Raw genomic sequence first — 100,718 nt, forward strand, 5'->3', positions numbered from 1 at the left:
GGGCATGGAGGAAACGGTGTTCGACATGGCTTGATCCTGTGCGCTGCAGTCCGGGGGGCGATGATCACGACCCTTTCCGTCTGGCGCGTTTTGCCGATGAATTCAACCGTGGCGTGGCGGCCAGACGGATCTCTGCACCATTATGTGGGCAAGGAAGCGGCCACTTTCTGTTCGACACGCGCCCTGCCGCTTGTTACAAGCGCCCGGCCTCAGGAAAACCATATCAAGATGACCGACAAAATCGCCGATGCGGTGGCCCGCCGCCGCACCTTCGCAATCATTTCGCACCCGGACGCGGGTAAGACCACGCTGACCGAGAAGCTGCTTCTTTTTGGCGGCGCCATTCAGCTTGCCGGCGAGGTGAAGGCGAAGAAGAACCGTGTCCAGACCCGTTCGGACTGGATGAACATCGAGCGCGAACGCGGCATCTCCGTCGTCACCTCGGTAATGACGTTCGAGTATGGCGATCACGTCTTCAACCTGCTCGATACGCCAGGCCACGAAGATTTTGCCGATGACACCTATCGCACGCTGACGGCGGTCGACAGCGCGATCATGGTCATCGATGCAGCCAAGGGCATCGAGCCGCGCACGCTGAAGCTGTTCGAGGTGTGCCGCCTGCGTGACATCCCGATCGTCACCTTCGTCAACAAGCTCGACCGTGAAAGCCGCGACCCGTTCGAGATCCTCGATGAGATCGAGCAGAAGCTGGCGCTCGATACGGCACCCATCACCTGGCCGATTGGCAGGGGCAAGAGCTTTGCCGGCACCTACAATCTTGCCAACAACACGATGCGCCGCTCGGATGACGATGTGGAGCCCATCGCCGTCAACGGGCCGGAATCCGATGCGGTTGCCGGACTCCTGCCCGAGCATGAGCGCGAGATGCTGGTGGAAGAGATGCTGCTCGGCAAGGAGGCGTGCCGTCCGTTCGATGTCCAGGCCTTCCGTGAGGGGCACCTGACGCCGGTTTATTTTGGGTCGGCGTTGCGCAATTTCGGTGTACGCGACCTGATCGAAGCGCTTGGCACTTTCGGTCCTGCGCCGCGCGCGCAGGATGCGGATTCGCGCAGGGTGGAAGCAACCGAGGAGAAGATGACCTCCTTTGTTTTCAAGATCCAGGCCAACATGGATCCCAACCACCGCGACCGCATCGCCTTTGTGCGAGTATGCTCCGGCAAGCTCCAGCGCGGCATGAAGGCCAAGCTCGTGCGCACTGGCAAACCCATCAGCCTTTCTGCGCCGCAGTTTTTCTTCGCCAAGAGCCGCATTACCGCAGATGAGGCCTTCGCCGGCGACGTGGTGGGCATTCCCAATCACGGCACGCTGCGCATCGGCGACACGCTGACCGAGGGCGAGGAGCTGCTGTTTCGGGGCGTGCCCAATTTCGCGCCGGAAATCCTGCGCCGCGTCCGGCTTGGCGATGCCATGAAGGCCAAGAAGCTCCGGGAGGCCCTTCAGCAGATGGCCGAAGAGGGCGTGGTTCAGCTCTTCACACCGGAAGACGGGTCGCCCGCCATTGTCGGCGTGGTCGGAGCGTTGCAGCTTGATGTGCTCAGGGAGCGGCTCAAGGTCGAATATTCACTTCCGGTGGATTTCGAGATGGCTCGCTTCAGCGTGTGTCGCTGGATTTCGTCCGATGAGCCAGGCGAAGTGGATCGATTCATAGCCAGTCATCGCGGCGACATTGCGCGCGATCTGGACGACGATCCGGTGTTTCTTGCGCCGCACGAGTTCGGTCTGAACTACGAGGCCGACCGCTGGAAGGCCGTACGCTTTGCCACGGTGAAGGACTACCAGACACGCAAGGCGGCCTGAGTGGACAGGTTTATCTCGCGGCTCTCCTGATAGAGGTATTTTCCTCATTCTGTCGCTTTTTGGGTATGAAATTCCAAGCGCGAATAGAGAATAGCGCCTAGATGAGGTTCATCTAGGCGTGTGCGGGTTGCTATCCTGCAGCGTCAGGAACACCAATCGCGTTTCATCTCATCCAGGAGGAGAGAACGATGAGCCTTCGCATCAACGACACAGCGCCGGATTTCAGCGCCGAGACAACTCACGGGACCATCAATTTTCACGACTGGATTGGCGACGGGTGGGCCGTGCTCTTCAGTCATCCGAAGGATTTCACGCCGGTCTGCACGACCGAGCTTGGAACGATGGCTGGGCTCGAGGGTGAGTTCAAAAAGCGCAATACCAAGATCATCGGCATTTCGGTCGACCCGGTCGAGGATCATGTCCGCTGGAAGGACGACATCAAGAAGGCCACGGGCCATGCCGTCGATTATCCGATGATCGGCGACAAGGATCTGAAAGTTGCCAAGCTTTACGACATGCTGCCGTCTGATGCAGGCGAAAGCTCCGATGGTCGTACAGCAGCCGACAACGCGACGGTGCGCTCGGTTTATGTCGTGGGTCCGGACAAGAAGATCAAGCTTGTGCTGACCTATCCTATGACGACGGGCCGGAATTTTGCGGAAATCCTCCGCGCAATTGATTCCATCCAGCTCACAGCCAGGCATCAGGTGGCGACGCCCGCCAATTGGCAGCAGGGCGAGGATGTTATCATCACACCGGCCGTTTCCAACGAGGATGCGGTGAAGCGCTTCGGTTCGTTCGAGACCATTCTGCCCTATCTGCGCAAGACGAAGCAGCCTGCAGGCTGATCCGTTCGCAGGAGAGGTATCGAGAACATCGGCCCCGGAAGCATTGTTGCTTCCGGGGCTCTTCATGTGCGCGCCAGGCCCGGCCTTGTCTTCAAATCGACACGCTGTCACGGTCTCATGATTCCATATGAAACCGTTTCAGGAGTCCGCCATGCGCCGCCCCGCTCTTTCACTGATCGCCCTCCTCGCAATCGGTTCCCCGACTTATGCGGCAACGCTGGAGATCGATCTGCCCGATGCGGAAACCGTGGAGACCGTCACGGTAACCTATGCGTGCCCGGACGGCGATATCGACGCCACTTATTATAATGCTGAAGACAATTCGCTTGTGGTGGTCACGATCGACGGCGGCCCGGTGGTGATGAGCAGCGTTCTTGCCGCCTCGGGTGTCAAATATGCCGGTGGCCCCTATGTCTGGTGGACCAAGGGTGACGATGCCGATCTCTACGATCTGATGAAGGGTGAGGACGCGGAGCCGGTGTCCTGCGCCGCAAAAAACTGACCTGACCGGCGGCGAAAGTAAACCATTAGGTTGACTATCTGGGTTGTGACTGATAGGTAAACCACATGGTTGAATATCAGTCACCCCATCTCGATGCCGTTTTCCACGCCCTGTCGGACCCGACCAGGCGGGCCATGCTGCACCGTCTTTCCGGCGGTGAGCAAAGTGTCTCGCAACTGGCGCAGCCCTTCGACATGTCGCTGGCCGGCGCCTCCAAACATGTGAAGGTTCTGGAAGGGGCGGGCCTCGTCAGCCGGCGCGTGGACGGCCGCACCCATTATTGCCGGCTGGAGGCAGCGCGGCTTGCCGAAGCACAGGCGTGGTTCCGCTACTACGAACGCTTCTGGTCCAACCGGCTCGACAAGCTGCAGGCGATCCTGGAAGCGGAGGATCGGGAGAGTTACGCCGGAAGAGACTGACGTGCCGCCCCCTCAGCCACCTCAACCTTTGAGAGGAAGATGATGAGACAGATCGAGGAAAGTGATTATGGCGTCGCCACGGCACCCAATGAGGTGCGCTTCGAGAGATCTCTCCCGGGCCCTGTCGAACGCGTTTGGGCCTATCTGACCGAGGCGGACAAGCGCCGGCAATGGCTGGCGGGCGGAGAGATGGAGCCGCGTGCAGGCGGTTCCGCAAAACTCCTGTTCCGCCATTCCGAATTCACCGACGAGGACCCGCCCGAGGCCTATAGGGAGATGAATGAGAAGGGATTTCTCTCCGAGGGGCGGATCATTGCCTGGGATCCACCGCGGCATCTGGCCATGACCTGGCCGGGAGACGGTGCCGATAGCCAGGTAGAGTTCGAGCTCTTTCCCGAGGGCGACAGGGTTCTCCTTGTCGTGACCCACAAACGCCTCGCCGACCGGGAGGAGATGATCAATGTCTCCGGTGGCTGGCATGCCCATCTCACTGTTCTGCAAGCGGTGCTCGCAGGTGAGAAGACGCCGCCATTCTGGTCGCAGATCAAGGCGCTGGAAGCCGCATACACCGCACGCTTCAACGAACGGTGAGACCCCTTTCGCTATTGGCACCAAGGAGCATGACATGAACGTTTCCGCTACGCCGCCCAAGGCTGGCGCCCAGCCCGACACAGCACCGAAGCTCGCCGGCGGGCGCAATATCGCGATGAAGGTGCCACCGCATCAGTATGACGAGACGGTACGCTTCTACCGGGACGTACTCGGCATGGAGCAGATCGAGGAGCTTCTGCCCGCTGTCGGCTTTCGCTTCGGAGCCAACCAGCTCTGGATCGACAAGACCCCTGGCATGAGCCAGTCGGAACTCTGGCTGGAAATCGTGACTGACGACACCAAGGCCGCCGCCGCTCGGCTGGAAGCGGCAGGCATCGCGCGCTGTGACGAAATTGAACCGCTGGGCGAAAATTTCGACGGGTTCTGGATATCGAGCCCCGCCCAGATCATCCATCTGGTCGACCATAAATCCGGCGCCTGGTGAAGACGATATGTTGAAAATAGCTCTGATGAGTATCCTTGTGGACGACCAGGACAAGGCTGAGGCATTTTACACGGATGTGCTGGGCTTCCGGAAGAAGCAGGACTTTCCGGCCGGCGGCGCCCGCTGGCTGACGGTGGTTACACCGGGAGCCGAGAACGGCACCGAGTTGCTTCTGGAACCCATGGGATACGACTTCGCGCGCACCTACCAGAAGGCGCTTTATGATGCCGGCATACCCTGTACGACTTTTGCCTGCGAGGACGTGCAGGCAGAGTATGAGCGGCTGAAAGCGCGCGGCGTGGTGTTTCGCGCAGAGCCGACCCGGATGGAGGGGATGCCCACCATCGCCGTGTTCGAGGATACGTGCGGCAACCTCGTTCAGATGTTCGAGGCATCTTGAGAAGAAAGGGCGGACACAAGGCGTCCGCCCTCCATTCAGTCTGACGTCAGAACTTCGCGCCTTCGCGGATGAACGTCCCGGCATTCAGTTCGTTGAACGCCTGCACCAGTTCCTGGCGCGTGTTCATGACGATGGGACCGTGCCAGGCGACGGGCTCCTGGATGGGCTTGCCCGAAACGAGCAGAAAGCGGATGCCTCGTTCGCCGGCCTGCACCACCACTTCGTCGCCCGTGTCGAAAACCACGAGCGTGCGGTCACCGCTCATGTCGCGGAGATGCACTTCCTCGCCTGCGACCTCCTTTTCGACCAGCACCCCGAATGGTTTCGAGGCATCGCGGAACGTGCCGGAGCCTTCGAAGATGTAGGCGAAGGCGCTGCGGTAGGTGTCGACCGGCAGGACCTTGCGCTTTCCCGGCGGCACCCAGACATCGAGATATTGCGGATCAGCCGCAATACCATCGACGGGACCACGCTTGCCCCAGAACTCACCGACCACGACACGCACGCGCGTCCCGTCATCGTCGATCACTTCAGGAATGTCGCCGGCTTTCACGTCCTGATAGCGTGGCGTCGTCATCTTCTCGCTCGATGGCAGGTTGGCCCAGAGCTGGAAGCCGTGCATACGGCCCTGCCTGTCACCATGCGGCATTTCCTGATGGAGGATACCGCTGCCGGCCGTCATCCATTGCACATCCCCGGCGCCAAGTGAGCCGGCATTGCCGAGACTGTCTGCATGATCGACGCTGCCCGCCAGAACATAGGTGATTGTTTCGATGCCGCGATGCGGATGCCAGGGAAAGCCGGCCTGATAGTCTTCCGGCCGATCGTTGCGGAAGTCATCGAGCAGAAGGAACGGATCGGCCAGCTTCGGATCGCCAAAGCCGAACGCTCGGTCAAGTCGAACACCTGCACCTTCCATCGTGGGCTGGGCCTGCGAAATCTGCTTTACGGGACGAATGGACATGATCGTCTCTCCATCTGTTGCTTGGAGCAAAGATAGTGCGTGCCTGCGGTTATGACATCCGCGACAGCGAAGACGCGCTGTTTACATATTGGAGACAATCGGCGGCATTGACGCTGTGCGTGGTCCAATGCTCTGGTCACGCCAGAACACGATTGTCGGGCGGTCCTTGTACTCGGTGCGCGCTTTTTCAACAAAGCCGAGGCGCTCCGCGAGCCTGCGTGACGGAGCGTTCTCCTCATCGATGATGCAGGTAACGGTTTTGTCCCGGTGTGCTCGCGAGCACCAGGAAAACACGGCTTCCATGGCTTCTTTCGCATAGCCTCTGCCGTGGACCTCCGGCAGGAAGACCCATCCGGCCTCCAGCGTGCCTTCAACAGAAGGGGTAATAGCGCGCCGTGCTTCCTGAACACCGGCATCGCCCAGAAAAGCACCCGTCGCCTTCTCCGTTACGGCAAAATAGCCGAAACCCACCAGATCCCACATGCCCCGATGCATGGCGAGACGGCGCCAGGCATCTTCACCCGTGAGTGGTTTGCCCGAGGTAAAGCGCGTGGCCTCCGGCAGCGACCAGAGGTGGGCGAAGGCATCGAAATCGGTGCTGGAGTGCGCACGCAGCACGAGGCGCTCCGTTTCGAGAACCGGAGTCTGCAGGGTCATTCTTTCGGTCCAAGCCGATCGGCGATCAGTAGTGCCAGGCGTTCGGCAACATCGTCCTTGCCCATCTCCGGCCATTCGTCGTGTCCGTCCTGGCTGACGATCACCACGCTGTTGCGGTCGCCGCCCATCACACCACCGGGGCCGACGCCGCTGTCATGCGAGACGTCGTTGGCGACGATGATGTCGGCGCCTTTCTTGTTCAGCTTTGCGCGCGCATTCTTGAACAGATCCTGCGTTTCGGCAGCGAAGCCGATGACGAGCGCCGGGCGCTTTTCATGATGCCCGATCCCCGAAAGGATGTCGGGATTTTCGGTGAGCTCGAGCGTGGGAGCGCCCTGTCCGGGTTTCTTCTTGATCTTCTCGGCGGTCTCGACAGCCGGACGCCAGTCGGCGACGGCAGCGACGAAGACCCCGGCATCTGCCGGAAGTGCGGCTTCCACCGCTTCGCGCATCTGGCGTGCTGTCTCCACATGGGTGGTCGTGACACCCTGCGGGTCCGGAATGGAAACGGGGCCCGAAACGAGGTGAACCGATGCCCCGAGGCGGGCAAGTGCCGCAGCGATGGCGTGTCCCTGTTTGCCCGAAGACCGGTTGGCAATGTAGCGAACCGGGTCGATCACCTCATGGGTTGGTCCCGAGGTAACGATCACCTTGCGCCCCGCAAGCGGCTTTTCGCCGGTGTCGAGCAGGGCCTCTATGGCTGCCACGATCTCCATCGGCTCGGCCATGCGACCTTCGCCTGCTTCGCCGCTTTCGGCCATCTCTCCCCGGTTGGGGCCGACAAAATGCACCCCGTCTTCCCGGAGCGTCCTTGCATTGCGCTGCGTGGCCGGGTGCTCCCACATACGGGGGTTCATGGCGGGCGCCAGGAGAACAGGCTTGTCGGTGGCGAGCAGCACCGTCGAGGCGAGGTCATTGGCCTGACCGGTGGCGAGCTTTGCCATCAGGTCGGCTGTCGCGGGCGCGACGACGAGAAGGTCGGCCTCGCGCGAAAGACGGATATGGCCGACATCGTGTTCGTCCTGACGGTCGAACAGATCGGTGAAGACGTGGTCTGCCGAAAGCGCGCCCACGGATAGCGGGGTGATGAACTCCTGTGCGGCCTTTGTCATGACGCAACGCACGCTCGCCCCGCGCTCGCGCAGGCGGCGGATCAGGTCGAGGCATTTATAGGCTGCGATGCCGCCCCCGATCAGAAGCAGGATGCGCGTTTTGCGAAGGGTCTGCTGGGGGGCTGTCATGGATGCAGGCTCTCTTACGACGGCTTCATGGCTGGCTCGATATCGGTATGAACGAAATCGTCGCCCTTGAAAAGAAGCGGCAGGTTAGCGCTGCGGGCGAGAGCGTAAGCGAAGCAGTCTCCAATGTTGAGCGCGGCTTTGTGGCCGGTGCCCGGACCATAGATCGCGTAGGCCCTGCGTGCGATGCTCAATTGCCGGTCGTCGAAGTCGATCGTTTCCACGTCGAGAGCCTTGAGCAGTGTGTTGAGACGCGTGGTTCCTTCGATCATCGCAATGTGCCTTGCAACGCAATGCGCTTCGAAGGTGGTGGTGCTGCTGATAAGGATTCGTTCGGCATGTACGAAAGCCTGACGAAACATGTCCGCATCCGCATCGCCGTTCAGAACGGCGATTAGCGCCGACGTGTCGACGACGAATTTCGCTTCACAATGTACGGCCATTCCAGATCTCGTCGGTGATGGCTTTCAGATTGAAAGGGCCGATGGGGCTCATCGAGACCGATTCGATCAGCTCGATGCGATGACGGATTTTCTGAGTGCGGGTATTCTGGTGAGGCTGTACACTTTTTGCGAGTATGCGACGGACCTCTTCCTCCATCGAGACGTCGTTTTCGGCCGCGCGTTTTTTTAGAGCGCGCCGCACCTTCTCGTCCACATTTCGAATGGTCAGTGTCGCCATTGTTACTCCGTTACAAAACACTTCAGCCTTAACGCAGCGGCAGGCATGCTGCATGCCTGCCGCATTCACGTCTGGGCATAACCCAATGACAGCATGACTGTCAGTGCTGGCGTTGCATTATGCACACTTCTTCGGCGTGGAATAATGAGGCGAATCCGTGTCTTAGGTGTGGTTTGCTAGCATTGCTGTCATTGCCTTCAGGGTAAGCCTGGCGCGACTGAAGGCCGATGCTCGAACGAACGGATACGGGCTGGATTGGATCAGGAGATCTGCCACGCGATAACGGCAAGCGCAATCGCGATCACCCACAGGGCGAAACGCCCGCCGCGTGAATGGCGGGCTTCTGCCCTGCCAATCGCTTCGGCGGTCTCGGGATCAAAGCGCAAACCCTTCTGGGCCATCGTGTCGATCTCACGGGAGAGGCGCTCCGTACGGGCGGCCAGATCCGGGGCCTGACGAACGAGCGCGACGAGCGCCCCCACGCCTTCGCCTGCATCCCTTATGATGCCGCGTGGCCCGAGATTGGCGGCGATCCAGTCGGACACCACCGGCTCGGCCGTCTTCCACATATTGAAATGCGGATCGAGCGTGCGCGCCACACCTTCGACCACCACCATGGTTTTCTGCAGCAGCAGAAGCTCCGGGCGGGTCTGCATGTCGAAGAGTTCGGTGACTTCGAAGAGAAGTGTGAGAAGGCGCGCCATGGAAATGGTCTCGGCAGACTGGCCGTGGATCGGCTCACCAATGGCGCGCAGCGCCTGCGCAAAAGCGGCGACGTCGTGGTGCGCCGGTACATAACCCGCCTCGAAATGCACCTCCGCCACCCGGCGGAAATCGCGGGTAATAAAACCGTAGAGGATCTCGGCCAGGAAATGCCGCTCCTTGCGTCCAATCCGTCCGGTGATGCCAAAATCGACGGCAACGATCGTGCCGTCATCCTCGACAAACAGGTTGCCGGGATGCATGTCCGCGTGAAAGAAGCCGTCGCGCAGTGTATGGCGCAGGAAGGACTGGATCAGCGTTCTGGCGAGCGCTTCGAGGTCGTGACCTGCTTCCCGCAACGCGTCGATGTCCGACATCTTCGTGCCGTTGACCCATTCGAGTGTCATCACATCGCGACCGGTGCGCTGCCAGTCGACAGCCGGAACGCGGAAACCCGGGTCGTCCCTGGTGTTTTCCTGTATCTCTGAAATGGCAGCGGCTTCCAGCCGCAGATCCATCTCGATCTTCGTCACCTGCGCCAGCGTCTCCGCCACCTTCACAGGCTTGAGACGACGCGTGGACGGCATGAACCGTTCCTGCAGGTGTGCAGCCAGAAAATAGCTTTCGAGATCGTTCTGAAACCGGCGCCTGACGCCGGGCCTGATGACCTTCACGGCCACCTTCCGGGGCTCTGATCCACCGACATCAACAAGCGCCTCGTGCACCTGAGCAATGGAAGCGGCGGCAACAGGCCCGTCGAACTGCACAAAGAGCTCCTCAACCGGTCTCCCGAGCGAAGTTTCTATGGCCGCCCGCGCCTGGGTCTCCGGGAACGTATCCATCCGGTCCTGAAGGCGGGAAAGGTCCCGAGCCATGTCATGGCCGACGACATCAGGTCGGGTTGCCAGGAACTGACCGAGCTTCACATAGGAGGGCCCCAGTCGGTTCACCGCCTGCGCAAGTCGTTCAGGGCGGTCGCGTCGTGCCGAACGACGCCGAGACATCAGCTTTGCGACACGCCAGCCAAAGCGCGGCATGCCTTCCAACTGGTCGCCCGGCATGGCCGCAACCACACCTTCGCGAATGAGAATCCAGCCCGCGCGTGCAAGCCTCAGATATGCGCCGACCGTACTCATGAATATGCCGTCAAATCTTCCAGCCGGAGTGCAGGGCGGCGATCCCGCCAGTATAATTGCGCCATGTCACGCGCGAGAAGCCCGCATTTGTGATCATCGCGGCAAAATTCTGCTGGTTTGGGAACTTGCGGATGGATTCGATCAGATACCGATAGGGCTCGCCGTCGCCTGTCACCGCCTGCCCGATGCGCGGAATCGCATGGAAGGACCAGTTTTCATAGACCTTGTCGAGGAGCGGCATTTCGACTTCGGAAAATTCGAGGCACAGAAAGCGCCCGCCGGGTTTCAGAACGCGAAAAGCCTCATCGAGTGCCCGGTCGATATGCGGCACATTGCGAATGCCAAAGGCAATCGTATAGGCGTCAAAAGTGTTGTCCTCGAAAGGCAGATCTTCTGCGTTGGCTTCGACGAAAGTCAGATTTTCGGCAAAGCCTCTCTTTTCGGCGCGTTCCCGTCCGACTTCCAGCATCGAGCCATTGATATCGAGCACGGTCACGTCCGCATTGCGGCGGGATGCCTCGACGATACGGAATGCGATGTCACCCGTGCCACCGGCCACGTCAAGGGCGCGATAGCCCGGTCGCTTCGAAGGTGCGAGCCATGAAATCATGGCATCCTTCCAGGCCCGATGCAGCCCGGCGGACATGAGGTCGTTCATCACGTCATAGCGTTTTGCAACGCGGTGGAACACCGTGTTGACCAGACCCTGCTTCTCGTTCTCGTCAACCTGACGAAAACCGTAGGCCGTCTCCATGCCGCCCTGGGCGGTGGTACGTTGATCTGACATCATCACCCTTTCGAAATCGCCGGGACCATAGCTCATTGCCGCTTCTGGCGCTATTGTCAAAAGCGCGATGAACAGCCGCGCCGGCGGACTGGTTAAAACGGAGCGCACATGGTCCCAAAAGCCGAGCTTCACTGTCATATCGAAGGTGCTGCCTCGCCTGAGCTTGTTTTGTCCCAGGCCCGCAAATATGGCGTCGATACATCCGGCTTTCTTCGTGACGGGGCGTATCACTGGTACGATTTTACGAGTTTTCTGGCCGCTTATGACGCCGCGGCGAACCTCTTTCGAAGCGAGGAGGATTACGCGCTTCTGGCCGAGGATTACTTGACCGGCCTGTGGCGCGAAGGGGCCGTTTACTCGGAGATCTTCACCTCACCCGATCATGCCGAACGCGCCGGTTTGTCCCGCATGGACTACACAAATGCCCTCGGCGAGGGGATTGAGCGGGCGCGGGCGAAAACCGGCATCGAGGGAAGGATCATCGTCACGGGCGTGCGTCATTTCGGTGCGGCTGCGGTTGAGGATGCGGCCCGCTTTGCCGCCGCCTGCAGGCATCCTCTGGTGACCGGTTTCGGCATGGCTGGAGACGAGCGTTTCGGCAATGTGCGTGACTATGAACATGCATTCGAGATCGCCCGCGAGGCCGGGTTGGGCCTGACTGTCCATGCCGGGGAATTCGGTGGCTGGGAGAGTGTGGAGGCAGCGCTGAACCATATTCGCCCCGCGCGCATCGGCCATGGCGTGCGCGCCATCGAAAATCCCGATCTGGTGCGCCGGCTCGCAGACGAAGGTGTGGTACTGGAGGTATGTCCGGTCTCCAACATCGTGCTGAAGGTCTACCCCGATTACGCCAGTCACCCGTTACCAGACTTGCTCGAGGCTGGGTGCCGCGTCACCCTCAACTCGGATGACCCGCCGCATTTCCATACTTCGCTCGGTTACGAATATCACGTGGCACGGGAGCATTTCGGCCTGGACGATGCGACCTTGCGTAGCCTCACGCGTACGGCCATAGAGGCGGCTTTTGTCGACGATGCCACCCGCAGACGCCTGCTCGATGCTCTTGAAGACAAAACTGTGGCTCAATGAGGCATGCGGTATGCTGAAACGTTCGTGTTGGTTAGTATCGGCAACAAGAAACCAGCATCCGGGGAACTTCACATGCAGGGCGTGACTGTCGTCGACCACCCGCTTGTCCAGCACAAGCTCACAATCATGCGCGACAAGGAGACGTCGACGGCCGGCTTTCGGCGTCTTCTGCGCGAGATTTCGCTATTGCTGTGTTATGAGGTCACGCGTGATCTGGAACTCACCACCAAGCGAATAGAAACACCTCTTCAGCCCATTGATTCGCCAACGCTGGAAGGAAAGAAACTCGTGTTCGCCTCGGTGCTGCGTGCCGGGAACGGGCTCCTGGACGGCATGCTCGATCTAGTACCGGCAGCGCGTGTAGCGCATGTGGGCATGTATCGCGATCATGAAACGCTGGAAGCGATCGAGTATTTTTTCAAGGCGCCGAGTGATCTCGGTGACCGGCTGGTGATCGTGGTCGATCCGATGCTGGCGACGGCCAACTCCGCCATCGCCGCCGTTGATAAACTCAAGGAGCGGGGCGCCACCAATCTGCGCTTCCTGTGCCTGCTGGCAGCCCCGGAAGGTGTTGAGAACTTCCGTAGATCCCACCCCGATGTGCCGATTTTCACAGCTTCAATAGACGAGCGCCTGAACGAGAAGGGCTATATCGTGCCCGGTCTCGGCGATGCAGGTGACCGCATGTATGGGACCAAGTAACCCACACTTAACCAACCGGAATGGTTGTCGGCGCCGTTAAGCGAATGATCGGCGGTGGTTCTTATGGTTCTTCCAGCAGCAAACTGGAAGGAACAGATGTTTCGCAAGATGATCATGCTGGGGGTGGTGGCTGGCGCTGCAGGGGGCGTTCCCGCTCTCTATCAGAGCAATCCGGAGTTCTACCGGGAGCTGCTGCACGCGGCGTTGACTTTGAGCGCGAATGAAAACCCACAACAGGTCGCAGCCTCGCGCCCTGCTTCCAGTCCCTTGCCGATGAACAGCGAAACGTCGGTTCTTCTGGGCAGAAAGGTCAGCATCACTGCCGATGAGACGGGTCATTTCGTGGGGCGGTTCAAATTGAACGGTCGTGAGCTGAGTGCGATGATTGATACGGGTGCGACCTATGTGGCGATCAACCGGGATACCGCGCGCCGGATCGGAGTATCTTTGAACTCCTCTGACTTCAAATATGAAGTGAACACGGCCAACGGCAAGGTACGCGCGGCGGCGACGACGATCGATAGCCTCCAGATTGGCCGCATCTATGTAGAAAACATCGATGCGGTGGTGCTCGATGATCGGGCGCTGGACAAGATCTTGATAGGTATGAGCTTTCTTGACCGTCTTGCCCGCTTTCAGGTGGAAAACCGGGCGCTGGTGCTCGAACAATAGAAAGACTTTGATTCCACAGCCCGATCTGCTTCAAATCTCTGCCGTTACCCGACGCAGGATCGTTTTGCGCGTACGCGGTTTCGCATCAGTGATGTCGTAGGCGCTGCTCACAATGCGCGCTGCGCGCCGGGCGCTTTCTTCCGATGATGCATGCACCATGCAGAGCGGTTCGCCATGTTTCGTTTCGGCCCCAAGAGGCAAGAGATCGGTGAAGCCGACGGAATGATCGATCGTGTCCTGGGGAGTTCGCCGACCGCCACCGAGCCCGATCACACCAATGCCAACCGCACGCGCGTCAATCGCGCTCACAAAGCCATCATTCGCAGCAGGAACGGGGAGGGTTACAGACGCACGAGGCAGATACTTGTCCGGATTTTCAACAAAGTCACCCGGTCCGCCAAGCGCGGACACCATCTGGCCGAATCGTTCTGCAGCACGCCCGCTCTCGAGCGCTTCATGGGCCCGGTCGTAGGCTTCGCGCGTGGTTGTCGCGATGCCGGAGGCAAGCAGCATCTCGCTGGCAAGCGCCAGTGTGACGTCCTCCAGCCTGCGGTCGCGCTTCTCGCCCGTGAGAAAGTCGACCGCATTGACAACTTCCACCGCATTGCCGGCGGCGGATGCGAGTGGCTGGTTCATGTCGGTTATGAGCGCGGAGGCCGAAAGGCCCGCTTCGCCCGCAACGCGCACCAGATTTTCGGCTAGCTTGCGCGCCGCACGGGCATCGCCCATGAAGGCGCCATTGCCGGACTTCACATCGAGCACCAGCGATGAAAGGCCGGCGGCCAGCTTCTTCGACAGGATGGAGGCGGTGATGAGCGGGATCGATTCCACCGTGCCGGTAACATCGCGCACGGCATAGAAGCGCTTGTCGGCAGGCGCGAGATCGCCCGTCTGCCCGATGATCGCGCAGCCCACCTTTCGCACCGTTTCGGCAAAGCGTTTCTGGTCTGGCTGGCTCGTGTAACCGGGGATGGAATCCATCTTGTCGAGCGTGCCGCCGGTGTGGCCGAGGCCGCGTCCGGAGATCATCGGCACAAAGGCGCCGCAGGCCGCCACGATGGGGGCAAGCATGAGGGAGACATTGTCACCTACACCGCCGGTGGAATGCTTGTCGGTCACGGGGCCAGGCAGGTTCGACCAGTCGAGCACGCTGCCGGAATCGCGCATGGCGAGCGTGAGGGCCGCCCCTTCCGCGGCATCCATGCCGTTCAAAAGAACTGCCATGGCGAGCGCCGCGATCTGCCCCTCGCTCCATGAACCATCTGCGAGTCCGGCGGTGAACGCGCAGATTTCCTCGCCTGTCAGCGCCTTGCCGTCGCGCTTCCTGCGGATGATTTCCTGAGGGAGCATTTGATCCTCAGCCTACCGGCAGGCCATCGGCGCACAACTGGCCGAGAATGGTGGCGAGCCGCTGCCCGCCAATGGGCGCCATGTCCTTCGTTTCCTGATGCGAAAGCTCGCCTGCGCTCATCCCGGCCCCAAGATTGGTGATAACCGAACAGGCCGCGACACGAAGCCCGAGATAGCGCGATAGAATAACCTCGGGAACCGTCGACATGCCGACAGCATCGGCCCCCAGAGTGCGGGCCATGCGGATTTCCGCCGGTGTTTCGAAGGTCGGGCCGGAGAACCACATATAGACGCCCTTGTGCAATTGCGTGCCGGTTTTGCGCGCGGCGTTCTCAAGGCGCGCGCGCAGGCCCGCATCATACGCCTCGCTCATGCCCACGAACCGGCGGTCGCTGCCTTCACCGATCAGCGGGTTGGCGCCCGAGAAATTGATGTGATCCTCGATCAGCATGACCGAGCCAGGCGGCATGTCTTCGCGCAGGGATCCGGCGGCATTGGTGAGGATGAGCTGCGTGATGCCTATGCCCCATAAGGTTTCGAGCGCCGGGCGCATGGCGGCGGGATCGCCGTGCTCGTAATAATGGGCGCGCCCCGCCAGCATCAGGACCGGAGTACCGGAAAGCCGGCCCGCGACGATCTCGCCCGCATGGCCCGTCACGCCGCTTTGCGGAAAGCCCTGTAACTCGGAATAGGAGATGCGCACGGCATCCTCCACATCATTGACAAGCCCGCCGAGCCCCGAGCCCAGCACAAGAGCAAGCTGCGGGGCAAGCCCGTTGAGCCGCTCGGTCAGACGGTCCACGGCCTGTTTCATTTGCCATCCTCGAAGCTGAAACCGCGTGGAAAGACCGCCGAAAACGGCACCGTTTCCAGAACACCTCCGGTATCGCACAGGTGCAGCACCGCATTCTCTGTAGCGAATTCCGCCAGCCGCTGCCGGCAGCCGCCGCAGGGCATGATCTTCGGCATCTTTTCTGCCACGACGGCGATCTCCGTCACGCGGCCGCCGCCAGCCATGACGAGATGGCCAAGTGCCGTGGTCTCGGCACACCAGCCTTCGGGATAGGAGGCGTTTTCGATGTTGCAGCCGGCGTGAATGGCGCCGGTCTCGGTTTTCACCGCAGCCCCCACGGGAAAGCGGGAATAGGGAGCATAGGCGTTCTTCATTGCCGCGCTGGCGGCGGAAAACAGATCTTCGGCGCTCATCAACGCTCCTTCACATAGGGCACGCCGCCGGCGCGCGGTGGCACGGCCTTGCCGATAAAGCCGGCCAGAAGCACTACGGTGAGAATGTAGGGCAGCGCCTGCATGAACTGCACCGGCACCTGGCCGATCAAGGGCAGGGGCGTGCCCTGAATGCGGATGGCGAAAGCATCGAGGAAACCGAACAGGAGGCAGGCAAACATGACCGGCACGGGTTTCCACTTGGCGAAGATGAGAGCGGCCAGCGCGATGAAGCCGCGCCCTGCCGTCATGTCCTTCACGAAGCCGGCATTCTGCGCCAGCGACAGATAGGTGCCGGCCATGCCGGTAAGGATGCCGGTGCAGATGACAGCGCGGTAGCGCAGCCATGAGACGGAAACGCCTGCCGTGTCGACCGCTGCCGGGTTTTCACCCACCGCCCGGAGCCTGAGGCCGAAGCGGGTGCGGAACAGCACCCACCAGGTGAAGGGCACGAGCAGGAAGGCCGCGTAGGTGAGAAGCGAATGGCCGGAGATGAGTTCGGAGTAGATGTCGCCGAGGATCGGCACATCGCGCACCGCCCCTGCAAAGGGGAGTTCGACGGCGCCAAACCGGGCGTCGCCCGGCAGCGAGGGTGTGCGCCCACCCTGCCGGAACCATGCCTGGCCCAGAATGATGGTCGAGCCGGCGGCAATGAAGTTGATGGCGACGCCCGAGACGATCTGGTTGCCGCGATGGGTGATCGAAGCAAAGCCATGCACGAGCGCGAGGAAGACCGAGATCAGCATGGCCGCCCCAAGCCCGGCCCAGGCAGAGCCGGTGACGGCCGCCGCCGCGCCGGCAGCAAATGCGCCGGCCAGCATCTTGCCCTCAAGGCCGATGTCGAACACGCCCGACCGCTCCGAATAAAGCCCGGCGAGCGCGGCCAGCAGGAGCGGTATGGACAGCCGCACGGTGGAATCGAGAACGAGGATCAGGGAATGAAAGAAATCCATCTCAGCCACCCTCGCCCTGCTGGGCCTCAATCCCCGCCGAACGCGGGCTGAGACTGGCGAAAAGCGCCTGTATCGAAGGCCGGAACATGTGCTCCAGCGCGCCGGCGAACAGGATGACGAGGCCCTGAATGATGACGATCATGTCGCGCGAGATGTTGGGCATCTCGAAGGCGAGCTCCGCCCCGCCCTGATAGAGCATGCCGAACAGGATGGCCGCCGGCACGATGCCTGCCGGATGCGAGCGCCCCATCAGCGCCACGGCGATGCCCACAAAACCCGCGCCGGTGACGAAATCGATCTGCAAACGGTTCTGGTCGCCCATCACCGGGTTGAGCGCCATCATGCCGGCAAGCGCGCCGGAGATGAGCATGGTGATGATGATGATCTTCGTTTCGCTGACGCCGGCATAGCGCGCCGCCTTGGGGCTGAAACCGCGCATGCGGATCTCATAGCCGAGCCGCGTGCGCCAGATCAGAACCCAGACGAGAAACGCCGCCAGAAGCGCCAGCAGAAAGGAGAGGTTGAACGGGGCGGAGCGGATGGAAAAGCCCATTGCCTCCAGCACCCAGTTGAGCTTGGGCAATTGCCCGCCTTCGAGGAAATTGCGGGTCTGCGGGGCCTGCGCGCCGGCGGGTTTGAGCACATTCACCAGCAGATAGACCATCAGGCTTGCGGCAATGAAATTGAACATGATCGTCGTGATGACGATATGCGAGCCGCGCTTTGCCTGGAAATAGGCCGGGATGAAGGCCCACGCCGCACCGAACAGCGCAGCACCCACAATGGCCAGCGGAAACACCAGCCACCAGGGCAGAATGCTGTCGAAGGCGAGGCAGACCACCGCCACGCCCAGCCCGCCCACATAGGCCTGCCCCTCGCCGCCAATGTTGAACAGGCTGCAATGGAAGGCGACGGCCACGGCAAGCCCGGTGAAGATGAAGCTTGTCGCGTAATAGAGCGTATAGGCGATGTTCTGCCCGCGGCCGAGCGCCCCTTCCACCAGAATGGCGGCGGCGCGGAAGGGGTTTTCTCCCACAAGCATCACCACCAGCCCGGCCACCAGAAAGGCGACGGCGAGATTGATGAGCGGGATCAGCCCGTAATCGGCCCAAGCGGGCAGTTTCGCATAAGGCGCACTCATTCCGCCGCCTCCTTTTCCTCGACGCCGGCCATGAGCAGGCCAAGCTCGCCTTCGCTGGCTTCGGGCCCGCGCTCGCCCACTACGCGGCCGGCGAACATGACCAGGATGCGGTCGGAGAGCGAGCGGATTTCATCGAGCTCCACCGAGACCAGAAGCACCGCCTTGCCCTGATCGCGCATGTCGATCAGCCGTTTGTGGATGAACTCGATGGCGCCCACATCAACGCCGCGCGTCGGCTGGCCGACGATCAGCACCTTGGGGTCCTGCTCCATCTCGCGCGCCAGCACAATCTTCTGCTGGTTGCCGCCGGAGAAGTTCGCCGTCTTCAGCCGGCAATCCGGCGGGCGAATGTCGTATTTCTCGATCTTCTCGCGCGCATCGGCGCGGATCGCCTCGATGTTGAGGAAGGGGCCGTTCAGATATTTCGCCTGCCGATGATAGCCGAGCATGGCGTTCTCGTTTTCCTCAAAGGGCAGAACGAGACCCACATGATGCCGGTCTTCGGGCACATGGGCCATGCCGCGCGCGCGCAGGTCTGCGGGGTCTGCAGCGCCCGTCAGGTCCACCGGCTCGCCACCCAGCGTCACCGTGCCGGAAACGGCCCTGCGCACGCCGGTGATGGCATCGAGAAGCTGCGATTGCCCATTGCCCGCCACGCCGGCAATGCCGACGATCTCGCCCGCGCGCACATCGAGCGACACATTGTCGACCATGGTGACGCCGCGCGAATCCTTCACGGTCAGATTGCGCACCGAAAGCAGCACCTCGCCGGGCTTCGCCTCGCCCTTTTCCACCTGAAGCAGCACGCGCCTGCCGACCATCAGTTCGGCCAGCTCTTCCACGCTGGTCTCGGCGGTCCTGCGGGTTGCCACCATCGTGCCCTGCCGCATGACCGAGACATTGTCGGTGATCGCCATGATCTCGCGCAGCTTGTGGGTGATGAGGATGATGGTTTTCCCCTCTTCCTTGAGCTGTTCGAGAATGCGGAACAAATGGTCCGCCTCTGCCGGCGTCAGAACGCCGGTCGGCTCGTCGAGGATGAGGATGTCGGCGCCGCGATAGAGCGCCTTGAGGATCTCCACCCGCTGCTGCAGGCCCACCGGCAGATCCTCGATGATGGAGTCGGGGTCCACCTCCAGCCCATAGTCGCGCTCCAGCCGCTCCAGCTCCGAACGCGCCCTGGCGATGGAGGTGTTGAGCAGCGCCTCGCCTTCCGCCCCCAGGATCACGTTTTCCAGCACGGAAAAATTCTGCACCAGCATGAAGTGCTGATGCACCATGCCGATACCCAGCGCGATGGCGTCGCTCGGCGTGTTGATCGCGGCCTTTTTGCCGCCCACATGGATCCGCCCGCGATCGGCCTGGTAGAAGCCATAGAGGATCGACATCAGAGTCGATTTTCCGGCCCCGTTTTCGCCGATAACGCCGTGGATTGTCCCGGCCTCGATTTTCAGATCGATGTTGCGGTTTGCATGAACCGCGCCAAAGCTCTTGCTGATGCCCTTGAGCTCGATTGCCGTTTCAGCCATCGGCGGCCCGCTTCCCCGTTTTTATCGTTTGGTCAAATTCCTATCACGCGGGCCCGCCGCCTGCCAACCGGTGCGGGAAGACAAGGCGCAGGGCAGTCCGGGCGAAAGGCACCTCAGGCACTCTCGACAAATCAGGCCTTGCTTGTCAATTTCCGCAGGCGAGAATGCACCGAAACCGCAGAAAGAAGCGCGCCATGAGCGAAGACCGCATCACGAAGCTGGAAATCCTGGCCGCCGAGCAGGAAAAGACCATCGAAGAGCTTTCCGCCGAGCTGACGCGCCAGTGGCGCGAGACGGAAGCGCTGAAGAAGAAGCTCGAACGGCTCTCGGAGCGCTTCATGGAGCTGGAGGAGCAGACGGCGGGCGATGTGCCCGTGACCAAGCCGCCGCATTGGTGAGAGGGCCGGGGATAAAGGTGCGTCGCGGGCCACCGTGCCCGCTTTCGAGCTCATAGCGCCCGATTTCGCAGGATGCACGAATGTCAGACTTCATTGGTGCGGCCCGCGATTTCCAGAGGATCACCCGAAATTTTGTCGCCGCCCTGATTCAGACTCCTTGACCGGAGGCAAGCGTATCCAAGCCGCCGTTTTGCCGCATCTAAGTCCCTCGGACAGCTCCGGTTTCAGCAAGCCAGGTTTGTGTCGCTTCGTTGACGCCCGGGACAGGTTCGGCGGTTGCTGACTGTCTCAGTTCCGCAAGGCTGGTTTCCGCAAGGACCCGCCGCCACTCCGCTTCAGCCTTGCGCATCACCCTCGCGATGTTGCAGGGCGCACGATAGTGCCTCGAAGCCGCAGCACAGGGGCCTTTCTGGCGAATTTCGGTACACCGGAAGAGAACCTGATGGTCCTCCAAGGCCATGACGATCTGAAGAAGTGAAACATCTTCGGCTGGCTTTCCCATAGCCAGCCCACCTGACCGCCCCTCGGTCGACTGCACGATCCCTGCCGCGACGAGTTTCTGCATAGCCTTCGAAAAATAGCTTGGTTTGATCCCGTGATATTCCGCCAAAGCGCGCGCCGGAATGCGCGCGCCATCGGGCAACATCGCCAATGCAAGACAAGCGTGAAGTCCCCACTCGACAGTTTCCGACAGCTGCATTACAAACTCCGATAGTAAATATCCTAGTTTAACATCTGCGCGATGAAAGGAAAGCGTAATGTCTGATTTGCAAGAGGAAGAAGGCTTCTGTGTTGTCGGCGTGTCGGAGGTGGTCCGAAATGATGATCCGGCAGGGATTGGTGCTCTTTGGGAGGCTTTCCATTCGGACGATGTTCGCACGAAGGTCGGCGCTGAAGCGTCCAAAGAAGTCTACTGCGTTTATCACGACTACGAAGGTGGCTTTATGGACCCGTACCGCATGACAATCGGCTATCGTGCGCCGTCAGCAAACGTGCCCGAAGGCCTTCATCGCGCTGAAGTTCCCAGGCAGTCCGTGCTTGTTTACGATGTAAAAGGTCCGCAGCCGCAATCCTTGATCACTCAGTGGCAAAACATATGGAATGGCGCTCTCAACCGATCATATCTCGCAGACTACGATGTATATGATGCCGACGACCCCGAAGCCGTCAAAGTAAGAGTTGGTGTCCGTTCATGATAAGGTTAACCGAGGAAGCAGCCATTCGCGCAGTCGCAACGAAAGCTCACTTTGTCCGCATAGCTGTCGGATAACTGTTATCATGCGTTCGGTCGATTTTTGCCGCGAACCAGACATGCCGTCTGGTCAGGAAAGCGACAGCTTCCAGAATTTTCAAGAACACGTCCGACTACGTGACCAAGGCCAAGTAAATCTCTCCCCCATCATCAAAAAACCCCACCGGATCGCTCCGGCGGGGTTTTTCATTTTCGTTCAATAAAGCCCAGAGGCTTATTCGTCGTCGCCGCCCTTGTTCTTCAGGGCCGCGCCGAGGATGTCGCCGAGGGAGGCGCCGGAGTCGGTGGAACCGAACTGTGCGACAGCTTCCTTCTCTTCCGCGATCTCCAGAGCCTTGATCGAGACGCTGATGCGGCGGGTCTTCTTGTCGAAGACGGTGACGCGGGCGTCCACCTTCTGGCCGACGGAGAAGCGCTCGGGGCGCTGCTCGGCACGGTCACGCGACAGGTCGGAGCGCTTGATGAAGCTTTCGACATCGTGATCGACCAGGCGAACCTCGAGGCCACCGTCCTTCACGTCGGTCACTTCACAGGTCACCACGGCACCCTTGCGCAGCTCGCCGGAAGCAGCCGCTTCACCGATCGCGTCATGGCCAAGCTGCTTGATGCCGAGCGAGATGCGCTCTTTCTCGACGTCCACGTCGAGAACCTGCGCCTTCACCATGTCGCCACGGTTGTACTCCTCGATCACCTGCTCGCCCGGACGGTTCCAGTCGAGATCGGAGAGGTGAACCATACCGTCCACATCGCCATCGAGACCGATGAACAGGCCGAACTCGGTCTTGTTCTTGACCTCGCCCTCGACAACGGAGCCGACGGTGTGATTGCGGGCAAATGCCTCCCACGGATTCTCGAGCGTCTGCTTGAGGCCGAGCGAGATGCGGCGCTTGACCGGATCCACTTCCAGCACCACCACTTCGACTTCCTGCGTGGTGGACAGGATCTTGCCCGGATGAACGTTCTTCTTCGTCCAGGACATTTCCGAAACGTGGATCAGGCCTTCGATGCCCGGCTCCAGCTCCACGAATGCACCGTAGTCGGTGATGTTGGTGACGCGACCCAGAACCTTCTTGCCAAGCGGGTACTTGCCGCCGATGCCGTCCCAAGGATCGGCCTCGAGCTGCTTCATGCCCAGCGAGATGCGGTGGGTTTCCTGGTTGATGCGGATGATCTGCACCTTGACCGTCTGACCGATGTTGAGGATCTCGGTCGGATGGTTGACACGGCGCCATGCCATGTCGGTCACGTGCAGCAGGCCGTCGATGCCGCCCAGGTCCACGAACGCACCGTAATCGGTGATGTTCTTGACCACGCCTTCGACCACCTGACCCTCTTCGAGGTTCTGGACGATCTCGGAGCGCTGCTCGGCGCGGCTCTCTTCGAGAACCGTGCGGCGGGACACGACGATGTTGCCGCGGCGCTTGTCCATCTTGAGGATTTCAAAGGGCTGCGGGGTGTGCATGAGCGGGGTGACGTCACGGATCGGACGAATGTCGACCTGCGAACGCGGCAGGAAGGCCACGGCGCCGTCCAGATCGACGGTGAAGCCGCCCTTGACCTGGTTGAAGATGAAGCCCTCGACGCGCTCGCCGGCGTTGAACTTTGCTTCCAGCTTGACCCAGCTTTCCTCGCGGCGTGCCTTCTCGCGGCTCAGCATGGCTTCGCCAAGCGCGTTTTCGATGCGCTCGACATAGACTTCGACTTCGTCGCCGACCTTGAGATCGGTTTCCTTGCCCTTCGCGCCGAATTCCTTGAGCGGCACGCGGCCCTCGACCTTCAGGCCGACATCGACGATCGCCATGTCTTTCTCGATGGCGGTGACGATGCCCTTTACGACGGAGCCTTCTGCGGCGTCGCGTTCGGTGAAGGATTCTGCGAGAAGGCTCGCGAAATCATCGCGAGACGGATTGAGTTCTGACATTGATGCTCCTGAAAAGCCCCTGTCTTTCAAGCGGGGCCAAGCGCCGGTGGTTCGTGTTGCGTTTGTCCGTTCATGCATCCGAGCGGATCGCTCTCAAGGCCGCGTGAAGCGGCAGATCCGGCGCAAAGAATGCGTGGCAGACGGTTCTTTCAGTTCTGACTTTCAGTCTTCGCTCCGGGCTGCCAGTCTGGCATTCACCAGTTTGCAGGCCGCCTGGAACGCCGTCTCTATATCCATTTCGCTCGTATCGAGCAAGTGCGCATCGTCCGCCGGCCTTAACGGACTGTCCTTTCGGCCCATGTCGCGGGCGTCGCGCCGCTCGATATCGGCGAGGATTTGCACATAGTCGGCGCTGCCGCCACCGTCCATGATTTCGCGCCAGCGGCGCGTGGCGCGCACCTCGGCGCTTGCGATCACATAAAGCTTCACATCGGCGTTGGGGCACACCACCGTGCCGATGTCGCGCCCATCCAGCACCGCGCCGGGCGGGGCGCCCGCAAAGTCGCGCTGCTTCTCGACGAGCGCGCTGCGCACCGATGGCATCACTGCCACTTTCGAGGCAGCTTCGCCGATGCCGTGTTCGGAAAGTACGGTCCGGTCGAGTGAGCCGAGATCGAGCGCGCGGGCGGCCTTTTCGGCAATCGCCTCGTCGTCGAGCGGCTCGCCGGCCTCCATCAGCGCGCGAGCGACACCGCGATAGGTGAGGCCGGTGTCGAGATGGCGCAGGCCGTAATGCTCGGCCAGCCGGCGCGCGAGCGTGCCCTTTCCGGAGGCGGCGGGCCCGTCGATGGCAATCGTGAGTCTGTCGCTCATGCCGTCAGACCGACCGTGTGATGCCGCCATCGATGCGGATGTTCTGGCCGGTGATGTAGCTGGATTTCTCGTCGGCAAGGAAGGCGATGAGTTCGGCAACTTCGTCCACCGTGCCATAGCGGCCCATGGGAATGCGCGCGCGGCGGTCTTCCTTTTCCGGCAGGGAATCGATGAAGCCCGGCAGCACATTGTTCATGCGCAGGCCCTCGGCTGCGTATTTGTCGCAGAAAAGCTTGGTGAAGGCGGCGAGCCCGGCGCGGAACACGCCGGATGTCGGAAAGGCTGCTTCCGGCTCGAAGGTGGCATAGGTGGAGATGTTGACGATCGCGCCCGATTTCTGCGTCTGCATGATTGGCGTGACAAGCCGCGTCGCGCGCACAACATTGAGCAGGTAGACCTCCATGCCCTGGTGCCAGTCCGCGTCGGACATGTCGAGCACATCGCCCTTCGGCCCGTGGCCGGCGCCATTCACCAGCGCGTCGATGCGACCGAACCGCTCCATCGTTGCGTCGGTGAAGCGCTTGAGATCGTCCGGGGAGAGGTTTGAGCCGGTGAAACCCAGCCCACCGAGTTCTCTCCCGAGCGTTTCGCCCTTTCCGGACGATGACATGACTGCGACCTCGAAGCCGTTTTCTGACAGTTTGCGGACTGCCGCGGCACCCATGCCGCTGCCGCCGCCAATGATCATGGCTACCTTTAGTCCGGTCATTTGCTCTCTCCCATTCCGATCCGGGTATCAGTCCAGCATTGCGCCGAGCCGCGTCATGAGCGCGGTGAAATCGGGAAAGCTGGTGGCGATCATCGTCTGGTCGTCAATGGTCACTGGCTTTTCGGTCGCAAGGCCCATGACGAGGAAGCTCATGGCGATGCGGTGGTCGAGATGGGTTTTGACCGTGCCGCCGCCAAGCCCCTTGCCGCCGGGGCGGCCCGTGACCCTGAGCGAGGCCTCGCCCTCTTCGCAGTCGACTCCATTGGCCTTGAGCCCTTCGGCCACGGCGGAAAGCCGGTCGGATTCCTTCACACGCAGCTCTTCCAGCCCCTGCATCAGCGTGTCGCCCTCGGCAAAGGAGGCCGCCACGGCAAGCACGGGATATTCGTCGATCATGGAGGGCGCGCGGTCTTCCGGCACGGTCACGCCCTTGAGCTCGGAGCCGCGCACGCGCAGATCCGCCACATCCTCCCCGCCTTCGTTGCGGCGCTCGAGAATCTCGATGTCCGCGCCCATCTCCATGAGCGTGGTGACGAGCCCGGTGCGGGTGGGGTTCATGAGCATGCTCTCGATTACCACGTCCGAGCCCGGCACGATAAGCGCGGCCACCAGCGGAAACGCGGCCGAAGACGGGTCGGCGGGAACGGCGATGGTCTGGCCGATGAGTTTCGGCTGACCCTCGATGCGGATGTGGCGCGCACCTTCGGCATCTGTCTCCACCTCAAGTGCAGCACCGAAGCCGGCCAGCATCTTCTCGGTGTGGTCGCGGGTGGCAACGGGTTCGATCACCGTTGTCACGCCCGGCGTGTTGAGCGCGGCAAGCAGCACTGCCGACTTCACCTGGGCGGACGGCATCGGCACGCGGTAGGAGATGGGGGCAGCATGTTTCGGCCCGCGTAGCGTGATCGGCAGACGGTCGCCCGGCTCGGCGGAGAGAACCTGAAGCCCCATTTCCTTCAGCGGATCGAGCACGCGACCCATGGGGCGCTTGGAAAGAGAGGCGTCACCGATGAAGCGCGTCGTCATGTCATAGGAGCCGACAAGCCCCATCGTCAGGCGCACGCCTGTGCCGGCGTTTCCGAAATCGAGCGGTGCTTCGGGCTCCAGCAGGGCGCCATTTCCGGTGCCGGTGGCGATCCATTCATCGCCGCGCTTTTCGATAGTGGCGCCCATGGCCTTCATGGCCTCGCCGGTGCGCAGCACGTCTTCGCCTTCCAGGAGGCCGGTAATACGGGTTTCGCCGGCCGCCAGCCCGCCAAACATCAGCGCCCGGTGCGAAATCGACTTGTCGCCGGGCACCCGGGCCCGGCCCGAAAGGGCGTCTGATCTTCTGGCGCTCATGGGGCGCGGCTCGGTGGTATGCATCGTCTGGTCCCTGATGGTATGCGTTCTGCCGGGCGGCAGACTATTCGAAGATTTTATGCGTTCGCTCTAGCATGATGAGGATAGTCGGTCATCCCCCGGTTGACGGATGGCCCCCGACGGGGTTGTAAAGAGAGTGAGCCTTGGGAGGAGAGCCCTTTCCGGGGTGCGTATTAGGCTTTGACAGGTGCGCGACTTGCCGTTATGGGGACCAAAATTTTCAGTAAGGCAGGAAGCGCTTCCGGTGCCGGCCGCGATGGAGCCGTCGCAGGCTGGGCCGACCGCAAGACGATGAGGCAGCAAGGTGGCTAAACCGGAACTCGGAACAAAACGCGTCTGCCCGGAAACGGGCCGCAAATTCTATGACCTGAACAAGGACCCGATCGTTTCGCCCTACACGGGTCAGACCTATCCGCGCAGCTTCTTCGAGGCTGGCGGCGACACCTCCATGGATGAAGAAGAGGAAGTGGAGGAAAAGGAGCTGGATGGCGAGGAGGATGCACCGGAGGTGGTTTCTCTCGAGGATGCTGACGATGAGACATCTTCCAGCGACAAGACGGAAATCCCCGATCTCGACGATGAAGACGATGATGTCGACCTCGGCGACGAAGACGATGACACGTTCCTCGATGATGACGAAGACGACGATGATGATGACGTGAAGGACTTCATCGGCGTCGGCGACGAGGACGAAGAAAGCTGATTTTTCAGCACGTGCGGGAAGAATGGCTTCGGCCCCGTGTCAAAAGTGGCGCGGGGGTGCAAATCGGGGCTTGATCTTCCCGCCGGGCGGGTTTAGAAGCCGCCCACACGGTTGGCCCGGCGGGCCTTCCGGACCTCTTCGCCGGAGACGGCGACCGGCCATATTGCCGGAGTGTGGGGCCATAGCTCAGTTGGGAGAGCGCTTGAATGGCATTCAAGAGGTCAGGGGTTCGACTCCCCTTGGCTCCACCATTTTTCATCTGAAATCTCGACAGATCAATCCTTCCTTTGCGGCACGTTTCCCCGAACCTTGATCCGCAGGGAAAATCAGGCAATCGTGCCGGCGGCATCACGCCGCTTGGGGAGCGCCGGTTGAGCTGGATTGGATGTCATGAGTGATCTGATTGTCTGGACGTATGACCAGGTTCCTGAAGGCCCCCGCGGTTTTGTGCGTGACATAAGGCTGAGATGGGCGTGCGAGGAAGCCGGATTGGCCTACACTGTTCGCACGGTTCCGTTCGACGGCCGCCGGCCCGAGCACTTTGCGCGTCAGCCCTTCGGTCAGATCCCGTTTCTGACGGATGGTGAGGTCGAACTGTTTGAAAGTGGTGCCTGCCTGCTCCATCTGGCCCGGAAAAGCGAAAAGCTGATGCCGCGTGATTCAGTCGGCGAAGCCCAGACTCATCAATGGTTGATCGCCGCGCTCAATTCGATCGAGATGGTTTCTGTGCCCTGGTGGTACCTGGAAGTGACTGGCGCAGAGCAGAATCACCTGACCGGCTGGCTGGAAAGCCGTCTTCAGCATGTGGAAAACGTGCTCGGCGAAAGGGAATGGCTGGCAGCTGACCGCTTTACCGTTGCAGATATGCTTATGGCTGATGCACTGCGGGTGCCAAGGGTCCGGTCATTTGGCGAGCGTCCGGCGACAGAAGCCTATCTGAAGCGAATCTTGGACCGCCCGGCGTTTAAGAAGGCTCATGCAGATCAGATGGCGCATTTCGCAAAGGCTGTCTGAGCACTTCGGTTTTGGGGCAGTGGAGGACAGTACGGGTTTCCCCTCCGCCCTTGACGATCGCACCCTTTCATTCCTAACAGTATTTTTCTTGTACACATGAGGTCAACCATGCCCGAAACCGCCACGCGCAAACCCGCCGAACGCAAGCGCGGTTCCGGCGTTCAGTTCGTCTACAACGTGCTGCGTGACGAAATCCTCGACCTTGCATTGGCACCAGGAACACCGATCGACGAGATTCAACTGGCGCAGCGTCTTTCCATGTCGCGCACCCCCATCCGCGAAGCGCTTGTTCGGCTCGCTGGCGAGGGGCTGGTCACGACGCTGCCCAACCGCTCCACCGTGGTTGCAAATATCGACTTCCTGAACCTCCACACGTTCTTTGACGCGCTGACGTTGATGTATCGCGTAACCACACGGCTGGCCGCGCTCAATCATCAGGCCGACGATCTGGTCACGATTCGTGCGCGGCAGGCAGAGTTCGCCAAGGCGGTCGAGGAACAGGATGCGCTGGCCATGATCGCCACCAACCGGGAATTCCACGCCGCCATCGCTGCTGCGGCTCGCAACCCCTATTATGAAAGTCTCTTCCTGCGCCTGCTGGACGAGGGACGGCGCCTCCTGCGGCTTTACTATTCCTCATTCAACGATCAGCTGCCGAAGCGTTATGTGGTGGAGCACGAGGATATGATCGCTGCGATTGAGGCGCGCGATGTGGAAAAGGCCGATGCACTGGCCAATGAACATGCAGATCAGATCGTCGAGCAGATCCGCAACATGATCGCGCGGGACCATCGCCAGAAGATCGCACTTTAGAAAAGCGCATCATTGGCTCCGACCAGTCGTGGAGTGGCAACATCATCAAGTGAAAATTTGTGTCGACAAAAAAAATACAACTGTTATTTTGCTCTCGACCCAAACCGGGAAGCGACGGCCTGTAGAAGCCGCGCGGTGCACAAGATCGGGCATTTGAAGGAGATCGGCATGACCAATCATATTTTTTCGGGATGCATTCCCGCTCTGATGACCCCCTGCAAGGCTGATCGCAGCCCGGATTTCGACGCGCTGGTGCGTAAAGGCAAGGAGCTCATCGAAACCGGAATGAGGGCGGTGGTCTATTGTGGATCCATGGGCGACTGGCCGCTTCTGACCGACGCGCAGCGCATGGAAGGCGTCGCCCGGCTGGTTGAGGCCGGCGTGCCGGTCATCGTCGGCACTGGTGCGGTCAACACGGCAAGCGCCGTGGCACATGCCGCCCACGCGGCCGAAGTCGGTGCCGAGGGTCTCATGGTTATTCCGCGCGTCCTGTCCCGCGGCAGCTCGCCGGCCGCGCAGCGGAACCACTTCAAGGCGATTCTTTCGGCTGCACCCGATCTGCCGGCGGTGATTTATAATAGCCCGTATTACGGGTTTGCCACCCGCGCGGACCTGTTCTTCGCTCTGCGCGCCGAGCATCCCAACCTGATCGGCTTCAAGGAATTCGGCGGTGCCGCAGATCTGCGCTATGCGGCGGAGAACATCACCAGCGGCGACCCTGACATCAAGCTCATGATCGGCGTCGACACCACGGTCTATCACGGGTTCGTGAACTGCGGCGCCGACGGAGCCATCACCGGCATAGGCAATGTGCTTCCCCGCGAAGTTCTGCATCTCGTCGCGCTCAGTCAGGCTGCTGCGGCAGGCGATGCGGATGCGCGTCAGCGTGCCGCCGAACTCGATGCAGCGCTCGCTGTTCTGTCCTCCTTCGATGAAGGGGCGGATCTCGTTCTTTACTACAAATACCTGATGGTGCTGAACGGCGACGAGGAATATCGCCTGCATTTCAACGAGACGGATGCGTTGTCGGAGAGCCAGCGTGGCTATGCGGAAGCCCAGTACAAATTGTTCCGCGACTGGTACGCGAACTGGAGCAAGCTGCCTGGCGCGGTGGCAAAATACGCAGCCTGATTTTATCGAAGAGCCCTCCCGGATCGGGAGGGCTCCTGCGTTTAAACGGCGTCGAGCCCTTTCTCGCGCAGACGCTCGAGCAACGTCATCTCCCCGGCTGTGAGGTGGATGCCTTCGGCAAGCGCCTTCTTCCGGGCCGCAAACCGGCGCTGGGAGGGGAGCCGCGCGCCCTGGCCCACCATGGCTTCAAACAGGGTCTCGGCGCGCGCCATCGGGTCGCCCGCCCGTCCCTGTGCGAAGCGGGCCGGGTCGAAGGCGAGGATCAATTCGCCATGGGCTGGTGCCAGAGCGGTGGTGCCAAGGGCCTCCAGAGCCTCCGGGCTGGTCAGGTCGCCGATCATCACGCCGGCAAGCAGCTCAATCATCGTGGAGATGGCAGAGCCCTTGTGCCCGCCAAAGGGGAGCATTGCACCATCGAGAGCGGCTTCAGGGTCCGTCGTGGGCTTCCCTTCCCTGTCGATCGCCCAGCCTTCTGGTAGGGGTTTACCGGCGCGGCGATAGAGCTCGATCTCTCCACGCGCCGCCACGCTGGTTGCGAAATCGAACACGTAAGGGGTTTTGTCCCGCCGTGGCCACCCAAAGGCAAAGGGGTTGGTACCCAGAAGGGGCGCGCTGCCGCCGGATGGGGAGACGCTGGCATAGCTCGGGCACATGGCCATTGCGGCGAGGCCGTGTGCGGTAAGCGCTTCAATCTCGGGCCAGAGCGCGGAGAAATGGGTGCAGTCGTTGATGACAAGGGCTGCAAGCCCGAACTGCCGGGCTTTTTCCGCCAACACAGGTGCACCGAGCTCGAAAGCGGCATTGGCAAAGCCGCCCTTCGCAGCAACGCGCACGATGGCACTTTCATCGCTGGTCAGTTCTGGCTCTGCATCCGGCACGACCTTTCCTGCCTTGATGGTGCGAAGGCAGCCTTCAATTCGATAGACGCCGTGAGATTTGCAGGCATCGCGCTCTCCGGCCACGATCACGCGCGTCAGCGCGTTGGCGTGGAGTGGGGAAAGGCCCCCCTTGAGCAGGATGGTCTCGACAAGCTGTGTCAGCTCATCGATGGCCAGCGTGGTTTCGGTCATAAAGTTTCCTTTCCTCCAGTCTCCGGGTTGAAATTTTGCATACATTTTGTATGCATGAAGAAATGGTTGCAAGCGCTGCGCAGCTTATTGCCTGCGGCCCTTGTCCGCACCTGAATTGTCCGCACCTGAATTGTCCGAAACGCAAAGCATAGGAGGGAGCGCATGCCCGTCGCGCCTCATGGAAAACATCTGATTGCCAGTGAATGGCTATCAGGCAGCAAGACTTTCGAAACATCACCCGCGCATGGCCCCGCACATCGCTTCGCCATGGGGACGGTAGAGCTCGTTGATGTTGCGGTAAAGGCGGCGGAGGCGGCGTTTGAGAAATATGCAGGCTCATCCCGCGAGGAGCGTGCGCGGTTTCTCGACACCATCGCCGATGAGATCGAAGCCCGTGCTGCCGACATTACCGAGATCGGCACACAGGAGACCGGTCTCCCCGCCGCGCGTCTCGAAGGAGAGCGTGGCCGCACGTCTGGCCAGCTTCGCCTCTTCGCTGCCCACATTCGCAAGGGGGATTATCTCGACCGTCGCCATGATGTGGCCCTGCCGGATCGCCGGCCCGCACCGCGGCCCGAACTGGTGATGGTGCAGCGTCCCATCGGCCCGGTTGCCGTTTTCGGCGCCTCCAATTTTCCGCTCGCGTTTTCAACCGCCGGCGGTGACACTGCCGCTGCGCTGGCTGCCGGTTGTCCGGTCGTGGTGAAAGGACATGAGGCGCATCCGGGAACCGGCGAGATTGTCGCGGAGGCGATCAGGGTAGCCATTGAGAAATGCGGCATGCCGGCTGGCGTGTTCTCGCTCATCCAGGGCGGCGACCGCAGCGTCGGCCAGGCGCTGGTGCAGCACCCGCTGATCAAGGCCGTGGGTTTCACGGGCAGCCTGGCCGGCGGACGCGCGCTGTTCGACCTGTGTGCGGCACGCCCAGAGCCCATTCCCTTTTTCGGTGAGCTGGGATCGGTCAATCCGATGTTTGTTCTTCCGCGCGCTCTTGAAGCCCGGGGCGAGGAGATCGGCCGCGGCTGGGCTGCATCATTGACGATGGGGGCGGGTCAGTTCTGCACCAATCCCGGTATCGCGATTGTGGTTGACGGCAACGCTGCCGACCGCTTCGTGGACGCTGCGGCGGACGGGCTGAAGCAGGTGGAGGCGCAGATTATGCTGACCGACGGGATCGCGAAGGCTTTCAATGCGGGGCGCGATCAGGTTGCGCAAAGCGGTGCGGCGCGCCCGGTGATGGTGGCCAAAGCGGAGGGGCGCAATGCTTCTCCGGCGCTCTTCGAAACCACGGCGACGGAATTCCTTGCAAACCCGCAGCTTCATCACGAGGTCTTTGGCCCGCTCGGACTGGTGGTGCGCGCCAGCTCTGCTGAGGAGGTGGAGGCCATCGCCCGCGCTCTGGAAGGGCAGCTGACGGTAACGCTGCACCTCGACGAAAACGACGTTGCTGCGGCCAAGGCGCTTCGCCCCGTTCTTGAGCGCAAGGCGGGACGTCTGCTCGTCAACGGGTTCCCGACCGGCGTAGAGGTGGTCGATTCCATGGTTCATGGCGGTCCCTATCCGGCCAGCACCAATTTCGGCGCAACCAGTGTTGGCACGCTGTCGATCAGACGTTTCCTGCGTCCGGTCTGTTACCAGAACATGCCGGCAGCGCTGCTGCCTGAGGACGCGAGGGGCTGACCCCGAGAGACCGCAATTGCGACAGTGGAGAGGCGCGGCGCACGACAATGTGCCGCGCCTCTCCAGTTTCTGGCAGGTCGATTCAACGGCGCGAAGAGCGCAGGCTTGCTTAAAAAATTTAATTATTTTTTTTGTCGACATGGAGAATTGGAGATGTATAAATTTTGAGTGCATCCCGGACGGGTTCACCGGGTTTAAAAAATAACAATGGAGGAGTTGAGATGTTTCTCAGCCTTAAGCGATTGGCCCTTGCAGGGGCCGTGGCGTTTGCGACGTTTGGCGCGCAGGCGCAGGAAGTGACCTGGCGCGTTCCGACGTCTGTGCCAGAGGGGTCGCCTTTCTACGTGAATTTTCTCGAGCGTTTTGCCGACAATGTGGGTCTCCTGACCGATGGCGCTGTCGAAATCCAGCCCTTTGGTGCAGGCATTCTGGTGCCGGCGCTGCAGGTCTATGACGGCGTCAAAGACGGCATTGTCGAGGCAGGTCACTCGACACCGAGCTATCTGGTCAATCAGGATCCGGTGAACGCGATCTTCGCAGGGTTCCCCGGCGGCATGGGCCCCGAAGCCTATTCCACCTGGATCTTTGAAGAAGGCGGCAGGGAAAAGCTCGCCGAGATCCGTGCCGAAGAGGGGCTGAAGTCGCTCGTCGTGGGCATAGGCTCTTCAGAAATCATGGCGCACGCCAACAAGCCGATCAAAAGCGCGGCCGATCTCAAGGGCCTGAAATACCGCACGTCCGGCCCCTGGGCCGAGGTGATGCGCGATTATTTCGACGCGGTGCCGACCGTTGTGCCCCCGGGCGAAATTTACACGCTTCTCGAGCGCAAGGGCGTGGACGCTATCGAATGGGGTCCGCCATCGGGCAACCTGCCGGAAGGTTTCCACGAAGCTGCCCCCTATATCGTCGTGCCGGGCGTTCATCAGCCCACCTTCCTCTGGGAAGTCGTGGTCAAGCTGGAAACCTGGGATGCGCTGGACGAGGCGCTCAGGGCGAAGATCGAAGCGGCAGCCGAGCTGACCACGCTTCAGTCGCTGGTCCACTTCTACGATCAGGACATGAAGGCGATGGAGACGCTGCGTGCCAGCAAGGCCGAGGTGATCGAGCTTGATGCGGCGTTCCAGAAAGAGCTGTCCGACGCTGGCCGCGACTGGATCAGGAAAACTGCTGAAGCCCAGAAGGCGGAGGGCAAGCCCCGCATGGCCGAAATCCTCGAAGGTTACTTTGCTTACGAGGATCGCTGGGCCGAACAGAGCGGCTATCTGATCCGCAACGAAAAGTAAGCCGGCGGGAGGCGATCTTGAAACGTGCTCTCCTCGCGGTCGCGGATCGAATTTCGGCAAGTCTGAACATCGTCGCGCAGGCGATGGTGCTGATCCTGATCGCCTCCATGCTCTACGAAGTGGTGGCGCGCTATGTCTTCGGCGCGCCAACGCTCTGGGCCTTCGACATCGCTTACATGAGCACCGGTGTGCTCTTCGTTCTGGGTGCGGCTCAGGCCCTGCGCGAAGATGCGCATGTGCGGATCGACTTCCTGTCGTCGCGGATGCCCAAACGGGTGCGCGGCGCGATCGATGGTCTGGCCTTTCTTGTCGTCCTCTTTCCGGTCTTTGTGTGGCTTGCATCCATTGCGGGCCAGCGCGCCTGGCGCGCCTGGATGACCGGCGAAGTGGAGCATGTCAGCCCGTGGGCGCCCTTGATGTGGCCCTTCTACAGCGCGCTGGCGATCGGGCTTTCCGCGCTGGCACTCCAGCTCTTCGCCGAAGGGCTGCGGGCTCTCACTGACCCGCGCGACGACGACAGCTTCAAGATCGAGACCTGACATGCTTATCGCAGGATTGATGTTTCCGGCGCTGTTCGCGCTGATCCTTCTGGGATTGCCGATCGCGTTTTCACTCACCATCGTTGCGGTTGGCGCGGGGCTGGCGGCTTTTGGGTCCGTCGCGTTCAACCAGCTCTATGGCTCGTTCTATTCGGCCTCGACGAATTTCATTCTCTCGGCGATCCCGATGTTCATCCTGATGGGTGCGCTGCTCGAACGTTCCGGCATTGCCGAGCGTCTGTTCCGGGTGATGAATCTCTGGCTCTCGCGCCTGCCCGGCGGGCTCGCGCTGGCGACCATCGCCATGGGCGCGATCTTCGCCGCCGCCGCCGGTGTGGTCGGCGCGGTGGAGGTGATGATCGGCATGATGGCCATTCCCGCGATGCAGAAGGCGCGCTATGGCAACACGCTGATTGCCGGCACGATCTGCGCCGGCGGATCGCTGGGCACGATGATCCCGCCCTCCGTCATTGCCGTCATGTATGCCTCGCTTGCGCAGATGTCGGTGGGCAAGCTGCTCGCCGGCATGATGCTGCCCGGCCTGCTCATGGTTGTGCTGTTTCTCGCCTATATCTTCATCCACGGCCTGCTCTATCCGGCCAAACCAGCTGATGACGATCCAGTCGACGAGCCTGTGGAGCTTGCCGAGAAACTGCGGCTGACGGCCACGGTGCTGCTGCCGGTTGTACTTCTGATCGTCGCCGTCCTCGGTTCGATCCTGGCGGGCATCGCCTCGCCAACGGAGGCAGCCGCAGTGGGTGCCGCCGGCGCGCTTGTGCTCTGCATCGTCAACCAGCGCTTTTCGATCGCAATGCTGCGGGAATCGCTGGCGATCACCGTGCGGATTTCCGCGATGATCCTCTTGATCGTCGCCGCCGGCACCATGTTCATGGGCGCCTTCGCCGCCAATGGCGGGGCGCGGCTGATCCGCGAGGTGATCGACGGTGCCGGGCTCGGCCCCACGGGCATGATCGTGTTCTTCCTGGCGGTGGTCTTCATCCTCGGCTTCGTGCTCGACTGGACCGCCAATGTGCTGATCTGCGTGCCGCTCTTCACGCCGTTCATCCGTGCCGCGGGCATTGATCCGGTGTGGTTTGCAACACTGGTGCTCATTGTCATTCAGACGGGCTATCTGACACCGCCAATGGCGTCTTCGATCTTCTATCTGAAATCGATCGCCCCACCGAACATGACCTATGGCCAGATGTGCCGCGGCGTTTTGCCCTTCATCCTGCTGCAGGTCCTCACACTCCTGCTGGTCGTGGCGTTTCCGGCGTTGGCGACCTGGCTACCCAACAGGATTGTCGGATTCTGACAGGCGTCGGCCGGTGTTCGGCCATCCTCTCAGTGGATTTTATCAGCACTTGCAGGTATGACCGGAGCAATGCGTATGGTTCTGACCCTGTTGCTACTGGTTGTCATTGGCCTCGCGGGATCCATCCCCGGGGTCAAGGCGGTCGCGTCCGATAATGTGTCCATGGCAATGGCGCAGGCGGAAGGCGCGGGGTTCATGCAATGTTGTGCGCAGTCGGATGAAAGCAACGCCGACACACTCTCGAACTGTGTCACCGATTGCCATTATCTCACATCGGATCAGCCCCTGCTTCTTCGTTCGTCTGTGCCGCCGTTTGCACAGCCTTCAGCCTGTTCCCCTCATCAACCCGTGATCGCGGGATTCTTTCGACCTCCCATCGTTTCCTGACCGATACTTCGATCCATTCCGAACGACGCAGGCTCACGCGGTTTGCTGTTCTCAGGACACTGAGCCGTGGGACGAACAATCGAAAGTGAAAGACGATGAACAAACGCACACGCACTTTGGCTGCCGGCGCTACCCTGGCGATTTTGATCGCAACGGGTGTTGCCAACGCCACTCCCGTCAGCAATGGCAAAACGATCGCGGTTTTCAAGACGCCCTGGTGTGGCTGTTGCGAAGTCTGGGTTGAGGCTTTGCAGAAGGCTGGTTTCGAAATGAAGACGACTGACCTGGAAGACCTTGCCGGTGTCAAGAAGCAGGCCGGTGTGCCAGCTGATCTCGAAGCCTGTCATACGGCGGTTATAGAGGGGGAGCGCAAATACGTTCTGGAAGGGCACGTACCTATTGAAGCCTTGGAAAAGCTCCTGTCGGAGAGGCCGGACGTCAAGGGGATCGCTGTTCCGGGCATGCCGTCGGGTTCACTCGGCATGGGGTACGATCCGGACGCGCGTTATACGGTCTATTCCTTCGATGGGAGTCCGGACCGAACGCCTGGCGTGTTTCTTGAAACCGGCATCAAATAGCGGGCCCTGCGCCCTTGTTGCAGATGGGCGGCTTTACGGCCGCCCATCCTTTGGCAGCGGCTGGGCAGGGATCTCAGCGTTGCAGTAGATCGCCGCCATTGCTCGTGAACAGATTGGATACCTTGTAGGCGGCTTCGGTCCGATTGGTCGCCTTCAGTTTCTGCATGATGTTTCGAATGTGAACCTTCACGGTGCTCTCGCACATGTTGAGCTCGTAGGCGATGATCTTGTTGGGTTTGCCCTGCCAGATCGCTTCTGCCACCTGGATCTGGCGCGGCGTAAACATCTCTGTCAGGCGCTGGTCATGCGTGGCGTCGCCATTGATAACCTCACGCATCGCGAAGACCGTGCTGGCGGGAACGAATACCCCGCCGGCAAGCGCGAGGTTTATGGCTTCGACACAAACCTCGACACTTACCGACGAAGGTATATAGCCCCGCACGCCATAATCGAGAGCATTGACGATCTGCACCACATCATCTCGATCGGCGAGGATGATCAGCGGAGCCGGTCCGGACAGTTTGATGGTTTGTCTGATCAGCTCCTCCATGTGGGATTCCACGATGTTCGCGGATCCCACATGGAGGAGCACAGCGGCCAGTGGAGGATGCCGGTCCGCTTCAGTCTGCCATTCTTCCATCGTGCTGCAGGCGACCACATCCCAGGGAGCCGGATGGGCTGCCAGGCTGCTGCGCAGGCACTCACGTGCCAGAATGCGCTCGTCTATGAGGACGACCGACCCCTTTTGCGCGAGCACGCGGCTGGAAGTTGTCCTGACCGGGTCGCGGAGAGCTCGTTCTGCCGGCCTACCCGGGCCGTGGGAGGATGCGGTACAAACTGATAAGGCCGCCATGTCGAAAACCCGCCGTTTCTCGTCAAGATTGCTCTGCTAACGGACGGCAGATTAAGCATGTCAGCATGTGACTTCTGTGAAATTGGCTACACTTGCTAATAGAGAGTCTCCTCAGCCGCGTAACAACCCAACTGTGCCGGCAAACAGACCGATGCTCTTCATGGTTGCCCGAACCTTTGTGCGGGGCTACGCTGCGGTTTCTTGAGGGGCACCAACAGAAAAACAATGTCCGAGGGGCAATACACCCGACAGGTCACGACGATCGCATCGATTGATGCGGTCGGATTCTCGCGCCTGATGGGGATCGATGACGAATTCGCGGTGGCCGCATTCGAGGAGCGGCGGTCGATCATCGCCGACAGCTGCGATGCTGCTGGTGGACGAACGTTTGGCGCCGCCGGCGACAGCATCATGGCGGAGTTCGGAACGCCGATTGATGCGTTGCGCGCAGCCTTCGATTTTCAGCAACGGATCATCCAGCTCAATGACCGTGTTCCCGGGGATCGTCGCATGCCGTTCCGGGTCGGTATCAACACGGGCAACGTGATTGTTCGTGGTCCGAGCCTTTATGGCGATGACGTCAACATAGCTGCTCGTATCCAGGAACTGGCGCCGACAGACGGGCTTGCGATCTCCGAAACCACCTGGAACCATGTGCGGGACAAAGTTGCCGCCAGCTTCACCGATCTCGGGGAACAACGATTGAAGAACATCGCCCTTCCGGTGCGGATCTTCGTTGCGAGCCGGCGGGAAGGGGAACAGACAGAAATCGCGTCGGGCAGTTCGGTCGATCCGGCCGCTCCGCCCGCGGTCGCCGTTCTGCCGTTTCACAACGAAGCCGGAGCGCGGGAATTCGACTACGTCGCCGACGGTGTTGCAGAAGACATCATTCAGGGCCTTTGCAGCACGCGCTGGTTGCCGGTAATCGCGCGGGAATCGAGCTTTCAGTTTCGCGACAAGGCTCTGGGTGCTCGCATGACGGGCAGCGCCCTTGGTGCGCGCTACCTTGTCGATGGCAGGCTCGCACGCACGAGCGGTCATTTCGACCTCGTCATAACATTGACCGATGCTGCCAACGAACGGCTGGTCTGGTCGCGCGGCTTCCGCCGACCGCTCGATGAGGTTTCGCTGGTGAACGACGAGATCGGCGGCCAGATCGTCTCCATGCTGGAAAAGGAGGTGGAGAGGGTCGAGCAGGCGCGCACCTTTCAGGTGCCCTGGGAAAGCCTGGAGACATGGCAGCTCGTACGGCGTGCGCGCTGGCACATGCAGCGTCGCACTCGCGAGGACACGACGCTGGCACTGGACTGTCTGGACGAAGCGCGTCGGAAGGCTCCCAATTCCAGCGCCGTGCTCAACGAACTCGCTTGGTGGTATTTCTGGCGTGGATGGCTGCGCGCCGGAGCGGGTGACGATCTCGACAAGGTAACGGATTTCTCGCGCAGATCGCTTCTGATGGACAGTCAGGATGCCCGGCCTCACGCGCATCTCGGCGCTGTCGCGATCATGCGTGGACAGCCGAAGGCAGCAATCGAGCATCTGCATGAAGCACTTCAGATCAATCCCAGCTTCGCCTTTGCGCATTCGGTGATGGGAAGCGCGTATCTGCTGCTGGGTGAGGCTGGCACGGCCATTCCCCTGTTCAAGACGGCACGGCAGCTCAGTCCGTTCGACATTTACGGATTTCATAATCTCGGAGAACTCGCCGCCGCCTGCTGCTTTGAGGGGCGGTGGGATGAGGCCATTGCGGCGGCAGAGGCGTCACTTGATCTTTCGCCGCGCTATTTTTACGCACGGTTTCTTAAGATAGGGGCGCTGGTGCGCAGTAATCGGTTGGAAGAGGCACGACGCGAGAAAGCGCTCTTCCACGCCTATCATCCCGATTTCTCGCTTGATCGAGTCGCATGGATCCCGTTCACGCAGAAGTCCGCGACCGCATTTCTCATCAGCAATTTCAACCTGGCCGACCAGACCGGAGGTGCGATCGAAGCTGGCCGTGCGTGAAGTGCTTCACACAGATCCTGCCCATTCACGCGTAGGCTTTTGCCGTCCGAGGGGAGCGCCGAGGGGAGCGCAATGACGACCACAAAATATTTTGATGGTGTGCGCGAGGCGCAGCGCGCTCAGGGACCCGTAGCCGACATGCCGCCGTTCGATATCGAGCGGATGCGGGCAAAGGGTTGGCGCGCCACACTCACGAGCCGCCTCCTTGAGAATCCGCGCTGGGCGCTCGGTCTGTTGCGACGGTTTCATCCGATTCTGAAGTTTGGGGGTCTCGTTCTCGTTACGCGCAGCGAGGATGTGCGCGAAATTCTCGAGCGTCAGGACGTGTTCCAGACCCCCTATGGTCTCGAGATGGCGGAGATCGCCGGGGGAACCAACTTCATTCTCGGCATGCAGGACGGTCCGGATTACCGGCGCATGAAATCGACCGTGTTGTCGGCCTTTCCGGTAGACGAGGTCGAAGATGTTGTACGCCCTATGGCCGCGCGGCACGCTTCGGCCATCATGCAACGCGCCGCCCCGCGTTTCGATGCGGTCGCCGGGCTTCTGCGTGTGGTTCCCGTCCGCATCTGCCGCGAGTATTTCGGCATTCTCATTGATGATGAAGAGGCCTTCTCTGATTGGGCCAATGCTTTGAGCGGTTTGTTTTTTGCCGATCCCGCCGCCGATCCTGTGACACGGGAACTGGCGGTCGTGGCCGCAGATCGCGTGCGGCGATCGATAGACCGATCGGTCATGGCGGTACGCGAGGGGAAGGTGGCAAACACCACACCGCTTGGCCGGCTGGTCAGGATGCTCGATGCGCAAGAACCGCAGATCAGCCTCGGCGAGGTCCATGCGATCATGCTGGGCATGATTGCCGGTTTCACGCCCACCAATCTGCTGGCGAGCGGCAATTGCCTGGACGTCGTGCTCTCCAGACCCGAGGCGCGCCGGGCCGTGGAAGAGGCCATTGCTGCGAAAGACAATGCGCGTTTTGAACGGGCCATTCTTGAGGCAATGCGGTTCAAGCCCATCTGGATCGGTCCGTTCCGCTATGCGGCGCGCGATGCGGTGATCGCCAGAGGGACACGCCGCGAACGGAAGATAAAAGCAGGCACCACGGTGATGCCCGCGACCCTTTCGGCCATGTTCGACCCGGCAGTGGTGAGTGAACCCGAGCGGTTCGACACCGACCGCCCGGCGCGGGATTACATGGTGTTCGGTCATGGCATTCACCAATGCATCGGTGCTGCAATCGCCCGGATACAAATCGCTGAGTGCTTTCGCGCGCTGTTCTCAAAACCCGGGCTGCAGCGCGCCGGCGGGAAAGACGGGCGCTTGAAACGGCTCGGTGCCTATCCGGAAAGTCTGACGGTCTGCTTTGATCCTGCGCCGCTTTCAAGGGCGGTCGAGCACGCCATGGTGACGGCTGTGATTCCCTGCGACAGGGACGCGCCGATGGACGCGTTGCGCGAAAGGGTCGATGGGCTGGGCAACCCGGCGGGAGAGGCGATTAAGAGCGCGCTGGACGCGAGTGGCATGATCCATTTCGCCAGCATCGCCGTGATCGACGGGCGAGGCGAGAAGGGGACGAACAGCGCCGGCCACCTCGTCATCGAGCTGTCAGGCGACGGCACGAAGGATCAGGTCGTGGATGCCTTTGTACAGGCGACCGAACCTGTTTTGTCGGAGCTCTTTGCCGTGGCGAGCGGAACGGGCGTGCATAAGCCGGCCGGTGTGCTTGTCCGTGACAATGCGCTCGACATCTCCCCCACTTTCGGCAGCAACGCGGGACTTGTGTTTTCCGGCACACCTGGCCACTCCGTCCGGCGCATCCGGGCAGAAGCCGAGTTGGAAAAGGCCGCACGCGAAGAAATCGCGGCGGCACCCGAGGGTGTCGAGGCTGGCGAAATTCTGGACAATGTCCGGCAGAAACTGGCCGACGACGGGCGTTTCCACTGGGCGTTCGAGCCTGCCGAAGCACTTCTCGAAAATCCAGCAGGCAACCTTGCCAACGCGGTGAAGCGGACATTGCGCGCGCCGAAGGTTCTGGTCACGGTTTCAGTGATCCTCCTCATCTGCCTCGCGATCACCTATTCGCTGGTGTTCGGATACGCGCCCGGCTTCTTTCGCAATCTCCTGATCGTGGGCACCTCCATCGTGCTTACTCTGATCGGTGTGACCATGCTTCTGCTCTTCATCGTCGGGCTTTTGATCCTCTATTTGCGCCGCCTGGAAAAGCGCGATCCCCCGAGCGACGGGAACGCGAATCTGGCACTTCTGGAAGAGATCTCAAGGCGCGAGAACCATCTGGCACAAAACCATCTGACGGCGGTGTCCACGCTGAAGGGTGGTTGGCTGAGACGCCTTGCGCTTCGAACCTCCTTTTACCTGATCTCGATCATGGCTCGCCAGGTTTTTCGGCCGGGATACCTTTCCGATATCAACACCATCCACTTTGCTCGCTGGGTGCTCCTTCCGGGGACGAAACAGCTTGTCTTCCTCAGCAATTATGGTGGCAGTTGGGAAAGCTATCTGGAGGATTTCATCACCAAGGCTCATGCCGGCCTGACCGGTGTCTGGAGCAATACCGCAGGCTTTCCGAAAGCGCGGATGCTGTTTTTCGACGGGGCGACCGATGGCGACCGCTTCAAGCGCTGGGCACGGGCACAGCAGGTGCCGACTCTGTTTTGGTACGCAGCCTATCCAGGCCTCACCACCGCGCGCATCCGCATCAACTCGCTGATCCGCAGCGGGATCGCGAAAGCGGAAACCGAAAGCGAAGCGCGCGACTGGCTGCGCCTCTTCGGCTCGCAGCCGCGCCCGCGCGATACGCTTGAAACGGAGGAGATCCAGTCGATCTTCTTCGGACCTCTTGGCCCGCTCGCAAAAGCGGAAATGATTGCCTTCCATATCCCGGCGGACCTGTCGCGCCCTGCGCGGCGGGAGTGGTTGGCATTCTTGCTCGAACGCACCAGCTTCGGCAATCAGCTCCCGCCCGAGCGGGCCATGATCACCTTGTTCGGGCCGGATGGCTTGCGACGAATGGGGTTGGGAGACCGGCCGGGTGATGATTGTCTGGACGAATTTCCGGCCGCTTTTCGGCAAGGCATGGCAACCGAGGCACGCAGTCGGGTTCTGGACGACATCGGCAAAAGCGCGCCGCAGCGCTGGCTCTGGGGCTCGCAGGAGAAGCCGGTCGATCTCGCGGTAATCTGCTATGCGCGTAGTTATGAAACACTCGATGCAGACATTCAGTCACTGATGGACGCCACGGACAAGGCCGGTGTGAAGCGCGTTGCCCAGCTCCCCCTCGAAATCAGGAGAGAGGGCAGGCATGCCGTCGAACATTTCGGTTTCGCCGACGGCATATCCCAGCCAATCGTGCGGGGCACGCCACGCGCCAGCGGGAGCACATCGTCGATGCACCTCATCGCGCCCGGCGAGTTCGTGCTTGGCTATCCGGATGAAAACAATTTCTATCCGCCCTCTCCAACGGTCTCCCCAGCCGAGGACAGCAAAGGAATACTCCCGGTAGTGGAAGCGGGAGCAGAAGCGCCGCTCTTCGGCAAGAAGGCAGCCCTGCGTGACTTCGGGCGCAATGGCAGTTTCATGGTGATCCGTCAGCTCGAGCAGCATGTTTCGACCTTCAATACCTATTGCCGGCATGCTGCCGAGACGGTGCGAGCCGAGACAGGCAATACCACGATCGATTCGAAATGGATCGCAGCCAAAATGGTCGGGCGCTGGCAGGACGGCACCTCTTTGGTGCGCAATCCAAATGGCCGCCCCGATCGCGAGCCGGACAACGATTTCACCTTCGCTGCAGAGGACCCGCAAGGGCTCCATTGTCCGCTGGGCTCTCATGTGCGTCGTTCGAACCCCAGAGACTCTCTCGGCGCCGACCCCGAGACCCAGCTCAAGATCAACAATCGCCATCGCATCCTGCGTTGTGGCCGAACTTATAAAAACGGTCAGGAAGCGGGCCTGCTCTTCATGTGCCTCAACGCCGATATCGAGCGACAATATGAATTCATGCAGCAAAGCTGGGTGTCGTCCTCCTTCTTTCAGGGGCTGACGGACGAGAAGGATCCAGCCATTGGCGCCAACGAGGGCAAAGGCAGTTTTTCTATCCCGATGGACGAGGGGCGTCTGATTTTGGATGATCTGCCAGGCTTCGTGACAACTCGCGGCGGCGGCTATTTCTTTATGCCGAGCCGCTCGAGCCTGCGCTATCTCCTGTCCCGCTTGTGATCACTCGTCCTCCAGGTGGATGATTTCCTGCAGCCCGGCTCTGGAGATCAGTCTTATGGCGCCGCGTCTGATGGCGATGAGGTTCTCATTGCGCCAGGCGTTCAGCATCTTGTTGACGGATTCGCGCGTGGCGCCGAGAAAGGCGGCGAGCTCGGATTGGGAGATCCTGATCCAGCCACCATCTCCGGCGATCCTGTCATTGAGAAGCAGGAGGCGCTTGGCGAGCCGCGCTTCCACCTTGAGCAGCGCCTGATCATTGCGCTCATTGCTGATCCATCGCAACCGCGCACACAGGAGCTCGATCATCGCAAGCGACAATGAGGCGTCCTCCGCCAGCTTCCGCATCAGTTGCACGCGGCTCAGCGACACCAGCTCGCAATCGGTCAGGCAGATGGCGCTTGCGGTTCTGGCACCGCCGTCAAGGGCTCCGATTTCGCCAATGAGGCTGCGTGAGAGCTCAATATTGGCGACCAGTTTCCGACCGCTGATGGAATAGCTGGAGATCTCCACCGTCCCCGAAAGTACACCGTATATGCGATCTGCCGGATCCTCATGCATGAAGAGATAGTCGCCCGCTCTGTAGCGCTCGGGCCGGCACTGACTGAACAGCATCTCAAAATGCGCAGGACACAGGTTGACCGTCTCCCTGGGCGAGGGGCTCGCTTGTGCGATCTGCGGCGTGTCCGTGCTGTCCAAGAGATTTCACGCAGGCTGGCCAATGTTATTCTTGATAATGATTTGCGCCGCTGTTTCCGTCAACGGAACAGGCGAGTGAGTGGAAAGCGATCTGCGCTCGATCATGCTTGCCGGTGCCCGGCGCGGAAGAAACAGACTGAGCATTTGCACAGAAACGCCAAGACCGTTTCGGCCATGGGAATGCGTTGGGCATGGTGCCGCCCGGGCAGGATTTTTGGTAATTTCGTTTCAACGGACAGTGCATCCTGGCGGGGATTCTTGCGCATTTCTTGCAACCTGAGGGAAAGGTGCCCAAAAGCGTTTGACGTATACGGAATTTCGTTGCCAAATGCCGCCTCTTTCATCCTTTGGTTGGATGACAAGCAAGCAAGAAAATGGGAGTGCGGGAAAATGTTGAAATCCCTGATGCGACCGCTGCTCGCGGGTACGATTCTGCTTTCTTCGGCAATGGCAGCGTCCGCCGTCACCTATGTGCGCGGCAATGACGGCGATCCGGAAACGCTGGACCAGCATAAGACCTCGACGGTTGTCGAGGCGCATCTTCTGCGTGACCTTTATGAAGGCCTCGTCGTTTATGACGCCAGCGCCAAGATCATTCCCGGCGTGGCCGAGGAGTGGACAGTTTCGGATGATGGCAGTGTCTACACATTCAAGCTGCGCGACGATGCCAAGTGGTCGAATGGTGACCCGGTCGTGGCCGGGGATTTCGTCTTCTCGCTCCGCCGTATCATGATGCCGGACACCGGCGCGAAATATGCCAACATTCTCTACCCGATCAAGAATGCAGAGGCGATCAACAAGGGCGAGATGGAGCCCGATCAGCTGGGCGTCAAGGCAGTGGACGAGCGGACGCTCGAGATCACGCTGGAGCAGCCAACCCCCTATTTCCTCGAACTCCTGACCCACCAGACGGGCCTGCCGGTCAACCCCAAGGCAGTTGAAGCGTACGGAACCGATTTCGTGGCGCCGGAAAACATCGTGACCAACGGCGCCTACAAGCTCGTATCTTTCCAGCCGGGCGACAAGATCGTCATGGAGAAGAACGAGAACTTCCACGACGCAGACAGCGTTCAGATCGACCGGATCGAGTATTTGCCGATCGAGGATCGCGCCACCTGCGTGCGCCGCTTCGAGGCGGGCGAAGTCCATAGCTGTTCCGACCTGCCGACCGAGCAGATCAAGTCACTCAAGGAGCGTCTTGGCGATCAGGTTCGGATCACACCCTATCTCGGCACCTACTACTACGCGCTCAACATGAAGCGCGAGGCAATGGCCGATTCCAAGGTGCGCCAGGCGCTCGCCATGGCGATCGATCGCGAGTTCCTTGGCGACGAGATCTGGGCTGGCTCCATGTTGCCCGCCTATTCGCTGGTTCCGCCCGGCATCGGCAATTATGAAGGCGGCGGCGCTCAGGCAGAGTGGGCCGATATGTCCCCGCTCGACCGCGAGGACAAGGCCATCGAGCTGATGAAGGAGGCTGGCTTCGGCCCCGACAATCCGCTGACAGTCGAGCTGGCCTACAACAACTCTGAAAACCACAAGAATACGGCGACCGCGATTGCCGACATGTGGAAGCCGCTCGGCGTCAATGTCGAATTCAACGTCCGCGATCTGTCGGCGCACTACGCCAATCTGCGCGATCAGAAGGACTTCGACGTGGCGCGTGCCGGCTGGATCGGCGACTACTCCGATCCGCAGAACTTCCTGTTCCTGGTCGAGAGCGACAACACCGGTTTCAACTACGCCCAGTACGAGAACCCGGAATACGACGCACTCATGGACAAGGCCGCGGCCGAGACCGATCTGGTCAAGCGTGCGGAGATCCTGCGTGAGGCAGAAGCGATGTTCATGGCAGACATGCCCTATATTCCGCTTCTCTTCTATTCGTCCCTTTCTCTGGTATCGCCCAAGCTCAAGGGCTGGGAAGACAACATCCAGAATGTTCATGGGACACGCTTCATGAGCATCAGCGAGTAACAACAGCGTTCGATTTTTCCGCCCGGTCCCTTTGAGGGCCGGGCGGCATCGAACCAGCATGAGAGTTGGTAGCGATGCTCGGATATGCCGTGCGCCGTCTCCTCGGCGCAATTCCAACCCTGTTCCTGATCATAACCTTCGCCTTCTTCCTGATGCGGGTGGCGCCGGGTGGTCCCTTCGACCGTGAGCGCACGCTGGAAGCGAAGGTGCTGGAAAACCTGAACCGTGTTTTCCATCTCGATAAGCCTGTCTGGGAGCAGTACCTTTACTATCTCGGCAACCTCGCCCGTGGCGATCTGGGGCCGAGTTTCATCTATCGCGATTTTTCCGTTCAGCAGTTGCTCGGCAATGGCTTGCCGGTATCCATACAGCTCGGTGGCATGGCACTGCTTGTCGCGCTGCTGATCGGCAGCGTGCTCGGCACCATCGCCGCGTTGCGCCAGAATTCATGGGTCGATTATTCCGTCATTGCGGTTGCCACTTTCGGCATTACCGTGCCGAACTTCGTGGTCGCCCCGCTTCTGTCTCTGGTCTTCGGTGTGTGGCTCAGCCTGCTGCCGGCCGGCGGCTGGAACAGCCCAGAATCCATGGTGCTTCCGGTAATCACGCTGGCCCTGCCACAGGTGGCGATCATCGCCCGTCTGATACGAGGCTCCATGATCGAAGCGCTGCGTTCCGACCATGTGCGCACCGCGCGCGCCTACGGCCTGCCGCAGCGCATGATCGTCATCGTGCATGCGCTGCGGGCAGCCTGTCTGCCGGTGATCTCCTATCTGGGGCCGGCGGCAGCCGCGCTTCTGACAGGCTCGGTGGTGGTTGAAACCATTTTCGGCCTGCCGGGCATCGGCCGTTACTTCGTTCAGGGTGCGCTTAACCGCGACTACACGCTGGTTATGGGCACCGTCATCATCATCGCCGTCTTCGTGGTGGTCTTCAATCTGATTGTCGACCTTCTCTATGCGGCGCTGGATCCGAGAGTGCGCTATGACTGACATCGCCACCGGCCAAATGCCGCCCGAGGGTGAGTTGCCGACGACCAAGAGCCGCTCGGCCTGGGAAACGGCTTTCATGCGGTTGCGGAGAAACCGCGCCGCCATGGCCAGCCTCTTCATTCTGATCCTGTTCGTCGTTGCCGGCATCTTTGGTCCGATGCTGGCGCCGCATCCCTATGCGCGTGTTTATTCGGACTTCGTGAAAGTCCCGGCCAGCCTGGAAGCATACCCGCGTCAGTCGGAGATCGTGCCCCTGGCGGAAGCCGCGCTGTCGCGGGCGCGGCTGGAGACAGGCACCATCGAGCTCGATGGAAATACGGTGCGCATCGCGGCAACCTCTCGTCGCGAGATCGACCCGCGCGTGACGCGTTATCTTGACCGCTCGGACCTGTTCTCGAACGCACGGATCGTCGAGCAGGCAGATGACAAGAAGTCGATCGTCATGGAGGCGGATGTTCAGCGTCTGCGCTTCATATTCGGTACGGATGCCAACGGGCGTGATCTGTTTGCGCGTGTACTTATCTCGATCCGCATATCGTTGATGATCGGCGCGCTTGCGACGGGCGTGGCGTTGTTGATCGGCGTGATTTATGGCGCCACCGCCGGTTTCCTCGGCGGACGCATCGATAACATCATGATGCGCATTGTCGACATTCTATATTCGCTCCCCTTCACCTTTTTCGCCATTCTCCTCGTGGTGTTCTTCGGGCGAAACGTGGTTCTGATGTTTATCGCGGTCGGTGCCGTGGAATGGCTGGACATGGCACGCATCGTGCGCGGGCAGACAATCGCGCTGAGACGGCGTGAATTCGTTCAGGCGGCGGAGGCGCTCGGCGTTAGCTCAGGCGGTATACTCAAGCGCCACATCATCCCCAACACGCTCGGTCCGGTGATCATCTACATGACGCTGCTCGTGCCCAAGGTCATTCTTCTGGAGAGTTTCCTCTCCTTCCTCGGCCTTGGTGTACAGGAGCCGCTCACCAGCCTTGGTGTGCTGATCTCGGAGGGCGCGCGCAACATGCGTGGGGCAGCCTATATGCTGCTCTATCCGTCGCTGGCTCTCACCGCGCTTCTCTTCGCGCTCAACTTCCTCGGCGATGGCCTGCGCGACGCGCTCGATCCGAAGGACCGCTGACATGATGAAGCAGAACGAGGAACGCATCTTCGACATCCGCGACATTCGCGTCACCTTCGACACGCCGGACGGTGCGGTCGAGGCGGTGCGTGGCGTGGACATGCATGTGAACGCCGGCGAAACGGTCGCTGTGGTGGGGGAATCGGGATCCGGCAAGAGCCAGATCATGATGGCCGCCATGGGGCTTCTGGCCACCAATGGCTCCGTCTCCGGTTCCGTGACTTATCGCGGACAGGAGCTCATCGGTCTGCCGCGCGCGAAACTCAACAGGATCCGCGGCGCCAAGGTCACCATGATTTTTCAGGAGCCTATGACATCGCTCGACCCGCTCTACACGATCGAGCGGCAGATCTGCGAGCCGATCCGCGTGCATGGCGGGCTTTCCGCTTCCGCGGCGCGCAAACGGGCGCTGGAACTCCTGAAGCTCGTCCACATTCCCGATCCCGAGCGGCGACTGAAATCTTATCCGCACGAGCTTTCGGGCGGTCAGCGCCAGCGTGTCATGATCGCCATGGCACTCGCCAACGATCCGGACCTGCTGATCGCCGATGAGCCAACGACGGCGTTGGATGTGACGATCCAGGCCGAGATCCTCGGTCTTCTGGCCGAGCTTCAGAAGAAACTCGGCATGGCCATCCTTTTCATCACCCATGATCTCGGCATCGTGGAAGCCTTCGCCGACCGGGTCTATGTGATGCAGAAAGGGCTGGTGGTGGAAACGGGTGCTACGGAGGACATCTTCCAGCGCCCGCAAAAGGACTACACGAAAATGCTCCTGGCGGCCGAACCGGAGGGCCACAAGCCACCGGTGGGCAATGATCAGCCTGTCCTGCTCGATGCCAGGGATATGTGCGTGACTTTCACCATCAAGGGCGGCTTCCTTTCGGGGCCGGGCTATGAACTGAAGGCAGTTCAAAATGTAGGGCTGACTCTGCGTGCCGGGCAGACAATCGGCATTGTGGGCGAATCCGGATCCGGCAAATCAACGCTGGGTCGTGCGCTCCTCCAATTGTTGCCCTCTGAGGGGCGAGTCGTCTATCAGGGCACACCCATTCAGGGCTTCGACCGTGCGGCCATGCGGCCATACCGGCGCAATCTGCAGATGGTCTTTCAGGATCCCTACGGGTCGCTCAGCCCACGCATGACGGTCGGCGAGATCATCACCGAAGGTCTTCTGGTGCATGAGCCGGGTCTGTCCGCTCGCGAGCGCGACAGGCGCGCCATTCAGGCACTGGAGGAGGTCGGGCTCGATCCATCCATGCGCAACCGCTTCCCGCACGAGTTCTCGGGCGGTCAGCGCCAGCGCATCGCCATCGCCCGTGCGGTGATCCTGAAGCCTACCGTGATCGTGCTCGACGAGCCGACCTCGGCACTCGACCGCTCGGTGCAAAAGCAGATCATCACATTGCTGCGCCGCATCCAGGAAAGCCACAACCTTTCCTTCATCTTCATCAGCCACGACCTGGCGGTGGTGAAGGCGCTTTCTGATTATGCGATCGTGATGCGGTCCGGAACGGTCGTGGAGGAGGGGCCGACCAGCGAGGTCTTCGACAATCCACAGAGTGATTACACGAAGGATCTGATGGAAGCTGCGTTCAATCTCCGGGAAGTTTTGAACCGGCAGGCTGCAGCCCGCGTCTAGTATTCGAACCGGGCCGTCCAGGGGAATACGCGCGGTTCGGCTGGCCTGTCGTTCACGTGTCCTTGCGGTTGAAAGCAAAAGGTTTCACGTTTTGTGGAACTTTGTTCGGTGTGGCTCGTTTTCACCTCGGAAACAATCGATTTAACAATCGATTGACTCTGCCGCGCGTCTGTTTCACGCTGGCCCGGTCGAAAGACGAATGGGAGCAAGGAGGGGCGTTTGAACGCACTCCAAATGATTGGCCTGAACGATGGGGCCACACCGGCGCGGTGTGGTCGTTTGCGTTCGTTGTGCCGACTGAGGGCGGTGATCGCCCCGGATCTGGCCAGCGCCGTATCATTCCCTTTGCTTCTCGGACGCAGCAAAAAGCGGCGTCGCAAGTTCCCGGCAAAAGCACGCCTACGCGGTATCGCGACCGTGCCTGGCTGGTTCCCGGCCAGCTGACGACGCTCGTTTGAGATCGTTTGCCCGAGCCGTATGGGCGGCGCGGGGCTTGTTTATATTTTTTGCCTGCCCGTTTGTTAAATGACCAGAGGAGAACAGTATGCGTTCCATCAAAACCCGCTTAATGGCAGGCCTTGCCAGCACCGCGATCGTGCTTGCAGGCGCCGTTGCAGCTCAGGCGGAAACCTGGAAATACGCTTTCGAAGAAGCGATGACGGATGTTCAGGGCGTTTACGCCCAGAAGTTCAAGGAAGAAGTCGAGGCCAACTCGGACCACGAGATTCAGCTTTTCCCGTTCGGTACGCTGGGCGAATCCGCTGACATCATGGAGCAGGCACAGGCCGGCATCCTTCAGTTCGTCGACCAGTCTCCGGGCTTCACCGGTGCGCTGATCCCGGAGGCGCAGGTTTTCTTCGTTCCCTATCTTCTGCCGGCAAAGTCGGAAGATCTCGGAGATTTCTTCCGCAACTCGAAGGCCATCAACGAGATGTTCCCGGAGCTCTATGCAGAACAGGGTCTCGAGCTTCTCAAGATGTTCCCCGAGGGCGAAGTGGTGATGAACACCAAGGAGCCGGTGGAGAAGCCTGAAGACCTCAACGAGGTGAAGTTCCGCGTCATGACCAACCCGCTTCTGGTTGAAAGCTACAAGGCATTCGGCGCGACGCCGACGCCGCTTCCCTGGGGCGAGGTCTATGGCGGTCTCCAGACCAACATTATTCAGGGCCAGGAAAATCCGCTGTTCTGGGTCGAGTCCACAAAGATGTATGAAGTGACCGGCGCCATAACGCTCACCGGCCACAACAACTTCACCACCGCGGTGATGGCCAACAAGGAATTCTTTGACGGCCTGAGCGATGAGGACAAGAAGGTCGTGCGGGACGCTGCCGATGCGGCTTTCGAGCACATCCTCGAGTACCAGAAGGGCCTGAGCGAAGAATCGCTTGCCAAGATCAAGGAAGCCAAGCCCGAGATGACGATCAGCGACCTCACCGAAGAGCAGCGCGCTCCCTTCAGGGAAGCGGCAGCCCAGGTGGAGGCAAAGTTCATCGAGATGACGGGTGACAGCGGCAAGAAGATCCTTGACCAGATGAAGGAAGACCTGAAGGCGGCCACGCAATAAGCCGCTGCCTTGAGCAACAATAAGCTGGACCCTGCGGCCATTCTCGGTCGCGGGGTTCCGTCATCTCATTGAGGGGAATGAAGATGGGCAGTGAAGACGACAAATCTGACCCGCACAGCGAACACTACGAATCCACACTGCCCGGCGTCATAGGCATATTCGACAATGCCATCAGCCGCATAGAATCGGTGATGCTCGCGCTCGGCGTGATGCTCATGGCGGTCAACACGATCGCCAATGTGGTCAGCCGCGCTATTGGGAGCACAATCTTCTTTTCCGAGGAGCTCAACCGCATCCTCATCATTCTCATCACCTTTGCCGGCATCGGCTATGCCGCGCGTCACGGCCGCCACATCCGCATGTCGGCGCTCTACGATGCGCTGCCCGGCAAGACCCGCAAGGTCTTGATGATCATCATCACGGTGATCACCGCGCTCACCATGTTCGCGCTGTGCTATTTCGCCATCGGCTATATCGGCAAGGTGGCCAAGTCCGGCCGTGTTCTTCCGGCCATGCAGATCCCGGTCTACTGGATCTATCTCTGGGTCCCCATCGGCTTCTTCATCACCGGCGTGCAATATGCGCTCACCGCGCTGAAGAATGTCGTCCAGAAGGACATCTATCTCTCCACCCATGTGCTGGAGGGATATGAGGAAGACGAAATCGAGATCTGAGCGGGGCCACGACCATGACACTCAAAATTTCCACCATCATGATCGTGTTGCTGCTGTTTGGCTTCCCGATGATGATCCCGCTCATACTGGGTGCGGCGTACGGTTTTTACGGTCTGTTCGGCGGTTTCGACCGTATGGACTTCATGGTTCAGCAGATGCTGGCAGGCATCCGTCCGGCCTCGCTCATCGCGGTGCCCATGTTCATCCTCGCAGCCGACATCATGACGCGTGGCCAGTCGGCAGACCGGCTGATCGACATGGTCATGAAGTTCATCGGCCACATCAAGGGCGGCCTTGCCGTCTCCACCGCCACGGCTTGCACGCTGTTCGGCGCGGTCTCCGGCTCCACGCAGGCAACTGTGGTCGCGGTCGGCTCGCCGCTGCGCCCGCGCATGCTGAAAGCCGGCTACAACGATTCCTTCGTTCTGGCGCTGATCATCAACGCCAGCGACATTGCCTTCCTGATCCCGCCCTCCATCGGCATGATCATCTATGGCGTCGTCTCCAAGACCTCGATCGCCGAGCTGTTCATCGCCGGCATCGGCCCCGGGCTTCTGCTCCTGGTGCTCTTTTCCGCCTATTGCATCGTCTATGCAATCGTGAAGGGCGTGCCGACCGAGCCGAAAGCGCCATGGGGCGAGCGTGTGGCGGCAGTGCGCGCGGCCATCTGGCCGCTGTTCTTCCCGGTCATCATCGTCGGCGGCATCTATGGCGGGATTGTCAGCCCCACCGAGGCTGCGGCCATCTGCGTGGCCTATGCGCTCTTCCTGGAACTGGTGATCTTCCGCTCGCTTAGCGTGGCCGACATCTACAAGATCTCCAAGTCCACCGGCCTCATCACCGCCGTGGTGTTCATTCTCGTCGCTGCCGGCACGGCCTTCTCCTGGGTGATCTCCTTTGCGCAGATCCCGCAGCAGATTCTCGGCGCCATCGGCATAGACGAGATGGGGCCTAAAATGGTGCTCGCCGTCATTTCGATCGCCTTCTTCGTCGGCTGCATGTTCGTCGATCCGATCGTGGTGATCCTCGTTCTGGTGCCGATCTTCGCGCCAGTGGTGGATTCGGTTGGCCTCGACAAGGTTCTGGTCGGCACCATCATTACGCTGCAGGTGGCCATTGGCTCCGCGACACCCCCATTCGGGTGTGACATCTTCACGGCGATAGCCATATTCAAGCGACCCTATATGGACGTGATCCGGGGCATTCCGCCCTTCACGCTCATCCTGCTTGGCGTGTCGGCAGCACTGATCTTCTTCCCGCAGATCGCGCTGTTCCTGCCCAGCCTGGCATTCGATTAGGAGAGAGCCGATGTTCAAAAGGATACTCGTCCCGGTCGATGGCTCGGAAAACTCGGTGAAGGCTCTGCAGATGGGCGTTGAGTTGCAGAAAAACACCGGAGCGGAATTGATGACGCTCACCGTCTTCCGGCATCACAGCCTGCTTGAGGCGTCCATGTCGATGGTGCGGCCCGATGATCCCGAGAGCATCGATGATGTTATGCGTGAACATGCCAAGGAGATCGCCGACGCCGCCAAGAAAGCGGCAGTGGAGATGGGAGCTGAAAGCCCGCGTGCCTTTGTGAAAAGCGGCCAGCCTGCGCGCACCATCGTAAAGTTCGGCAAAGAGCGTGAGGTGGACCTGATCGTGCTTGGCAGCCGCGGGCTGGGCGATCTGGAGGGCTATCTTCTGGGAAGCGTGTCCCACAAGGTCACGAGCCTTGCCAATTGCCCCGTCATGGTGGTGTGATCGAAACGAAAGTGCAGATGCAACAAGGGCCGGATCCGCTGTCTGATCCGGCCCTTATTCCTGATGTTCCAGAAGCGTCTCGACGCTCTTTCCTGACAGTGTCAAACCGGGTCCGCTCCACCAATCGGTGGCGTGCCCGTTGGCCTGCGCCAGATGTTCCCGAGCCGCGTGCCAAGGGCGGTCAAGGCGTGCTTCAGCGCCGTGGAACGGGCTTTGTTCGCCTGCCGCGCATAGCGCTGCAATTCAGGGCTGGAACCAACGCCCACAGTATAGTGTGACATCAGAACCTCCTTGAGAGGGTTGGCAATGTAGAGAGTCTGCGGCGGTGTGCTGCCGGTTCTCCCGGTCAACCCATCGCTACAATTCCTATTTGGTCTCTATAGGAGCTTTACACAATAGAAATTATTCTTCCTGTTGTGTGCGTTTATGTTACGCTAAATCATGAGACATCGCCTGCCCAATCTAAACGCCGTCCGGGCGTTTGACGCGGCTGCCCGGCACCAGAGTTTTTCCCGCGCCGCGGCGGAGCTGGGCGTGACGCATGCATCTGTCAGCCGCTACATCAAGAATCTCGAAGCGGAGTTGGGCATGCCGCTCTTCGAACGCCGGCACAGGCAGGTGGCGCTCACGCCGGGGGGAGCCCGCTACGCGGAAATTGTCGCCGATGCTCTGATGCTGATCTCGCTGGACACCGGCACGCGTGCAACGCGCAATGCAAAGGGGCGCGTCGTTCTGGAATCGGACTCTGATCTCGCGGCTCTGTGGCTCATGCCCCTCCTGACCGACGAAGTGCTGGAAACGTTGGGGATCGAGCTCGAATTGCGCTCTTACCCCGAGCCACCACGCACCATTGCCCCCGATACCGATCTGGCGATCACCTGGGGGCGGCTGGATGTGCCGGGCTATACACGCGAGCCGTTTCTGGATTTCACGATCTTTCCGGTCTGCGCGCCGGATCGCGCGGAGCATGTGCGCATGCACGGGTTGATCGCCAACAAGCTGATCTATGATCGCGGCGTGAACACCTGGGAGGAACTCCTGCGGCGGCAGGGCACAAGCCTCAGCGCCGCATCGGGCCATCTCATCTTCCACCGCACGCAGCTTTGCCTTGAAGCGGCTGCGCGGGGGCTTGGTGTCGCTCTTGGCGATGATGTCTCGGCGGCCGCCATGCTGCGTGATGGAAGGCTGGTGCGTCCCTGCGGGCCATCGGTCGCCGGCCGCAACAGCTATTACCTTTCCTCCGTTTCGCGGGGCCCGGTCAGTCCTTCGGCGATGGCGATGCGGGCATGGCTCTTGCAAAAGGCGGCCGAGCATGTGCGTTGGGCCGAAGAGGCCGGCTATGCGCTGACCAAAGAGAGGTAGGTGAACGCACGGGGCTGTGAGGCAGCGCAATCGTCATCCCGTCCGAGCGGAGCGAGAGCCGGGACCCCCAGAGCCGGGACCCCGAAAGCCGGTATCCATTGAGAGGCACGGCCGATCTCCACAGCAGGAGCCGGCGGCCCAACAGGCGCCTGAAGCGCATCCGCGCCGCGCTCCATGGCAGTCTTCCAATGGGTCCCGGATGGCCCCTCGGACTTCCGGGATGGCACTTTCGGATGGCTTTCAATCCGGCGCCTTCACGCCGCCAGATTGCAGCTCTACGCAGCCTTTTCCGCCAGCCGTTTCCGGATGCTCTCCACATCGGCGCGTGGTGTCGCCGCGAAGAGCGTGCGCGTGTATTCGTGCTGCGGATCGGTGAACACCGCATCGCGGGTTCCATATTCCACCGCTTCACCGAAATACATCACCATCACTTCGTCAGCGATATAGCGCACCACCGAAAGATCGTGGCTGATGAAGACATAGGTGAGGCCGAATTCTTCCTGCAGGTCGGCCAGAAGGTTCAGCACCTGCGCCTGCACCGAGAGGTCGAGCGCGGAGACCGGCTCGTCCAGCACCAGCAGGCGCGGCCTCAGCATGAGCGCGCGCGCGATGGCGATGCGCTGGCGCTGGCCGCCGGAGAACATGTGCGGATAGCGATTGAAGTGCTCGGCCTGCAGACCGACCTTCAAAAGCATCTCCATGGCGCGTTCGCGCCGCTCCTTCACCGGAACCTTCTCGTTGATGATCAGCGGTTCCATCAGCACATCGCCGATCTTCTGGCGTGGATTCAGTGAGCCATAGGGGTTCTGGAAGACGATCTGCACCTTGCGGCGCATTTCGGGCTCCACACCCGTCTTGCCGATCTCCACCGGCTTGCCGTCGATCAGGAGTTCGCCCGAAGTGGGTGCGTCGATCATCGTCATGATCCGGGCGAGGGTGGATTTCCCGCAGCCCGATTCGCCGACGATGGCCAGCGTCTTGCCCTTCTCGACCTTGAGGTCGATGCCTTTCAGCGCGTTGATGATGCGGCCCTTGCCGAAAAAGCCGCCGCCGATGTGATAGTCGCGCGTGATGCCGCGCGTTTCCAGGACGATCTCGCTCATGGGCGGGCTCCTGTCAGCGGCGCTTCATCGAACACGAAGTCGGAGACGGTCGGCAGGCGGTCGCCTGTCGCGTTCTCCGGCAGGGCCGAAAGCAGCGCCTTGGTATAAGGGTGCTGGGGCTTTTCGAAGAGCGAAAGCACGTCGGCCTCCTCCATCTTCCTGCCCTTGTACTGCACGATCACGCGATCGGCCGTTTCCGCTACCACGCCCATGTCATGGGTGATCATGATCATGCCCATGTTCTTCTCGGCCTGGATCGACACCAGAAGATCGAGGATCTGCTTCTGGATCGTCACGTCGAGCGCGGTGGTCGGCTCGTCGGCAATCAGGAGCTTGGGGTTACAGGCAATGGCCATGGCGATCATCACGCGCTGGCATTGGCCACCCGACATCTGGTGCGGGTAGGCATTCACCCGGTCGCTCGCATTTGGCAGGCCCACCGCCTCGAAGAGTTCCACCGTCCGGTCACGCCGCTGGCGGGCCGAAAGATCGGTGTGCATCTTGAGCGTTTCATCGATCTGGAAACCGACGGTGAAACACGGATTGAGACTGGCGATTGGCTCCTGGAAAATCATGGCAATGTCCTTGCCGACGATCTTGCGTCGGTCCGATGGCGACAGGTTGAGAATGTCGCGGCCCTGAAAGGTCATGGCGTCTGCCGTGACCTTTGCGGTCCATGGCAGAAGCCCCATAACCGCCAGCATCGAAACGGATTTGCCCGAACCCGATTCGCCAACGATGGCCAGCACCTCGCGCGCCTCGACGGACAGCGAAACACCATCCACCGCGCGCAGCGTGCCGCCTGCCGTCTCGAATTCGACGCTCAGATTGCGAATGTCGAGAAGAGCTTCACTCATGTCACGACCTCTTCAGCTTGGGATCAAGCGCATCGCGAAGACCGTCGCCCATCAAATTGATGGCCAGAACGGTGATCAGGATGGCGAGACCGGGGAAGGTGACGACCCACCACGCACGCAGGATGAACTCGCGCGCTTCGGCCAGCATCGTGCCCCATTCGGGTGTGGGCGGCTGTGCACCCATGCCGAGGAAGCCAAGCGCCGCCGCATCGAGGATCGCGGTCGAGAAGGAGAGCGCCGCCTGCACGATCAGCGGTGCGGTACAGTTCGGCAGGATGGTCTTGAACATCAACCTGATGTTACTCGCGCCGGCAACACGTGCCGCCGTCACATAGTCGCGGCCTTTCTCCGACATCACCGCAGCGCGCGTCAGGCGCACATAGTGCGGCTGCTGCACGAGCGCGATGGCGATCATCGCGTTGACGAGGCCCGGCCCCAGAATGGCGACCAGAACCAGTGCCAGAAGCAGCGACGGAAACGCGAGAATAATGTCCATCACGCGCATGATGACCGTGTCCACCGCGCCGCGGAAATAGCCGGCGATGAGGCCGATCAGAATACCCACCGAGACGGCGACCGAAACCACCACCACGCCGATAAAGAGCGAGAAGCGCGCGCCATAGATCAGGCGTGAGAGCAGGTCGCGGCCCACGGCATCCGTGCCGAGTATGAACGACCAGTTGCCGCCTTCCTGCCAGACCGGGGGCAGGAGGAAGGAGCCGCGGTTCTGCATGCTCGGGCTGTGCGGCGCGATCACCGGCGCCAGAAGCGCGATGACCACGATTGCGAGGAAAACGTAAAGGCCGATCACGGCGCCGCGGTTCTGGCTGAAATAGTACCAGAATTCCGCAAGGCGGGCGCGCCGCGTGACCGCGATGATCGTGCCGCCTTCGAGACCGACGGCGGCATTCGGATCTTTTGTGTTTGTCGAGCTCATGGTCAGTGCCTGATTCTCGGATTGATCAGACCGTAGAGAACGTCCACGATCAGGTTCACGATCATGATGATGGCGGCAATGAGCAGAAGCCCGCCCTGCACCACCGCATAATCGCGCTTGAACACGCTATCGACCATCCACTTGCCGATGCCCGGCCAGGAGAAGATCGTCTCGGTGAGGATCGCGCCGGCCAGCAGCACGCCCACCTGGAGGCCGATCGTGGTCACCACGGGGATGAGCGCGTTGCGCAGCGCATGGAGGCCGATCACCCGGCGCGGCGGCAGGCCCTTGGAGCGCGCCGTGCGCACATAATCTTCGCCCAGCACCTCTAGCATGGCCGAGCGCGTCTGGCGGGCGATCACCGCAAGCGGGATCGTGGCCAGAACGATGGTCGGCAGGATGAGATGCGACAGCGCCGATTTGAACGCGCCCGCCTGTCCCGACAGAAGGCTGTCGATCAGCATGAAGCCGGTGACCGGCGGGAAGAAATAAAGCAGCGAAATGCGGCCTGACACCGGTGTCCAGCCCAGAATGCCGGAGAAGAAGATGATCAGAAGCAGGCCCCACCAGAAGATCGGCATGGAATAGCCGACAAGGGCCGCACCCATCACGGTCTGATCAAGCCACGAACCGCGCCGGACAGCGGCGATGACGCCAAGCGGAACACCAATGGCAACCGCCACGATGATCGCGCACAACGACAGCTCGATCGTCGCCGGGAACAGGGTCAGAAACTCCTGAAGCAGCGGTCTCTTGGTGACGATGGAGGTGCCGAAATCGCCCTGCAGCAGATCCGTCATGTAGTTGAAATACTGCACGAACAGCGGCTGGTCGAAGCCATAGAGCGCCTGGAGCTGCTGGTAGCGCTCTTCGCTCATGCCGCGCTCGCCGGCCAGAAGCATGATCGGATCGCCCGGCAGAAGGCGAATGAAGGAAAAGGCGACGATGGACACCCCGATGAAGGTGGGGATCAGCAGCGCCAGCCTGGAGAGAAAGAAACGGAGCATCTAATACACGACCGGCGACAGCTCGCGCTGCCGCCGGTTCCTGTTTCTGGTGAAGGGGCCTATTCGGCGATGTGGACGCCTTCAAAGGCGTGGCCACCGAGCGGGTCCATCTTGTAGCCGGTCACTTCCTTGCGCATGGGCATGTGGACGACCGAGTGAGCGATGGTTGCCCACGGAGCTTCACGCTTGAAGACGAGCTGGGCCTCTTCATAGAGCTTGGCGCGCTCTTCCTGTGAGGAAAGCGTCTTGGCCTTCTGGATCAAAGCCTCGAACTCATCGTTGCACCACTGGGCACGGTTGGCGCCGCCGACACCGTCGCAGCCGAGCAGAACGGCGAGGAAGTTGTCCGGATCGCCATTATCACCTGTCCAGCCGAGCAGAACGGCGCCATCACGGTCAACATTTCCGGTGACATCAAGATATTCGGTCCATTCGACCGAGACAATCTCGACGTCAACGCCGACCTTGGAGAAATCCTCCTGGATCAGTTCGGCCATGCGGCGCGCGTTCGGGTTGTAGGGACGCTGCACAGGCATCGCCCAGACCTTCATGGAAAGGTCCGAAACGCCCTCTTCCTCAAGCATCTTCTTGGCTGCTTCCGGATCGTAGGCATCATCCTCGACCGCGTCGTTATACGACCACATTGTCGGCGGAATCGGGTTCTTGGCTGCCTGGCCGGCACCCTGGAACACGGCGTCGAGAATGGCTTCCTTGTTGATTGCCATGTTCAGCGCCTTGCGGACCTTCGCGTTGTCGAACGGGGCTTGCTGCGTATTGTAAGCGAGGTAACCGACGTTCAGGCCTTCCTGCTCGTCAACCTTCAGCGCATCGTTCGCTTTCAGGCTCTCGATGTCGGCCGGGTTCGGGTAAGGCGTGATGTGGCACTCGCCGGCGATCAGCTTCTGCTGGCGCACCGAAGCCTCGGTGGTGATGGCGAACACCAGATCGTCGATCGGCTGCTTGCCGTTCCAGTAATCGGGATGCGCCTTGTAGCGGATCACAGCGTCAGGCTGATAAGCCACGAACTGGAAGGGGCCGGTGCCGACCGGCTTCTGGTTCAGGTCCGAAAGATTGCCGGATTCAGCGAGCTTGTCAGCATATTCCTTCGAGAAGATGGAGGCAAAATCCATGGCCAGGTTGGCAATGAACGGGGCCTCCGGGCGGTTCAGCACAAACTTCACCGTGTAATCATCGACCTTCTCGATGGACTTCACGAGGTCCGGCATGGACATGCCGTTGAAATACTCCCACGAAGCGCCTTCCACATAGGCGTGGTAAGGATGGTCTTCCTGAAGCTGGCGGTTGAAGGAGAACAGCACGTCGTCGGCGTTGAAATCGCGGCTTGGCGTGAAGAAGTCGGTCGTGTGGAACTTCACACCCTGACGCAGCTTGAAGGTGACCTCGAGACCGTCGTCGGAAATCTCCCAGCTCTCCGCCAGACCCGGCACGGTCTTGGTGGTGCCCGGCTCGAACTGGACGAGGCGGTTGTAGACCGGTTTCGACGATGCGTCGAACGTGGTGCCAGCGGTGTAGAGCGCCGGGTCAAAGCCTTCCGGGCTTCCTTCCGAGCAGTAGACAAGCGTCTTCGCGCCCGCAGCGCCGCTCAGCACCGTAGCGGCCAGCAGAGCAGCCGCAAAGGTCAATTTGCTTTTCATTGAGGTCTCCCTGATTCTCGCATGGGCTTACTCCCGAAGCCCTGGAAGCTGGCATATAAGCAAAGATCGAATTGAGAGGGAACACCCTCGATCGCTTTGCCGCTGCAAATGCAATTATTAGTCGAATTTGCTCCTATTAATGCAATAAAGCACCACGCCCGCTCTTGTACTGTGAGCGATAGGGGAACCATATCAGCATCAAAGGTCATTGTTTCGAGGAGAAGAAAGTATGAGCGGCACATGGCATCTGGACGTTCTGGAGTTCTGGTTTGAGACGCTGACCCCCAAAGACTGGTTCACCGTGAGCGAGAAGACGGACGCGCTGATCCGCGACCGTTTCGGCGCGCTGCATGAGCGTTTGGTGCGTGAGCTCCCGCCGGAAGTGTTCAACGAGCCGAAAGCGGCCCTCGCCGCGGTTATCGTGCTCGATCAGTTCCCGCGCAACATCTATCGTCGGCAGCCTGGCGCGTTCGCTTCGGATGAGCTTGCCATGAGTGTGGCAGGCAATGCGATCGAGAAGGGACTGGATGAAGGGATGCGCGTTCCCGAGCGGCAGTTCCTTTATATGCCCTACATGCATTCGGAAGTGCTTGCCGACCAGGAACGCGCCGTCATGCTGTTCAAATCGCTGGGGCAGGAAGAATCTCTGAAATACGCGATCGAACACCGGGACATCGTCGCCCGTTTTGGCCGCTTCCCGCATCGCAACCGTGTGCTTGGACGGGAGAGCGGACCTGAGGAACGCGCCTTTCTGGAGGAACACGAGGGCTACGGCCAGTAAACCCCGCAGCGTTTCCTGCCTCATTGATACGGTCCCGGCGCGTAAACGCACTTGTGAAGGCCGGGGATGAAGCCCTACACTCGTCTTTTGAAGGGGGAGATCGTCATGATGCCGTGCGCTTGCCCAAACGTCGTGTGACGGTTGGTGTTGCGTCTGGTGTTACGTGAACGTAAACGTTATAACTGGTTTTTCTTTCTGGGAGGAGCAGTTGGCAAAACGCGCAAAGACGCCCGCCAAGGGTGAAGTGAAAGCAGCGCGCACCGCAAAGGGCGGATCGGGCAGCAAGACGTCAGCCAAGAAGACGGCATCTACAGCAAAAAAACCGGCCGCAAAATCGGCAGCCGGTTCATCAAAGAAGTCGGCACCGAAGGCAGCGGCAAAACCTGCGGCATCAGCCCGCAAGGCCGCGCCGAAAAAGGCAACGGCATCCCGCAGGTCCGAGATCGCACGGCCCTGGGTAAATCATTATCCCGAGGGCATTCCCGCCGAGATGGGAGACTTCCCGAACAATTCGCTTGGCGAATTGCTTGTAGACGCCTGCAAGAGCTTCGGTGATCGCCCTGCCTTCACGTGCATGGGCAAGTCATTGAGCTATAGCGACCTTGAGGAGATGTCGCGGCACTTCGCAGGCTATCTGCAAACTCTGGGGCTTAAACGCGGCGCACGCGTCGCGCTGATGATGCCCAATGTGCTGCAATATCCCGTCGCCATGATGGCTGTTCTGCGGGCCGGCTATGTGGTGGTCAATGTCAATCCCCTCTACACGCCGCGCGAGCTGGAACACCAGCTCAACGATGCCGGCGCGGAAGCCATCGTCATACTGGAAAATTTCGCCCACACGCTGGAAGCGATCGTGGAAAAAACGTCGGTCAAACACGTGGTCGTTGCCTCGATGGGCGAGCTTTTGGGGCTCAAGGGACACATCGTCAACTTCGTGGTCCGGCGCGTGAAAAAAATGGTGCCCGCCTGGTCGTTGCCGGGGCATGTCTCCTTCAGGGGGGCGGTCAAGAAGGGCGCTTCCAGTGGCTACAGGCCGGTGGAGATCGCGCTGTCCGACAATGCCTTCCTGCAGTATACGGGCGGCACGACCGGCGTCTCCAAGGGGGCGACGCTCACCCACAGCAATGTTCTGGCCAATGTAATCCAGAACGAGTTGTGGTTCCGCAGCGCCTATATCGACAGGCCGAAACCCGAAGCGCCGGTGCTGATCTGCGCCCTGCCGCTCTATCACATCTACGCGCTCACGGTGAACGCGCTGATGGGCATGAAGCTTGGCGGCAACAACGTGCTGATTCCCAATCCGCGCGACATTCCCGCTTTCGTGAAGGAGCTGCAGAAATACGACTTCCACATTTTCCCGGGGCTCAACACGCTGTTCAACGCGCTCCTGAACAATGAGGATTTCTGCAAGCTTCCCTTCAAGAGCCTGCTTGTCACCTTCGGCGGCGGAATGGCGGTGCAGCGCGCGGTCGCAGAACGCTGGCAGAAGCTGACGGGCTGCGTGATCTCGCAGGGCTATGGTCTGTCGGAAACCTCGCCCGTGGCCACGGTGAACAGCTTTGCGGCGAAGGAGTTCACCGGCACGATCGGCTATCCGATTTCCTCCACCGACGTCGTCATCCGCGACGATCACGGCAAGAACCTGCCTTTCGGCAAGGTCGGCGAGATCTGCATTCGCGGCCCGCAGGTGATGGCCGGCTACTGGAACCGGCCGGACGAGACCGCCAAGGTCATGACCGAGGATGGCTTTTTCCGCTCCGGCGACATGGGCACCATGGATGAGACCGGTCAGGTCACCATAGTTGACCGCAAGAAGGACATGATCGTTGTCTCCGGCTTCAAGGTCTTCCCCAACGAGGTGGAAGACGTAATCGCCAATCATCCGGGTGTTCTGGAGGCGGCGATTGTCGGCGTCGAGGATGAGCATTCCGGCGAGGTGCCGAAGCTCTTCGTGGTCCGAAAGGACGCGAATCTGACGGAAGAGGACCTCAAGAAGTTCTGCAAGGAGAACCTCACCGGTTACAAGCGCCCAAAATATATCGAGTTCCGCGACGATCTGCCGAAATCCAATGTCGGCAAGATCCTGCGAAAGGAACTGCGCTGAAACGGAAAGGCCCGCGCCCGGTTTGAATTGACCCTTAAGGTTGCGCGGGCCATTGTTTTCGTGGCTCTGGCGTTGTGCGTGGTTCGACAAGCTCACCATGAGGGAGGGTGAAGCTGGCGGGATCGGTGGCCACCGCTAGGAGCGTTTCATTTGCGTAGTCTCATGATCGGATTTCGCATGGCGCAACCAGCCACCTTCCTCATGGTGAGCTTGTCGAACCACGCACCGCGTTGATGCAACGCGGTTGCCCTGATCGTTTAAAGCGCCACCCGCCCCTCCGCCGCCCGGCGCGCGAGGATGATTGCGCCGTCCACCGCATCGCCGTCGGCGGGCTTCAGGCGGCGGCGCACATCGGGTGAGAGCCAGGGTTCCAGCGGGCCTGACAGCCCACCCAGAAGCGTGACACGCGGAGCGTTCTGATCAAACAGGGTGCGCACCAGCATGTCGATCTGCGCTGCCGCATTCTGCACGATGCGCCTGGCGGCGGCATCGCCCTGGTCGGCATGGCGCAGCACCATGGGCGCGAAGGTGGCATAGTCCGTGGCACTTGCCCGGTCCATCCAGGCCACCACTTCTGCCGGGTCATCGTCGAAGCGGCGCATCACTTCGGTCAGAAGCGCGCTTTGCGGAATGCGTCCGTCATGGCCCTGCAGTGCGGCACGCACGGCATTGAGGCCGATATCGGCACCGCTTCCCTCATCGGAAATCGGAAAACCGTAGCCGCCAATGCGCAGATGCTTTCCATCCACGATGCCAAGCCCCACCGAGCCGGTGCCGGCAATGGCGATGGCGCCATCGAGACCCGAATGCGCGCCAAGGCACGCCGTGTCGCTATCGCTGGCAAAGACGATGCTGGCGAAGGGGTGCGATAGCGCCTGAAACGCCTCGACGGCACCCTTGCGGCGCATGCCGGCAAGGCCGATCCCGGCATGAATGCGGGCGATCTCTGCCTCGCCAAAGCCCGCTTCCTCAACTGCGGCATCCACTGCGCGCCGGACCGAGGCCCAGGCCGCTTCAACGCCAAGCCTCGTGGTGGCCGGGCCGGAAAGCCCCTGCCCAAGCACGGCACCTGCTGCATCCTCGATGCGCGCGCGGCAGCCCGTGCCGCCACCATCGACACCGAGATAAAAATCGCTCTGACCGTCGCTCATGTCTGCAACCGTTCGATGACCGCGCCACATTGCGCCAGTTTGCGGTCAAGCTGCTCATAGCCTCGATCGATGTGGTAGACGCGGTTGATAATGGTTTCGCCTCTAGCGGCAAGGGCTGCGAGCACCAGGCAGACCGAGGCGCGCAGATCCGTCGCCATTACCTGCGCTCCTTTCAGCGCTTTGCCGCCCCGCACCACGGCGGTCGTGCCCTGTAGCGTGATATCGGCACCGAGCCGCGCCAGTTCCGGCACATGCATGAACCGGTTCTCGAAAATCGTCTCGCGGATGAGCGATGTTCCGTCGGCGCAGCAGGCGAGCGCCATGAACTGCGCCTGAAGGTCTGTCGGAAAGCCCGGATAGGGTTCCGTGGTGAGGTCGGTCGTGCGCAACGCTCCGCTTCTTGAAATCACCAGGCCCCGATCGCTCGGCCACACATTCACGCCCATCACCTCAAGCGCCTGGATCACGGCAGCGAGGTTTTCCATGCGCGCGTTCACCAGTTCCAGCGCCCCGCCGGTGATGGCCGCAGCCACCGCATAGGTGCCCGCCTCGATGCGATCGGGGATGACGTGGTGCGCGGCGGCCTTCCAGTCGGTGCCGCCCTCGATGATGATGCGATGCGTTCCCGCTCCCTCGATCTTCGCGCCCATGGCGTTGAGGCAGGCGGCGAGGTCCGCCACTTCCGGTTCGCGCGCCGCATTCAGGATTTCGGTTTCGCCGCGCGCGGCAGTGGCCGCCATCATGGCCGTCTCCGTCGCGCCCACCGAGGGCGAACTCAGGATGACCCGCGTGCCCTTCAGCCCACCGGCTGCACGAGCCACGATCAGCCCGCCCTCAATGCCGATCTCCGCGCCCAGCATTTCGAGGGCTTTCAGGTGCATGTCCACCGGACGCGCGCCGATGGCGCAGCCACCCGGCAAAGAGACCCGCGCCTCGCCGAACCGCGCAAGCAATGGCCCGAGAAACAGGACCGTGGCCCGCATCCGCCGCACCGTTTCATAGGAGACTTCGCATGAAACCATCGCGCTGGCGTCGATCACCGCCGTGTGGGCGTTGCGCGTTACCGACGCCCCGTAAAGTTCGGCGACCCGGAGCATGTTCTCCACATCGGAGACCAGCGGCAGGTTCGACAGCTCCAGCGGTTGGGGGCTCAACAGCGCGGCGGCGATTTGCGGCAGCGCCGCATTCTTTGCCCCGGCAATGGTGACGGCGCCCTGAAGCGGCATACCGCCTGTTATTATCAGTCTGTCCATGATTGCGGTTCCGGAAACACCGTGTGGCGAAGTTACAGTTTCTATTGGCAAATTCCTTTGATCAAGCCCTTTTGGGAATATATTATTCCAGTCTTCAATTCCTACGGGATTCCCATCGCGGCGAAACTCATTTAGTTTTCGCCCGACAGTTCCTCGAAAGGAAGCCATGTCTGTCCTGAAGATCATCGACGCGCAGCTTGAGACCATGGCCCCGGCGGACCGGCAGATCGGCCGGTTCATCGTCGACCATCCCGACCGTGTGCTCAGGCTCTCTTCCGCCGCTCTGGCGGAAGAGACTGGCCGTAGCCAGTCGAGCGTGGTGAAGTTCAGCCAAAAGCTTGGTTTCTCCGGTTATCAGGATCTGAAGCTCGCGGTCAGCAAGGCCAAGGCGCAGGAATGGCAGGTGCCGCCGGGCATGATCCACTCCACCATCGAGATCGGCGACAGCCACGCCACGATTTCGCAAAAACTGATCTCAAGCAAGCTTCTCTCCATGCAGCAGACCATCGCCGCCAATCACGAGCCGGAGATCGCCCGAGCGCTTGAGGCGCTTGACGGCGCGCGCCGCATACACATTGCAGGGGTTGGCGCATCCTCGCTGGTGGCGCGCGACTTTTCCTACAAGCTGCAAAAGCTCGGTCGCAATGCGCTGCATGACAGCGACAGCCACGTCCAGATGGCCAATGTCTCCTCTCTGGGGGAAGAGGATGTGCTCTTTGCACTCTCCTATTCCGGCACCAGCATCGAGACGGTGCGCATTGCCGAGCTTGCAAAGGCGCGCGGAGCAACTGTCATCTCCGTCACCGGCTTGCAGCAGAACCCGCTGATGCGCGTTGCCGACATTCGCCTGCACACGGTCGCAGACGAGGAACGCGTGCGCTCCTCCGCCATCACGTCGCGCGATGCGCAGCTCACTTTGATGGACTTCCTGTTCATCCTCATCCTGCAGCGCCAGCCGGATGCGAACGACTATGTCCACAACAGCGAAGCGTCGGTGTCCGCGCTGAAGATGTCGGCGTCGAAATAGAAGCTCAGTAGGTGGCTCTGCGGGCTGTCTCGCTGGGGCGCTCACCGAAGGTCTTGCGGTAGTCGGCGGCAAAGCGCCCGAGATGGGTGAACCCCCAGCGCAGTGCGGTCTCCGTTACCGAAATCTCGCCCTGTGCGTTCTCCAGATCGAATCGCACCCGACGCAGGCGCTCAAGCGTCAGCGCGTGCATGGGCGACATGCCGTGCGTACGCTTGTAGGCAAGCTGCAGCGCCCGCGCGCCGACACCGGATGCCGCCGCGATGTCGGTCAGGGTGATCGGGCGGTGCGCATTCTCCCTGATGAACGCGTCGGCCCGCTTCACCTGCCGCGGCGCCGCCTCCTGCTTTGTGTCAAAGAAAGCGGAGAGGTTGTGCGGCTGGAGCCTCAGAAGCGCCTCGAGAATACGCTGCTCGTGGAACGCGGCGCAGAGGTTCAGAACCTGCTTTTCGGGCTTGTTGGCGGCGCAGAACATCGCATTGACCAGATTGCGCCATGAAGCAAGCTCCGGCCGGGTGAAATCGATCACCGGATCGAACACCACAGGTCCCGGCAGCGGGCGCTCGCAGAGCTGCTCGGCAAAACCCATGAACGAGGCTTTGGGGATCTGCACCAGAACCTGCTCACAGCCGGCCCACCAGCGCATGGAGGTTTCGCGGTCGGCATTGAGCAGCGCCGCCCTGTCGCCATCGCTCAGGAATTCGTTCCGGTTGTGTTTGATCGTCGCGCAGCCGGAAATCGGAATCTGTATGAGATAGAAGGTTTCGAGCGCGCCGGGGTCGATCAGAACATCGGCGCCGTAGCTGATATAGTTGAGGGAAACGAGGAGGCCCGGCTGGTGGTTTTGCACCGCGCGAAACCGTCCGCCACCGACCACTTCCAGCCGGTGGTTGCAGAATTTCCGGGCAACCTTCTCCCGTGCACAGTCCAGATCGTCCGTTTGAAAAAGGGCGTGGCTGGACAACGGGCGGTCGCCCCACTCCTCCCGGGCGATCACCATTCCCGGAGTTTAGCAGGTGTTTTGGTTTCTCCAAGATTTGTCCTGGTTTCTCGCCAAAACCGATCTGTTTTTTTCGTTTTTCGGATATTTGGTTCAGTTTCCGGATATTTTTCCCGATCGCTTCCGGGCACCATGAAACTCCGTGATAAAGGGAGGAAAATCATGGAAAAGGAACTCGAAAAAGGCGTCACCGCAAACGGTGAGGGCTATGCCGGCAAGGAATGGAACATTCTCGGACAGGTCTATTTTCCCAAGGCCACCTGCGATTCCACTTTCGCCTTTGAAACCAACAGCGACCCGGGCCAGTTCGTGCCGGTTCATGTTCATCCCACGCAGGAAGAGTTCATTCTGGTGCAGGAAGGCGAGCTGGATCTGAAGCTCGACGGCAAGTGGATGAAGGCGAAGGCCGGTGATCTGGTGCGCATGCCGCGCGGCGTACCGCATGGCTATTTCAACAAGTCCGACAAGCCGGCCCGCGCGCTCTTCTGGGTTTCGCCGGCGCGCAAGCTCGAAGCGCTGTTCGAGACGCTGCACAACATGACCGACCCGGAAGAGGTGGTGAAGGTCTCGGCGCTTCACGAAGTTGATTTCCTGCCACCGGAAGCAAACGACTAGCGCCAGGCGCTTTGGCCGGCTCGGGGTTGGGCCGGCCCACAGACCCGATAACAATCGAGGCCGGCAAGGGACCTTTGGCGACGTGGCAACACGCGGCGCGGGGAGGCGCGCGTCCAGAATTTGCCGGACGGGAGGAACAACGTCATGACAAAACGAAAGCATGTCTGCGTAATCGGCGCCGGCGTCAGCGGCCTTGCCGCCGCCCGCTCGTTCAAGAAGCGCGGCCACCGGGTAACCGTGCTTGAGCGCAGCCACGAACTGGGCGGCGTCTGGGAGCCCTCACGCTCCTATCCGGATGTGCAGACGCAGAGCCCCAAGGATCTCTATCGCTACACCGACAAGGCGATGCCGAAGGATTTTCCCGAATGGCCGAAGGGTCCGCAGGTTTTTTCCTATCTGTCGGACTATGCAGACGACCATGGTCTGCGCCCGCTGATCCGTTTCAACACTGCGGTCTCGGCCATGCGCCGGCGCGACGATGGCAAACCCGGCTGGGAGCTCGATCTCGAAATGGCGAATGGCGAGAAAACCAGCGAAGCTTTTGATTTTGTCGCCGTCTGCACCGGCCAGTTCAGTGAGAAGAACATCCTCACCCATCCCGGGCAGGAAGAGTTCGAGGCAGAAGGCGGCGCGGTGATCCATTCTTCCGAATACACCGATCCGGCCATGGTGAAGGGCATGAACGTCACGGTTCTCGGCTTCTCGAAATCGGCGACCGACATTGCCGTGAGCGCGGTGAAATCGGGCGCGGCTTCGGTCACCATCGTCTATCTGGAATCGGTCTGGCGCATTCCCTACTTCGTCGGCGGGCTGATCAACTTCAAGCGCATCCTTTATATCCGCGCGCAGGAAAAGATGTTTCCGGGCTGGAGCCGGAGCGGCTTCGCCCGCTTCAACCATGCCGTTGCCCGGCCCTTCATCTGGGCGCACTGGCGCGCGCTGGAAGCGCTTCTGACCGTGCAGCTCAAGCTCAACAAGACCGGGCTGAAGCCGAAAGAACCCATCGAGAGAGGCGTGAACTGCTCGGTTCCCATCGCCACGCCGGGCTTTTTCGAGATGGTGGCAGACGGGCGCATCAAGGCCGTGCAGGGCACCTTTGCGAACTATGAGCCCGGCGCGATAAGACTGACCGGAGGTGAAGTCATCAAATCCGACATGGCGATCCTCGCCGTTGGCTGGAAACTCGGCGTTCCCTATCTGCCGGCGGAATACCGCGAAAAGCTGGTAGAGCCGGACGGGCAGTACCGGCTCTATCGCCTGATTGCCAATCCGGACATTCCCGATCTCGGCTTTGTCGGTTTCAACTCGTCTTTCTGCACCGTTCTGTGCGCCGATCTCGCCGCCGAATGGCTGGTGCGCTACGCGGACGGAAAACTGGCGAAACAACCGACCCCGGACGAAATGCGCACCAACATGGACATGATGCTCCACTGGCGACGCAACGAGCGACCGGCCGCGAAAATCTATGGCGGCCTGTGCGTGGCACCCTATCACTTCAAGCATTTCGACGAGCTGATCGACGACATGGGCGCGCAGGTGAAACGCCGCAACCCGCTGGCGGAAAATCTCTCGCCTCCGGATGCCGATGCCTATGCACGCTATCTGCGCTCCGCACCTGATTATCAGGTGGCGTGAGGCAGCGCCGCGCCGGCCTCCTCCCCGGCGCGGCCCGGCCCCCATCTCTTTGACACACCCTTGAAATCCATGGCGGCATGGGCGAAGGAAAAGGAAGCGCAGACCGTGCGCACCGATTTTTCCTGCCGGAGTAGACGTTCCGTGAAAACCCTGACCATCCGCCGCCCCGACGACTGGCATCTGCATCTGCGCGACGGCGCGGTTCTGGAGGCGGTTCTGCCGCATTCTTCCGCCGATTTCGCCCGCGCGATCATCATGCCCAATCTGGTGCCGCCGGTGGTGACGGTGAAAGACGCGCTCGCCTACCGCGACCGCATCATGGCGGCAAAGCCCGAGGGGCATGATTTCACGCCGCTGATGACGCTCTACCTGACTGAGCAGACGGATGCAGATGATGTCGCCGCCGGCCACCGCGACGGGCACATCACGGCGGTGAAGCTTTATCCGGCAGGTGCGACCACCAATTCCCAGAGCGGCGTGCGCGATCTCATGAAGGTGCAGCCGGTGCTGGAGCGCATGGCCGAGATTGGCCTGCCGCTGTGCGTGCATGGTGAGGTGACGGACGCCTCCATCGACATTTTCGACCGCGAAGCCGTGTTCATCGAGCGGGTGCTCAATCCGCTGCGTGAACGTCTGCCCGAGCTCAGGGTGATCATGGAGCATGTGACCACGAAGAACGGGGTCGACTACGTTCAGAGCGCGGAGAAGAACCTCGCCGCCTCACTCACCACCCATCATCTGATCATCAACCGGAACGCCATTCTCGCTGGCGGCATCCGTCCGCATTACTATTGCCTGCCCGTCGCCAAGCGAGAGGAACACCGGCTGGCGCTGCGCAAGGCTGCGACGTCGGGCGACAGACGCTTTTTTCTGGGAACCGATTCGGCGCCGCACCTCGACCCGGCCAAGGAATCGGCCTGCGGCTGTGCCGGCATCTACACCTCCATCAACACCATGTCGTGCCTGGCGCATGTGTTCGAGGAAGAGGGCGCACTGGACAAACTGGAGACCTTCGCCTCTCTCAACGGCCCTGCCTATTATGGTCTGCCTGCCAATGAAGACACCATCACGCTTGTTCGCCGTGATGAGCCTGTGGAGTTTCCCAAATCCGTCTACAGCTCAGACGGCACGATCACCGTGTTTGATCCCATGTTCCCGTTGCATTGGGTGGTAGAGAAACAGCCGGCCGGCTGACATCAGGCGGCCTTGGGCCGATTGATCGTTTGCGATGCTTCCAGAACGAGCGGGGAAAGCCCGTCGCCGCCCATCTCGATGATTTCGAAAAGGCGGCCGCGCATGCGCGGCTCCCAGAACTTGTTGATGTGATCTGCAACACCGGCGGCACGCTCCGCTTCGGGCTGCGAGGTGAAGAATGTGGCGATCTGGTTGGCCATGTAGACGAGATGCTCGTCGCCGGATTTGAACTTTTCGTCATGCGACATGTCTGGCCGCTCCAATGGTCACGCGTTCGGGGTGGGTGAAAATGTCGAACTCCTCGCCGCGAACAAGAGCGACAAGGGTCATGCCGGCGGTTTCCGCCGTGCGGATGGCCAGCGCTGTCGGGGCTGATACGGCAGCAATGAGCGGCGCGCCGATGGCGGCGGTTTTCTGAACCATCTCCACCGAAACGCGGGAGGTGACGATCACCGCGCCGGTGCTGCGATCAATGCCAGCCTTGACGAGCGCGCCGGCCAGCTTGTCGAGCGCATTGTGCCGGCCCACATCCTCGCGCGCGGCAATAATGCCCTTGCCCGGGATGTAGAAACCGGCTGCATGAACAGCACCCGTGGCTCTGTGAAGCTCCTGATGCTGGTGCAGATCGCCCACGGCACCGGTGATCTCGGCGGCCGTGAAGCGCTGCGCGGACGCAGTTTCCGGCACGGAGCGCATGGCTTCCTCGATGCTCTCGATTCCACAAAGGCCGCAACCGACCGGACCGGCCAGCCGCCTGCGCCGCGCCTCGAAGCGGGTGTTGGCCGCATCGCGCAGGCGGATCTGCAGGTCGATGCCGGGACCGAGCTCCTGCACGGTGATGGAGTCGATTTCATCGGCGCTGGAGATGATGCCTTCCGTGACGCTGAAACCGAGCGCAAAGTCTTCAAGGTCGGCGGGTGTCGCCATCATCACGGCATGGGTGGTGCCGCCATAGGAGAGCGCGACGGGCGTTTCCTCGGGCACGGTTCGCGGGGTGACTTTCGTTCCGCCGGTGCGGCGGGCCGTTCTTGAAACGCGGGCTGTGGCGGGAGGGTGAGTCATGGCCGGATGGCCCCTTCAACGCCTGGCCGGAGACAGGGCGACAGCCTAGACGAAGGCCCCCTTCTCCCGGTGTGCTGGGAGAAAGTCCCGGCAGGGGGATGAGGGGCAAGCGTCAACGTTTGACAATCACATTTCGAAGCAGCGATCTCATCAACGGGTGGCGCTCGCCCCTCATCCTCACCTTCTCCCTGCTTGCGGGGAGAAAGGGGCCGATAGGTTGGCGCATCCCTGATCACACCACCGCCAGCAAACATTACACTACTCCGCCGCCTCGACATGTACGATGCGGCGGCTCTGGCGGGCGTGTTCCTCGTAGTCTTCCTGCCACTCGGTCGGGCCGTTGGAGGGCGAAACCTGCACCGCCGTGACCTTGTATTCGGGGCAGTTGGTGGCCCAGTCGGAATATTCGGTCGTCACCACATTGGCCTGCGTGGCCGGGTGGTGGAAAGTGGTGTAGACGACGCCCGGCGCAACGCGCTCGGTGATGGTGGCGCGCAGGCTCGTCTCGCCGGAGCGGCTCTTGAGCTTCACCCAGTCGCCCTCGCGGATGCCGCGATTCTCGGCGTCGAACGGATGGATCTCCAGGAGATCCTCGTCGTGCCAGACGACATTCTCCGTGCGGCGCGTCTGTGCGCCGACATTGTATTGCGAGAGGATGCGCCCGGTGGTGAGCAGCAGCGGGAAGCGCGGGCCGACCTTTTCGTCGGTGGCGACATAGGCGGTGCGCACGAACTTGCCCTTGCCGCGCACAAAGCCGTCGATATGCATGACGGGCGTGCCGGTGGGAGCCTTCTCGTTGCACGGCCACTGGACCGAACCTTCCTTTTCCAGAAGCTCATAGGTCACGCCGGCGAAGCTTGGCGTGGTGGCCGCGATCTCGGCCATGATCTCGGAAGGATGGGTGTAGTTCCAGTTCTGGCCCAGCGCGCGGGCCATGTCCTGCGTGACCTCCCAGTCGGCATAGCCGTTCTTGGGCTCCATCACCTTGCGGACGCGATTGATGCGGCGTTCGGCATTGGTGAAGGTACCGTCCTTCTCAAGGAAGGTCGAGCCCGGCAGGAACACATGGGCGTAATTGGCGGTTTCGTTCAGGAAGAGGTCGTGAACGATGACGCATTCCATCGCCTCAAGCCCAGCCGCCACATGGTGCGTGTTGGGATCGGACTGGAGAATGTCCTCGCCCTGCACGTAAAGCGCCTTGAAGGAGCCATCGACGGCGGCGTCGAGCATGTTGGGGATGCGCAGACCCGGCTCGTTGTCGAGCTTCACGCCCCACAGGCTCTCATAGATGGCGCGGGTCGCATCCTCGGAGATGTGGCGGTAGCCCGGCATCTCGTGTGGGAAGGAGCCCATGTCGCAGGAGCCCTGCACATTGTTCTGGCCGCGCAGCGGGTTCACGCCCACGCCCGGCCGGCCGATATTGCCGGTTGCCATGGCGAGGTTGGCGATGGCCATGACGGTGGTGGAGCCCTGGCTGTGCTCGGTGACGCCGAGGCCGTAATAGATTGCGCCGTTTCCGCCGGTGGCATAGAGACGCGCCGCGCCGCGGATCAGCTCCGCCGAAACACCGGACATTTTTTCCACGGCCTCGGGGCTGTTTTCCGGCTGGAGAACGAAGCTCGCCCAGTCCTGGAACTCGTCCCAGTCGCAGCGCTCGCGGATGAAGGCCTCGTCGAACAGGCCCTCCGACACGATCACATGGGCAAGAGCTGTCAGAACGGCGACATTGGTGCCGGGCTTCAAGGGCAAGTGATAGCTTGCCTCCACATGGGGCGTGCGCACGAGGTCGATGCGGCGTGGGTCGAGGACGATCAGCTTCGCGCCTTCACGCAACCGCTTCTTCAGCCGGGAGGCGAACACGGGATGGCCGTCGGTCGGGTTTGCGCCGATCACCAGAACCACATCGGAATGTTCGACCGAATCGAAATCCTGTGTGCCTGCAGAGGTGCCAAAGGTGGTCTTCAGGCCATAGCCGGTGGGCGAGTGGCAGACGCGGGCGCAGGTGTCGACATTGTTGTTGCCGAAGACCTGACGCACCAGTTTCTGGACGAGATAGGTCTCTTCATTGGTGCAGCGCGACGAGGTGATGCCACCGACCGATCCCCGGCCATACTTCTTCTGAATGCGGCCGATCTCGCTGCCAATATGGGCATAGACCTCTTCCCACGAGACCTCGCGCCACGGGTCGGTGATCTTCTCGCGGATCATCGGATTAAGGATGCGGTCCCTGTGGGTGGCGTAGCCATAGGCAAAACGGCCCTTCACGCAGGAATGGCCGCGATTGGCCTTGCCATCCTTGTAGGGCACCATGCGGACGACTTCCTCGCCCTTCATCTCCGCCTTGAACGAGCAGCCGACACCGCAATAGGCGCAGGTGGTGACGGCGGAGCGATCTGGCATGCCCATCTCGATGATGGACTTTTCCTGAAGCGCACCGGTGGGGCAGGCCTGCACGCAGGCGCCACAGGACACGCATTCCGACTGCAGGAAGGGCTCGTCCATGCCGGCGGTGATGCGGCTTTCAAAGCCACGGCCTTCCACCGTCAGGGCGAAGGTGCCCTGCTGTTCCTCACAGGCGCGAACGCAGAGCGAGCAGACGATGCATTTCGACGGATCGTAGGCAAAATAGGGGTTGGAAACGTCCAGTTCCTTGAAGTTCACCCCGTGCTCGCCGATTGGCGAGGGTTCGAGGTGGTTTGCCCCTTCATCGCCATAGCGGTTCTGCTTCAGGCCGACGGTCTCGGCCATATTCGCCATCTCGCAGTCGCCGGCGGCACAGGCCGCGCAGTCTTCCGGATGGTCGGACATGTAGAGTTCCATCACGCCGCGGCGGATGGTGTTGAGGCGGTCGGTCTGAGTGTTGACAGAAATGCCGTCCATCGCCGGTGTGGTGCAGGAGGCGGGCGTACCGCCCTTGCCCTCGATCTCGACAAGGCAGAGGCGGCAGGAGCCGAAGCTTTTCACCATGTCGTTGGCGCAGAGCTTCGGGACGGCGATGCCGGCCTCGCGCGCGGCGCGCATGATCGACGTGCCTTCCGGAACGGTGACAGACTGGCCATCGATGGTCAGCGTTACCGTCTTGTCAGAGCGGACAGCGGGGGTGCCGTAGTCGATTTCTTCTACGAAACGCTTGTCGGTTCCACGTTCTTGAGTTCCACACATGGTGTCCTCCTATTCCGCCGCTTCGCGCATGGGCGCGGGGCGGAAATCTTCCGGGAAATGGGTCAGTGCGCTCATCACGGGGTAGGGCGTGAAGCCACCCAGCGCGCACAGCGATCCGAACTTCATCGTGTTGCAGAGATCGGTCACGGTCTCGATCTGCTCTTCGGGCGCGATGCCCTGCTTCAGCCGGTCGAGCACCTCGACACCACGCGTCGAGCCGATGCGGCAGGGCGTGCACTTGCCACAGCTTTCGACAGCACAGAACTCCATGGCGAAGCGCGCCTGCTTCAAAAGATCGACCGTGTCGTCGAAAACCACGATGCCGGCATGGCCGATCAGACCATCCTTCGCGGCGAAGGCCTCATAGTCGAATGGCGTGTCGAACAGATCGCGTGGCCAATAAGCGCCGAGCGGACCGCCCACCTGCACGGCGCGCACGGGACGGCCGGTGGCGGTGCCGCCGCCGATATCGTCCACCAGCTCGCCGAGGGTGACGCCGAAGGCGGTCTCGAACAGCCCGCCATGTTTCACATTGCCGGTGATCTGGATCGGAATGGTGCCGCGCGAACGGCCCATCCCGAAATCGCGATAGTAAGCGCCGCCCCTGTCCAGAATGATCGGGACGGAGGCGAGGGAGATCACATTGTTGATGACGGTCGGCTTGCCGAACAGGCCTTCGTGGGCAGGCAGCGGCGGCTTGGCGCGCACCTGGCCACGCTTGCCTTCCAGACTGTCGAGCAGCGCCGTTTCCTCACCGCAGACATAGGCACCCGCGCCGACGCGTACTTCCATGTCGAAGGCGTATTCCGAGCCGAGTACGCTTTTGCCGAGTATGCCGGCTGCGCGGGCGGCATCGATGGCCTCGTTCAGGATCTTGTGAACATTGGGATATTCGGAGCGCAGATAGACGTAGCCTTTGGTCGCGCCCACGGCGATGCCGGCAATCACCATGCCCTCGATGAGAACGAAGGGATCGCCCTCCATGATCATGCGGTCGGAAAACGTGCCCGAATCGCCTTCATCGGCGTTGCAGACGATGTATTTCTGCGCACCCTCAGTGTCGTGGACCGTTTTCCACTTGATGCCGGTGGGGAAGCCCGCGCCGCCACGGCCCCGCAGGCCGGAATCTGTGACCTCCTCGACAATGCCGAGCGGCGTTTTTTCCAGCGCGTTGCGCAGGCCGCGGAGGCCGCCATGGGCCTCATAATCCTCAAGCGAGACAGGATCGATGATGCCGCAGCGCGCGAAGGTCAGTCGGGTCTGCTTTGCAAGGAAGGGGATTTCCTCGGGCCTGCCGAGGGAGAGGTCGTGCGCGCTGCCTTCGATCAGGCCGGCATCGAACAGGCCTGCCACGTCTCCTGGCTTCACCGGACCATAAGCCACGCGACCTTCGGCGGTTTCGACCTCGACCATGGGCTCAAGCCAGAACATGCCGCGTGAGCCGTTGCGGACGATCTTTGCGTCCAGACCGCGTTTTTCGATTTCCTCGCGCGCGGCGGCGGCAACCTTTTCGGCGCCCAGCGCCAGCGCACCGGCATCGCGCGGTATGTAGATGTTGATGGTCATGCGCGCACCTCTGCTGCGATTTCCTCGGCCCGCGCCTCATCCAGCCGGCCAATGACCTCGCCGTTGAGCATGGCGGAGGGCGCACAGGCGCATAGACCGAGGCAATAGACGGGCTCCAGTGTTACCGCGCCATCGGCGGAGGTCTCATGAAACCTGATGCCGAGCAGCTTCTGCAGCTTCTCGGCGACCGCATCGCCGCCCATCGACTGACAGGCTTCAGCCCGGCAAAGCTTCAGCACATGACGGCCAGCCGGCTTCTCGCGGTAGTCGTGGTAGAACGAGACAACGCCATAGACTTCGGCGCGTGATAGATTGAGCGCTTCGGCGATGATGGGCAGGCTCTCGCGCGGCACATAGCCGAGTTCCCGCTGAATCCCATTGAGGATGGGTAATAACGGGCCTTCTTCATTCTTCCAGCGGTCTATGATGGGCTCGACCGCGGAAGCGATTTCGGTACGTGCTTGCTGCATCTCGCAGCGCCCTCCCTAACGATGCTCGTTCTGGAGGAGAAACAAATCCTGTTGCAAGGATCAATATAGCATATTCGTCGCTCGATAGAAAATCTCTATCGCTGCGCCGCGTATCGCTGTGCCAGAAGTCCGGCTTCGTAGAGCAAGGCTGAGACCAGTGGAGTGTGCGGTTCACGTTTGACCGCCACAAGCCCGACCAGATGGCTGGCGTCCGGTTCGACAATCGGGATGGCGCGGATTGGCTCTGCAAAACCCAGAACCTCCGCAAGGTTGAGCGGCATGATGGAAGCCCATTTGCCAGTGCGGATATGGGAGAAGAGCACGATCATCGAATTGGATTCGAGCGTCGGGTGCGCCGTTGCCCCCACCTCTTCCAGATGTTTGTTGATGATGCGCCGGTTTTGCATGTCGGGCGTGAGGAGGCAGAGTGGCAGCTCGGCAACTTCCTTCCATGTTACCGTGTCGCGGTCTGCAAGGCGGTTGGCGGCTGCCGTAATCAGCTGGTAGCGCTCGGAATAGAGCGGTACGGACGCGACATGGCCTAGCGGTTCATTGTCGAGATAGGTGATTCCTATATCGATCTCGAAATTCTCCAGAAGCGACAGCACTTCCAGCGAGGTGCGCGAGATGACGGAGAAGGTGACGTCTGGGTGCTTTTCACGAAAGGGCGTGGTGAGTTCGGGCAGCATGGCGAGTGCCGTGGGAATGGCGGCAATGCGCACATGGCCGGCAAGGCCGCTTCTTGCAGCTCTCATCTCGGCGCGCATGGTACGCGTGTCGCCAACGATGCGTCGCGCCCATTCCAGAACCCGCTGGCCCTCCGGTGTCAGCCCCTGAAAGCGCGAACCCCGCTGGACGAGCATGACGCCAAGCTGGTCCTCGAGCTGCTTGATGGCGGCAGACAGGGTGGGCTGCGTGATGCCGAGCTCTGCGGCGGCTCGCCCGAAATGCTGCTCTCTGGCAAGCGCGATAAAAAATTCCAGCTTGTCGATCATGGCGTGACGCTACATCGGTGATGCGCCACCGGCAACGTGCAATACCCACAATGACGGTCGGCCAATTTGCCTCTCTTGGCCCGCGCGCCCATCTGCATTATCTGAAGGAAAACGCAAAGGCACGTGCACATGACTCTCGACAGACAGACCGTCATCGACCGCTTGCGGTCCGTGAAGGGGCCTGACCTCGAAGGCGATATAGTTTCGCGGGGGCTGGTTTCCGAGATATTCATCGCAGACGGCAAGGTTTTCTTCTCGATTACGGTCCCGGCAAAACGCGCTCAGGAACTTGAACCTTTGCGCCAGGCGGCGGAGAACGCGGTGAAATCGCTGCCGGGCGTCAAGGGCGCGATGGTTGCACTTACGGCGGAAAAGGCAGGTGGCGGCATGGGCACGACACCACCTCCGCGACCCAAACCCGCACAACAGCGCCCTGCTCCGGGGGGGGCTGCTGCACAAGCCGGCCAGCAACCGGCCAAGCAGGATGTGCCGGGCATCAAGGCAATCATCGCCGTGGCGAGCGGCAAGGGTGGCGTCGGCAAGTCCACCACGGCGGTCAATCTGGCGCTGGGGTTGAAGACGCTGGGCCTGAAGGTCGGTATTCTGGATGCGGACATTTACGGCCCTTCCATGCCGCGCCTGCTTGGGCTGAAGGGCAAGCCGGAAACCGCCGATGGGAAGACGCTGAAGCCGATGGAGGCATTCGGCGTGAAAGTCATGTCCATGGGCTTCCTGGTTGAAGAAGACACGCCAATGATCTGGCGTGGCCCTATGGTCGTTTCGGCGCTGCGCCAAATGCTGCGTGACGTCGCCTGGGGTGAACTTGACGTGCTCGTGGTCGACATGCCACCCGGCACGGGCGACGCACAGCTGACCATGGCGCAGCAGGTGCCGCTCGCCGGTGCAGTGATTGTTTCAACACCGCAGGATCTGGCGTTGATCGACGCGCGTAAGGGGCTGAATATGTTCAAGCGGGTGGATGTCCCGCTACTCGGCATCGTCGAGAACATGAGCTACTTCGTGGCCCCCGACACGGGCAAGCGCTATGACATTTTTGGTCATGGTGGCGCGAAGGCGGAGGCGGAGCGGCTGGGCGTCCCCTTCCTTGGCGAGGTGCCGCTGACCATGGATGTGCGCGAGACCTCGGATGCAGGAACGCCGGTCGTTGCGTCAAACCCCGACGGAGTACAGGCCATAGTTTACAGGGACATCGCCGGAAGAGTTCGGACCCATCTCGAAGCTGCGATGCAGAATGCGGCGGATGAAGCACCGGCCATCGTTTTTGAATAAAATGGTTGCGGCAATTGATTGATGGTGCGGTGCGTGTAAAAAGCGCTGCATCCAATCAAGGGGGATTTCCATGAGCGCCGCGACCTCGCAGACCGTGCTTCACGAACGCCATAATGGATGGCACCGCATCACGCTCAATCGACCGGAGAAGCTGAATTCCTTCAACGAGGAGCAGCACACGGCACTGCGCGAAGCACTGGAGGCATGCTCAGCAGACCATACATGTCGGGCGGTGCTTCTGACCGGGGCAGGGCGCGGCTTCTGCGCCGGACAGGATCTGGGCGACCGCGACCCGGCAAAGCTCGAGGACAAGCCCGATCTCGGCTATACGATTGAGAATTTCTATAATCCGCTGGTGCGCAAGCTTAGGGGCATGAACAAGCCCATCGTCTGCGCGGTTAATGGGGTGGCTGCCGGTGCTGGCGCCAACATTGCCCTGGCCTGCGACATTGTGCTGGCGGCGAAATCGGCGAAGTTCATCCAGGCCTTTGCGAAAATCGCGCTGGTGCCGGATTCCGGCGGCACCTGGTTCCTGACGCGCATTCTTGGCGAGCCGCGCGCCAAGGCGCTGGCGCTGACGGGCGAGCCACTTTCGGCGGAGGATGCAGCCAACTGGGGCCTGATCTGGCGCGCGGTCGAAGACGATGCGCTGATGAGCGAGGCGGAGGCGCTGGTGGAGAAGCTGGCCAGCGGGCCGACCCACGCCTATGGGCTGATCAAGAAGGCAATCCATGCCGCGCCGGGAAGTTCACTCGATGCGCAGCTTGAGCTGGAGCGCGAATTGCAGCGTGAGGCCGGCCGCTCGGACGATTACCGCGAAGGGGTCTCGGCGTTTCTCGAAAAGCGCAAGCCAGTCTTCAAGGGCTAGAGTATCCGTGTTGGTCAAGCACGTTCTGGTTCCCATTTTCGCTTGTCCCTTATCAAGGCATTTGCGAGTACGACGAGCTTCCGCATGATGGCTGTGATTGCCTTTTTGGGCGGCTTTCGCCATCGCTCATCCGATGAGCGTCGAGATGGTCTTTCGAGATGTCGACGCCGATGGTATCGTTGGTCATCTTTCACTTGTCCTCTGCTTGTCATCCGGAGCCGAACCCCGGGTATCCGTTCAGGACCAAAGAGAAAGACGAGGGCGATCCGACTCTAGCTCGACCCGTCAAACGGTCAGCATTTCAACGATCCGACCCTCGCCGCTGAGGGAGGGCGCCTACCCTCTCACAGCGGTTCCTTTTTCCCCTGTTTCGCAGAGAAAGTCATAAGACAGGCATTTTGCAGTCAGGCGGAGGCACCTGACTCTCGCATAAATGAGGGAAATCAGACAGATAGAACAGGGCAGCGTTTCCGTGAAACTGTGATCCGCTCCCGGTCAGGAGGCTGCGGCTTCCCCGGCATCGCCACCGGTAACGCGGGCGTTGAAATCGGAGAAGAACTGGCCGGCAAGCTTCTTCGAGGTGGACTGGATAAGGCGACTGCCGAGCTGGGCCATTTTGCCGCCCACATCCGCCTTGGCGCTGTAGCTTAAGATCGTGGCATTTGGCCCGTCTTCCTTCAGCGAAACGTCTGCTCCGCCCTTGGCAAATCCTGCCACGCCGCCCTTGCCTTCGCCCGTGATCGTGTAGGAATGCGGCGGGTTGAGGTTGGTGAGTTCGACCGCGCCGTTGAACTTCGCCTTGATGGGGCCGATCTTGAGGGTGACGACAGCCTCGAATTCGGTGTCTGATGTCTTGTTCAGCTCCTGGCAACCGGGAATGCAGTCTTTCAGAACCTCGGGATCGTTCAGCGCCAGCCAGACCGTTTCCACCGGCGCTTCGATGCGTTCTTCACCTTCGATGACCATGGCCATGACGCGTTCCTCCTGAGACGGTGTTCCAGATCTGGCTAACCCACCGGCTACGTCTTGTCCATCCATGCGGCCACCGCCACTGTTGTCTTGCGGGTGACATGTGTCGCATTTATTCGACAGCGAATCGGATGAAGGGTGGGGCGGACAATGAATGGGGGCAAACCGGAGCGTGGCGAACGGGCAGGGACGGTAACAGAAGTTTTCGGCGCGTTTTTAAGGCTCGGCGTCACGTCCTTCGGAGGCCCCATAGCGCATCTCGCCTATTTCCGTGACGCTCTCGTCCTGCGGCGCAAATGGCTCGATGAAGCGGCCTATGCCGACCTGGTGGCGCTGTGCCAGTTCCTGCCGGGTCCGGCGAGCAGTCAGGTGGGGTTCGCGCTTGGCTATATGCGAGCGGGCCCGCTCGGCGCTGCGGCGGCATGGACCGCTTTCACACTGCCATCCGCACTGCTTCTCTTCGTCTTTGCCATGTTTGCCTCGGCACTCGACAATCCGGTCGGCCAGGGGCTGCTGCACGGGTTGAAGATCGTGGCCGTGGCCGTGGTCGCACAGGCAGTGTGGGGCATGGCGCGTGCGCTGTGCCCGGACCGCGAGCGCGCGGGAATCGGCCTTGTCGCGCTGGTTCTGGTGACGGTTTCAGCGAGTGCCTTTGCGCAGATCGGCGCCGTCGTGATTGGTGCGCTCCTTGGCTGGCTTTTCTGCCGAAACAGGGTGGAAGGCGATGGTGCGTCGATCTCGCTCGGGGTGTCGAGGCGGGCCGGGGTAGTCTGCACCCTCCTGTTCTTGTTGCTGCTTTTCGGGTTGCCGCTTGCCGCGCCCATGGCTCAGGGGCTCTCGGTGTTCGACACGTTCTATCGTGCCGGCGCGCTGGTGTTTGGCGGCGGCCATGTGGTGCTGCCGCTCCTTGAAGCGGGTGTCGTCGAGCCCGGCTGGGTGACGCGCGATGCGTTTCTCGCAGGCTATGGTGCTGCACAGGCCGTCCCCGGCCCACTCTTCACCTTCGCGGCCTATCTGGGCGCGGTTCTGGGCCCGGTGCCGAATGGGCTGGCAGGCGCTGCCATTGCGCTGATCGCGGTGTTTCTGCCGGGGTTCCTGCTGCTTCTGGGCGTCGCGCCGTTCTGGGACCGGTTCCGGCAACTAAACGCGGCGCGGGCCGCAATGATGGGCACAAATGCCGCCGTGGTCGGAATTCTGGCGGCGGCGCTTTACGAGCCGCTGTGGACGACCGCGATCCAGGCGCCTGCCGATTTTGCCGTGGCGGCGGTGGGCTTCATTCTGCTCACCATGTGGAAAGCGCCACCATGGGTGGTGGTGGCGCTTTGTGCCGTGGCGGGCATGGGGCTCACTGCGCTCTGACAGTGTCTGCTTTATGCCGCCACACGCCGATACTCGGATGCTGCCGCCGCCAGCTCGCGTATGCCGGGCTCGATCTGCTGCGCGGCGATGGATGAAATGCCAAGCCGCATGAAGGGTGTCGGCTGGGTGCGTCCGAGGAAGAAGCGGGCGCCCGGCTCGATCAGAACGCTGCGCCGCGCCGCCGATTTTGCAAGGACGGCCGAATCGAGCCCGGGCGGGCCTTCAAGCCAGAGCGACGTGCCGCCGCGAATGTCGGCCGCATTCCAGTCCGGCAGGATGTTGCCCACGGCCTGAAAAAGCTTTTCGCGGCGCTCTTCGAAAGCCGCCGAAATGCGGCGAACGAGGGTGTCGTGATGCCCAAGCGACAGGAACAGTGCAACGGCGCGCTGGTTGTTCGCCGGCGGATGGCGCAGCATGAAGCGGCGCAATGCGCGAAGTTCGGCGATCAGGTCTGCAGGCGCCACGATGTATCCCATGCGCAGACCGGGCGCGAGCGTCTTGGACATGGAACCCAGATGCACCACGCGGCCATTGCGGTCGAGCCCCTTGAGGGCTGCCTGCGGGCGCTCGTCGGCGAGCTGGCTGTCATAATCATCCTCGATGACGATCCAGTCATTGCGCTCTGCCGCCTCCAGCAGTGCTTCCCGGCGGGCCTGGCTCAGCGGCACCATTGTGGGGCAGTGATGACTGGGTGTGGCAAAGACGAAGTCGGCATCCGCAGGGATCTGCGCCACGTCGATGCCCTGCCGGTCGACGGGAACGGGGGCGATCTGCGCGCCGGCAAGCTGGAAGATGGAGCGCGCATCGGGATAGCCGGGATTTTCCACAGCGACTTTCTTGCCGCGGGCCATGAGGAGGGTAGCGAGCATGTAGAGCGCGTGCTGCGAGCCGAGCGTGACGAGGATCTCATCGGGATTGGCGAAGATGCCGCGCCGGGGCAGAAGCCGCGCCTGGATCTGCTCGACAAGCAGCGGATCGTCGCGGTCCACCATGTCCGCCGCCCAGTTGCGGATCTCCAGCACGGCCAGCGCCATGCGGTTGCACTCGCGCCACTCGGCGGTTGGGAAAAGCGAGGGATCAAACTGGCCGTAGACGAAGGGGTAGGAAGCTTTCATCCAGTCTTCATTCTTGCGCGGCTCCGGCATTTCGCTGGCCAGAATCTGAAACCGCTTCTGCCAGTTAAGGCCATCCTTGCCACTCTGCTTGCGGGGCGGGCGCGGTGGCGCGGCCAGCACTTCGGGATTGACGAAATGACCGCGGCGCTCGCGCGCGATCAGAAAACCCTGGTCGACGAGCTGTTGAAAGGCGAGCACCACCGTGCCGCGTGCGACACCGAGCTTCTCTGCAAGAATGCGGCAAGATGGAAGCGGCATTGAAGGCGCGATCTGACGGTCGAGAATGGCCGACACGATGGCCTGACGAATCTGTGCCTGAAGGGTCTGCCCCGATTCAGGGGAGATCTTGAACAGGCCTGTCCACAGGGCGGTATCATTTCTGGCTGGCATTTGGGTTTCCTCTCCGGCGGGGGAGCCTACCCTTGGGTCAATGCATGTCAACCCTGGTACAATTGATTGTTCCAACAAGAAAATTGATGAATGCCAGCAAACCCCTGTTTCACTTCGTTTTGTTTGATAAAAGAACGGCGTTTCTTTTTGCAGGAGGCCTCCTTGGACACGGATTTTCAGAATGCACTCGCTGCCCTTCGGGAGCATCGCGCGAAAACCGCACCCATGGACATGCGTGCGGCCTTCGCCTCGGATCCCGAGCGGTTCAATCGCTTCTCGCTTTCACTGGATGACCTGACTCTTGATTGCTCGCGCACTGCGGTGGACGAGAAGGCGGTGGACCTGCTGATCAAGCTGGCCGAAGTGGCGGCGCTGGAGACTGCACGTGACGACATGTTTGCCGGCAAGCGCATCAATGTCACCGAAGACCGCGCCGTGCTGCACACCGCTCTGCGGGCGCTCTCGGGCGGGGCCATCGAGAATGACGGCTACGATGTCATGCCCGAGGTGCGCGCGGTTCTGGAGGCGATGGACGCCTTTGCCGATGGCGTGCGCAAGGGCGCGATTCGCGGCGCGACCGGCAAGGCTTTCACCGATGTGGTGAACATCGGCATTGGCGGCTCCGATCTCGGACCGGTAATGGTGACGCGGGCGCTCTCACCCTATTGTGACGGGCCGCGTCTGCATTACGTCTCCAACGTGGATGGCGCGCATATCGCCGATACGCTGGCCGGGCTCGATCCCGAGACCACGCTCTTCATCATCGCCTCCAAGACTTTCACCACCATCGAGACGATGACCAATGCGCGCACCGCACAGAAGTGGATCGCGCAAAAGCTTGGCCAATCAGCGACGGGCGATCATTTCGCGGCCGTTTCCACGGCGCTCGACAAGGTCGCGGATTTCGGTATCGACGAAAAGCGCGTATTCGGTTTCTGGGACTGGGTCGGCGGTCGCTATTCGCTCTGGTCTGCCATCGGCCTGCCGATCATGATCGCCATCGGTGCCGATGATTTCCGCCGGCTGCTCGCCGGTGCGGAGGCGATGGATCAGCATTTCAAATCGGCGCCGTTGAGAGAGAATTTGCCGGCTATGCTCGGCCTGATCGGCTATTGGCACCGCGTCGTGTGCGACTATCCGGCTCGGGCCATCATTCCCTACGATCAGCGGCTGGAGCGGTTGCCCGCCTATCTGCAGCAGCTCGACATGGAATCGAACGGCAAGGGTGTGCAGCTTGACGGATCGCCGGTAATCACCCCCACGGGCCCGCTTGTCTGGGGCGAGCCGGGCACGAACGGGCAACACGCCTTCTTCCAGCTTCTGCATCAGGGCACCGACATCATCCCCGTGGAGTTCATGCTGGCGGCGGAAGGGCATGAGGCAGGGTTGCAGCATCATCACGACCTCCTTGTCGCCAATTGTCTGGCGCAGGCGGAAGCGCTGATGAAAGGGCGCACGCTGGAAGAAGCCGAGACGCAGCTTCTGGAGAAGGGCGTGCCCGAAGCCGAAGCGAAGCGCCTGGCGCCGCATCGCGTGTTCACCGGCAACAGACCCTCGCTCACCATTCTCTATCGCAAGCTCGATCCGTTCGCGCTGGGCCGGCTGATCGCGCTCTACGAACATCGCGTTTTTGTGGAAGCGCAGCTCTTCGGCATCAATGCCTTCGATCAATGGGGCGTTGAGCTCGGCAAGGAACTGGCGACCGAGCTTCTGCCCGTGGTGGAGGGCAAGGCCGGCGCGGACAGCCGTGATGCGGCGACCAGCGGCACGGTGAACCGGTTGATGGAGCTACGCAGGGGCTGAGCGGTTCGCCACCGGCGTTTTTCATTTTCCACTTTAATGGCCGCTTGACGGGCGCGCACTTGCCCGCACGACGGCTGCTTGCCAAGAATGGAATATATTATTCTCGATTGGAATTGACTCTTGGAATTATCAATTTTAACACTTCCGTAAGGCGTCAGGCTTGCGGGATGCGGGCTTCGCCACAGGCAGACTTGTTAATTTCGGAGTGTCCATGAACGCGCAGACGCTGATGTCGGAGCTGGAAAAGCTTGTGTCGGAGGGCCGCAACCCGGACACGATGCAGATCGATCTTCAGCCGACAACCGAAATTCTGAACCTCATCAACGCCGCCGACAGGGATGTGCCGCTGGCCGTCGAAAAGGTGATCCCGCAGATCGCTGAGGCGGTCGACCGGATTGTCGAGGCGTTCCAGAATGGTGGAAGGCTCATCTATATGGGCGCGGGCACGAGCGGACGGCTCGGTGTGCTCGACGCTTCGGAATGCCCGCCCACCTTCAGCGTCCCCGAAGACATGGTGACCGGTGTGATCGCTGGCGGCGATCACGCATTGCGTCACGCTGTGGAAGGAGCAGAAGATGACCCGGCGCAGGGTCGTCAGGCGCTGGAAGAGCGCGGTCTGACAGCCAAGGATGTCGTGGTAGGCATCGCGGTGAGCGGCCGCACGCCCTATGTGATCGGTGGGCTGAATTACGCCAAAGAGATTGGTGCGACAACCGTTTCGCTGTCCTGCAATCCGGATTCGGCCATCGGTGCCATTGCCGACATCGCCATCGCGCCCGTGGTGGGGCCGGAAATCCTGACGGGCTCGACGCGGATGAAATCGGGCACGGCGCAGAAGCTCATCCTCAACATGCTCTCCACGGCGAGCATGATCCGGATGGGCAAGATCTATCAGAACCTGATGGTGGACGTTAACATCAGCAACCAGAAGCTCATGGCGCGCGCCTCGCGCATAGTCATGGAGGCAACGGGGTGTTCTGCTGATGAAGCCGAGACTTTGCTTGAACGCAGCGGCAATGATGTGAAGCTCGCCATCTTCATCGCGCTGACGGATATGGATGTAGCGGAAGCGCGCGCCGCCCTTGCAAGGGCTGGCGGGTTTCTGCGCAAGGCAATAAACGAAAGGCAGCAGCAAGCTGCAAACAGGTGAAGCAGCCATTCATGCGACCGTTCATTGGGCGGTTGCAGGCATCAAACGCTCTCGGAGGGAGAAGATCATGGGACAGTCTTTGATGAAGAAGTTCGCCACCTCGGTGGCATTCGCAGCCGCGCTTGGCGCGGCCACGGCGGTGGTGCCCGCATCGGCGGAGACGCTGCGCATGGCCTGGTCGCAGGATGCGACCGGCCTTGACCCGCACAAGCAGACGGCGTTTTCCTCGCTGCGTCTTCTGGAACTGGTTTATGAGCCGCTGGTGCGTCTCAATGCCGATCTGGAGATCATTCCTGCCCTCGCCGAATCCTGGGAGTTCTCCGAGGATGGCAAGACGCTGACCTTCAAGCTCGATGCTGACGCAAAATTCCAGAACGGCGAAAAGGTGACGCCAGCGGATGTGAAGGCGTCGTTCGAGCGCGTTCTGGATGAGGCCACGGGTGCAGCCGCACGCGCCAACTTCACCTCCATCGAGAGCATCGACACGCCGGATGAGACCACCGTTGTCTTCAACCTGTCGCAGCCGGACGTTCCGATGCTGACGGCGATGACGGGCATCAACGCGGCAGTCGTTCCGGCGAGCGAGATCGAGGCCGGCACGATCGGCACGAAGGCGATCGGCTCCGGCCCGTTCAAGCTGGATAGCTGGGAGCCGAACCAGAAAGAGGTTCTGAGCGCCAATCCGGACTGGGCCGGCGGCGAGGTGAAGGTGGACGGCATCGATATTTCTGTTCTGCCGGACGAGACCGCCATTCTGGCGGCCCTGCGCACCAAGCAGGTGGATTTCGCGCTGATCAACGATCCGCTCGTGGCCACGCTGGTGCCGAACGAGGCAAGCCTGGAACTCAGCCGCACGCCGGTTCTGGCCTATCATGTGCTGCAGCTGAACCCGTCGCGCGAGCCGATGACGGAACAGGCCGTGCGTCAGGCGATCTCCTGCGCCATCGACCGTCAGGACGTGCTCGACACCGCGCTTCTGGGCGAGGGTGCGGTGACCGGCCCGCTGACCATGCCGGCCTACCGTTCGGACCCGGGCGCGCTGTTCTGCTATGAGCGCGACGTCGAAAAGGCCAAGCAGCTCATGGCCGATGCCGGCTATGAAGACGGCTTCTCCGCGACGGTGATCGCCGCCACGGGCGAGCCGCCCACAGCCGCTGCCGAGGCGCAGGTCATCCAGTCACAGCTTGCCGAAATCGGAATCAAGCTCGACATCAAGATGATGGAGCTCAACGTTTATGTGGACACCTGGCTGAAGGGTGATTTCGACATGGCGGTGGCACTGAATGGTGGCCGCGCCGATCCTTATTCTATGTACAACCGCTACTGGACCAAGGACGGCAATCTCCAGCATGTCGCCAATTATATCGACGACACGCTGGACAGCCTGATGCAGGAAGGCCGCGTGGAGACCGACTTCGACAAGCGCAAGGAAATCTTCGCGAAATTCGAGACGCATCTTGCCGAGGTTTCGCCGTGGATCTGGCTCTACACGGGCTACACCTACACCGCGCAGCAGAAGAACGTGAAAGGCTTTGTGCCTTCCCCGACCGGCACGCTGTTTGGCCTGACCGAGGTGAGTGTGGGCGAGTGATTGTGATGTGGGGTCGCACGTTCATGTGTGGCCCCGTTTGCGCCCAGCGCCCTCGTGGTTCGTGGTTCGACAAGCTCACCATGAGGGGTGTCGGCGCTAGCCCTCATGGTGAGCTTGTCGAACCACGGGGGCGGCATGAAGGGCTCGACCCTTAACAACCGCGCAAGACGATTGCAGTTAGAAGGACACGGAGTGAAAGCTTCATGAATTACCTGGCCCGACGGCTGATGACCTTTCCATTGGTCATGCTCGGGGTGTCCGTCCTCGTCTTCGTCTCGATCCGGCTGGTGCCGGGCGACGCCATCACCGCCATGCTGGGAACCGAGGCCGGGCTTCTGACCCCCGACCAGCGCGCGGCGCTTGAGGCCTATTTCGGCATCGATCAGGGCTGGTTCACGCAATACTGGCGCTGGCTTGCGGGTGCGGTTCAGGGCGACCTCGGCGTGTCCGTGACCTTCGGCAAGCCGGTGCTCGACGTGATCCTTGAACGCTTTCCGCTAACGCTGGAACTCGCCCTTCTCTCCATGGTCATCGCGCTCGCCATCGGCCTGCCGGCGGGCATCTTCGCCGCCACGCGCAATGAAAAGCCGTCGGACCTCGCCGTGCGAATCTTCGCGATGATCGGCCAGTCGACGCCGAATTTCGTGTTCGCGCTTCTGGCGATCTATGTGCTGTCGGTGGGCTTCGGCGTGCTGCCGGCCATGGGCGAGTTCACGCCCTTCCTTGAAAATCCGCTGCGCAATCTGGGGCAGATGATCCTGCCGGCGTTGACGCTGGGTTTTGCGTTCGCTGCTGCGGTGACGCGCATTTCGCGCTCGGCCATGCTCGACATTCTGAGCGACGATTACATCCGCACCGCGCGCGCCAAGGGCGTGCCGGCGCGCAAGGTGATCTGGCGGCATGCGCTGCCCAACGCGCTGATCCCGGTGGTGACGCTGAGCGGCGTCGAGTTTGGCTATCTCCTGGGCGGCGCGGTGATCGTGGAGCAGATTTTTGCGCTGCCGGGTCTTGGGCGCATGGTGCTCGACGCCATTTTGCAGCGTGACTATGCGCTGGTGCAGGGCTCGGTCCTGTTCATCGCGCTCAACTTCATGATCGTGAATCTTCTGGTCGATCTCGCCTATGCGATGCTCGACCCGCGCATTCGGCTGGGGGGCAAGTGATGCAGTTGCTGCGCGCCATTTTCAGCCATTCGAGTGGCCGCATCGGCGGCGCCATCGTTGGCCTTTACATCATCATCGCCATTCTCGGGCTTCTCGGCATCACGCCGCATGACCCCCTGATGCAGTTCCGTGTCGACCGCCTGCATGCGCCCGACGCGACCTACTGGATGGGAACGGACCTGTTCGGCCGCGATGTGGCGAGCCGGTTGATGCTGGGCATCAGCCAGTCCTTCATCGTCGCCTTCGCCTCGGTGGCGCTGGCCGCCGTGGCGGGCATTGTGCTCGGTCTTGCGGCCGCATGGTTCGGCGGCTGGTGGGACGGCACGATCATGCGTTTCATGGACGTGCTACTGGCCTTCCCGGCGATCCTTCTGGCGCTGCTCATCATTGCCATTGTAGGGCCGGGCACCTGGACCAGCGTGATGGCCATCGCCATTGTCTACACGCCGATCTTCACCCGCGTGGTGCGCGGGCCGGCGCTCTCTCTGAAGACGCGCGACTTCGTGGACGCTGCGCGCACCTTCGGTTCGAGCCGCAACTACATTCTGACACGCCATCTGATGCTGAACCTCGTCGCGCCGCTGACTGTGCAGGTGACGCTGGCGCTCGCATGGGGCCTTTTGACGGAGGCGGGCCTGAGCTTTCTCGGTCTCGGCACGCAGCCGCCGGCCTCGTCGCTCGGCCTGATGCTCGCCGACAGCCGCAATCTGATGGAGATGGCGCCCTGGCTCCTGATCTTCCCGGGCATTGCGATCATGATCGGCATTCTTGGCTTCAACCTTCTGGGGGATGCGCTGCGCGACATTCTCGATCCCAGAACGCGGAGGTCGGCCGCATGACATCGCTTCTGTCCGTTTCAAACCTGCGCGTCGGTTTTGGCCGCAAGCCCGAAGACAATGAAATCGTCCATGGCGTGAGCTTCGATCTCGCAGCCGGCGAGACGCTGGCCATTGTCGGCGAAAGCGGCTCGGGCAAATCCGTCACCGCGCTGTCAATCAACCGGCTGGTGGATTTCGGCGGCGGGCGCATTCTGGATGGCTCCATTCAATTCAACCGCGAGAACGGCACGATGCTCGATCTGGCCGCAGCCGGCGAGCAGGAGCTGACGAAGATCCGCGGCGGCGAGATCGGCATGATCTTCCAGGAGCCCATGACCTCGCTCAATCCGGTTCTGACCATTGGCGAGCAGATCGAGGAATCGTTCCGCCTGCATCGCGGCCTGACCGGAAGGCAGGCGCGGGAAGCGGCGAAGGATGCGCTCGACCGCGTGCGCATTCCCGATGCCGCGCGACGCCTGAAATATTGTCCGCACCAGCTTTCCGGCGGCATGCTTCAGCGCGTGATGATCGCCACGGCGCTGTCGTGCAATCCGCGTCTTCTGATTGCGGATGAGCCCACCACGGCGCTCGACGTGACGGTGCAGGCGCAGATCATGGCGCTGCTCGCCGAGCTGAAGCGCGAGACCGGCATGGGCATGATCTTCATCACCCATGACATCGGCCTGGTGGCCGGCATCGCCGACAAGGTGATGGTGATGCAGAATGGCGAGGCGGTGGAGCAGGGACCGCTCGACGCGGTGCTGGATGCGCCGCAGCATCCCTATACGAAACATCTTCTGAGCGCCGTGCCGCATTTCGAGGCCGGGCGCGCCACGCGCACCGACTATCGCCGGGCAGATGCGCCCAGCGCTGCGCCGGCGCTTAAAGTGGAAGGGTTGACGGTTCGCTTTCCGGTGACCGGTGGTCTCCTGCGCCGGCAGACCGGTGCGGTTCATGCGGTGGACGGGGTCGATTTCGACCTGATGCCGGGCGAGACGCTTGGCATTGTCGGCGAAAGCGGCTCGGGCAAATCGACCACGGCGCGCGCCATTCTGGGGCTGGTCGAGCCGACGCGCGGCACCTTCTCCGCGAACACGAATGGCGCGGCGCGGCAGAGCGGCAAGCCGGTGCAGATGGTGTTTCAGAACCCCTATGCCTCGCTCAATCCGCGGCTTCGGGTGGACAGCATTCTGGCCGAGCCGGTGATTGCCGCCGGCGGCGGGCTGAAAGGCGAAACGCATGCGCGCATGCGCATGCTGCTCGACCGGGTGGGCCTGCCTGAGAACGCGCTTCAGCGCTATCCACACGAGTTTTCCGGCGGCCAGCGGCAGCGCCTGTGCATCGCCCGCGCGCTGATGCTGAACCCGTCCGTGGTGGTGCTGGACGAGGCCGTCTCGGCGCTCGACGTTTCGGTGCAGGCCAAGGTGCTGGAGCTCCTGGTGGATCTGCAGCGCGAGTTCGGTCTTGCCTATCTCTTCGTCTCGCACGACATGGCGGTGGTGGAGCGCATCGCGCACCGCATCGCGGTGGTCTATGCGGGGCAGATCGTCGAGATCGGCGATGCGGCGTCGGTCCTTTCCGATCCGAAACACGCCTATACGAAACGGCTGATCTCGGCGGTGCCGAGCGTCGACCGGCGCAAGGAGACCTTCGAGGTGGACACGCGGCAGGTGCCCTCGCTGGTGCGGCCACTGGGCTTTGAGCCGGAGCCGGCCAACTGGCAGAGTTTTGGTCCCGACCACATGGCACGGGCGGAGGCATGAGCATGACGGAGACGCCCGGTTTTGCGCCGCGCTTCGAGCGCGCCTTTGCCCTGCTGAACGCTTCGGTAGAGGCGGGGCGCATTCCCGGCGGGGTGCTCGGTGTGATCGACCGGGATGGCGGGCGCATGGTGCGCGCCACCGGCTTTGCGCAGCGCGTGCCGCATGAGCGTGAAATGCGAACCGATACCTGGTTCGACCTCGCATCGCTGACCAAGGTGATCTTCACCACCACGCGCATTCTGGAACTGGCGAAAGAGGGCGTGATCGATCTCGATGCGCCGCTCACCACACTCCTGCCGGATCTGCGCCAGTATGATCCGGGCGCATGGGAAAGGCAGGTGACCTTTCGCCAGTGCCTCGGCCACCAGACGCCGTTTCCGGCGGTGGAGCCGATCTACACCTATGGCCGCGATGCGGACCTTTTGCGCGCCTTCATTCTCCAGCGGCGCTGGGAAAAGGGCCCGCCGGTCTATTCCGACATCAATTTCATTCTACTCGGTTTCGCGCTGGAGCGGCTTGAAGGCAAGCGGCTGCGCGATTTCGATCCGGGGCCGGGCTTCGCCTTTGCCGCCGATCCGGAAAAGACGGCGGCGACCGAGGACTGCACATGGCGGCACCGGGTGCTGTGCGGCGAGGTGCATGACGACAATTGTTCAGCGCTTGAGGGCGCGGGGCATGCCGGACTGTTCGGCACGGCAGATGCGGTGCTCGATTTCGCGGCCGGGCTTTTTGCGGGCGACACGGAAGGTGATGAGACGGTGGCGCTGATGCGCACGCCGCTTTCCGAAAAGCGCACCCACGGCTGGGAACGGCCATATGACAACTGGCCCGGCGGGGCGCTGGCCAGCGCCGGCACCATAGGCCATACGGGTTTCACGGGAACAGGGCTGTGGGTCGATTTCGACAATGGCCTTGCGTGGACCCTTCTCACAAACCGCATACATCCGACCCGGCATTTCGACAGCGGCATCGCTGCGCTGCGACAGGCGGTCGGCGATTGCATGAACGCAGGATAGGAACGCACATGGCTGAGGGATTCGAACCGATCTGGGCTGTCGGCCTGATGACCGGAACCGTGCTCGACGGAAATATCGACGTGGCGCTTCTGAAAACGGACGGCGAGCGCATCGAAGCGTTCGGCGCTTACACGCTGGCGCCCTATCCGCAATCGACGCGCGACCTTCTGGAAGAAACGCTGCAACAGGCGCGGGCGTGGAATTTTAAAGGCGATGAACCGGCGATCTTCGCCGAGGCGGAAGAGGTTTTGACGCGTGCGCAGTCAGAGGCCGTGCGAGAGCTGGTGGAAAGCCATGGCCTCACCATGGCCGATATCGGCGCAGTCGGTTTCCACGGGCAGACGGTTCTGCACCGTGCGCCGCAGGAAGGGCGTCTCGGCGAGACGCGGCAGCTCGGCGATGGCGGCCTGATGCACTCCATTCTGGGCTGTCCGGTGGTCTATGATTTCCGCTCGGCGGACATGCGCGCCGGTGGGCAGGGTGCGCCGCTTTCGGCAGCCTATCACGCGGCTCTCTTGCGCGATGTGGATGCGAGCGGCGAGACAGCGGTGCTCAATCTGGGCGGCGTGGCCAACGTGACCTGGTGGGACGGTGCGGACCGGGTGATCGCGTTCGACACTGGCCCGGCAAACGCGCCGATCAACGATTTCGTCAAGGCACACGGGCTTGGCGAGATGGACCGTAACGGCGCGCTTGCCGCTTCCGGCACGGTGGACGAGGCGCGGCTGGCGGAGCTTTTGAAGCATCCCTATCTCACCGCGCCCTATCCGAAATCGCTCGACCGGTTCGACTTCGGCGCCTCCATGGCGGACGGGCTCGATGCCAAGACGGGTGCGGCGACGCTGACGGCCTTCACCGCATCGGCGGTCGGCAAGGCGCTCGATCTTCTGCCGGTTCGGCCCAAGCGGCTTCTTGTGTGCGGCGGTGGCCGGCACAACCCGACCATTATGAAGATGCTGGGGGAACGCGCCGGCGTGGAAGCAGCCCCCGCCGAAACAGTGGGCTGGCGTGGCGACGCCATCGAGGCCGAGTGCTTCGCTTTTCTGGCGGCGCGCGTGCTGCGCGACCTGCCGATCAGCTTCCCGACGACGACGGGCGCGCCCGAGCCGCTGCGCGGCGGAAAGATCGCCCGTTAATCGCTGGCCGCTGGGTTGAGCCGCTTCTGAAGAAAGATGCGGCTGCGGCCTTTCGGAAAGTCATCCATCCGGCCGAACTCTTTATAGCCCTGGCGCGTATAGGCCTTTTCCGCGCCGGGATTGAACGTGTCGATGAAGGCTCCGTGGCAGCCGCGGCGCTCTGCCTCTTCTTCCGCCGCAGTCAGCATGCGCCCGGCCATGCCCTGCCCGCGCAGGCTTTCATCCACCCACAGTTTCTGAACGTAGAGCCAGCCCCATGCGGTGTAGCCGGAAATGCCGGCGACCACCGCACCGCGTTCATCGCGAACGAGGATGGCAAGTGTGGCCTTTTCCGAAGGGCCGACATCGGCGTCGTTGAATGCGGCGAGTTCGGTTTCCACCCGTTCGAGCGCCGCCTCATCCGGCGTATCGGTGATTTCGATTGTCACGCTCATGGTAATCTCGCCTCTCCGCACTTTGCGTCAACTGTTCTAGCCGACAGACCGGAATCAGCAAGGCGCGGAGAGAGCGAAAATCAGCCCACCCAGGCGGCGATTTCCGGATCGGCCAGAATGGCACTCATGCGCGCTTCGCAATCGTCGACCAGCGGGGCCAGCGGCAGGCGCGTCGGCCCGCAGTCGACCCCGCGCAGGCGGAGTGCTGCCTTCATGCCCGGCAGCACGCCGGTCTCCATCAGGGTTTCTACGAAGCACTGCGAGATCGTCTGCAGTTCCTGGGCTCGCTCCAGCGAACCCTTCTTCACCGCCTCGTTGAGCGCTGCATAGAGCCTGCCGAGCAGATTGTAGGTGGTTCCGATGCCACCATGCGCGCCCATGACCGCGCCTGAGAGATAGACTTCGTCAAAACCGAAGAAAAAGGTCTTTTCGGGAAACCGTCGCCGCAGGGTGGCAAACTTGAAGAGGTCCATCGAGGTGAACTTGATGCCACCGACGCCGGGGAGGGTGAGAATGCGGCCGAGCAGGTCAAGACTGAAGGGACGTCCCGTGCGGACCGGCACCTCATAGACAATGAGCGGCAGGTCGGTGGCGGCTGACAGCGCTTCGTAGTAGGCGAAAATCTCCCGGTCCGAGAAGGGGTAGGCGTGGGGCGGCAGGGCCGAAAGGCCACGATAACCGAGCTTTTGCGCATTCTGTGCGAGCCGGATCGAATCCCGAAGATTGGGAACGCCCACATGCGCGATCAGTGTTGCGGCGGAGTCTCGCACATCTTCAGCGACGACCGCCTGCTGCGCCAGAAGTTCATCAACGCCCAGAAGCCCCGATTCGCCGCTGCTGCCGCCGACATAAAGCCCGTCGAGACCCTGCCCCAGCACATAGGCATCGATCGCCTTCTGGCGCCCGGGATCGAAATCGCCCGTATCGCTGAGGCCGGTGAGGAGGGCGGCATACATGCCCGCCAGCGGATTGGTCATGCGGCAGTTCCTTGCAGTTTAATATCGACGTTCTTGTCCTGCCTGCTGTGGAATCGTCTCTTCGGCAGGCTGGATCAGCATAGAAGGGGATTTTTGTTTGACAAGAAATATGTTTGGTAATACCAAAATATCAGTTTGGACAAACAGCTCTGCCGCACAGGCGTGAAGGCGGGGCCCAGCCGGAGTGAGAAACGTGTCCGCTGCCCAGCCGGAAGAAATGGTGGAAACACGGCGTGTGTCCGATGAGATCGCCGAAGCGTTGATCGAGGAGGCGCGCGAGGGGCGGCTCGAAACTGGCGCATTTCTCCCGACCGAGCGCGAGCTTTGTGAACGCTTTTCCGCTTCGCGCCCAACGGTGCGTGCAGCGCTGCAGCAGATGCAGGCGCGCGGCTATGCGGAGGCCGGTGCGGGGCGCCGCCCGCGTGTGGCGCGTCCCTCCCTGCAGACGGTGCTGCAACTGGCCGGCGATCATATCCGTGACATTTTCGGCGATGCGGAAAGCGGCGCGCATCTCGAGCAGATGCGTCAGTTCATTGAAGCGGGCGCAGCACGCGAGGCCACCAAGCGTGCCGACAATGTGCAGATCGCAAAGCTGCGTGCGGCGCTGGAAGAAAACTTCGAGGCGATCGGAACTCCCGAATTCGCGCGCACGGATATCGCCTTTCACCGTGTACTCGTGTCGGTAGTCGGAAATCCGGTGATCCTTAGCCTGCATGACATGTTCGTCAGCGCCATGCTTGCGCAGCGGCCGCCAACGGATGACCCGGCCAAGCACGACACGGTGGCCTATGAAGAACACCGGGCGATCTATCAGGCCATCATCGATGGCGACATGATCACCGCGACGGATGTCATGGACCGACACCTGGCGCGCTCCTATCGCGCGCGGCTGAAAAGCCCGCGGAAGGTCTCCGACTACTTCCAGAAAGAAGAAGACAAGACTGACTGACCTGGCAGGCCGGGAAGCCTGTTCAACATTCCAAGGGAGGATTGCATGAAACTGATTTCGAAACTGATGCTCGGCGCGGCAGCGCTCGCCCTCAGCTCCGCTACACTGCAGGCGAAGGAACTGACCTTCGGCATGCAGGACAACGAGGTCTCGAATGTCTATCGCGGCGCGCAGGCGTTTCAGGAAAAGCTTGCCGAGATTTCGGGCGGCGAAATGACGGTGAAAATCTTCCCGTCCTCGCAGCTGGGCGACTTCAAGGCCATGGTGGCACAGGTTCAGGCCGGCGAGCTCGACATGGTCATGACCGGCTATCCGGACATGAGCTATGTCATCCCCGAGCTGAAGCTGATCGGCGCTCCTTATGTCGTGCGCGATTTCGACCATCTGCAGAAGATCGTTGCGGGCCCGTGGGGCCAGAAGATGGATGAGAAATTTGCCGCACAGGGCATCGAGCTCCTCGACACCTGGTATTACGGCACCCGCCAGACCACATCCAACAAGGCGATCGAATCCATGGACGACATGAAGGGCCTGCGCATGCGTACGCCAAACGTGCCGTTCCTCATCGCCTATGCCGAGAATGTGGGTGCGACGCCGGCGCCGGTGGCGTTCCAGGAGGTTTATCTCGCACTGCAGACCAACCAGGTGGATGCGGAAGAAAACCCGCTTCCGACCATCGAGGCGATGAAGTTCTACGAGGTGCAGAGCCACATCGCGCTCACCAACCACTTTGTGGCGTCCTCGGCGGTGCAGATTTCCAAATCGGTCTGGGATGGCCTGTCCGATCAGGAGAAGGAATGGGTGCAGACGGCTGTCGAGGCCGGTGGCGACGTCTCCGACGAACTGACCTTCAAGGCCGAGAAGGATCTGCTTGAAACCTTCAAGGAGCGTGGCCTGACCATTACCGAGCCTGATCTCGAGCCCTTCCGCGCCGCCATGAAGCCTTATTATGACGAGCTCGAAGCCGAGTTCGGCGAAGGGTCGATTGCCGAAGTCATCGGCGACTGAAACATGGGGTGGGGCGCTGGCCCCGCTGCCTTTCCCTCGATAGCTGGGGTCATCGCATGTCGTTTCTGCGCAGATACAGCCTTGAAGGCTGTGTCGCTTCCATTCTCTTCATCATTCTGTTTGGCGTACTCCTGATCCAGATTTTCGGGCGCACGCCGCTGTTCACCGGGCCGGTCTGGACCGAGGAAGCGGCGCGCTGGCTCTGGGTGTGGATGGCCTTCATCGGCATTGCCGAGGTGGAGCGCCAGAACGGTCAGCTGCGCATGGGCTTTATCGCGGACGCCCTGCCGCTCTCCTGGCGCCGCCTGCTCTTTATCCTGATTGACGTGGTTTATCTGGCGATCGTCGCCCATCTTGTCTGGATCTCCTACAAGACCGTTCTGCGCACCTGGAACAATGAAGCGGTGACACTGCCCATGAGCGATGCGGTTCTCTATGCATCCGGGCTGGTGGCCTCGGTCCTCATTCTGCATCGGATTGCGCGGCGGCTCGCCATGCTTGTGCGCGGTGGTGACGCCGGGGAGTTCCACCAATGATCCTTGCAACGATCGGTGCCGCCTGGCTCGTCATGGTGCTGGTGGGTGTGCCCATCGGCGTGGCCATGATCTTCGTCTCGATGGGCTATTTTTATTATTCGGGCATGGGCATTTCCTTTGCCATGCAGCGCATGGTGGATGGGCTGAACAGCTTCCCGCTGCTCGCCGTCCCGCTCTTCATCCTCGCGGCGGCAATCCTCAATTCGGCTGGCATCACGCGCCATCTCTTCGGCTTTGCGCGTGCGCTGGTGGGGCACATCACGGGTGGGCTCGGCCATGTGAACGTGCTCGCCTCGCTCTTCTTCTCCGGCATGTCCGGCTCGGCCCTTGCAGATGCAGGCGGGCTTGGAAAGATGGAAATCGAATCGATGCGCGAGGCCGGCTATGACGACGATTTCTCCGGCGCCGTCACTGCCGCATCGTCTATGATCGGCCCACTGGTGCCGCCGTCCATCACCATGGTGCTTTACGGCGTGGTGTCGAACACCTCGATCGGGCGGCTGTTTCTGGGCGGCATCGTGCCCGGCGTCCTGTGCGCGGCCTCGCTCATGGTCATGGTCTATGTGCTGGCCAGACAGCGCAACTATCCGCGTGACGCATGGCAGGGCGTGGGCAATGTCGGCGTGCTGTTCGTGAAGTCGTTCCCGGCGCTCGCCACGCCTTTTGTCATCGTTGGCGGCATTTTCAGCGGTCTGTTCTCGCCCACGGAAGCGGCGGCGGTGACCGTGCTCTATGCCATCCTGATCGATCTTGTTTTCTACCGCGAACTGACCCTGAAACGGCTCTGGGATGCAATCTACGAGACGACAACCACTTCCGCCTCCATCGCAACGATCGTCGCAGGCGTGGGGCTGCTCGGCTTCATCCTCGCCCGCGAGCAGGCGCCGCAGCAGATCACCCAGCTTTTCCTGACACTGACCGATGGGCCGCTCAGCTTTCTCATCGCTGTCAATCTGATGATCTTCCTGCTTGGCTGCTTCATCGAATCGCTGGTGATTCTCCTGATCGTGGTGCCGATCCTTGTGCCTGTGGCGATGGGATATGGCATCGACCCGATCCATTTCGGCATCATCGTGGTGCTGAACCTGATGATCTCGATCCTCACTCCGCCCATG

At 61.4% G+C, this 100,718-nt stretch carries 94 protein-coding genes, 1 tRNA gene and 1 pseudogene (2 of these 96 cut by a window edge); 54 read left to right on the top strand and 42 right to left on the bottom strand.

The features are described from left to right. Positions 1 to 27: the start of a dUTP diphosphatase gene (gene dut / locus HF949_RS03705; protein ID WP_292898357.1), read on the bottom strand. 459 nt of this gene lie to the left of the window's left edge; the window shows 27 of its 486 coding nt (coding positions 1-27); it begins with the start codon at positions 25 to 27; its stop codon lies beyond the left edge, outside the window. Between the two features lie 201 nt (positions 28 to 228). Here dut and HF949_RS03710 point away from each other — a divergent pair, with 201 nt between their 5' ends. The 7 genes from HF949_RS03710 to HF949_RS03740 all read left to right on the top strand — a co-directional run bounded on the left by HF949_RS03710 (position 229) and on the right by HF949_RS03740 (position 5,023). After that, positions 229 to 1,818, top strand: a complete 1,590-nt coding sequence (locus HF949_RS03710) for a peptide chain release factor 3 (protein WP_292898358.1) — start codon at positions 229 to 231, stop codon at positions 1,816 to 1,818. A 188-nt stretch (positions 1,819 to 2,006) separates the two neighbouring features. Beyond that, positions 2,007 to 2,666, top strand: coding sequence for a peroxiredoxin (locus HF949_RS03715; RefSeq protein WP_292898359.1), 660 nt, complete (start codon positions 2,007 to 2,009; stop codon positions 2,664 to 2,666). A 151-nt stretch (positions 2,667 to 2,817) separates the two neighbouring features. Continuing rightward, the gene (locus HF949_RS03720; protein ID WP_292898360.1) at positions 2,818 to 3,168 is read left to right on the top strand and encodes an MliC family protein; all 351 of its coding nucleotides are present in this window, start codon (positions 2,818 to 2,820) and stop codon (positions 3,166 to 3,168) included. A 65-nt stretch (positions 3,169 to 3,233) separates the two neighbouring features. Next, positions 3,234 to 3,587 carry an ArsR/SmtB family transcription factor gene (locus HF949_RS03725; RefSeq protein WP_292898361.1) on the top strand — a complete coding sequence of 118 codons (354 nt, stop codon included), beginning with the start codon at positions 3,234 to 3,236 and terminating at the stop codon, positions 3,585 to 3,587. A 39-nt stretch (positions 3,588 to 3,626) separates the two neighbouring features. Then, complete coding sequence (locus tag HF949_RS03730) at positions 3,627 to 4,178, top strand: SRPBCC family protein (protein ID WP_292898362.1); 552 nt, start codon at positions 3,627 to 3,629, stop codon at positions 4,176 to 4,178. Between the two features lie 34 nt (positions 4,179 to 4,212). After that, entirely contained in the window at positions 4,213 to 4,623 is a 411-nt protein-coding gene (locus tag HF949_RS03735; protein ID WP_292898363.1) for a VOC family protein, read from the top strand. Between the two features lie 25 nt (positions 4,624 to 4,648). Next, a complete protein-coding gene (locus HF949_RS03740; protein ID WP_292898364.1) occupies positions 4,649 to 5,023 on the top strand; it encodes a VOC family protein in 375 nt (124 codons plus the stop codon). Positions 5,024 to 5,069: 46 nt separating this feature from the next. On the opposite strand, the gene HF949_RS03745 is transcribed toward HF949_RS03740, so the two are convergent. The 7 genes from HF949_RS03745 to ubiE all read right to left on the bottom strand — a co-directional run bounded on the left by HF949_RS03745 (position 5,070) and on the right by ubiE (position 11,188). Then, positions 5,070 to 5,987, bottom strand: a complete 918-nt coding sequence (locus HF949_RS03745; protein WP_292898365.1) for a pirin family protein — start codon at positions 5,985 to 5,987, stop codon at positions 5,070 to 5,072. Positions 5,988 to 6,068: 81 nt separating this feature from the next. Beyond that, positions 6,069 to 6,644, bottom strand: coding sequence for a GNAT family N-acetyltransferase (locus HF949_RS03750; RefSeq protein ID WP_292898366.1), 576 nt, complete (start codon positions 6,642 to 6,644; stop codon positions 6,069 to 6,071). Next, entirely contained in the window at positions 6,641 to 7,885 is a 1,245-nt protein-coding gene (gene coaBC / locus HF949_RS03755; RefSeq protein ID WP_292898367.1) for a bifunctional phosphopantothenoylcysteine decarboxylase/phosphopantothenate--cysteine ligase CoaBC, read from the bottom strand. Before coaBC ends, HF949_RS03750 begins: the two co-directional genes overlap by 4 nt. A gap of 14 nt (positions 7,886 to 7,899) precedes the next feature. Further along, positions 7,900 to 8,325 carry a type II toxin-antitoxin system VapC family toxin gene (locus HF949_RS03760; RefSeq protein ID WP_292898368.1) on the bottom strand — a complete coding sequence of 142 codons (426 nt, stop codon included), beginning with the start codon at positions 8,323 to 8,325 and terminating at the stop codon, positions 7,900 to 7,902. Next, positions 8,309 to 8,563, bottom strand: a complete 255-nt coding sequence (locus HF949_RS03765; RefSeq protein ID WP_292898369.1) for a FitA-like ribbon-helix-helix domain-containing protein — start codon at positions 8,561 to 8,563, stop codon at positions 8,309 to 8,311. Before HF949_RS03765 ends, HF949_RS03760 begins: the two co-directional genes overlap by 17 nt. Positions 8,564 to 8,823: 260 nt before the next feature. Continuing rightward, positions 8,824 to 10,401, bottom strand: coding sequence for a 2-polyprenylphenol 6-hydroxylase (gene ubiB, locus HF949_RS03770; RefSeq protein WP_292898370.1), 1,578 nt, complete (start codon positions 10,399 to 10,401; stop codon positions 8,824 to 8,826). Positions 10,402 to 10,411: 10 nt separating this feature from the next. Further along, the gene (ubiE, locus tag HF949_RS03775; RefSeq protein WP_292899983.1) at positions 10,412 to 11,188 is read right to left on the bottom strand and encodes a bifunctional demethylmenaquinone methyltransferase/2-methoxy-6-polyprenyl-1,4-benzoquinol methylase UbiE; all 777 of its coding nucleotides are present in this window, start codon (positions 11,186 to 11,188) and stop codon (positions 10,412 to 10,414) included. 108 nt (positions 11,189 to 11,296) lie between these two features. Between ubiE and HF949_RS03780 the strand changes: the two genes are divergently transcribed. The 3 genes from HF949_RS03780 to HF949_RS03790 all read left to right on the top strand — a co-directional run bounded on the left by HF949_RS03780 (position 11,297) and on the right by HF949_RS03790 (position 13,651). Next, positions 11,297 to 12,277 (top strand): adenosine deaminase, encoded by a 981-nt coding sequence (locus HF949_RS03780; protein WP_292898371.1) that lies wholly within the window; start codon positions 11,297 to 11,299, stop codon positions 12,275 to 12,277. A 72-nt stretch (positions 12,278 to 12,349) separates the two neighbouring features. Next, positions 12,350 to 12,979 carry a uracil phosphoribosyltransferase gene (gene upp / locus HF949_RS03785; protein ID WP_292898372.1) on the top strand — a complete coding sequence of 210 codons (630 nt, stop codon included), beginning with the start codon at positions 12,350 to 12,352 and terminating at the stop codon, positions 12,977 to 12,979. A gap of 96 nt (positions 12,980 to 13,075) precedes the next feature. Continuing rightward, entirely contained in the window at positions 13,076 to 13,651 is a 576-nt protein-coding gene (locus tag HF949_RS03790; protein WP_292898373.1) for a retropepsin-like aspartic protease family protein, read from the top strand. Between the two features lie 30 nt (positions 13,652 to 13,681). On the opposite strand, the gene deoA is transcribed toward HF949_RS03790, so the two are convergent. The 6 genes from deoA to HF949_RS03820 are packed head-to-tail and all read right to left on the bottom strand — an operon-like array spanning position 13,682 to position 19,848. Continuing rightward, the gene (gene deoA / locus HF949_RS03795; RefSeq protein WP_292898374.1) at positions 13,682 to 15,001 is read right to left on the bottom strand and encodes a thymidine phosphorylase; all 1,320 of its coding nucleotides are present in this window, start codon (positions 14,999 to 15,001) and stop codon (positions 13,682 to 13,684) included. Positions 15,002 to 15,008: 7 nt separating this feature from the next. After that, positions 15,009 to 15,815 (bottom strand): purine-nucleoside phosphorylase, encoded by an 807-nt coding sequence (locus HF949_RS03800; protein WP_292898375.1) that lies wholly within the window; start codon positions 15,813 to 15,815, stop codon positions 15,009 to 15,011. Continuing rightward, entirely contained in the window at positions 15,812 to 16,207 is a 396-nt protein-coding gene (locus HF949_RS03805; RefSeq protein ID WP_292898376.1) for a cytidine deaminase, read from the bottom strand. The genes HF949_RS03800 and HF949_RS03805 overlap by 4 nt, the downstream gene beginning before the upstream one ends. After that, positions 16,207 to 17,178: an ABC transporter permease gene (locus HF949_RS03810; protein ID WP_292898377.1), complete on the bottom strand. Its 972-nt coding sequence runs from the start codon at positions 17,176 to 17,178 to the stop codon at positions 16,207 to 16,209. The genes HF949_RS03805 and HF949_RS03810 overlap by 1 nt, the downstream gene beginning before the upstream one ends. A gap of 1 nt (position 17,179) precedes the next feature. Further along, positions 17,180 to 18,319, bottom strand: a complete 1,140-nt coding sequence (locus HF949_RS03815) for an ABC transporter permease (protein WP_065816641.1) — start codon at positions 18,317 to 18,319, stop codon at positions 17,180 to 17,182. Further along, complete coding sequence (locus HF949_RS03820) at positions 18,316 to 19,848, bottom strand: ABC transporter ATP-binding protein (protein ID WP_292898378.1); 1,533 nt, start codon at positions 19,846 to 19,848, stop codon at positions 18,316 to 18,318. Before HF949_RS03820 ends, HF949_RS03815 begins: the two co-directional genes overlap by 4 nt. A 194-nt stretch (positions 19,849 to 20,042) precedes the next feature. Here HF949_RS03820 and HF949_RS03825 point away from each other — a divergent pair, with 194 nt between their 5' ends. Next, complete coding sequence (locus HF949_RS03825; RefSeq protein ID WP_025031126.1) at positions 20,043 to 20,246, top strand: SlyX family protein; 204 nt, start codon at positions 20,043 to 20,045, stop codon at positions 20,244 to 20,246. A 199-nt stretch (positions 20,247 to 20,445) separates the two neighbouring features. Here HF949_RS03825 and HF949_RS03830 read toward each other — a convergent pair whose 3' ends face one another. Next, the gene (locus HF949_RS03830) at positions 20,446 to 20,946 is read right to left on the bottom strand and encodes an RrF2 family transcriptional regulator (RefSeq protein WP_292898379.1); all 501 of its coding nucleotides are present in this window, start codon (positions 20,944 to 20,946) and stop codon (positions 20,446 to 20,448) included. Positions 20,947 to 21,004: 58 nt separating this feature from the next. Between HF949_RS03830 and HF949_RS03835 the strand changes: the two genes are divergently transcribed. Continuing rightward, positions 21,005 to 21,442 carry a GyrI-like domain-containing protein gene (locus HF949_RS03835; RefSeq protein WP_292898380.1) on the top strand — a complete coding sequence of 146 codons (438 nt, stop codon included), beginning with the start codon at positions 21,005 to 21,007 and terminating at the stop codon, positions 21,440 to 21,442. Between the two features lie 270 nt (positions 21,443 to 21,712). Here the strand turns inward: HF949_RS03835 and rpsA are convergent, their stop codons facing one another. From rpsA to aroA, 4 genes are all read right to left on the bottom strand, one after another. Then, positions 21,713 to 23,419, bottom strand: coding sequence for a 30S ribosomal protein S1 (rpsA, locus tag HF949_RS03840; RefSeq protein WP_292898381.1), 1,707 nt, complete (start codon positions 23,417 to 23,419; stop codon positions 21,713 to 21,715). Positions 23,420 to 23,581: 162 nt separating this feature from the next. Then, positions 23,582 to 24,232, bottom strand: coding sequence for a (d)CMP kinase (gene cmk, locus HF949_RS03845; RefSeq protein ID WP_292898382.1), 651 nt, complete (start codon positions 24,230 to 24,232; stop codon positions 23,582 to 23,584). A 4-nt stretch (positions 24,233 to 24,236) separates the two neighbouring features. Next, the gene (locus tag HF949_RS03850; RefSeq protein WP_292898383.1) at positions 24,237 to 24,941 is read right to left on the bottom strand and encodes an SDR family oxidoreductase; all 705 of its coding nucleotides are present in this window, start codon (positions 24,939 to 24,941) and stop codon (positions 24,237 to 24,239) included. A 27-nt stretch (positions 24,942 to 24,968) separates the two neighbouring features. Next, positions 24,969 to 26,306, bottom strand: coding sequence for a 3-phosphoshikimate 1-carboxyvinyltransferase (gene aroA / locus HF949_RS03855; protein ID WP_292898384.1), 1,338 nt, complete (start codon positions 26,304 to 26,306; stop codon positions 24,969 to 24,971). Between the two features lie 301 nt (positions 26,307 to 26,607). On the opposite strand from aroA, the gene HF949_RS03860 reads away from it, so the two are divergent. From HF949_RS03860 to HF949_RS03880, 5 genes are all read left to right on the top strand, one after another. After that, positions 26,608 to 27,006: a TIGR02300 family protein gene (locus tag HF949_RS03860; RefSeq protein ID WP_292898385.1), complete on the top strand. Its 399-nt coding sequence runs from the start codon at positions 26,608 to 26,610 to the stop codon at positions 27,004 to 27,006. 175 nt (positions 27,007 to 27,181) lie between these two features. Continuing rightward, a tRNA-Ala gene (locus HF949_RS03865) sits at positions 27,182 to 27,257 on the top strand. Positions 27,258 to 27,396: 139 nt separating this feature from the next. Further along, positions 27,397 to 28,020: a glutathione S-transferase family protein gene (locus tag HF949_RS03870; protein ID WP_292898386.1), complete on the top strand. Its 624-nt coding sequence runs from the start codon at positions 27,397 to 27,399 to the stop codon at positions 28,018 to 28,020. A gap of 108 nt (positions 28,021 to 28,128) precedes the next feature. Beyond that, positions 28,129 to 28,833 (top strand): GntR family transcriptional regulator, encoded by a 705-nt coding sequence (locus HF949_RS03875; RefSeq protein ID WP_292898387.1) that lies wholly within the window; start codon positions 28,129 to 28,131, stop codon positions 28,831 to 28,833. Positions 28,834 to 29,001: 168 nt separating this feature from the next. After that, on the top strand, positions 29,002 to 29,964 hold the full coding sequence (locus HF949_RS03880; RefSeq protein WP_292898388.1) for a dihydrodipicolinate synthase family protein: 963 nt from the start codon (positions 29,002 to 29,004) through the stop codon (positions 29,962 to 29,964). Between the two features lie 41 nt (positions 29,965 to 30,005). On the opposite strand, the gene HF949_RS03885 is transcribed toward HF949_RS03880, so the two are convergent. Next, positions 30,006 to 31,034, bottom strand: a complete 1,029-nt coding sequence (locus HF949_RS03885) for an Ldh family oxidoreductase (RefSeq protein WP_292898389.1) — start codon at positions 31,032 to 31,034, stop codon at positions 30,006 to 30,008. 162 nt (positions 31,035 to 31,196) lie between these two features. On the opposite strand from HF949_RS03885, the gene HF949_RS03890 reads away from it, so the two are divergent. From HF949_RS03890 to HF949_RS03910, 5 genes are all read left to right on the top strand, one after another. Continuing rightward, a complete protein-coding gene (locus tag HF949_RS03890) occupies positions 31,197 to 32,714 on the top strand; it encodes an aldehyde dehydrogenase (NADP(+)) (RefSeq protein ID WP_292898390.1) in 1,518 nt (505 codons plus the stop codon). 221 nt (positions 32,715 to 32,935) lie between these two features. Beyond that, positions 32,936 to 33,997: a TRAP transporter substrate-binding protein DctP gene (gene dctP / locus HF949_RS03895; protein WP_292898391.1), complete on the top strand. Its 1,062-nt coding sequence runs from the start codon at positions 32,936 to 32,938 to the stop codon at positions 33,995 to 33,997. A 17-nt stretch (positions 33,998 to 34,014) separates the two neighbouring features. Then, positions 34,015 to 34,536 (top strand): TRAP transporter small permease subunit, encoded by a 522-nt coding sequence (locus HF949_RS03900; RefSeq protein WP_007008528.1) that lies wholly within the window; start codon positions 34,015 to 34,017, stop codon positions 34,534 to 34,536. A gap of 1 nt (position 34,537) precedes the next feature. Continuing rightward, a complete protein-coding gene (locus HF949_RS03905; RefSeq protein ID WP_292898392.1) occupies positions 34,538 to 35,851 on the top strand; it encodes a TRAP transporter large permease in 1,314 nt (437 codons plus the stop codon). Between the two features lie 482 nt (positions 35,852 to 36,333). Continuing rightward, complete coding sequence (locus HF949_RS03910; protein WP_292898393.1) at positions 36,334 to 36,816, top strand: DUF411 domain-containing protein; 483 nt, start codon at positions 36,334 to 36,336, stop codon at positions 36,814 to 36,816. A 73-nt stretch (positions 36,817 to 36,889) separates the two neighbouring features. Here HF949_RS03910 and HF949_RS03915 read toward each other — a convergent pair whose 3' ends face one another. Beyond that, the gene (locus tag HF949_RS03915; RefSeq protein WP_292898394.1) at positions 36,890 to 37,573 is read right to left on the bottom strand and encodes a response regulator transcription factor; all 684 of its coding nucleotides are present in this window, start codon (positions 37,571 to 37,573) and stop codon (positions 36,890 to 36,892) included. 321 nt (positions 37,574 to 37,894) lie between these two features. Between HF949_RS03915 and HF949_RS03920 the strand changes: the two genes are divergently transcribed. Both HF949_RS03920 and HF949_RS03925 read left to right on the top strand, forming a co-directional pair. Beyond that, positions 37,895 to 39,673 carry an adenylate/guanylate cyclase domain-containing protein gene (locus HF949_RS03920; protein WP_292898395.1) on the top strand — a complete coding sequence of 593 codons (1,779 nt, stop codon included), beginning with the start codon at positions 37,895 to 37,897 and terminating at the stop codon, positions 39,671 to 39,673. Positions 39,674 to 39,745: 72 nt separating this feature from the next. Then, complete coding sequence (locus tag HF949_RS03925) at positions 39,746 to 43,909, top strand: cytochrome P450 (protein ID WP_292898396.1); 4,164 nt, start codon at positions 39,746 to 39,748, stop codon at positions 43,907 to 43,909. Here HF949_RS03925 and HF949_RS03930 read toward each other — a convergent pair whose 3' ends face one another. Beyond that, positions 43,910 to 44,605: a Crp/Fnr family transcriptional regulator gene (locus tag HF949_RS03930; protein ID WP_366931277.1), complete on the bottom strand. Its 696-nt coding sequence runs from the start codon at positions 44,603 to 44,605 to the stop codon at positions 43,910 to 43,912. Positions 44,606 to 44,995: 390 nt separating this feature from the next. Here HF949_RS03930 and HF949_RS03935 point away from each other — a divergent pair, with 390 nt between their 5' ends. The 8 genes from HF949_RS03935 to HF949_RS03970 all read left to right on the top strand — a co-directional run bounded on the left by HF949_RS03935 (position 44,996) and on the right by HF949_RS03970 (position 54,335). Continuing rightward, entirely contained in the window at positions 44,996 to 46,582 is a 1,587-nt protein-coding gene (locus HF949_RS03935; RefSeq protein ID WP_292898397.1) for a peptide ABC transporter substrate-binding protein, read from the top strand. Between the two features lie 74 nt (positions 46,583 to 46,656). Further along, positions 46,657 to 47,574 (top strand): oligopeptide ABC transporter permease OppB, encoded by a 918-nt coding sequence (gene oppB, locus HF949_RS03940; RefSeq protein WP_292898398.1) that lies wholly within the window; start codon positions 46,657 to 46,659, stop codon positions 47,572 to 47,574. After that, a complete protein-coding gene (locus HF949_RS03945; RefSeq protein WP_292898399.1) occupies positions 47,567 to 48,709 on the top strand; it encodes an ABC transporter permease in 1,143 nt (380 codons plus the stop codon). Before oppB ends, HF949_RS03945 begins: the two co-directional genes overlap by 8 nt. Position 48,710: 1 nt before the next feature. Then, positions 48,711 to 50,351 carry an ABC transporter ATP-binding protein gene (locus HF949_RS03950; protein WP_292898400.1) on the top strand — a complete coding sequence of 547 codons (1,641 nt, stop codon included), beginning with the start codon at positions 48,711 to 48,713 and terminating at the stop codon, positions 50,349 to 50,351. 544 nt (positions 50,352 to 50,895) lie between these two features. Beyond that, positions 50,896 to 51,915, top strand: coding sequence for a TRAP transporter substrate-binding protein (locus HF949_RS03955; protein WP_292898401.1), 1,020 nt, complete (start codon positions 50,896 to 50,898; stop codon positions 51,913 to 51,915). A gap of 83 nt (positions 51,916 to 51,998) precedes the next feature. Next, positions 51,999 to 52,589, top strand: coding sequence for a TRAP transporter small permease (locus HF949_RS03960; protein WP_292898402.1), 591 nt, complete (start codon positions 51,999 to 52,001; stop codon positions 52,587 to 52,589). 14 nt (positions 52,590 to 52,603) lie between these two features. Next, positions 52,604 to 53,887, top strand: coding sequence for a TRAP transporter large permease (locus HF949_RS03965; RefSeq protein ID WP_292898403.1), 1,284 nt, complete (start codon positions 52,604 to 52,606; stop codon positions 53,885 to 53,887). Between the two features lie 10 nt (positions 53,888 to 53,897). Continuing rightward, positions 53,898 to 54,335 carry a universal stress protein gene (locus tag HF949_RS03970; RefSeq protein ID WP_292898404.1) on the top strand — a complete coding sequence of 146 codons (438 nt, stop codon included), beginning with the start codon at positions 53,898 to 53,900 and terminating at the stop codon, positions 54,333 to 54,335. Positions 54,336 to 54,436: 101 nt separating this feature from the next. Here HF949_RS03970 and HF949_RS03975 read toward each other — a convergent pair whose 3' ends face one another. Beyond that, positions 54,437 to 54,616, bottom strand: a complete 180-nt coding sequence (locus tag HF949_RS03975) for a hypothetical protein (protein ID WP_292898405.1) — start codon at positions 54,614 to 54,616, stop codon at positions 54,437 to 54,439. A gap of 160 nt (positions 54,617 to 54,776) precedes the next feature. Here HF949_RS03975 and HF949_RS03980 point away from each other — a divergent pair, with 160 nt between their 5' ends. Further along, positions 54,777 to 55,697, top strand: a complete 921-nt coding sequence (locus HF949_RS03980) for a LysR family transcriptional regulator (protein WP_292898406.1) — start codon at positions 54,777 to 54,779, stop codon at positions 55,695 to 55,697. A gap of 275 nt (positions 55,698 to 55,972) precedes the next feature. Here the strand turns inward: HF949_RS03980 and HF949_RS03985 are convergent, their stop codons facing one another. Genes HF949_RS03985 through HF949_RS04005 form a run of 5 tightly spaced genes read right to left on the bottom strand, consistent with a single transcriptional unit; the run spans position 55,973 to position 61,256 of the window. After that, entirely contained in the window at positions 55,973 to 56,800 is an 828-nt protein-coding gene (locus HF949_RS03985; protein WP_292898407.1) for an ABC transporter ATP-binding protein, read from the bottom strand. Next, on the bottom strand, positions 56,797 to 57,657 hold the full coding sequence (locus HF949_RS03990) for an ABC transporter ATP-binding protein (protein ID WP_292898408.1): 861 nt from the start codon (positions 57,655 to 57,657) through the stop codon (positions 56,797 to 56,799). Before HF949_RS03990 ends, HF949_RS03985 begins: the two co-directional genes overlap by 4 nt. 1 nt (position 57,658) lies before the next feature. Continuing rightward, on the bottom strand, positions 57,659 to 58,594 hold the full coding sequence (locus HF949_RS03995; RefSeq protein ID WP_292898409.1) for an ABC transporter permease subunit: 936 nt from the start codon (positions 58,592 to 58,594) through the stop codon (positions 57,659 to 57,661). Between the two features lie 2 nt (positions 58,595 to 58,596). Beyond that, on the bottom strand, positions 58,597 to 59,601 hold the full coding sequence (locus HF949_RS04000; RefSeq protein ID WP_292898410.1) for an ABC transporter permease subunit: 1,005 nt from the start codon (positions 59,599 to 59,601) through the stop codon (positions 58,597 to 58,599). Between the two features lie 59 nt (positions 59,602 to 59,660). Further along, positions 59,661 to 61,256: an ABC transporter substrate-binding protein gene (locus HF949_RS04005; protein WP_292898411.1), complete on the bottom strand. Its 1,596-nt coding sequence runs from the start codon at positions 61,254 to 61,256 to the stop codon at positions 59,661 to 59,663. Positions 61,257 to 61,485: 229 nt separating this feature from the next. On the opposite strand from HF949_RS04005, the gene HF949_RS04010 reads away from it, so the two are divergent. Beyond that, the gene (locus tag HF949_RS04010; RefSeq protein WP_292898412.1) at positions 61,486 to 62,037 is read left to right on the top strand and encodes a DUF924 family protein; all 552 of its coding nucleotides are present in this window, start codon (positions 61,486 to 61,488) and stop codon (positions 62,035 to 62,037) included. Between the two features lie 208 nt (positions 62,038 to 62,245). Further along, on the top strand, positions 62,246 to 64,141 hold the full coding sequence (locus HF949_RS04015; RefSeq protein ID WP_292898413.1) for a long-chain-fatty-acid--CoA ligase: 1,896 nt from the start codon (positions 62,246 to 62,248) through the stop codon (positions 64,139 to 64,141). 257 nt (positions 64,142 to 64,398) lie between these two features. Here the strand turns inward: HF949_RS04015 and HF949_RS04020 are convergent, their stop codons facing one another. Then, complete coding sequence (locus HF949_RS04020; RefSeq protein ID WP_292898414.1) at positions 64,399 to 65,292, bottom strand: N-acetylglucosamine kinase; 894 nt, start codon at positions 65,290 to 65,292, stop codon at positions 64,399 to 64,401. Next, positions 65,289 to 66,545 (bottom strand): UDP-N-acetylglucosamine 1-carboxyvinyltransferase, encoded by a 1,257-nt coding sequence (murA, locus tag HF949_RS04025; protein ID WP_292898415.1) that lies wholly within the window; start codon positions 66,543 to 66,545, stop codon positions 65,289 to 65,291. Before murA ends, HF949_RS04020 begins: the two co-directional genes overlap by 4 nt. A gap of 166 nt (positions 66,546 to 66,711) precedes the next feature. Here murA and HF949_RS04030 point away from each other — a divergent pair, with 166 nt between their 5' ends. Then, positions 66,712 to 67,572 carry a MurR/RpiR family transcriptional regulator gene (locus HF949_RS04030; RefSeq protein WP_292898416.1) on the top strand — a complete coding sequence of 287 codons (861 nt, stop codon included), beginning with the start codon at positions 66,712 to 66,714 and terminating at the stop codon, positions 67,570 to 67,572. A gap of 4 nt (positions 67,573 to 67,576) precedes the next feature. Here the strand turns inward: HF949_RS04030 and HF949_RS04035 are convergent, their stop codons facing one another. Continuing rightward, positions 67,577 to 68,569 (bottom strand): AraC family transcriptional regulator, encoded by a 993-nt coding sequence (locus HF949_RS04035; RefSeq protein ID WP_292898417.1) that lies wholly within the window; start codon positions 68,567 to 68,569, stop codon positions 67,577 to 67,579. A 162-nt stretch (positions 68,570 to 68,731) separates the two neighbouring features. Here HF949_RS04035 and HF949_RS04040 point away from each other — a divergent pair, with 162 nt between their 5' ends. From HF949_RS04040 to pyrC, 3 genes are all read left to right on the top strand, one after another. Beyond that, entirely contained in the window at positions 68,732 to 69,184 is a 453-nt protein-coding gene (locus HF949_RS04040; protein ID WP_007008783.1) for a cupin domain-containing protein, read from the top strand. A gap of 144 nt (positions 69,185 to 69,328) precedes the next feature. Next, the gene (locus tag HF949_RS04045; RefSeq protein ID WP_292898418.1) at positions 69,329 to 70,819 is read left to right on the top strand and encodes a flavin-containing monooxygenase; all 1,491 of its coding nucleotides are present in this window, start codon (positions 69,329 to 69,331) and stop codon (positions 70,817 to 70,819) included. Positions 70,820 to 70,960: 141 nt separating this feature from the next. Further along, positions 70,961 to 72,013, top strand: a complete 1,053-nt coding sequence (pyrC, locus tag HF949_RS04050) for a dihydroorotase (RefSeq protein WP_292898419.1) — start codon at positions 70,961 to 70,963, stop codon at positions 72,011 to 72,013. Positions 72,014 to 72,015: 2 nt separating this feature from the next. Here the strand turns inward: pyrC and HF949_RS04055 are convergent, their stop codons facing one another. From HF949_RS04055 to HF949_RS04080, 6 genes are all read right to left on the bottom strand, one after another. After that, a complete protein-coding gene (locus tag HF949_RS04055; RefSeq protein WP_292898420.1) occupies positions 72,016 to 72,261 on the bottom strand; it encodes a formate dehydrogenase subunit delta in 246 nt (81 codons plus the stop codon). Further along, positions 72,251 to 73,075 (bottom strand): formate dehydrogenase accessory sulfurtransferase FdhD, encoded by an 825-nt coding sequence (gene fdhD / locus HF949_RS04060; RefSeq protein ID WP_292898421.1) that lies wholly within the window; start codon positions 73,073 to 73,075, stop codon positions 72,251 to 72,253. The genes HF949_RS04055 and fdhD overlap by 11 nt, the downstream gene beginning before the upstream one ends. 258 nt (positions 73,076 to 73,333) lie before the next feature. Next, on the bottom strand, positions 73,334 to 76,237 hold the full coding sequence (fdhF, locus tag HF949_RS04065; protein ID WP_292898422.1) for a formate dehydrogenase subunit alpha: 2,904 nt from the start codon (positions 76,235 to 76,237) through the stop codon (positions 73,334 to 73,336). A 9-nt stretch (positions 76,238 to 76,246) separates the two neighbouring features. Continuing rightward, positions 76,247 to 77,803 carry a formate dehydrogenase beta subunit gene (locus HF949_RS04070; RefSeq protein WP_292898423.1) on the bottom strand — a complete coding sequence of 519 codons (1,557 nt, stop codon included), beginning with the start codon at positions 77,801 to 77,803 and terminating at the stop codon, positions 76,247 to 76,249. After that, positions 77,800 to 78,273 carry a formate dehydrogenase subunit gamma gene (locus tag HF949_RS04075; RefSeq protein WP_292898424.1) on the bottom strand — a complete coding sequence of 158 codons (474 nt, stop codon included), beginning with the start codon at positions 78,271 to 78,273 and terminating at the stop codon, positions 77,800 to 77,802. Before HF949_RS04075 ends, HF949_RS04070 begins: the two co-directional genes overlap by 4 nt. A gap of 95 nt (positions 78,274 to 78,368) precedes the next feature. Beyond that, positions 78,369 to 79,268 carry a LysR family transcriptional regulator gene (locus HF949_RS04080; RefSeq protein WP_292898425.1) on the bottom strand — a complete coding sequence of 300 codons (900 nt, stop codon included), beginning with the start codon at positions 79,266 to 79,268 and terminating at the stop codon, positions 78,369 to 78,371. A 129-nt stretch (positions 79,269 to 79,397) separates the two neighbouring features. Here HF949_RS04080 and HF949_RS04085 point away from each other — a divergent pair, with 129 nt between their 5' ends. Both HF949_RS04085 and paaG read left to right on the top strand, forming a co-directional pair. Further along, complete coding sequence (locus HF949_RS04085) at positions 79,398 to 80,558, top strand: Mrp/NBP35 family ATP-binding protein (protein WP_292898426.1); 1,161 nt, start codon at positions 79,398 to 79,400, stop codon at positions 80,556 to 80,558. A 70-nt stretch (positions 80,559 to 80,628) separates the two neighbouring features. Continuing rightward, positions 80,629 to 81,426, top strand: coding sequence for a 2-(1,2-epoxy-1,2-dihydrophenyl)acetyl-CoA isomerase PaaG (gene paaG / locus HF949_RS04090; protein WP_292898427.1), 798 nt, complete (start codon positions 80,629 to 80,631; stop codon positions 81,424 to 81,426). A gap of 14 nt (positions 81,427 to 81,440) precedes the next feature. Here the strand turns inward: paaG and HF949_RS17635 are convergent. Then, positions 81,441 to 81,542: pseudogene (locus HF949_RS17635) on the bottom strand (IS110 family transposase); the annotation flags it as partial. Positions 81,543 to 81,921: 379 nt separating this feature from the next. After that, on the bottom strand, positions 81,922 to 82,398 hold the full coding sequence (locus HF949_RS04095) for an SRPBCC family protein (RefSeq protein ID WP_292898428.1): 477 nt from the start codon (positions 82,396 to 82,398) through the stop codon (positions 81,922 to 81,924). 147 nt (positions 82,399 to 82,545) lie between these two features. On the opposite strand from HF949_RS04095, the gene chrA reads away from it, so the two are divergent. Continuing rightward, positions 82,546 to 83,754: a chromate efflux transporter gene (gene chrA / locus HF949_RS04100; RefSeq protein ID WP_292898429.1), complete on the top strand. Its 1,209-nt coding sequence runs from the start codon at positions 82,546 to 82,548 to the stop codon at positions 83,752 to 83,754. Between the two features lie 11 nt (positions 83,755 to 83,765). Here chrA and pdxR read toward each other — a convergent pair whose 3' ends face one another. Continuing rightward, entirely contained in the window at positions 83,766 to 85,259 is a 1,494-nt protein-coding gene (gene pdxR / locus HF949_RS04105) for a MocR-like pyridoxine biosynthesis transcription factor PdxR (RefSeq protein ID WP_292898430.1), read from the bottom strand. 90 nt (positions 85,260 to 85,349) lie between these two features. On the opposite strand from pdxR, the gene pgi reads away from it, so the two are divergent. The 8 genes from pgi to HF949_RS04145 all read left to right on the top strand — a co-directional run bounded on the left by pgi (position 85,350) and on the right by HF949_RS04145 (position 95,699). Next, the gene (gene pgi, locus HF949_RS04110) at positions 85,350 to 87,062 is read left to right on the top strand and encodes a glucose-6-phosphate isomerase (RefSeq protein ID WP_441338384.1); all 1,713 of its coding nucleotides are present in this window, start codon (positions 85,350 to 85,352) and stop codon (positions 87,060 to 87,062) included. A 211-nt stretch (positions 87,063 to 87,273) separates the two neighbouring features. Next, positions 87,274 to 88,212: an N-acetylmuramic acid 6-phosphate etherase gene (gene murQ, locus HF949_RS04115; RefSeq protein WP_292898432.1), complete on the top strand. Its 939-nt coding sequence runs from the start codon at positions 87,274 to 87,276 to the stop codon at positions 88,210 to 88,212. Positions 88,213 to 88,279: 67 nt separating this feature from the next. Then, complete coding sequence (locus HF949_RS04120) at positions 88,280 to 89,803, top strand: ABC transporter substrate-binding protein (protein WP_292898433.1); 1,524 nt, start codon at positions 88,280 to 88,282, stop codon at positions 89,801 to 89,803. A 203-nt stretch (positions 89,804 to 90,006) separates the two neighbouring features. Continuing rightward, the gene (locus tag HF949_RS04125; RefSeq protein ID WP_292898434.1) at positions 90,007 to 90,966 is read left to right on the top strand and encodes an ABC transporter permease; all 960 of its coding nucleotides are present in this window, start codon (positions 90,007 to 90,009) and stop codon (positions 90,964 to 90,966) included. Beyond that, positions 90,966 to 91,805 (top strand): ABC transporter permease, encoded by an 840-nt coding sequence (locus tag HF949_RS04130; protein ID WP_292898435.1) that lies wholly within the window; start codon positions 90,966 to 90,968, stop codon positions 91,803 to 91,805. The genes HF949_RS04125 and HF949_RS04130 overlap by 1 nt, the downstream gene beginning before the upstream one ends. Beyond that, positions 91,802 to 93,547 (top strand): ABC transporter ATP-binding protein, encoded by a 1,746-nt coding sequence (locus HF949_RS04135; RefSeq protein WP_292898436.1) that lies wholly within the window; start codon positions 91,802 to 91,804, stop codon positions 93,545 to 93,547. Before HF949_RS04130 ends, HF949_RS04135 begins: the two co-directional genes overlap by 4 nt. Before the next feature lie 2 nt (positions 93,548 to 93,549). Beyond that, the gene (locus tag HF949_RS04140; RefSeq protein ID WP_292898437.1) at positions 93,550 to 94,563 is read left to right on the top strand and encodes a serine hydrolase domain-containing protein; all 1,014 of its coding nucleotides are present in this window, start codon (positions 93,550 to 93,552) and stop codon (positions 94,561 to 94,563) included. Positions 94,564 to 94,571: 8 nt separating this feature from the next. Beyond that, positions 94,572 to 95,699, top strand: a complete 1,128-nt coding sequence (locus tag HF949_RS04145) for an anhydro-N-acetylmuramic acid kinase (protein ID WP_292898438.1) — start codon at positions 94,572 to 94,574, stop codon at positions 95,697 to 95,699. Here HF949_RS04145 and HF949_RS04150 read toward each other — a convergent pair. After that, positions 95,696 to 96,133: a GNAT family N-acetyltransferase gene (locus tag HF949_RS04150; RefSeq protein WP_292898439.1), complete on the bottom strand. Its 438-nt coding sequence runs from the start codon at positions 96,131 to 96,133 to the stop codon at positions 95,696 to 95,698. The genes HF949_RS04145 and HF949_RS04150 overlap by 4 nt on opposite strands. Positions 96,134 to 96,213: 80 nt before the next feature. Further along, complete coding sequence (locus HF949_RS04155) at positions 96,214 to 97,110, bottom strand: dihydrodipicolinate synthase family protein (protein WP_292898440.1); 897 nt, start codon at positions 97,108 to 97,110, stop codon at positions 96,214 to 96,216. Positions 97,111 to 97,303: 193 nt separating this feature from the next. Between HF949_RS04155 and HF949_RS04160 the strand changes: the two genes are divergently transcribed. The 4 genes in view from HF949_RS04160 to HF949_RS04175 are tightly spaced (at most 56 nt apart) and all read left to right on the top strand, a layout consistent with a single transcriptional unit that may run on beyond the window. Then, the gene (locus HF949_RS04160) at positions 97,304 to 98,059 is read left to right on the top strand and encodes an FCD domain-containing protein (protein WP_292898441.1); all 756 of its coding nucleotides are present in this window, start codon (positions 97,304 to 97,306) and stop codon (positions 98,057 to 98,059) included. Positions 98,060 to 98,104: 45 nt separating this feature from the next. Continuing rightward, entirely contained in the window at positions 98,105 to 99,067 is a 963-nt protein-coding gene (locus tag HF949_RS04165) for a sialic acid TRAP transporter substrate-binding protein SiaP (RefSeq protein WP_292898442.1), read from the top strand. A 56-nt stretch (positions 99,068 to 99,123) separates the two neighbouring features. Then, positions 99,124 to 99,603, top strand: coding sequence for a TRAP transporter small permease (locus tag HF949_RS04170; protein ID WP_292898443.1), 480 nt, complete (start codon positions 99,124 to 99,126; stop codon positions 99,601 to 99,603). After that, a protein-coding gene (locus HF949_RS04175) for a TRAP transporter large permease (protein WP_025031153.1) crosses the window boundary here: on the top strand, positions 99,600 to 100,718 show its 5' portion. The gene runs 156 nt beyond the window's last position; the window shows 1,119 of its 1,275 coding nt (coding positions 1-1,119); its start codon is at positions 99,600 to 99,602; the stop codon falls past the right edge of the window. Before HF949_RS04170 ends, HF949_RS04175 begins: the two co-directional genes overlap by 4 nt.

The sequence above is a fragment of the Nitratireductor sp. genome (assembly GCF_017794765.1).
In the GTDB taxonomy this organism is placed as follows: domain Bacteria; phylum Pseudomonadota; class Alphaproteobacteria; order Rhizobiales; family Rhizobiaceae; genus Nitratireductor.

Coding starts and splice junctions, on each gene's coding strand:
- ubiE (WP_292899983.1), bottom strand. CDS start 11,188: ATGTCAGATCAACGTACCACCGCCCAGGGCGGCATGGAGACGGCCTAC.
- HF949_RS03745 (WP_292898365.1), bottom strand. CDS start 5,987: ATGTCCATTCGTCCCGTAAAGCAGATTTCGCAGGCCCAGCCCACGATG.
- HF949_RS04020 (WP_292898414.1), bottom strand. CDS start 65,292: ATGAGCGACGGTCAGAGCGATTTTTATCTCGGTGTCGATGGTGGCGGC.
- HF949_RS03720 (WP_292898360.1), top strand. CDS start 2,818: ATGCGCCGCCCCGCTCTTTCACTGATCGCCCTCCTCGCAATCGGTTCC.
- HF949_RS03800 (WP_292898375.1), bottom strand. CDS start 15,815: ATGAAACAGGCCGTGGACCGTCTGACCGAGCGGCTCAACGGGCTTGCC.
- HF949_RS03725 (WP_292898361.1), top strand. CDS start 3,234: ATGGTTGAATATCAGTCACCCCATCTCGATGCCGTTTTCCACGCCCTG.
- HF949_RS04125 (WP_292898434.1), top strand. CDS start 90,007: ATGAATTACCTGGCCCGACGGCTGATGACCTTTCCATTGGTCATGCTC.
- HF949_RS03925 (WP_292898396.1), top strand. CDS start 39,746: ATGACGACCACAAAATATTTTGATGGTGTGCGCGAGGCGCAGCGCGCT.
- HF949_RS03955 (WP_292898401.1), top strand. CDS start 50,896: ATGCGTTCCATCAAAACCCGCTTAATGGCAGGCCTTGCCAGCACCGCG.
- HF949_RS04055 (WP_292898420.1), bottom strand. CDS start 72,261: ATGTCGCATGACGAAAAGTTCAAATCCGGCGACGAGCATCTCGTCTAC.
- HF949_RS03805 (WP_292898376.1), bottom strand. CDS start 16,207: ATGAGCGCCGAAGATCTGTTTTCCGCCGCCAGCGCGGCAATGAAGAAC.
- chrA (WP_292898429.1), top strand. CDS start 82,546: ATGAATGGGGGCAAACCGGAGCGTGGCGAACGGGCAGGGACGGTAACA.
- HF949_RS04005 (WP_292898411.1), bottom strand. CDS start 61,256: ATGAAAAGCAAATTGACCTTTGCGGCTGCTCTGCTGGCCGCTACGGTG.
- HF949_RS03730 (WP_292898362.1), top strand. CDS start 3,627: ATGATGAGACAGATCGAGGAAAGTGATTATGGCGTCGCCACGGCACCC.
- HF949_RS03850 (WP_292898383.1), bottom strand. CDS start 24,941: ATGACCGGACTAAAGGTAGCCATGATCATTGGCGGCGGCAGCGGCATG.
- HF949_RS03875 (WP_292898387.1), top strand. CDS start 28,129: ATGCCCGAAACCGCCACGCGCAAACCCGCCGAACGCAAGCGCGGTTCC.
- HF949_RS03880 (WP_292898388.1), top strand. CDS start 29,002: ATGACCAATCATATTTTTTCGGGATGCATTCCCGCTCTGATGACCCCC.
- HF949_RS03910 (WP_292898393.1), top strand. CDS start 36,334: ATGAACAAACGCACACGCACTTTGGCTGCCGGCGCTACCCTGGCGATT.
- fdhD (WP_292898421.1), bottom strand. CDS start 73,075: ATGACTCACCCTCCCGCCACAGCCCGCGTTTCAAGAACGGCCCGCCGC.
- dctP (WP_292898391.1), top strand. CDS start 32,936: ATGTTTCTCAGCCTTAAGCGATTGGCCCTTGCAGGGGCCGTGGCGTTT.
- deoA (WP_292898374.1), bottom strand. CDS start 15,001: ATGCTCCCTCAGGAAATCATCCGCAGGAAGCGCGACGGCAAGGCGCTG.
- HF949_RS03970 (WP_292898404.1), top strand. CDS start 53,898: ATGTTCAAAAGGATACTCGTCCCGGTCGATGGCTCGGAAAACTCGGTG.
- rpsA (WP_292898381.1), bottom strand. CDS start 23,419: ATGTCAGAACTCAATCCGTCTCGCGATGATTTCGCGAGCCTTCTCGCA.
- HF949_RS03890 (WP_292898390.1), top strand. CDS start 31,197: ATGCCCGTCGCGCCTCATGGAAAACATCTGATTGCCAGTGAATGGCTA.
- murA (WP_292898415.1), bottom strand. CDS start 66,545: ATGGACAGACTGATAATAACAGGCGGTATGCCGCTTCAGGGCGCCGTC.
- fdhF (WP_292898422.1), bottom strand. CDS start 76,237: ATGTGTGGAACTCAAGAACGTGGAACCGACAAGCGTTTCGTAGAAGAA.
- HF949_RS03950 (WP_292898400.1), top strand. CDS start 48,711: ATGATGAAGCAGAACGAGGAACGCATCTTCGACATCCGCGACATTCGC.
- HF949_RS04170 (WP_292898443.1), top strand. CDS start 99,124: ATGTCGTTTCTGCGCAGATACAGCCTTGAAGGCTGTGTCGCTTCCATT.
- HF949_RS03765 (WP_292898369.1), bottom strand. CDS start 8,563: ATGGCGACACTGACCATTCGAAATGTGGACGAGAAGGTGCGGCGCGCT.
- HF949_RS04120 (WP_292898433.1), top strand. CDS start 88,280: ATGGGACAGTCTTTGATGAAGAAGTTCGCCACCTCGGTGGCATTCGCA.
- aroA (WP_292898384.1), bottom strand. CDS start 26,306: ATGCATACCACCGAGCCGCGCCCCATGAGCGCCAGAAGATCAGACGCC.
- HF949_RS04045 (WP_292898418.1), top strand. CDS start 69,329: ATGACAAAACGAAAGCATGTCTGCGTAATCGGCGCCGGCGTCAGCGGC.
- HF949_RS03920 (WP_292898395.1), top strand. CDS start 37,895: ATGTCCGAGGGGCAATACACCCGACAGGTCACGACGATCGCATCGATT.
- HF949_RS03830 (WP_292898379.1), bottom strand. CDS start 20,946: ATGCAGCTGTCGGAAACTGTCGAGTGGGGACTTCACGCTTGTCTTGCA.
- pgi (WP_441338384.1), top strand. CDS start 85,350: ATGCCAGCAAACCCCTGTTTCACTTCGTTTTGTTTGATAAAAGAACGG.
- HF949_RS04155 (WP_292898440.1), bottom strand. CDS start 97,110: ATGACCAATCCGCTGGCGGGCATGTATGCCGCCCTCCTCACCGGCCTC.
- murQ (WP_292898432.1), top strand. CDS start 87,274: ATGAACGCGCAGACGCTGATGTCGGAGCTGGAAAAGCTTGTGTCGGAG.
- HF949_RS03935 (WP_292898397.1), top strand. CDS start 44,996: ATGTTGAAATCCCTGATGCGACCGCTGCTCGCGGGTACGATTCTGCTT.
- HF949_RS03945 (WP_292898399.1), top strand. CDS start 47,567: ATGACTGACATCGCCACCGGCCAAATGCCGCCCGAGGGTGAGTTGCCG.
- HF949_RS04000 (WP_292898410.1), bottom strand. CDS start 59,601: ATGCTCCGTTTCTTTCTCTCCAGGCTGGCGCTGCTGATCCCCACCTTC.
- HF949_RS03905 (WP_292898392.1), top strand. CDS start 34,538: ATGCTTATCGCAGGATTGATGTTTCCGGCGCTGTTCGCGCTGATCCTT.
- HF949_RS03985 (WP_292898407.1), bottom strand. CDS start 56,800: ATGAGCGAGATCGTCCTGGAAACGCGCGGCATCACGCGCGACTATCAC.
- HF949_RS03965 (WP_292898403.1), top strand. CDS start 52,604: ATGACACTCAAAATTTCCACCATCATGATCGTGTTGCTGCTGTTTGGC.
- paaG (WP_292898427.1), top strand. CDS start 80,629: ATGAGCGCCGCGACCTCGCAGACCGTGCTTCACGAACGCCATAATGGA.
- HF949_RS03870 (WP_292898386.1), top strand. CDS start 27,397: ATGAGTGATCTGATTGTCTGGACGTATGACCAGGTTCCTGAAGGCCCC.
- pdxR (WP_292898430.1), bottom strand. CDS start 85,259: ATGCCAGCCAGAAATGATACCGCCCTGTGGACAGGCCTGTTCAAGATC.
- HF949_RS03790 (WP_292898373.1), top strand. CDS start 13,076: ATGTTTCGCAAGATGATCATGCTGGGGGTGGTGGCTGGCGCTGCAGGG.
- HF949_RS04140 (WP_292898437.1), top strand. CDS start 93,550: ATGACGGAGACGCCCGGTTTTGCGCCGCGCTTCGAGCGCGCCTTTGCC.
- HF949_RS03735 (WP_292898363.1), top strand. CDS start 4,213: ATGAACGTTTCCGCTACGCCGCCCAAGGCTGGCGCCCAGCCCGACACA.
- HF949_RS03885 (WP_292898389.1), bottom strand. CDS start 31,034: ATGACCGAAACCACGCTGGCCATCGATGAGCTGACACAGCTTGTCGAG.
- HF949_RS04010 (WP_292898412.1), top strand. CDS start 61,486: ATGAGCGGCACATGGCATCTGGACGTTCTGGAGTTCTGGTTTGAGACG.
- HF949_RS04130 (WP_292898435.1), top strand. CDS start 90,966: ATGCAGTTGCTGCGCGCCATTTTCAGCCATTCGAGTGGCCGCATCGGC.
- HF949_RS03780 (WP_292898371.1), top strand. CDS start 11,297: ATGGTCCCAAAAGCCGAGCTTCACTGTCATATCGAAGGTGCTGCCTCG.
- HF949_RS03810 (WP_292898377.1), bottom strand. CDS start 17,178: ATGGATTTCTTTCATTCCCTGATCCTCGTTCTCGATTCCACCGTGCGG.
- HF949_RS04040 (WP_007008783.1), top strand. CDS start 68,732: ATGGAAAAGGAACTCGAAAAAGGCGTCACCGCAAACGGTGAGGGCTAT.
- cmk (WP_292898382.1), bottom strand. CDS start 24,232: ATGAGCGACAGACTCACGATTGCCATCGACGGGCCCGCCGCCTCCGGA.
- HF949_RS03820 (WP_292898378.1), bottom strand. CDS start 19,848: ATGGCTGAAACGGCAATCGAGCTCAAGGGCATCAGCAAGAGCTTTGGC.
- HF949_RS04080 (WP_292898425.1), bottom strand. CDS start 79,268: ATGATCGACAAGCTGGAATTTTTTATCGCGCTTGCCAGAGAGCAGCAT.
- upp (WP_292898372.1), top strand. CDS start 12,350: ATGCAGGGCGTGACTGTCGTCGACCACCCGCTTGTCCAGCACAAGCTC.
- HF949_RS03760 (WP_292898368.1), bottom strand. CDS start 8,325: ATGGCCGTACATTGTGAAGCGAAATTCGTCGTCGACACGTCGGCGCTA.
- coaBC (WP_292898367.1), bottom strand. CDS start 7,885: ATGACAGCCCCCCAGCAGACCCTTCGCAAAACGCGCATCCTGCTTCTG.
- HF949_RS03815 (WP_065816641.1), bottom strand. CDS start 18,319: ATGAGTGCGCCTTATGCGAAACTGCCCGCTTGGGCCGATTACGGGCTG.
- HF949_RS04135 (WP_292898436.1), top strand. CDS start 91,802: ATGACATCGCTTCTGTCCGTTTCAAACCTGCGCGTCGGTTTTGGCCGC.
- HF949_RS03740 (WP_292898364.1), top strand. CDS start 4,649: ATGAGTATCCTTGTGGACGACCAGGACAAGGCTGAGGCATTTTACACG.
- HF949_RS03960 (WP_292898402.1), top strand. CDS start 51,999: ATGGGCAGTGAAGACGACAAATCTGACCCGCACAGCGAACACTACGAA.
- HF949_RS03825 (WP_025031126.1), top strand. CDS start 20,043: ATGAGCGAAGACCGCATCACGAAGCTGGAAATCCTGGCCGCCGAGCAG.
- HF949_RS04085 (WP_292898426.1), top strand. CDS start 79,398: ATGACTCTCGACAGACAGACCGTCATCGACCGCTTGCGGTCCGTGAAG.
- ubiB (WP_292898370.1), bottom strand. CDS start 10,401: ATGAGTACGGTCGGCGCATATCTGAGGCTTGCACGCGCGGGCTGGATT.
- HF949_RS04145 (WP_292898438.1), top strand. CDS start 94,572: ATGGCTGAGGGATTCGAACCGATCTGGGCTGTCGGCCTGATGACCGGA.
- HF949_RS03995 (WP_292898409.1), bottom strand. CDS start 58,594: ATGAGCTCGACAAACACAAAAGATCCGAATGCCGCCGTCGGTCTCGAA.
- HF949_RS04075 (WP_292898424.1), bottom strand. CDS start 78,273: ATGCAGCAAGCACGTACCGAAATCGCTTCCGCGGTCGAGCCCATCATA.
- HF949_RS03990 (WP_292898408.1), bottom strand. CDS start 57,657: ATGAGTGAAGCTCTTCTCGACATTCGCAATCTGAGCGTCGAATTCGAG.
- HF949_RS03710 (WP_292898358.1), top strand. CDS start 229: ATGACCGACAAAATCGCCGATGCGGTGGCCCGCCGCCGCACCTTCGCA.
- HF949_RS03750 (WP_292898366.1), bottom strand. CDS start 6,644: ATGACCCTGCAGACTCCGGTTCTCGAAACGGAGCGCCTCGTGCTGCGT.
- HF949_RS04070 (WP_292898423.1), bottom strand. CDS start 77,803: ATGACCATCAACATCTACATACCGCGCGATGCCGGTGCGCTGGCGCTG.
- HF949_RS04095 (WP_292898428.1), bottom strand. CDS start 82,398: ATGGCCATGGTCATCGAAGGTGAAGAACGCATCGAAGCGCCGGTGGAA.
- HF949_RS03835 (WP_292898380.1), top strand. CDS start 21,005: ATGTCTGATTTGCAAGAGGAAGAAGGCTTCTGTGTTGTCGGCGTGTCG.
- HF949_RS04165 (WP_292898442.1), top strand. CDS start 98,105: ATGAAACTGATTTCGAAACTGATGCTCGGCGCGGCAGCGCTCGCCCTC.
- HF949_RS04035 (WP_292898417.1), bottom strand. CDS start 68,569: ATGGTGATCGCCCGGGAGGAGTGGGGCGACCGCCCGTTGTCCAGCCAC.
- oppB (WP_292898398.1), top strand. CDS start 46,657: ATGCTCGGATATGCCGTGCGCCGTCTCCTCGGCGCAATTCCAACCCTG.
- HF949_RS04150 (WP_292898439.1), bottom strand. CDS start 96,133: ATGAGCGTGACAATCGAAATCACCGATACGCCGGATGAGGCGGCGCTC.
- HF949_RS03980 (WP_292898406.1), top strand. CDS start 54,777: ATGAGACATCGCCTGCCCAATCTAAACGCCGTCCGGGCGTTTGACGCG.
- HF949_RS03715 (WP_292898359.1), top strand. CDS start 2,007: ATGAGCCTTCGCATCAACGACACAGCGCCGGATTTCAGCGCCGAGACA.
- HF949_RS03975 (WP_292898405.1), bottom strand. CDS start 54,616: ATGTCACACTATACTGTGGGCGTTGGTTCCAGCCCTGAATTGCAGCGC.
- HF949_RS04030 (WP_292898416.1), top strand. CDS start 66,712: ATGTCTGTCCTGAAGATCATCGACGCGCAGCTTGAGACCATGGCCCCG.